113 protein-coding genes, 3 tRNA genes and 2 pseudogenes (2 of these 118 running past the window's edge) are annotated in these 113317 nt (G+C 69.6%); 36 read left to right on the top strand and 82 right to left on the bottom strand.

Going from position 1 to position 113317, the window contains the following annotated elements; all coding sequences use genetic code 11:
• The 6 genes from OVA28_RS11975 to OVA28_RS11950 all read right to left on the bottom strand — a co-directional run.
• Positions 1 to 360: the 5' portion of a YidH family protein gene (locus OVA28_RS11975; RefSeq protein WP_268097106.1), read on the bottom strand. Its footprint begins 27 nt before the window's first position; only the first 360 of its 387 coding nucleotides appear in the window; the start codon lies at positions 358 to 360; the stop codon falls past the left edge of the window.
• Positions 357 to 1418 (bottom strand): formylglycine-generating enzyme family protein, encoded by a 1062-nt coding sequence (locus tag OVA28_RS11970; protein WP_442780783.1) that lies wholly within the window; start codon positions 1416 to 1418, stop codon positions 357 to 359. The genes OVA28_RS11975 and OVA28_RS11970 overlap by 4 nt, the downstream gene beginning before the upstream one ends.
• Positions 1419 to 1847: 429 nt before the next feature.
• A complete protein-coding gene (locus OVA28_RS11965; RefSeq protein WP_268097105.1) occupies positions 1848 to 4298 on the bottom strand; it encodes a beta-glucosidase family protein in 2451 nt (816 codons plus the stop codon).
• 77 nt (positions 4299 to 4375) lie between these two features.
• On the bottom strand, positions 4376 to 5722 hold the full coding sequence (locus OVA28_RS11960; protein WP_268097104.1) for an MFS transporter: 1347 nt from the start codon (positions 5720 to 5722) through the stop codon (positions 4376 to 4378).
• A gap of 118 nt (positions 5723 to 5840) precedes the next feature.
• A complete protein-coding gene (locus tag OVA28_RS11955; protein ID WP_268097103.1) occupies positions 5841 to 7604 on the bottom strand; it encodes a sulfatase in 1764 nt (587 codons plus the stop codon).
• Complete coding sequence (locus OVA28_RS11950; protein WP_268097102.1) at positions 7601 to 8215, bottom strand: PadR family transcriptional regulator; 615 nt, start codon at positions 8213 to 8215, stop codon at positions 7601 to 7603. Before OVA28_RS11950 ends, OVA28_RS11955 begins: the two co-directional genes overlap by 4 nt.
• Before the next feature lie 394 nt (positions 8216 to 8609).
• On the opposite strand from OVA28_RS11950, the gene OVA28_RS11945 reads away from it, so the two are divergent.
• The gene (locus tag OVA28_RS11945) at positions 8610 to 9569 is read left to right on the top strand and encodes an NAD-dependent epimerase/dehydratase family protein (RefSeq protein WP_268097101.1); all 960 of its coding nucleotides are present in this window, start codon (positions 8610 to 8612) and stop codon (positions 9567 to 9569) included.
• Positions 9570 to 9614: 45 nt separating this feature from the next.
• Here the strand turns inward: OVA28_RS11945 and OVA28_RS11940 are convergent, their stop codons facing one another.
• From OVA28_RS11940 to OVA28_RS11920, 5 genes and pseudogenes are all read right to left on the bottom strand, one after another.
• Positions 9615 to 9971 (bottom strand): GntR family transcriptional regulator, encoded by a 357-nt coding sequence (locus tag OVA28_RS11940; protein ID WP_268097100.1) that lies wholly within the window; start codon positions 9969 to 9971, stop codon positions 9615 to 9617.
• Positions 9968 to 10873: a hypothetical protein gene (locus OVA28_RS11935; protein ID WP_268097099.1), complete on the bottom strand. Its 906-nt coding sequence runs from the start codon at positions 10871 to 10873 to the stop codon at positions 9968 to 9970. The genes OVA28_RS11940 and OVA28_RS11935 overlap by 4 nt, the downstream gene beginning before the upstream one ends.
• Positions 10874 to 11107: 234 nt before the next feature.
• A pseudogene (locus OVA28_RS11930) lies at positions 11108 to 11344 on the bottom strand (AAA family ATPase); the annotation flags it as partial.
• A 174-nt stretch (positions 11345 to 11518) separates the two neighbouring features.
• Entirely contained in the window at positions 11519 to 12091 is a 573-nt protein-coding gene (locus OVA28_RS11925; protein ID WP_268097098.1) for a uracil-DNA glycosylase family protein, read from the bottom strand.
• Positions 12088 to 13254 carry a TDT family transporter gene (locus tag OVA28_RS11920; RefSeq protein ID WP_268097097.1) on the bottom strand — a complete coding sequence of 389 codons (1167 nt, stop codon included), beginning with the start codon at positions 13252 to 13254 and terminating at the stop codon, positions 12088 to 12090. The genes OVA28_RS11925 and OVA28_RS11920 overlap by 4 nt, the downstream gene beginning before the upstream one ends.
• On the opposite strand from OVA28_RS11920, the gene OVA28_RS11915 reads away from it, so the two are divergent.
• Positions 13201 to 14250 (top strand): LysR family transcriptional regulator, encoded by a 1050-nt coding sequence (locus tag OVA28_RS11915; protein WP_268097096.1) that lies wholly within the window; start codon positions 13201 to 13203, stop codon positions 14248 to 14250. The two genes, OVA28_RS11920 and OVA28_RS11915, sit on opposite strands and share 54 nt — an antisense overlap.
• Here OVA28_RS11915 and eno read toward each other — a convergent pair.
• From eno to OVA28_RS11870, 9 genes are all read right to left on the bottom strand, one after another.
• Positions 14235 to 15569, bottom strand: coding sequence for a phosphopyruvate hydratase (eno, locus tag OVA28_RS11910; RefSeq protein WP_268097095.1), 1335 nt, complete (start codon positions 15567 to 15569; stop codon positions 14235 to 14237). The two genes, OVA28_RS11915 and eno, sit on opposite strands and share 16 nt — an antisense overlap.
• Positions 15570 to 15714: 145 nt before the next feature.
• Positions 15715 to 16200 carry an inorganic diphosphatase gene (locus OVA28_RS11905; protein ID WP_268097094.1) on the bottom strand — a complete coding sequence of 162 codons (486 nt, stop codon included), beginning with the start codon at positions 16198 to 16200 and terminating at the stop codon, positions 15715 to 15717.
• Positions 16201 to 16226: 26 nt separating this feature from the next.
• Positions 16227 to 16598 carry a fluoride efflux transporter FluC gene (locus OVA28_RS11900; RefSeq protein WP_017885694.1) on the bottom strand — a complete coding sequence of 124 codons (372 nt, stop codon included), beginning with the start codon at positions 16596 to 16598 and terminating at the stop codon, positions 16227 to 16229.
• Entirely contained in the window at positions 16595 to 17098 is a 504-nt protein-coding gene (locus tag OVA28_RS11895; protein ID WP_268097093.1) for a fluoride efflux transporter FluC, read from the bottom strand. The genes OVA28_RS11900 and OVA28_RS11895 overlap by 4 nt, the downstream gene beginning before the upstream one ends.
• Complete coding sequence (locus tag OVA28_RS11890; RefSeq protein ID WP_268097092.1) at positions 17095 to 17835, bottom strand: 2,3-bisphosphoglycerate-dependent phosphoglycerate mutase; 741 nt, start codon at positions 17833 to 17835, stop codon at positions 17095 to 17097. The genes OVA28_RS11895 and OVA28_RS11890 overlap by 4 nt, the downstream gene beginning before the upstream one ends.
• Entirely contained in the window at positions 17832 to 18422 is a 591-nt protein-coding gene (locus OVA28_RS11885; protein ID WP_268097091.1) for a universal stress protein, read from the bottom strand. Before OVA28_RS11885 ends, OVA28_RS11890 begins: the two co-directional genes overlap by 4 nt.
• 199 nt (positions 18423 to 18621) lie before the next feature.
• The gene (locus tag OVA28_RS11880) at positions 18622 to 18954 is read right to left on the bottom strand and encodes a hypothetical protein (RefSeq protein WP_268097090.1); all 333 of its coding nucleotides are present in this window, start codon (positions 18952 to 18954) and stop codon (positions 18622 to 18624) included.
• A 444-nt stretch (positions 18955 to 19398) separates the two neighbouring features.
• Positions 19399 to 20034, bottom strand: coding sequence for a hypothetical protein (locus OVA28_RS11875; RefSeq protein ID WP_268097089.1), 636 nt, complete (start codon positions 20032 to 20034; stop codon positions 19399 to 19401).
• Positions 20035 to 20524: 490 nt separating this feature from the next.
• The gene (locus tag OVA28_RS11870) at positions 20525 to 21118 is read right to left on the bottom strand and encodes a hypothetical protein (protein WP_268097088.1); all 594 of its coding nucleotides are present in this window, start codon (positions 21116 to 21118) and stop codon (positions 20525 to 20527) included.
• Between the two features lie 314 nt (positions 21119 to 21432).
• On the opposite strand from OVA28_RS11870, the gene OVA28_RS11865 reads away from it, so the two are divergent.
• Positions 21433 to 21795, top strand: coding sequence for a hypothetical protein (locus tag OVA28_RS11865; RefSeq protein WP_268097087.1), 363 nt, complete (start codon positions 21433 to 21435; stop codon positions 21793 to 21795).
• 190 nt (positions 21796 to 21985) lie between these two features.
• Here the strand turns inward: OVA28_RS11865 and OVA28_RS11860 are convergent, their stop codons facing one another.
• The gene (locus tag OVA28_RS11860) at positions 21986 to 22342 is read right to left on the bottom strand and encodes an Imm8 family immunity protein (RefSeq protein WP_268097086.1); all 357 of its coding nucleotides are present in this window, start codon (positions 22340 to 22342) and stop codon (positions 21986 to 21988) included.
• Positions 22343 to 22836: 494 nt separating this feature from the next.
• Here OVA28_RS11860 and OVA28_RS11855 point away from each other — a divergent pair.
• Both OVA28_RS11855 and OVA28_RS11850 read left to right on the top strand, forming a co-directional pair.
• Positions 22837 to 23447 (top strand): annotated as a pseudogene (locus tag OVA28_RS11855) (recombinase family protein).
• Between the two features lie 30 nt (positions 23448 to 23477).
• Positions 23478 to 24431, top strand: coding sequence for an alpha/beta fold hydrolase (locus tag OVA28_RS11850; RefSeq protein WP_268097085.1), 954 nt, complete (start codon positions 23478 to 23480; stop codon positions 24429 to 24431).
• Positions 24432 to 24588: 157 nt separating this feature from the next.
• Here OVA28_RS11850 and OVA28_RS11845 read toward each other — a convergent pair whose 3' ends face one another.
• Complete coding sequence (locus tag OVA28_RS11845; protein WP_194661126.1) at positions 24589 to 24780, bottom strand: hypothetical protein; 192 nt, start codon at positions 24778 to 24780, stop codon at positions 24589 to 24591.
• Positions 24781 to 24939: 159 nt separating this feature from the next.
• Between OVA28_RS11845 and OVA28_RS11840 the strand changes: the two genes are divergently transcribed.
• Positions 24940 to 25155, top strand: coding sequence for a hypothetical protein (locus tag OVA28_RS11840; RefSeq protein WP_194661127.1), 216 nt, complete (start codon positions 24940 to 24942; stop codon positions 25153 to 25155).
• 902 nt (positions 25156 to 26057) lie between these two features.
• Here OVA28_RS11840 and OVA28_RS11835 read toward each other — a convergent pair.
• From OVA28_RS11835 to OVA28_RS11820, 4 genes are all read right to left on the bottom strand, one after another.
• Positions 26058 to 26273 (bottom strand): hypothetical protein, encoded by a 216-nt coding sequence (locus tag OVA28_RS11835; RefSeq protein WP_268097084.1) that lies wholly within the window; start codon positions 26271 to 26273, stop codon positions 26058 to 26060.
• Between the two features lie 197 nt (positions 26274 to 26470).
• Entirely contained in the window at positions 26471 to 26674 is a 204-nt protein-coding gene (locus OVA28_RS11830; RefSeq protein WP_268097083.1) for a hypothetical protein, read from the bottom strand.
• A gap of 5 nt (positions 26675 to 26679) precedes the next feature.
• Positions 26680 to 26817, bottom strand: a complete 138-nt coding sequence (locus OVA28_RS11825; protein ID WP_194659568.1) for a hypothetical protein — start codon at positions 26815 to 26817, stop codon at positions 26680 to 26682.
• Positions 26818 to 26936: 119 nt separating this feature from the next.
• Positions 26937 to 27491 carry a TetR/AcrR family transcriptional regulator gene (locus OVA28_RS11820; RefSeq protein WP_268097082.1) on the bottom strand — a complete coding sequence of 185 codons (555 nt, stop codon included), beginning with the start codon at positions 27489 to 27491 and terminating at the stop codon, positions 26937 to 26939.
• 78 nt (positions 27492 to 27569) lie between these two features.
• Between OVA28_RS11820 and OVA28_RS11815 the strand changes: the two genes are divergently transcribed.
• The 4 genes from OVA28_RS11815 to OVA28_RS11800 all read left to right on the top strand — a co-directional run bounded on the left by OVA28_RS11815 (position 27570) and on the right by OVA28_RS11800 (position 31117).
• Complete coding sequence (locus OVA28_RS11815; RefSeq protein ID WP_268097081.1) at positions 27570 to 29189, top strand: amidohydrolase; 1620 nt, start codon at positions 27570 to 27572, stop codon at positions 29187 to 29189.
• Between the two features lie 44 nt (positions 29190 to 29233).
• Positions 29234 to 29518, top strand: coding sequence for a putative quinol monooxygenase (locus OVA28_RS11810; protein ID WP_194661132.1), 285 nt, complete (start codon positions 29234 to 29236; stop codon positions 29516 to 29518).
• A 217-nt stretch (positions 29519 to 29735) separates the two neighbouring features.
• Complete coding sequence (locus OVA28_RS11805) at positions 29736 to 30302, top strand: RNA polymerase sigma factor (protein WP_268097080.1); 567 nt, start codon at positions 29736 to 29738, stop codon at positions 30300 to 30302.
• Positions 30299 to 31117 carry a hypothetical protein gene (locus OVA28_RS11800; RefSeq protein ID WP_268097079.1) on the top strand — a complete coding sequence of 273 codons (819 nt, stop codon included), beginning with the start codon at positions 30299 to 30301 and terminating at the stop codon, positions 31115 to 31117. Before OVA28_RS11805 ends, OVA28_RS11800 begins: the two co-directional genes overlap by 4 nt.
• A 213-nt stretch (positions 31118 to 31330) precedes the next feature.
• Here the strand turns inward: OVA28_RS11800 and OVA28_RS11795 are convergent, their stop codons facing one another.
• Both OVA28_RS11795 and OVA28_RS11790 read right to left on the bottom strand, forming a co-directional pair.
• Positions 31331 to 31720: a DUF1304 family protein gene (locus OVA28_RS11795; protein WP_268097078.1), complete on the bottom strand. Its 390-nt coding sequence runs from the start codon at positions 31718 to 31720 to the stop codon at positions 31331 to 31333.
• Positions 31717 to 32166, bottom strand: coding sequence for an SRPBCC family protein (locus tag OVA28_RS11790; RefSeq protein WP_268097077.1), 450 nt, complete (start codon positions 32164 to 32166; stop codon positions 31717 to 31719). Before OVA28_RS11790 ends, OVA28_RS11795 begins: the two co-directional genes overlap by 4 nt.
• A gap of 77 nt (positions 32167 to 32243) precedes the next feature.
• Between OVA28_RS11790 and OVA28_RS11785 the strand changes: the two genes are divergently transcribed.
• Positions 32244 to 32882 (top strand): TetR/AcrR family transcriptional regulator, encoded by a 639-nt coding sequence (locus tag OVA28_RS11785; RefSeq protein ID WP_268097076.1) that lies wholly within the window; start codon positions 32244 to 32246, stop codon positions 32880 to 32882.
• Between the two features lie 128 nt (positions 32883 to 33010).
• On the opposite strand, the gene OVA28_RS11780 is transcribed toward OVA28_RS11785, so the two are convergent.
• The 8 genes from OVA28_RS11780 to OVA28_RS11745 all read right to left on the bottom strand — a co-directional run bounded on the left by OVA28_RS11780 (position 33011) and on the right by OVA28_RS11745 (position 41827).
• Positions 33011 to 33796, bottom strand: coding sequence for a hypothetical protein (locus OVA28_RS11780; RefSeq protein ID WP_268097075.1), 786 nt, complete (start codon positions 33794 to 33796; stop codon positions 33011 to 33013).
• 101 nt (positions 33797 to 33897) lie between these two features.
• The gene (locus OVA28_RS11775; protein ID WP_268097074.1) at positions 33898 to 35373 is read right to left on the bottom strand and encodes a GMC family oxidoreductase; all 1476 of its coding nucleotides are present in this window, start codon (positions 35371 to 35373) and stop codon (positions 33898 to 33900) included.
• A gap of 2081 nt (positions 35374 to 37454) precedes the next feature.
• On the bottom strand, positions 37455 to 38183 hold the full coding sequence (locus OVA28_RS11770; RefSeq protein WP_268097073.1) for a phosphotransferase: 729 nt from the start codon (positions 38181 to 38183) through the stop codon (positions 37455 to 37457).
• Positions 38184 to 38277: 94 nt separating this feature from the next.
• Entirely contained in the window at positions 38278 to 38559 is a 282-nt protein-coding gene (locus tag OVA28_RS11765) for a DUF402 domain-containing protein (protein WP_268097072.1), read from the bottom strand.
• A gap of 472 nt (positions 38560 to 39031) precedes the next feature.
• Positions 39032 to 39319, bottom strand: coding sequence for a YrhK family protein (locus tag OVA28_RS11760; protein ID WP_268097071.1), 288 nt, complete (start codon positions 39317 to 39319; stop codon positions 39032 to 39034).
• 5 nt (positions 39320 to 39324) lie between these two features.
• Positions 39325 to 40575, bottom strand: a complete 1251-nt coding sequence (locus OVA28_RS11755; RefSeq protein WP_268097070.1) for a phosphatidylserine decarboxylase family protein — start codon at positions 40573 to 40575, stop codon at positions 39325 to 39327.
• A 79-nt stretch (positions 40576 to 40654) separates the two neighbouring features.
• Positions 40655 to 41200 (bottom strand): MarR family winged helix-turn-helix transcriptional regulator, encoded by a 546-nt coding sequence (locus OVA28_RS11750; protein ID WP_268097069.1) that lies wholly within the window; start codon positions 41198 to 41200, stop codon positions 40655 to 40657.
• Positions 41201 to 41827, bottom strand: coding sequence for a response regulator transcription factor (locus tag OVA28_RS11745; protein ID WP_268097068.1), 627 nt, complete (start codon positions 41825 to 41827; stop codon positions 41201 to 41203).
• 211 nt (positions 41828 to 42038) lie between these two features.
• Between OVA28_RS11745 and OVA28_RS11740 the strand changes: the two genes are divergently transcribed.
• The 3 genes from OVA28_RS11740 to OVA28_RS11730 all read left to right on the top strand — a co-directional run bounded on the left by OVA28_RS11740 (position 42039) and on the right by OVA28_RS11730 (position 45284).
• Positions 42039 to 42959, top strand: coding sequence for a bacteriorhodopsin (locus OVA28_RS11740; RefSeq protein WP_268097067.1), 921 nt, complete (start codon positions 42039 to 42041; stop codon positions 42957 to 42959).
• Positions 42937 to 44214 (top strand): lycopene cyclase family protein, encoded by a 1278-nt coding sequence (locus tag OVA28_RS11735; RefSeq protein ID WP_326493753.1) that lies wholly within the window; start codon positions 42937 to 42939, stop codon positions 44212 to 44214. Before OVA28_RS11740 ends, OVA28_RS11735 begins: the two co-directional genes overlap by 23 nt.
• Positions 44215 to 44303: 89 nt before the next feature.
• The gene (locus OVA28_RS11730) at positions 44304 to 45284 is read left to right on the top strand and encodes a Brp/Blh family beta-carotene 15,15'-dioxygenase (protein WP_268097066.1); all 981 of its coding nucleotides are present in this window, start codon (positions 44304 to 44306) and stop codon (positions 45282 to 45284) included.
• 30 nt (positions 45285 to 45314) lie between these two features.
• On the opposite strand, the gene OVA28_RS11725 is transcribed toward OVA28_RS11730, so the two are convergent.
• The gene (locus OVA28_RS11725; RefSeq protein WP_268097065.1) at positions 45315 to 46061 is read right to left on the bottom strand and encodes a potassium channel family protein; all 747 of its coding nucleotides are present in this window, start codon (positions 46059 to 46061) and stop codon (positions 45315 to 45317) included.
• 110 nt (positions 46062 to 46171) lie between these two features.
• Positions 46172 to 46624 (bottom strand): NUDIX domain-containing protein, encoded by a 453-nt coding sequence (locus tag OVA28_RS11720; protein ID WP_268097064.1) that lies wholly within the window; start codon positions 46622 to 46624, stop codon positions 46172 to 46174.
• Between the two features lie 90 nt (positions 46625 to 46714).
• Between OVA28_RS11720 and OVA28_RS11715 the strand changes: the two genes are divergently transcribed.
• Entirely contained in the window at positions 46715 to 47200 is a 486-nt protein-coding gene (locus OVA28_RS11715) for a GNAT family N-acetyltransferase (RefSeq protein WP_326493752.1), read from the top strand.
• A 29-nt stretch (positions 47201 to 47229) separates the two neighbouring features.
• Here OVA28_RS11715 and OVA28_RS11710 read toward each other — a convergent pair whose 3' ends face one another.
• Complete coding sequence (locus tag OVA28_RS11710) at positions 47230 to 47631, bottom strand: MerR family transcriptional regulator (protein WP_268097063.1); 402 nt, start codon at positions 47629 to 47631, stop codon at positions 47230 to 47232.
• A gap of 95 nt (positions 47632 to 47726) precedes the next feature.
• On the opposite strand from OVA28_RS11710, the gene OVA28_RS11705 reads away from it, so the two are divergent.
• Positions 47727 to 48713, top strand: coding sequence for an arsenic resistance protein (locus OVA28_RS11705; protein ID WP_268097062.1), 987 nt, complete (start codon positions 47727 to 47729; stop codon positions 48711 to 48713).
• A gap of 46 nt (positions 48714 to 48759) precedes the next feature.
• Here OVA28_RS11705 and OVA28_RS11700 read toward each other — a convergent pair whose 3' ends face one another.
• Entirely contained in the window at positions 48760 to 49338 is a 579-nt protein-coding gene (locus tag OVA28_RS11700; protein WP_268097061.1) for a hypothetical protein, read from the bottom strand.
• A 192-nt stretch (positions 49339 to 49530) separates the two neighbouring features.
• Positions 49531 to 50052, bottom strand: coding sequence for a MarR family winged helix-turn-helix transcriptional regulator (locus tag OVA28_RS11695; RefSeq protein ID WP_268097060.1), 522 nt, complete (start codon positions 50050 to 50052; stop codon positions 49531 to 49533).
• Between the two features lie 59 nt (positions 50053 to 50111).
• Between OVA28_RS11695 and OVA28_RS11690 the strand changes: the two genes are divergently transcribed.
• Positions 50112 to 51329 carry an FAD-dependent monooxygenase gene (locus OVA28_RS11690; RefSeq protein WP_268097059.1) on the top strand — a complete coding sequence of 406 codons (1218 nt, stop codon included), beginning with the start codon at positions 50112 to 50114 and terminating at the stop codon, positions 51327 to 51329.
• Positions 51330 to 52353: 1024 nt separating this feature from the next.
• Here OVA28_RS11690 and OVA28_RS11685 read toward each other — a convergent pair.
• Positions 52354 to 52429: transfer RNA gene (locus OVA28_RS11685), tRNA-Val, on the bottom strand.
• A gap of 174 nt (positions 52430 to 52603) precedes the next feature.
• Here OVA28_RS11685 and OVA28_RS11680 point away from each other — a divergent pair.
• From OVA28_RS11680 to OVA28_RS11655, 6 genes are all read left to right on the top strand, one after another.
• Complete coding sequence (locus OVA28_RS11680; RefSeq protein ID WP_268097058.1) at positions 52604 to 52981, top strand: holo-ACP synthase; 378 nt, start codon at positions 52604 to 52606, stop codon at positions 52979 to 52981.
• A 114-nt stretch (positions 52982 to 53095) separates the two neighbouring features.
• Positions 53096 to 53389 (top strand): acyl carrier protein, encoded by a 294-nt coding sequence (locus OVA28_RS11675; protein ID WP_268097057.1) that lies wholly within the window; start codon positions 53096 to 53098, stop codon positions 53387 to 53389.
• Positions 53386 to 54591 (top strand): acyl-CoA dehydrogenase family protein, encoded by a 1206-nt coding sequence (locus OVA28_RS11670; protein WP_268097056.1) that lies wholly within the window; start codon positions 53386 to 53388, stop codon positions 54589 to 54591. Before OVA28_RS11675 ends, OVA28_RS11670 begins: the two co-directional genes overlap by 4 nt.
• Entirely contained in the window at positions 54588 to 55532 is a 945-nt protein-coding gene (locus OVA28_RS11665) for an amino acid--[acyl-carrier-protein] ligase (protein WP_268097055.1), read from the top strand. The genes OVA28_RS11670 and OVA28_RS11665 overlap by 4 nt, the downstream gene beginning before the upstream one ends.
• Positions 55529 to 57115 (top strand): alpha/beta hydrolase, encoded by a 1587-nt coding sequence (locus OVA28_RS11660; protein WP_268097054.1) that lies wholly within the window; start codon positions 55529 to 55531, stop codon positions 57113 to 57115. The genes OVA28_RS11665 and OVA28_RS11660 overlap by 4 nt, the downstream gene beginning before the upstream one ends.
• Positions 57116 to 57138: 23 nt before the next feature.
• Complete coding sequence (locus tag OVA28_RS11655) at positions 57139 to 57678, top strand: hypothetical protein (RefSeq protein WP_268097053.1); 540 nt, start codon at positions 57139 to 57141, stop codon at positions 57676 to 57678.
• Here OVA28_RS11655 and OVA28_RS11650 read toward each other — a convergent pair.
• Entirely contained in the window at positions 57614 to 58624 is a 1011-nt protein-coding gene (locus OVA28_RS11650) for an alpha/beta fold hydrolase (protein WP_268097052.1), read from the bottom strand. The two genes, OVA28_RS11655 and OVA28_RS11650, sit on opposite strands and share 65 nt — an antisense overlap.
• A gap of 65 nt (positions 58625 to 58689) precedes the next feature.
• Positions 58690 to 59178 (bottom strand): peroxiredoxin, encoded by a 489-nt coding sequence (locus tag OVA28_RS11645; RefSeq protein WP_194661147.1) that lies wholly within the window; start codon positions 59176 to 59178, stop codon positions 58690 to 58692.
• A gap of 236 nt (positions 59179 to 59414) precedes the next feature.
• On the opposite strand from OVA28_RS11645, the gene aceE reads away from it, so the two are divergent.
• From aceE to OVA28_RS11615, 6 genes are all read left to right on the top strand, one after another.
• Complete coding sequence (gene aceE, locus OVA28_RS11640) at positions 59415 to 62159, top strand: pyruvate dehydrogenase (acetyl-transferring), homodimeric type (RefSeq protein ID WP_268097051.1); 2745 nt, start codon at positions 59415 to 59417, stop codon at positions 62157 to 62159.
• A 7-nt stretch (positions 62160 to 62166) separates the two neighbouring features.
• Positions 62167 to 63390, top strand: a complete 1224-nt coding sequence (locus OVA28_RS11635) for a PucR family transcriptional regulator (protein WP_194661149.1) — start codon at positions 62167 to 62169, stop codon at positions 63388 to 63390.
• A 78-nt stretch (positions 63391 to 63468) separates the two neighbouring features.
• Positions 63469 to 64398: an ACP S-malonyltransferase gene (locus OVA28_RS11630; protein WP_268097050.1), complete on the top strand. Its 930-nt coding sequence runs from the start codon at positions 63469 to 63471 to the stop codon at positions 64396 to 64398.
• The gene (locus tag OVA28_RS11625) at positions 64395 to 65432 is read left to right on the top strand and encodes a beta-ketoacyl-ACP synthase III (protein WP_442780781.1); all 1038 of its coding nucleotides are present in this window, start codon (positions 64395 to 64397) and stop codon (positions 65430 to 65432) included. The genes OVA28_RS11630 and OVA28_RS11625 overlap by 4 nt, the downstream gene beginning before the upstream one ends.
• A 103-nt stretch (positions 65433 to 65535) precedes the next feature.
• Positions 65536 to 65784, top strand: coding sequence for an acyl carrier protein (locus OVA28_RS11620; RefSeq protein ID WP_071275967.1), 249 nt, complete (start codon positions 65536 to 65538; stop codon positions 65782 to 65784).
• A gap of 93 nt (positions 65785 to 65877) precedes the next feature.
• Positions 65878 to 67122 carry a beta-ketoacyl-[acyl-carrier-protein] synthase family protein gene (locus tag OVA28_RS11615; protein ID WP_268097049.1) on the top strand — a complete coding sequence of 415 codons (1245 nt, stop codon included), beginning with the start codon at positions 65878 to 65880 and terminating at the stop codon, positions 67120 to 67122.
• Positions 67123 to 67272: 150 nt separating this feature from the next.
• Here the strand turns inward: OVA28_RS11615 and OVA28_RS11610 are convergent, their stop codons facing one another.
• The 6 genes from OVA28_RS11610 to OVA28_RS11585 form a co-directional block, all read right to left on the bottom strand.
• Positions 67273 to 67773, bottom strand: coding sequence for a DUF3145 domain-containing protein (locus OVA28_RS11610; RefSeq protein WP_194625965.1), 501 nt, complete (start codon positions 67771 to 67773; stop codon positions 67273 to 67275).
• A gap of 156 nt (positions 67774 to 67929) precedes the next feature.
• The gene (locus OVA28_RS11605; RefSeq protein WP_268097048.1) at positions 67930 to 68730 is read right to left on the bottom strand and encodes a DUF1684 domain-containing protein; all 801 of its coding nucleotides are present in this window, start codon (positions 68728 to 68730) and stop codon (positions 67930 to 67932) included.
• Positions 68727 to 69863 carry an AI-2E family transporter gene (locus OVA28_RS11600; RefSeq protein ID WP_194661154.1) on the bottom strand — a complete coding sequence of 379 codons (1137 nt, stop codon included), beginning with the start codon at positions 69861 to 69863 and terminating at the stop codon, positions 68727 to 68729. Before OVA28_RS11600 ends, OVA28_RS11605 begins: the two co-directional genes overlap by 4 nt.
• 116 nt (positions 69864 to 69979) lie before the next feature.
• A tRNA-Ile gene (locus tag OVA28_RS11595) sits at positions 69980 to 70054 on the bottom strand.
• A gap of 12 nt (positions 70055 to 70066) precedes the next feature.
• Entirely contained in the window at positions 70067 to 71269 is a 1203-nt protein-coding gene (locus tag OVA28_RS11590; RefSeq protein WP_268097047.1) for a glycosyltransferase, read from the bottom strand.
• A 131-nt stretch (positions 71270 to 71400) separates the two neighbouring features.
• Entirely contained in the window at positions 71401 to 72315 is a 915-nt protein-coding gene (locus tag OVA28_RS11585; RefSeq protein ID WP_194661155.1) for a multidrug DMT transporter permease, read from the bottom strand.
• A gap of 39 nt (positions 72316 to 72354) precedes the next feature.
• On the opposite strand from OVA28_RS11585, the gene def reads away from it, so the two are divergent.
• Positions 72355 to 72930 (top strand): peptide deformylase, encoded by a 576-nt coding sequence (def, locus tag OVA28_RS11580; protein WP_268097046.1) that lies wholly within the window; start codon positions 72355 to 72357, stop codon positions 72928 to 72930.
• 89 nt (positions 72931 to 73019) lie between these two features.
• On the opposite strand, the gene OVA28_RS11575 is transcribed toward def, so the two are convergent.
• The 11 genes from OVA28_RS11575 to dusB form a co-directional block, all read right to left on the bottom strand.
• Positions 73020 to 73514 carry a hypothetical protein gene (locus tag OVA28_RS11575; protein WP_268097045.1) on the bottom strand — a complete coding sequence of 165 codons (495 nt, stop codon included), beginning with the start codon at positions 73512 to 73514 and terminating at the stop codon, positions 73020 to 73022.
• Between the two features lie 122 nt (positions 73515 to 73636).
• Positions 73637 to 73709 (bottom strand) — tRNA-Asn (locus OVA28_RS11570).
• A 127-nt stretch (positions 73710 to 73836) separates the two neighbouring features.
• On the bottom strand, positions 73837 to 74847 hold the full coding sequence (locus OVA28_RS11565; protein ID WP_268097044.1) for a D-isomer specific 2-hydroxyacid dehydrogenase family protein: 1011 nt from the start codon (positions 74845 to 74847) through the stop codon (positions 73837 to 73839).
• Positions 74844 to 75788 carry an ATP-binding cassette domain-containing protein gene (locus OVA28_RS11560; protein WP_268097043.1) on the bottom strand — a complete coding sequence of 315 codons (945 nt, stop codon included), beginning with the start codon at positions 75786 to 75788 and terminating at the stop codon, positions 74844 to 74846. Before OVA28_RS11560 ends, OVA28_RS11565 begins: the two co-directional genes overlap by 4 nt.
• A 146-nt stretch (positions 75789 to 75934) precedes the next feature.
• Positions 75935 to 77620, bottom strand: coding sequence for an ABC transporter ATP-binding protein (locus OVA28_RS11555; protein ID WP_268097042.1), 1686 nt, complete (start codon positions 77618 to 77620; stop codon positions 75935 to 75937).
• A complete protein-coding gene (locus OVA28_RS11550; RefSeq protein ID WP_268097041.1) occupies positions 77617 to 78615 on the bottom strand; it encodes an ABC transporter permease in 999 nt (332 codons plus the stop codon). Before OVA28_RS11550 ends, OVA28_RS11555 begins: the two co-directional genes overlap by 4 nt.
• 2 nt (positions 78616 to 78617) lie before the next feature.
• Positions 78618 to 79709 (bottom strand): ABC transporter permease, encoded by a 1092-nt coding sequence (locus OVA28_RS11545; RefSeq protein WP_194661161.1) that lies wholly within the window; start codon positions 79707 to 79709, stop codon positions 78618 to 78620.
• A 72-nt stretch (positions 79710 to 79781) separates the two neighbouring features.
• Positions 79782 to 81401, bottom strand: coding sequence for an ABC transporter substrate-binding protein (locus tag OVA28_RS11540; protein WP_194661162.1), 1620 nt, complete (start codon positions 81399 to 81401; stop codon positions 79782 to 79784).
• Between the two features lie 1025 nt (positions 81402 to 82426).
• Positions 82427 to 84337 (bottom strand): DNA primase, encoded by a 1911-nt coding sequence (gene dnaG, locus OVA28_RS11535; RefSeq protein ID WP_194661163.1) that lies wholly within the window; start codon positions 84335 to 84337, stop codon positions 82427 to 82429.
• Between the two features lie 39 nt (positions 84338 to 84376).
• Entirely contained in the window at positions 84377 to 85666 is a 1290-nt protein-coding gene (locus tag OVA28_RS11530) for a deoxyguanosinetriphosphate triphosphohydrolase (RefSeq protein WP_268097040.1), read from the bottom strand.
• Entirely contained in the window at positions 85663 to 86853 is a 1191-nt protein-coding gene (gene dusB / locus OVA28_RS11525) for a tRNA dihydrouridine synthase DusB (protein ID WP_228505214.1), read from the bottom strand. Before dusB ends, OVA28_RS11530 begins: the two co-directional genes overlap by 4 nt.
• A gap of 74 nt (positions 86854 to 86927) precedes the next feature.
• Here dusB and OVA28_RS11520 point away from each other — a divergent pair, with 74 nt between their 5' ends.
• Positions 86928 to 87413, top strand: coding sequence for an aminoacyl-tRNA deacylase (locus OVA28_RS11520; protein WP_268097039.1), 486 nt, complete (start codon positions 86928 to 86930; stop codon positions 87411 to 87413).
• 179 nt (positions 87414 to 87592) lie between these two features.
• Here the strand turns inward: OVA28_RS11520 and OVA28_RS11515 are convergent, their stop codons facing one another.
• The 3 genes from OVA28_RS11515 to OVA28_RS11505 form a co-directional block, all read right to left on the bottom strand.
• Entirely contained in the window at positions 87593 to 88312 is a 720-nt protein-coding gene (locus tag OVA28_RS11515) for a DsbA family oxidoreductase (protein ID WP_268097038.1), read from the bottom strand.
• A gap of 171 nt (positions 88313 to 88483) precedes the next feature.
• Positions 88484 to 89869 carry a glycine--tRNA ligase gene (locus OVA28_RS11510; RefSeq protein WP_228505216.1) on the bottom strand — a complete coding sequence of 462 codons (1386 nt, stop codon included), beginning with the start codon at positions 89867 to 89869 and terminating at the stop codon, positions 88484 to 88486.
• 60 nt (positions 89870 to 89929) lie between these two features.
• A complete protein-coding gene (locus tag OVA28_RS11505; protein ID WP_268097037.1) occupies positions 89930 to 90955 on the bottom strand; it encodes an aminotransferase class V-fold PLP-dependent enzyme in 1026 nt (341 codons plus the stop codon).
• A gap of 71 nt (positions 90956 to 91026) precedes the next feature.
• On the opposite strand from OVA28_RS11505, the gene OVA28_RS11500 reads away from it, so the two are divergent.
• Positions 91027 to 91947 (top strand): LysR family transcriptional regulator, encoded by a 921-nt coding sequence (locus tag OVA28_RS11500; RefSeq protein WP_268097036.1) that lies wholly within the window; start codon positions 91027 to 91029, stop codon positions 91945 to 91947.
• Positions 91944 to 92075 (top strand): hypothetical protein, encoded by a 132-nt coding sequence (locus OVA28_RS11495; protein ID WP_268097035.1) that lies wholly within the window; start codon positions 91944 to 91946, stop codon positions 92073 to 92075. The genes OVA28_RS11500 and OVA28_RS11495 overlap by 4 nt, the downstream gene beginning before the upstream one ends.
• Before the next feature lie 146 nt (positions 92076 to 92221).
• Here the strand turns inward: OVA28_RS11495 and OVA28_RS11490 are convergent, their stop codons facing one another.
• From OVA28_RS11490 to hrcA, 15 genes are all read right to left on the bottom strand, one after another.
• Positions 92222 to 93019 carry an isoprenyl transferase gene (locus tag OVA28_RS11490; RefSeq protein ID WP_194661171.1) on the bottom strand — a complete coding sequence of 266 codons (798 nt, stop codon included), beginning with the start codon at positions 93017 to 93019 and terminating at the stop codon, positions 92222 to 92224.
• Positions 93016 to 93855: a DNA repair protein RecO gene (recO, locus tag OVA28_RS11485; RefSeq protein WP_194661172.1), complete on the bottom strand. Its 840-nt coding sequence runs from the start codon at positions 93853 to 93855 to the stop codon at positions 93016 to 93018. The genes OVA28_RS11490 and recO overlap by 4 nt, the downstream gene beginning before the upstream one ends.
• 376 nt (positions 93856 to 94231) lie before the next feature.
• Positions 94232 to 96007, bottom strand: a complete 1776-nt coding sequence (gene leuA, locus OVA28_RS11480; protein ID WP_268097034.1) for a 2-isopropylmalate synthase — start codon at positions 96005 to 96007, stop codon at positions 94232 to 94234.
• 309 nt (positions 96008 to 96316) lie between these two features.
• On the bottom strand, positions 96317 to 97714 hold the full coding sequence (locus OVA28_RS11475) for an ABC transporter permease (protein ID WP_268097033.1): 1398 nt from the start codon (positions 97712 to 97714) through the stop codon (positions 96317 to 96319).
• Entirely contained in the window at positions 97711 to 98463 is a 753-nt protein-coding gene (locus OVA28_RS11470) for an ABC transporter ATP-binding protein (RefSeq protein WP_268097032.1), read from the bottom strand. Before OVA28_RS11470 ends, OVA28_RS11475 begins: the two co-directional genes overlap by 4 nt.
• Positions 98464 to 98594: 131 nt before the next feature.
• Positions 98595 to 99266 carry a response regulator gene (locus tag OVA28_RS11465; RefSeq protein ID WP_194661176.1) on the bottom strand — a complete coding sequence of 224 codons (672 nt, stop codon included), beginning with the start codon at positions 99264 to 99266 and terminating at the stop codon, positions 98595 to 98597.
• The gene (locus OVA28_RS11460; protein WP_268097031.1) at positions 99263 to 100501 is read right to left on the bottom strand and encodes a sensor histidine kinase; all 1239 of its coding nucleotides are present in this window, start codon (positions 100499 to 100501) and stop codon (positions 99263 to 99265) included. Before OVA28_RS11460 ends, OVA28_RS11465 begins: the two co-directional genes overlap by 4 nt.
• A gap of 56 nt (positions 100502 to 100557) precedes the next feature.
• The gene (gene era, locus OVA28_RS11455; protein ID WP_194661177.1) at positions 100558 to 101496 is read right to left on the bottom strand and encodes a GTPase Era; all 939 of its coding nucleotides are present in this window, start codon (positions 101494 to 101496) and stop codon (positions 100558 to 100560) included.
• Complete coding sequence (locus OVA28_RS11450) at positions 101493 to 102815, bottom strand: hemolysin family protein (RefSeq protein ID WP_194661419.1); 1323 nt, start codon at positions 102813 to 102815, stop codon at positions 101493 to 101495. Before OVA28_RS11450 ends, era begins: the two co-directional genes overlap by 4 nt.
• Before the next feature lie 5 nt (positions 102816 to 102820).
• A complete protein-coding gene (gene ybeY / locus OVA28_RS11445; protein ID WP_194661178.1) occupies positions 102821 to 103282 on the bottom strand; it encodes an rRNA maturation RNase YbeY in 462 nt (153 codons plus the stop codon).
• Entirely contained in the window at positions 103279 to 104250 is a 972-nt protein-coding gene (locus tag OVA28_RS11440) for a PhoH family protein (RefSeq protein ID WP_194661420.1), read from the bottom strand. Before OVA28_RS11440 ends, ybeY begins: the two co-directional genes overlap by 4 nt.
• A 58-nt stretch (positions 104251 to 104308) precedes the next feature.
• On the bottom strand, positions 104309 to 104650 hold the full coding sequence (locus tag OVA28_RS11435) for a histidine triad nucleotide-binding protein (protein ID WP_268097030.1): 342 nt from the start codon (positions 104648 to 104650) through the stop codon (positions 104309 to 104311).
• Between the two features lie 65 nt (positions 104651 to 104715).
• The gene (locus OVA28_RS11430) at positions 104716 to 105453 is read right to left on the bottom strand and encodes a 16S rRNA (uracil(1498)-N(3))-methyltransferase (protein ID WP_268097029.1); all 738 of its coding nucleotides are present in this window, start codon (positions 105451 to 105453) and stop codon (positions 104716 to 104718) included.
• Complete coding sequence (gene dnaJ, locus OVA28_RS11425) at positions 105453 to 106565, bottom strand: molecular chaperone DnaJ (protein WP_268097028.1); 1113 nt, start codon at positions 106563 to 106565, stop codon at positions 105453 to 105455. Before dnaJ ends, OVA28_RS11430 begins: the two co-directional genes overlap by 1 nt.
• A 45-nt stretch (positions 106566 to 106610) precedes the next feature.
• A complete protein-coding gene (hrcA, locus tag OVA28_RS11420) occupies positions 106611 to 107633 on the bottom strand; it encodes a heat-inducible transcriptional repressor HrcA (protein WP_194661182.1) in 1023 nt (340 codons plus the stop codon).
• A 108-nt stretch (positions 107634 to 107741) separates the two neighbouring features.
• Between hrcA and OVA28_RS11415 the strand changes: the two genes are divergently transcribed.
• Positions 107742 to 108200, top strand: coding sequence for a DUF4870 domain-containing protein (locus OVA28_RS11415; protein ID WP_268097027.1), 459 nt, complete (start codon positions 107742 to 107744; stop codon positions 108198 to 108200).
• On the opposite strand, the gene hemW is transcribed toward OVA28_RS11415, so the two are convergent.
• Positions 108197 to 109429 (bottom strand): radical SAM family heme chaperone HemW, encoded by a 1233-nt coding sequence (gene hemW, locus OVA28_RS11410; protein ID WP_268097026.1) that lies wholly within the window; start codon positions 109427 to 109429, stop codon positions 108197 to 108199. The two genes, OVA28_RS11415 and hemW, sit on opposite strands and share 4 nt — an antisense overlap.
• 28 nt (positions 109430 to 109457) lie before the next feature.
• Between hemW and OVA28_RS11405 the strand changes: the two genes are divergently transcribed.
• Positions 109458 to 110156 carry an HAD family hydrolase gene (locus OVA28_RS11405; RefSeq protein WP_268097025.1) on the top strand — a complete coding sequence of 233 codons (699 nt, stop codon included), beginning with the start codon at positions 109458 to 109460 and terminating at the stop codon, positions 110154 to 110156.
• Between the two features lie 19 nt (positions 110157 to 110175).
• Here OVA28_RS11405 and OVA28_RS11400 read toward each other — a convergent pair whose 3' ends face one another.
• On the bottom strand, positions 110176 to 110823 hold the full coding sequence (locus OVA28_RS11400; protein ID WP_071276033.1) for a DUF1990 family protein: 648 nt from the start codon (positions 110821 to 110823) through the stop codon (positions 110176 to 110178).
• A gap of 132 nt (positions 110824 to 110955) precedes the next feature.
• Here OVA28_RS11400 and OVA28_RS11395 point away from each other — a divergent pair, with 132 nt between their 5' ends.
• Positions 110956 to 111441 carry a hypothetical protein gene (locus OVA28_RS11395; RefSeq protein WP_268097024.1) on the top strand — a complete coding sequence of 162 codons (486 nt, stop codon included), beginning with the start codon at positions 110956 to 110958 and terminating at the stop codon, positions 111439 to 111441.
• A 56-nt stretch (positions 111442 to 111497) separates the two neighbouring features.
• Here the strand turns inward: OVA28_RS11395 and lepA are convergent, their stop codons facing one another.
• Positions 111498 to 113317 carry the 3' portion of a translation elongation factor 4 gene (gene lepA / locus OVA28_RS11390; RefSeq protein ID WP_194661186.1) on the bottom strand. The gene runs 28 nt beyond the window's last position, so the window shows 1820 of its 1848 coding nt (coding positions 29-1848); its start codon lies beyond the right edge, outside the window; the stop codon is at positions 111498 to 111500.

The raw sequence follows: 113317 nt of genomic DNA, 5'->3' as shown, positions 1-113317 counted from the left end.
GAGCACCCCGACCGCGATGACGGCGATCCCGATCGGCAGCGCCAGAGCCGCGGACGGCAGCGGCGTGCCTCGTCGTAGCGACAGCTCGGACCGTACCCACCCGAGCCAGGCTTGCAGGGGTGTGGCGATCCCGGCGATGATCAGCACCAAGGATGCTGCGAGCCGAAACCCCGGGTGGATGCCGAGACCCAGTGCCTCCAATGCGACGCCGCCGGCGAGCAAGGCGAGAGCCGTTCGGATCCACGCCAGGAACGTGCGCTCGTTCGCGAGACTGAACCGAGCGTCCGGCTCGGTACCATCCCTGTACACCTTCCGTGGGAACCGTCTGTCCGCCGGGCGGTCTCGGGTTTCCGCGCTCATGCCCCGGCTCCTGTCCGGACTGGGCCGGTGGCGGTCCCTGATGGGCGAGAAACGGTGCGGAACCCGGCGTTGCCCATGGACGAGTCCGGCGTGTTCTGCGAGCGTGCCGCGTTTCGGTAGCGGTTGCAGTACGAGTCATGGCACAGGTACGACCCGCCGCGCATCACCCGCGGCGCATCTGGGCTGCCGGCACTTGGTCCGGCAGGGTCGGACACCGTTCCGGACGCATCGTCGCGGACATAGGTGCCGACATCGAACACGTCGGAACACCATTCCCACACGTTTCCGACGGTCTGCCACAGCCCGTACCCGTTCGGCTCGTACGTCCGCACTGGTGCCGTCGTCAGGAACCCATCGTCCAGCGTGTTCGAGGTCGGGAAGGTGCCCTGGAAGATGTTCACCCGCCAGTACCGCCCGTCTCCGTCAGCGGCGCCGAGGTCGTCGCCCCACGGGTACCGGGCCTGGCCGAGACCGCCACGCGACGCCGCCTCCCACTGCGCTTCCGTCGGCAGCGCTCGCCTTGCCCACTCGCAGTACGCGTGAGCGTCGTTCCATGACACATGCACCACCGGGTGGTCATTCAGGCCGTCGATGGAGGAGCGTGGACCGCCCGGGTGACGCCAGTCGGCACCGCGGACGCCGAACCACCACGGCGTCCGAGACGGCTGTCCGAGGACGTCCGCGTCGTCGGCCTCCAGCGCAAGGTGGAACACGGCCGAGTAGCCGAACGTCTCCGCCTCCGTGCGGTATCCGGTTGCGTCGATGAAGCGGGCAAAGTCATCGTTCGTGACGCTCGTGGTGTCGATGTCGAACGCGGTCACCGCCACTGGGTGCACTGGAGTCTCACCGTCGCCCCACTTCCCGTCGCCGTGCCCATCGCCCATCAGGAACGTCTGCGCAGGTATGGAAGCCTGACGGACCGTGTGACCGTCTGTGCTGTCCGGCGTTCCGCCAGCTGCGTCGACCGCGACGAGCGGCACCCGGAGACTGGTCAGCAATGCTGAACGGTCGGCAGGTGCGCAGCAGTCGTGTGCGTGGTCCGTTGAGTTCTCGGTCACGGTCTCATTCTCCGTCCTGTCCTGCTTCACTGGTCCTCAGGCCCGCAGCTCGGTGCGACACCGTCGAAAGCAGCGATCCGAGGTGTCGCGTTGTGGAGCTGTTCGGGTTCGTGCGCAGCGTCACGCAGTGTCCGATCGGCGTCCTCCGATGCTCGGCTTGTCCTGTGACAGACAATGCGGATGAGTTCGCGGGTGAAGCGAGATGCTCGTCCGCGGAGGTGTCAACGTCGTCGGCGAGCTCCATGGCAACGGCCACCAAGACAGCGTCCCGGTTGGGGAAGTGGCGCAACTGTCTTCCGGTCGTTGGTTGTGCTGCGCCGGCGAGAGGTACAAGGTCGAGTTGTCCGTGCGGATCGGCGGCGGCGGTGGCGGCGGCCCGCAGTCGTCGCTTGCGCGCCGCCACTCCTTTCGCGTACGGGCCTCGCTCAGTCACCGGACTTCGACGTCAGCCGTTCCTGCGACGTCCGAAACCGATGCGCCGACGTGCAGCGTGAAGGTCCCTGATTCGTACTGCCATGAGCCGTCCCAGTGGGCGAAGGCGCGGGCCGGGACCTCGATCGAGACCTCCGTCGAGGCACCCGCGGCGAGCCGAACCGGGGCGAACCCAACCAGCCAGCGCACCGGCCGGTCGACCGCCGACTCCGTGCGGGACGCGTAGACCTGCACGACGTGCTTGCCGGCGCGGTCAGCCGTGTTGGCAACCGTCGCCGTGACGATGACGGCGTCGCCCTCGCGCACGGTCGGGGTCGCGGACACGCCCTCGATCGACCACGTGGTGTAGCCGAGGCCGTGGCCGAACGGGTACGCCGGCTCGGTACCGGCACGGAGCCAGGCCCGGTAGCCGACATGGACACCCTCGTCGTAGGCGACCTTGCCGTCCACCGGGGTGACGTCGAGCACCGGGACGTCGGCCATCGCGACGGGCCACGTGGTGGGCAGGCGACCACCGGGCTCCTGCGCCCCCGTCAGCACGTCGGCCAGGGCGTTGCCGTACTCCTGCCCGCCGAACCAGGTCAGGAGCACCGCGGCCACGTCGTTCCGCCACGGCATCTCGACCGGTGACCCGGCGTTCACGACGACGACCGTGTTCGGGTTCGCCGCGGCGACCGCGCGCACCAGGTCGTCCTGGTGGCCGGGCAGTGCCAGCGAGGATCGGTCGTAGCCCTCGGACTCGACCTTGGAGTTCGTGCCGACCACGACGACGGCGACGTCCGCACCACGGGCGGCGTCCACCGCGGCCTCGATCAGCACGGCGGGGTCGTCGTCCGACGGCTCGGTGCCGAACTGGTACGCCAGCACACCGCCGAGCGTCTCGTCCTGCACGATGTCGTACTCGATGCGGATCGCGACCTGCTGTCCCGCCGTCACCTCGACCGGCACCGACCGCGCCGGCGGGTTGAGGAACGCGGCACCGAGCTGGTCACCCTCGAACGGCACGTCCTCGTCGAGCAGCAGCCCGCCGTCGATCCACACACGTGACCGTCCGGCCGCGCCGATGCCGAACCGCACCGTACCGGTCGACTCCGCCGTGTAGGTGGTGGTGATGTCGAGCCGGTCGGCTTCACGCGTCGGAGCATCGCCGCCGAACCAGAACAGCGCCGTCGCGCGACGGTTCTCGACGAACAGCTCCTCGCCGTCCTTGACGAAGGCGACCCGAGCTCCGGGCTCGCCGGTGCCGGGATTCGTGATGGTGGACAGCGGGAACTCCGCGATGCCCTCCTGCACGACGGCGCCGATCGCGTAGTCCACCCTCGCGCCGGGGAACGCCGACCGGATGCCGTCCAACGGCGACACGACCTGCGACGGCACGACCGTGGCCGAGCCTCCGCCCTGCGTGCGGGCCTGGTCGGCATTGTGACCGATCACCGCGATGCGTGACACCGCGGGGGCGTCGAGCGGCAGGACACCGGTGTTGCGCACCAGCACGGTGCCCTCGGCCTCGGCCTCGCGTACGAACGCGATGCCGTCCTCGACATGCACGGGCGACGCGGTGACGGGCTCGAAGCCCTCGAGCGCGCCGACGCGGGCGGCCATGGTCAGGATCCGGCGGACCTTGCGGTCGATCGCTGCCATCGGCACCTCGCCGGCCCGGACTGCGGCGAGCAGCGGGCCCTCGCTCCACCACGGGTTCGGTCCGGGCATCGCGACGTCCTGCGACGCCTTCGCCGAATCCACAGAACGCACCCCGGTCCAGTCGGACACGACGATGCCGTCGAAGCCCCACTCCGAGTTGAGCGGGGTCTCGAGCAGGTCGTTCTCCGACGCCGTCACACCGTTGATCGCGTTGTACGACGACATGATCGCCCAGGCGTGCGCCTCGGTCACGGCCTTCTCGAACGCCAGCAGGTACAGCTCCCGCAGCGCACGGTCCGACACATCGGTCGACGCGGAGAAGCGGTCGGTCTCGTAGTCGTTCGCGATGTAGTGCTTCGGGGTCGCGCCGACACCGTTCTCCTGCACGCCCTCGACGTACGACGCAGCCAGGTCCCCGGTGAGCACCGGGTCCTCGCTGAACGCCTCGAAATGCCGGCCACCGAGCGGGGACCGATGCAGGTTGATGGTCGGGCCGAGCACGACGTCGACGCCCTTGCGGCGGGCTTCCACCGCGGCGGCGGCGCCGTAGCGCTTCGCGATCGCACGGTCCCACGACGCAGACAGCGCGGTCGCCGAGGGCAGGTTCAGCGACGGGTCCCGCTCGTCCCACACCTCGCCACGCACGCCGGAGGGACCGTCCGACATCAGGATCCGTCGCAGCCCGATCCTCTCGATCGGCCAGGTGGTCCAGAAGTCACGCCCGGTGAGCAGCTGCACCTTCTCGTCTGTGGTCAGCTGATCGACGAGCGCATCGATCCGCTCGGAAGGGGGTACCTGGGAGTTCATTGGTTCCTTCGGGGTTGTCTTTGCGGGCGGAGCTGTCCAGAACGATCTTCGGGCGGCTCGGTCGGGCCGCTCAAGGGTCAAGCGTGTCCGCGCGCCGCTGCGCGACGCTGGTTGAGCGTCTCGGTCACCCGGCGGGCGTCCCGCGGGTAGGTGAAGTACAGCGCGCCGAGCACCAGGGCGTTGACGAACATCAGGATCACCAGCACCCACAGGAAGACCTCCTGGATGCCCACCGTGTTCGCGAGTTCGCCGGCGCCGAGGGAGAACAGGGCCCAGCCGATGGTCTCGAAGATGGTGAGCCAGATCGCGAACGCCTGCCCGCGGAGTTCCGGGGTCACGATCGACATCACGATCGGTCGGTTCACGGGCGGGTTGCAGCCCTGGAAGAACCCGAACAGCGCCCAGAAGAGCCCGTAGACGACGATGCCCGAGTGGTCGAACTGCGTCCCGAAGAGCGCCGCCAGACCGAAGCCGACCTGTGCGAACTGGAGGAACGCAACGCGTCCGATGAAGGGCAGGCGCTTGTCCAGGAACGCGACGACGAATCCGCCGCCGATGGTGCCGACGACGTACCCGACGCCGAAGGGGATGAGCACGAGAGCAGCGGTGGCGTTGTCGAAGCCGCGGTCGACGACGAGGAACTGGATGCCGAAGATCGTGATGAGCAGGTGCCCGGACAGCAGCCGCGACACCATCATGATCGAGAAGCTCGGGATCTTGAACAGTGACAGCACCGAGGCGACGGTCACCTTCGTCTTGACACGGTCAGCTTGCGACAGGTCGGCGAGCTGGCGTTCGGAGGCGCCGACCTCGGGGTCCTTGAAGAAGACGGCGACGACGGCGGCGGCGAGGATGCAGATGCCGCCGATGGCCCACATGCCGTACCGCCAGCCACCGTCGAGGCCGGTGAACAGTGCGAGGGCCGGGCCGATGAACGAGGAAACCGCGGTGAGTGCGCCGTAGTAGTAGCCGGTGGCGCGTGCGCGGTTGCGGTCGTCGAACGAGTCCGCGATGACGGTGTTCGAGATCGGACCACTGCCGATCAGGCAAGCCGACATCAGGGTGTTGAAGACGAGCAGCATCGCGAAGTTCTGTGCGAACCCGGCCAGGATGCCGAAGATGCCCCCGACGATGGTGGTGACGATGAGGGCCGTCTTCCGGCCGGTGCGCCCGGCGAGCCACATCCAGAACGGGCCGAACGGTACGGCTGCGATCTTGCCGAGGGCGGCGAGGAGGCCGAGGTGTCCGCTGTCGAGGCGCAGCGCTGCGGCGATCGAGGGGAAGAGCGTGGAGACGAGGCCGGCTTCGGTGTTGTCCACGATGCTGACGCCGGTGATGGTGCTGAGGTTGCGCCAGCGGTGCGGGACCGCTCCGGCTTTCTGGGTCGCGACCGCTTCGGTCTCGGTTGGGGTTCGGGTGCTCATGGTCTGTCCTGTCGTCCTTGCCAGGTGGCAGCTGTGGTCTTGGGGGTCGGGTGGGACGGACGGGAGGCGCGGCGCGGGCTGGTGCCGCGCCTCCCGTCCGACGTGTGGGACGTTCCGGTCAGCCGACCGGCTGTCCGGAGAGGTCCGTCGCGAGTGCGCGGAGCTGGTCTGCGGTGACGACGGCGAGTGTCGCCAGGCCGAGCAGGGTCGCCTGCGGGGGGACGGCGACGAGTTCCGTGCCGACCAGTCCTGGTGCGTGCCGCTCCAGGACGGCGCGGACGCCGTCGACCTGCAGGAGTTCCAGCAGCGGCATGGTCAGCAGTTCTCGTGCCGGCAGGTCGTCGAGGCGCGGGAGTGGCTCGCCGACCTCGGCGGCGCGGACCGCTTGCGCTGCGACGAGCAAGTGTGCAGCCGAGGGCTCACCGTTCACCGGGATCCCGAGACGATCGAACTGGCTCGTGGGTGCGTCGGACTCGTGGAGCCGTTTCGCGAGGAGCCGGAGCATGCGCAGTTCGACGTCGTCGTCGCGCATCGGCTGCAGCTGGTCGGGGTCGCGCTCGAGGTCGAACAGGAGCGTGCCGTGCTGCCACGGGTTCATCCACGTCGGAGTCGCTGGCATCCGCATCGTCCGGATGCCCTTCGTGAACGACAACGGGTCCGACGGCTCCCACTCGGTCAGCTCCGACACGGCGAAGCGCGAGCGCATGTGCGTCGGCATCAGCGTGTACTCCTCGAGCGGCGCGTTCGACCGGTCGACCGCAGCCCGCATGTAGACGTACCGGCCGTCGGTGACGTTGACGTGGCCGCCGTGGATGCCGAACAGCGCACCGTCGTGCCCGGCGTGCGTGGCTTCCGTGCTCGCCAAAGCGAGGTCGTGGCCCTGCATGTCAGCGCTCGGCTCCTGCCCGAAGTACCGCAGCAACGTCGGCGCGATGTCGATGGTCTGCGCGAGGTCGCCTCGGCGGGTGTCGCGGCCGCCGTTGCGGGGGTCCCACATGAACATCGGCAGGTGGACGAGTTCGTTGAACCACGGCTGGACACTCTTCGCCCACCAGCCGTGCTCGCCGAGGAGGAACCCGTGGTCGGTGTTCACGATGAGCATCGTGTCGTCCCACAGCCCGTGCTCGTCCATCGCGTCGAGCACCCGGCCGAGGGACTTGTCGCACATCGACACCAGCGCCGCGTACTCCAGCCGCGCGTGCTCGACCTGCTGCTCCGGCTCGGTGACCTTCTGGTAGCCGGGCCAGTCGAACTCAGGGCCGTCGTAGTCGTGCGGGTACTTGTCCTTGTAGAGCTGGTGCGTGAAGAAGGGCTCGTGTGGGTCGAAGAGTTCGAGCTGCAGGAACCAGTCGTCGGCTGCGGCGTTCGTGTCGATGAACTCGATCCCCGCGTCGACGGTGCGGGTCTGGCAGTGCTCGGCCTCGGTCGGCATGTACGAGCGGTTGACCTGGTCCTGCCGCTTCATCGCGCCCTGGCCGCCGATGGCGCTGCCAGGGCCGACGACACCCTTCCAGGGATCGCCTTCCTGACCGCGGAAGAACTCCCACGTGGTGTACCGCGTGTGGTAGGTCGCGCCGCCGTCTTCCCAGTAGTGCGGGTGGTCGGACACCAGGTGCGTGTGGACACCGGCGTTGCGGAGCATCTGCGGCATCGAGTCGTCGAACGGCTCCAGAGGACCCCACGAGCGGTGCAGGAAGTTGTAGCGGCCGGTGTGGAGTTCACGTCGCGCGGGCATGCACGGCATGGAACCGGCATAGAACGCGTCGAACGTCACCGCACGCTCGGCGAGCCGTGCGAAGTTCGGGGCGTCGACGATCGTGTCCCGGTACTGCGCAAGCATGTGGCGGTTCAGGCTGTCGAACATGAGCATGACGGCCTTCATCGGGTGGCCTCCTCGTCGAGCACCTTCGCGAGCAGCTGCTCCGCGGATGCTTCCTCAGGAGCGTCGAGCAGGGCGGTCCGGAGCACCTCGAGCGACCGGATGTGCGCGTCCATCGCGGCGGCACCGGTCCGGTGCCCCCACTCCGCGACCGCTTCCGCCACCGACGAGTCGAACGGGGCCGTCGTCTCGACAGCGTCACGGCGATCGCGGTCCCGGTACTTCGCGACCTCCGTTCGGCGCGTCTCCAGTTCGGTGTCGACCAGCTCCAGGAGTTGTCCGCGGGTCATGAAGCCTGCGAAGGACACCCGCGCCATGAAGTCCGGGTCCTGGAACCGCGACGGCGGCTGGTACGGGTTGGTCAGCCAGTCGAGGAAGACCGTCATGCCTTCATCGGTGACCCGGTACGTCTTCGCGTCCGTCGCGCCGGGTCGGACCTCCACCGAGTGCGTCACCCAACCACGGTCCTCCATGGTCGACAGCGACCGGTACACCTGGCTCATCTGCGTGTTCGAGCGGACGAATCGCCCACTCGTGTCGAGGAACTTCTTCAGGTCGTAGCCGGTCATCGGGTGCCGGGCGAGGACACCGAGCAGGATGCTCTCGAGCTTCATCGCGTCGCCTTCCTACGCGACACGGCCATCGTGTCGCGTCATGACACAAGTGTCACGGTTTATTTGGATAACCATCACACAAGTGACATGCCTGCGTCAAGGATGAGCAGTTGCAGACAACCCTGATGGTCGCCTCGGCGAAGGGTCCTGCCTCCGGCCCGTGCCAACTGACGATTGGATGGGGTGTGTTGTCCGGGCTTCAACTTCCGAACTACCTCGACTTGCCGCTCGGCTTTGTCGTCGACGTAGTCGAGATGCTCGTCGACCAGCGGATCAAAGAACCTGACGCGGCCTGCGTGGGTCTGCCCGACAAGGGATCGGCTCCTGCGACGCATCGGCTCCGCCGTGAGCGGACGCAGGCTTCAAGGGCTCGTCGACACGCTTGACTGAAGTCATGCGGACTCTGGTGTTGGGCGGGACTGGGTGGCTGGGACGAGCGATCGTTCGAGACCTCGTTGAGGCGGGGGCCGATGTCACCTGTGTTGCACGGGGCGAGTCCGGGGACGTACCTGAGGGTGCGCGTCTCGTCCGTGTAGATCGACGGGCAGCAGATGCGTACGAGTCGGTGCGCGGCGAGTGGGACGAGGTGATCGAGCTGTCGCACGAGCCCGAACTCGTCGAGCCAGCGCTCGACGCACTCGCTGACGGTGCCGCTCATTGGACTCTTGTGTCAACGGTTTCCGTGTACGCGCAGAACGATGAGCCGGGTGCGGACGAGTCGGCCTCACTCGTGGAGCCGGCCGACCTGACGGCGTACGCGGATGCGAAGGTCGCTGCCGAGCGCAGCAGCACTGCCCGTCTCGGGTCCCGGCTGCTGATCGGACGCCCCGGGCTCATCGTTGGCCCGGGTGACCCGAGTGACCGATTCGGGTATCGGCCGGCACGTCTGGCCAGAAGCGGGCCGGCGCTCGCCCCCACGACAGCCGGCAGGTTTGTGCAGGTCATCGACGTCGCCGATCTGGCGGCCTGGGTCGGCCAGGCCGGACGTGCTGGTCACACCGGAACCGTCAACGCAGTTGGGGATGTGTTCTCGATGAGCGACTTCTTCCTATCTGTGGGCGAGGTCACCGGATACGACGGTGACCTCGTCGCAGTGGAGGACCAAGCGCTCCTCGCGCAAGATGTTCGTTACTGGGCGGGGCCTCGATCGCTGCCGCTGTGGCTACCGCTGTCCGATGCAGCGTTCGCGCAGCGATCCGCGCAGGCGTTCCGGAACACGGGCGGCCGTCCTCGACCGCTGGTAGCCACTGTCGCCGACGTGCTCACGGATGAACACTCGCGGGGACTGGACCGACCACGCCGCTCGGGCCTCACTGCGTCCGACGAGCGCACCGTCCTCCTCAGCGTCCGGTAGCCGATTGACTGTCGGACGGCTCTCCGCGTCGGGGTGAGTCGCACGTCACTGGTCCTGGTACGCAGCCTTCACCAACCGCACTGCTTCTGCCGAGCTGACACCGAGTGCACTCATGCCTTGGACGAAGGCGATGGCGGCGTGGTGTGCCCGTTCGCGAACGTCGTCGCCGTCCGTGGCCACCACGGTCCCGGCCCGCCGCCGGGTCACCACGAGGCCAGCAGCTTCGAGCTCCTTGTAGGCGCGACCAACCGTGTTCGTCGCGACGCCGAGATCCGCCGCCAAGCGCCGAACCGTCGGCAGTCGCATGCCCCCCAGCAGCTCCCCCTCGAGTATCTGCGCGCGGAGCTGCAGACGAATCTGCTCGTAGGGCGGCGTCGGCGACGTGTCGTCGAGGACGATCACGACGATGCGCTTCGCGCCGTGGGTCGATCTGCGGAGACGGAGCGGAACGTTCTTGCCGGCCGGAAGACGATCATCGACACGGCGATCCCACCCATGACGTTGACCACGACCCTGAACACCGTGACCGCCGCAGGTGTCGGGAGGGTCACGCCGAGCATCTCCAGCAGCAACGGGCTCGTGAAGAGGACAGCCAGGCTGCCCGTCAGTGTCGAGGCCCAGGCGAGGTCGCTCAGAGCGCTTCGCCGGATGAGGTCTTCGGCAGACAGCTCTGCTGCGCTGCTGGCCGTCGTGGAGCGTGCAGCGAGGCTCCGACCCCGCACCTCGAACATGATCAGCCCCAGCGACGCGACAACCGCCATGAGCACGGGCGGATCGAGCAGAAACGCCACGAGGGGCGACCTCGCAGACCAGTACTGCGTTGCACCCTGACGCATCGCGACCAGAGCGACCGTGACGATGAGGTCCACCACCGCGAGGACGACCATCAGGCGAGCACACCACCGCAGTCGTGAGGGCACCAGGTCCTCGAAGCGCAGGTGCCGCGAGTGCGCCACTCTCGAGCTCGTGGGACTGCGTCTGGACCGAGGAACGCCGGCGACCACGAGCCCGATGACGCTGCCGAGCAGAGCCACAGCGACGATCAACCAGACAGCAGGGCTGCCCCTGTCGATCCCCAGGGCCCACACTTCGAACCCCGACAGCAGGGTGCCGCAGATCAGACCGAAACCAACACCAGCCAACCGGCGTCGACGCCACCGCAGCATGTGGGCATCGCTCCCCGGCGTGGTTCCGGAAGCGCTGTCGACACCGGCACGTCTGACGAGGGAGGCGACTGCGACGACCACTCCCACCGCGGCGGAGCACACGACAGCGACAGCTGTGGGCTGAGCGAGCAGCATCATGACCCCCCTCGTTTGTCGCAGGTTGTGTACCTTCCTGACGGGACACAAGCTCCCACAGAGCACCACCAGTTGTCCAGCGCAATCGGTCGACGATGGCGAGCGACCTCCGATCGACTTCGACTCCACAACTGTCGCCTGCCCGGTGTCGGCTGGTGGGATCGGACAGCAGGTCTGGGATCCGGCGTGTGACCAGCCTCGCTCTGTGTCGTCGTCTGCGCTGCGATCGTTGTCGGGTCAGGTGGTGCCGATGACGCGGGTGCTGCGGGCGCCTTCGTCGACGTTGTTGGTGATGACGTCGAGCTCGTTGATCTTCAGGACGCGTTTGATCGGAAGGAGGAGGCGCTCGATGAGCCGGAAGTCGCCGCGGGTGATGCGTTCGCCGGCGGCGATGGCTTGCGCGTCGATGAAGTCGTCGGGGTCGCGTGTCTTGCCGAGCTTTCGCCATCGGCGTTCGAGGACGAAGAGCAGCTCGACGATGAGGAAATCCAGCATCGTGTGCTCCTCCTGCCAGATCGCGTTCAAGCGGTCGGCGCGACGTCGGAGCAGCAGCTCAGATTTCGGGACTGGGTTCCGCTACGACACACGCCGCCTCGCACCCTGACGGAGCGCCGGTACGGACCGTCGTAGCGGAATCGTTCGTGTTCGTCACGTCTGTCGCGCTCGCGCGGCGAGCTGGAGTGCTTGCACGGAACGGAGGTGTTGTTCCGAGCGGTGGCGGCCGTTGGCGGGAGACGGATGTGGTGCTGCGATGACCGGAAGGAGTCGGGGGTGCTCGTCCAGGGTGAGGTGTCGCATGATGCCGTCGAGGGCGACGGCCCCGTACGCGACGATCGCAGTGAGCGCGGGGAGGGCCGCGAGCAGTGCGGCGAGGGCATGCCGCCCCTCGTCGATGTCGGCGAGCCGCACGCGGCCGGGGACTTCCCAGGGGATGAGGTTCCAGCGGAGGTACTCGTTGCGTGCGAGTCCGGACTCGATGCGGGCTGCGCGGAACGCGGCCGCGGTCGGGCCCGGGTTGTCCTCGCTGCAGATCGCTGCGTGCGCTGCGGCGATGGTCTGCGGGCCGGGCGACTGCATCAGGACCAGCACGCGGCTTGATGTACCGCCGGATCGTGGGTCGAAGCTCGGGACGAACCGTCGCGAGCCGTCCGGTGCGGTGCGCCATGTCTCGGCGAGGGCGTTCAGCGATCGAACGTCCGCGAGCTCCTCGGCGGTGCTCACGCCGGCTGTGGCGGTGCCAGGAGGGTGCCACGGATGACGGATCCGTGGAAGGTGCGGACGGCAACGGTGATCCACGCGGCGACGAGGCCGACGTAGTAGACAACTGCGAGGACGGCGACGACGGTGAGTCCGGAGTGCAGGGCGAGCCCATTGAGTCCGGTGACGCAGGTCCCGACGGGGAACGTGAAGGACCACCAGGTCAGGCTGAACGGCAAGTGCTCTCGGGCAGTGCGGACGGTGATCGCGAGGGCGATGACGGTCCACAGCAGCGCGAAGCCGAGCATCGCGAACCCGTACACCAGCGCCACGACCAGCAGTGCATGCGCGGTACTCGCATCGACAACGGTGGGGGCGTTCGATGCGAGGAGGTTCACCGCGGTGATCGACTGTCCGACCGGCCCGAGGACGATCCACAGAGTCGGGACCATGCCCGCGGCACCGACCTTGTGCTGCGCGAGTCGGTTCCAGATCAACGTGATCACGACCAGCGACGTGATGAGGCTGAGGCCGAAGAAGCCGTAGCAGGACCACAGCAGTGTTTCGCGCCACTGTCCGGCGGGGGCGTAGGGCAGGAGGAGCGCGCCGGTGGAGGCGGACACCATCGGCGGGACGATCGGCATCAACCAACCGCCGAACGCGGAGTCGGGCTTGTTCTCGTGGCGGGTGAACGCCAGGTACGGCACCAGGACTGCCGTGAGCAGTCCTCCGATGGTGCCGATGGTCCACAGGACCCAGTCGATGGTCACGGCGGCGGGCAGGCCGACCCAGTCCTTGCCGAGCAGGAGTGTCCCGGCGCCGACGGTGAGGAACGCCATCGGTGGTGCGCCGTAGAAGTGCGAGATCACCGGGTTGAGCTGGTGCCCGGCTGCAGTGCTCCGGTAGCGGATCCAGTGCAGCACCGTCGCGGTCGTGAGGGCGACGAGGAGCACCGCGGCGATCGCCCACACGACCGTCGCCGCGAGGCGCAGCCCGGGGAACTGCAGCGGCAGTGACGCAGCTGCGACAGCGACGATCCCCGTGCCCATGATCGACGCGAACCAGTTCGGTGTGAGGTTCGACACGATCAGGCCTGGCCGCTCCAGGTCACGGAACAACGCCGTCTGCGGCCGTTGGGGCAGCTGGTTGCCGTTCGCGGGTGCAGAGTCGGTGCGGAGCGTTGTCATGGGCCAAGCCTGCGCGAATCCTGCCGCTGGCGGTACCCGGAACCTCTTGGCGGGGCACAATCAATGATTGTGGCACTACGGCGACTCACGGACCGAACCCTCGACCTCGACACACTCGACGTGCTCGCACGCGTCGCCGAGACCGGCTCCATCTCCGCTGCCGCTGGAGCGCTCGGCGTCACGCAACAGGCAGTGTCTGCTCGGATCCGGGTCGCCGAGCGCATGGTCGGTCACTTGTTGGTGCACCGCTCGACCACGGGGTCGGTGCTGACCGAGACCGGCCGGCTCGTCGTCGGGCTGGCCGGACCGGTCCTCGACGCGTCTCGCCACCTCGAGGCAGGAGTGGCTGCGCTGCGGGCTCCCACGGGTTCGCTCGTCGTCGCAGCGTCACAGACGATCGCGGAGCTGCTGCTGCCGGGCTGGCTGCTCGAATTCCGCCGCCGCGAACCCGACGTGCGGGTGCGCCTGATCGCGGGCAACTCCGCCGCGGTGACGGACCTCGTGCAGTCGGGTGGCGCGAACCTCGGGTTCACGGAGACCCCGGTGACGGCGGCAGGTGTGTCCGCGCAGGTGATCGCGGACGATGAGCTCGCGGTCGTCGTTGCGCCGGAACATCCCTGGGCTCGGTCGACCGGGATCACTGCGGAGGTCCTGGCGGCGACGGCTCTGCTCCTGCGGGAAGAAGGTTCCGGAACTCGCGCGACCCTCGCCGCATGGCTCAGGGAGGCCGGTTTGAGCATGTCGGTTCCGGCCGCGGTGCTGGAGACCACGAGCATCATCCGGGCGAACGCGCAGGCTGGAATTGCACCGGCGGTGATGAGCCTTCGCACGGTCGCCGCCGACATCAACGACGGGTCGCTGGTGCGGGTCCCGCTCGCTGGGCCGCCACTTGCCCGGCCGTTGCGGGCGATCTGGTCGGGAGAGCCTCAGCCAGCTGGTTCTGCTTTCCTGCGCGTCGCCCACGAGGTGACCGGTCGGGGTCAGCGCAGCCCGTAGGGCAGCTCCGGATTGTTCTCCGCGATCTCGGTGAGCCGGTTGTACTTCGCGACGCGTTCTCCGCGGGCGGGTGCGCCGGACTTGATCTGTCCGGTTCCGGTGCCGACGACGAGGTCCGCGATGAACGTGTCGGTGGTCTCGCCGGACCGGTGCGACACCATGCTCCGCATCCCGAGCGAGCGTGCGACGCCGATCGCGTCGAGGGTCTGGGAGACGGTGCCGATCTGGTTCGGCTTGATGAGCGCCGCGTTCGAGAGCCCGTCCTTCCCACCGTCGCGGATGCGCTGCGGATCGGTGACGTAGAGATCATCGCCGACGATCTGGAGCATGTCGCCGAGCGCGAACGACATCGCCTTCCAGCCGCCGTGGTCATCTTCGGAGAAGCCGTCTTCGATGCTCCGGATCGGATACCGGCTGATGAGGTCGCGGTAGTAGTCGACCATGCCTGCGCGGTCGAGCCGGCGGTCCACGACCCGGTAGCTACCGTCACCGAGCGCGAACTCGTTCGCCGCCGGGTCGAGTGCGATCGCGACGGTGTCCACGCCGGGCTCGTAACCGGCGGCACTGATCGCGGCGACGAGGAGGTCGAGGGCCTCCTCGGGCGCGGCGATCGACGGGGCGAAGCCGCCTTCGTCCCCGAGACCGAGACTGCCGAACCGTTCCCGGACCAGTGCCGCCAGCGCGTGGTAGACGTCCGATCCGATCCGAACCGCGTCGGTCATGGTCTCGGCGTTCACCGGGGCGATCATGAACTCCTGGAAGTCGAGCGCGTTCGCTGCGTGCGCTCCGCCGTTGAGCACGTTGAAGTGCGGGACGGGCAGGCGGGGCGTGCTGCCGGTGACGTCTGCGATCCAACGCCAGAGCGGCAGCTCCGCTGCGGCGGCGAGAGCGCGTGCCATCGCGATCGAGGTCGCGACGACACTGTTCGCGCCGAGCCGGCGGTGGTTCGGGGTGCCGTCGAGGGCAGCGAGGGCGGCGTCGGCCTCCCCGATCGAGGTCCACGACTGGCCGGTGATCATCGGTGCGACGTCCGTCGTGATGAGGTGCAGTGCCTGGCTCACGTCGCGGCCGCCGTAGCTGCTGCCGCCGTCGCGAAGCTCGACAGCCTCGTGCGCGCCAGTGGATGCGCCTGCGGGGGCGTCACCGGTGACGACGGTGCCGTCCTCGAGCTCGAGACGCACCTGGATCGTCGGGTAGCCGCGGGAGTCGAGGATCCGGGAGCCGTGCAGGCTGCTGATGGTGACGGGGCGGCTGGTGTGGGTCACGTACTCGCCCTGATGGTGGGTGGTGTGGTGGACGTTGCTGATGTAGTCGTTCACGGCGGTTGTCGCCTTTCGGGTTGGTCGTGCGGGTGTGGGCCGCGGGGAGGCGGAGGGACGACCTCCTGGCGATCACTGGGCGCCAGTTGCCTCCCCACGGCGGTTCAGGGCGCGCACTGGATGGTGTCGGGTGCGCGGGTGCCGGTCAGGGGTGCGGGGTGAACCGTTCCTGTGCGGCGCGGATGATGGCTTCGGCGTCGACACGGTTCGCCCACCCGTTGGTGGTGACGCGCTTGCCGTGCTCGATCTCCTTGTAGTGGGCGAAGAAGTGCTCGATCTCCGCCAGGACCGGCTCGGCGACGTCGGAGATGTCCTGGACGTGGTCGAAGCGGACGTCTCCGGCGGGGACGGTGAGGATCTTGTCATCGCCGCCGTTCTCGTCGACCATGCGGAGCATCCCGACCGGGCGGACGTCGATGACGACGCCGGGGAACGTGGGCCGGGGCAGCAGCACGAGCGCGTCGAGGGGGTCGCCGTCATCGCCGAGAGTGTCGTCGATCGAGCCGTAGTCCTGCGGGAACACCATGCTGGTGAACACCGCCCGGTCCAGGCGGATCCGTCCGGTGGCGTGGTCGACCTCGTACTTGTTGCCGCTGCCGCGGGGGATCTCGATCGTGATGTCGAAGTGCATGAGCTGTTCTTCTCCCAGTCGGATGGTCAAGTGAGGGTGCCGAGGGTGACGCCCCCGGCGGCTGCGGCGACGGAGACGACGAGCATCCCGAGCCCGTTCACGGCAGCCGCGGTGGTGCGGCCGGTGCGTGCGAGGCGGACGGTCTCGAAGCTGGCGGTGCTGAACGTGGTGTAGCCACCCATGAGCCCTGTTCCGAGCAGCGCGACGGGGGTGGCGCCGAGGTGACCGGCGGCGCCGGTGATCAAGCCCAGCAGGAACGAGCCGGTGATGTTGATCGTCAGCGTCCCGACCGGGAGCCGGAACTGCCGACCCCGGTTGATCGCACCATCCACGAAGAACCGTGCGGCCGCGCCGACACCGCCAGCGACAGCGACGCTGAGGAAGGCCAGGGCGCTCATGATGTGCCTCCGTTCGGTCGGACCAAGCCCGCGATCGCGAGGCCGCTAGCGGTGGCGATCGCGCCGGCGAGGACCGTCAGGAGCCCGTACCCGGTGCCGGCCAACCCGCGGCCAGCGAGGAACAGCACCGCGGTGCTGGTCGCGAGGGTGCTGTAGGTGGTGAACCCGCCGAGGACACCGGTTCCCAGGAGCAGGCGCAGTGTCCGGCGGCGACCCTCGTCAGGTCCGCGATGCGCGAGGTGTTCCAGCAGCACACCCAGTAGGAGCGCGCCGGCGATGTTGATCCAGAAGATCGCCCAGGACACTCCGTGCTGAGCGGGGAACGCGGTGCTGAGTCCGTCGCGTGCGGCGGTACCGATGGCGCCGCCGAGTGCGACGACACCGAGGTACCGCCAGCGCAGATGTACTGGCCGGGCGATACGTTCCGGGTCATTGGCGTCGATGTCCGGGTCGGGCGGGAGCTGGCCATCGGGCAGGTCCGTGTCCGTTCGGGAGGTCATGTTCCACCTTCCGCAGCGACCGCTGCCGCTGCTGCTCGTGCTGCCGGATGCAGGTACTCCCCACCCCGCGGACAGAATCCGCCGTCGTCGAACCGGTAGATCAGGGGTTCGCCCGTGGGGAGGTTCAGGTCCGCGAGCTCACCGTCAGTCAGGCCGTCCATGCAGGCACACAGTGCCCGCAGTGAGTTGCCGTGCGCGACGACGAGCACTGTCTGCCCGTCGCGGAGTGCCGGGGTGATGCGGTCCGACAGGACGGGTCGGACCCGGCGGATGACGTCGGAGAGTGTCTCGGTTCGACGAACTGCCGCCCACGGCAGTCCACGAAGCGCCGGCGTCCGCCGGAGCGCCAGCCACGCGCGGATCGACATGCGTGGCGGCCGGCCCGTGCGGGTCCGGCGAACAGCGAAGAACTGCTCCGCCCCCAACGTCGCTTGCGCATTCTGCTTGGACATGCCGGTGAGGGCGCCGTAGTTCCGCTCGTTCAACCGCCACGTCGACTCGATCGGCGCATCACGTCCGAGGACCTCGGTGACGAGCTCCGCCGTGTGGAGCGCCCGCTCGAGCATCGACGTGAGCACGAGGTCCGGTTGGATGCCGGCATGCAGGAGGAGCAACCCAGCCCGATTCGCTTCGGCACTGCCCTGTTCGGTGAGCGCGACGTCTCGCAAGCCGGTGAAGGTGCCGGCAGCGTTCGCAGTGCTCTGTCCGTGGCGGAGCAGAACGAGCTGGCCGGTCACGGGGTGTCCCACGGCAGTGGGGCATCGAACCCGACCGGATCAACGGGCACCACGAGCACTGAACGGTGCTGTCGATGGGTCAGCCGTGCCGCGACCGACCCCGTGAAGAACTCCGCGATTCGACCCGCTCCCGTCCTGGCCCCGACGACCAGCATCGCCGCGTCGCGGTCTTCGGCCACCTGCGACAGAGCCCGGCTCGGGTCCCCGACACCCGGAACGAACGTGACGTCGACGCCGTAGGTCATTGCGGCAGCACGTACTGCCGCCTCGTCACTGTCCGACAAGCCCTGCGGTGTCGTGTCAGCGGTGTCAGGGTCGATCGGTTCCACCATCACCGACCCGTCCGAGCGCGTACCGGCATCGATGAGCGACGCATCCACGCTGACGCACACCAGCGTCGTACCGAAGCGCCGCGCGATGGACGCCGCAACCTCGATCACCCCCGGCGCGAGGCCGGGTGGGACACCGACGACGACCGGTCCGGTACCGATTGGTGCTGTCATGACACTCCCTACCTCAGGCGCGCCGAAACGCGACCAGCTGAGATAGGGACTGTTGTCGACGATTATCGAGGTTGGGTCCGGCAAGCCCCACTACCGGGTCCGAAGACACCACCAGTATGCACCCGAACCCCTGATCCCGCGAGCCGTCTCGCACACCCGTGACGTCCCGACACCGAAGGACGCGATCACGACGACACGGATCGACGCTGCCCACAGATCTGGCGGAAGCGTTCAGGCCTCGGTGGGACCGCTCGATGGCCGATCGGCGGTCGAGGTGGTCACCTCAAGTAGCCACTGGTCCGAACCAGAGCAGGATCGGCCCCAGGGCGAGCAGGATCGCGCTGAGAGCCGCGACTGTCTCGCTGCGGGTGGCGACAGCCTGATTCCGGGACCGTGTCGCCAGCACCAAGGCGGTCCATGCGCCGCCCCACGGTCCCACGGCCAGCAGGAAGACGATCGGGTAGAGGAAGAGACTGCCCGCGCCGCCGGTCAGGAGCACAGGAACCCACATGATCGCCCAGAGGATCGCGAAGCCCGTCGCGGAGCAGATCAGCAGCACCAGCGCTGCGATGGACTGCCCGGTCTTCGACGGCTCGGGCTGAACAGGCGACCACACAGCGTGATGGTATTGCAACGTCGCAGCCTGACACCACATGTCGACGTTCCGCGTAGCGGTTCGTCCTTCGTCGGCGGCGTGGATGAACGGTGGGATGCGGCTGACGCGGCCCGCCCCGAGTGTCCAGGTCGGGGCTTCGCCACCGGGCGGCGAGGAGTGCCGGCCCAGCCGTACGTGACCACGGTCAGAGCGGAGCGGGCATGTCTCGTTCTCACTGGCCAGCCCGCGGCCGACGAGTCGAGCGTGAGACCCGCCACGACGGGATCGGCAGACGGGACGCGCTCGAGCAGGTGCTCAGAGATCGTGAACACGTGCGCGTATCGACAATTCGGACGCTGGCGATGCGTGTCTCCGCGGAGCAGGAGGCGCACTGGCCGCGGTTCGCAGCCGCTGCGATGCTCGCAGCAGAGGAGGACCGCGGATGTGTTCGCGCCACAGTCTGGGTCAGCTGGGCTGGTGCGCTGCGAGGAACCGTCCCGCTCTCCGGTACATCACCGCGAGCTGGACGAACACGGCGATGAAGCAGGCGGACACGGCGACTTCGAGCAAGCGGAGGTAGAGGACATCCGTGCTCACCGCTGTCGAGGCGGCGAACAGCATCATCGCGGCGTAGATCGGCGCCATCCCGAGCGTGGCTCTCCGGCTCTGAGCAGCGACCGCAGTCACGATGTCGGCATGTTCGGCGTCGAGCGGTTCCTTGTCCGCGATCTGGCGTTGGACTGACCGCTTCTCAGCCCTCGAGAGTGGACTGCTCACGAATCGCCAGCGAGTGATGTAGTGCCCGGTCCGGTAGGCCCACGCGAAACCCACTCCGCCAACGATGAACCCGACGGCCAGGAGCGCCACCTGCACCAGCAGCCGCACCGTCGAGGTGTCCCCCGTCTGGTCACCGTGCCCTGTGGTCGGCAGGATCAGCGCAAGTCCCACCCCGGCGGCCCACGAGAGCAGGACGAGGGTCCCCACCCAGACCAGGACGCGGGTTCGACGGCGGAGCGTCCCGTCATCCGTCAGGCCCTCGGCGAGCCGCGCAGCGGCGGTCCATCGGTCCGGATCCACATGCGTGGTGTCAGCGGGAGGCATCCTGGTGTTCCTGTCGTCGAGGTCGCTGTAACCCTAGCGAGAACGGTCGCGTCCGCCGTCTTCAGGAGCCGTTGCCAGCCGGGCCGAGCGGGGTCGTCCCGAGGCCTGGGACTAGCTGTCCAGGAGAACAACCCAGATCGTCATCAAGACTCCTACGACAGTGGTCAGCGCCATCGCGCTCCAGAACCACGGGGCACCTGGTCGGCGGAGCAGGCTCCCTTGGCCGAATCCGTACTCGCGAACCGTCAGTACCGCGGATCGCACGAAGAGGCCGAGCGCGCCGAGTAGGACGAGCACGAGCGCTGACCAGGTCCACCAGGAGAACTCCATGGCGTCAGACTGCCGCAGACAACGCGGCTTCGCATGGAGAGCGTTCGCTCGGTGGTCGGCATGCTCGACCGCGTCCGGCATGCCGAGCCACGTTCGGACGGGCTGACCGCGTCTCGTGCAGACCCCATGGCTCGGAGACGTCGGTACGGCGCGGGCTCGGTCAGCGGATCGTGCCCAGCGCAGACGCAATCCGACTGATCGTCCGGCGCATCGCGTACTCGTCCTGCGCCGGCTGGTCGTCGGCCACCCACAGGTGGACCGCTCCGGGCCCCTGTGTCCTGGGTGCGAGGTGGACCACGATCCCCCATCTGTACGCGACACCGCGCGGCGTGGGCTCGCTGAACACATCGAAGCCGAGCACCTCCGAACGGAGGGCGATCGGTGTCCCCTGCCCGTCGTTGCGCGTCGACCAACTCGTGATCCCCGTGGGATCGAAACCGAGGTCGCACGGGAACGAGACACGCAGCCTCGGGCTCCAGGCCGAGAGGTCGGTGGCCGTCGTCTCCGTCGCATGCGCGGTGACGAACGCGGTGCCGGGATGAGTCTCGGCCTTCTGCCGAAGCCGCGCCCGCCGGCGGTGGTTGACCTCAGTGGTGACGCAGGCAACGCCGAACACGAATGTGATGAGGATGCCGAGACGGAGCTCGGTGGACAGGGCCCGTCCCCCGTCGGTGCCGATCAGGACCGCGACGGCGATCGTCGCGACTCCGAAGGCGACGGTGATGGCGGCGAGGAGGATCGTCGACGGGCGCACGGCTCGACGATGCCAGAACTCGACGCGCCGTGGAATGCTCGCACGCTCACAGTGAGCACGACGTCAGCGGACTGAGAACCGGCCGATCGACGATCGACGATCGGCTACCGGGACGCGATGCGACGTTCTCTTGCCAACGACGAGCTCCGTGAACGCCTACGAGCCGGTGCCTTCATCGCTGCAGACCCGCTTGAGCAACAGCGCCCGCCTCTTGTCTCATCACCGGCGATCGGTCACACTGCCTCATGCCCGCCGCGCAGTCCGTGAGTGCCACCCGGCCCGTCAGCAGTCGCTTCCGCACCACGGCCGCAATCGTGGCTCACACCGTCGCGTCGGCCTTGCTCGTCACGATCGCCGCTCAGGGCGACCTCGAACAGAAGCTCAGCGCCAGCACGACCCGTTCCCTTGGGACCCACGCACCACTCTTGGCTTTCGCCGTCATAGCCGTGCTGTTCGTCGTCCTGTCGACGCTGGTCGCGCGCACAGGCCACGATGACACAACTCGGCATCGCGCGATCGTGCACACCAGCATCTTGGCCCTCGCAATCGCGACAGTTGCACTCGCAGCGTTCGTCAACGTACATACGCAGGCGTTCCTTCTTGGTTGGCCAGGCGCTCCAGATACCTCGCCGTGGTGGAGCAACGCGATCCTCAGTACCTACACCACGTCTGGCTGACCCTCCCCGGCTCCGGCAACACGCTGAGTACCGAACGGCAGCGCACGATGTCACGATCTCGCACAGGCCGGAACAACCCGTTGACTGCACCTGCCGGGCGCTTCCCCCGCTCGATGCGGCGACCGACAGCGGATCGGCTACCGACGGGGAGCCACTGCACCTAGTCCTGTCGCTTCCTGCGCCGACGTGATCAGGGCCTGTCGTCCTCGAACTCCCAGTACCCCAGCCGGCTGAGCTTCTCTCCGACCTCGTGCCAGTCCCGTCCCTCCACCTCCGTGAAGAACCGGTCGATGAAGGACCGAATCTGATGCGGGTCCCACCTGGCTACGACCACCATGTGACGCTCGTGAAGCGGACCCCACTGGTACAGCTCCTTCGCCAGGGATGCGGGGCTGCGGACGCGCAGTTGGAAGGATTCCTCCCCTGGTTCGCTGACGGGTCCGGCCATGACGGTGATCCAGACGTCGACGTCGTCTGGATCCTCGAGCACAACGTCGTCGAGGGCTTCACCGTCGTTCGTCGAGACAGACCGCACCTGTGCCTTCACGGTGTCATCTTCGCGCACGCCACAGCCGCTGGCTCCTGTTCTGGTCGACGATCGGCTACCGGGACGGACCTCAGGGAGCTGACCTGGAAGAACGAAGGCACGACGCAGTGCCCCGGTCCCTACAGCACCTGCGTCGCCCTCCACATCTCGAGCGACCGGTGACCCTGCCCGGTCAGCAATAGGCTGCCGGACGACTGATTCAGCGCTTGCGGAGCAGACGCATGATCACCGCAACGATCACGAGGACAGCGACGCCCGCGAACCAGAGCGCTGGGGGAATTGAGTTGCCTCGATTCGAGATCACGGCAAGCAATGAAGCAAGCGCTACTGAGTCCATCTGTTCAGGCTAGCGATCACAAGGTCCTGGCTTGAGCTTCAAGTTCGGGTGAGCGACGTCACTGTCGAGTCTGTGTCCCGTACGACGGTCGGCCACCGGACGGTCCGAGGAGCGCATCGTCGCGTCTTGAACGCACTACGTATCGGGATACGCACGCGTGTCCACATACGAACAAGACCTCACCGCTCAACGCGTCGCCCTCGAACGACTCGGCGTCCTTCCTGCCGACATCCATACCGACCATGGGCTGACCGGCACGAACAGAGCTCGACCAGGGCTCAGCGAGGCCCTAGCTGCCTGCCGCGACGGCGACACCCTCGTCATCGCGAAGCTGGATCGGCTCGCGAGGTCGCTCCGCGACGCGAAGGACATCATCGACGAGCTGACCGCGAAGAACGTCAAGCTCAACATCGGACGGTCAGTTCACGATCCAAATGACACCGTCGGCAGGCTGCTCTTCAACGTCCTGGCGATGGTCGCGGAGTTCGAATCGGACCTCATCCGTGCGCGGACCAAAGAGGGCATGCAGATCGCGCGAGCGAAGGGCCACTTGAAGGGCCGACAACCAAGCTCCGCACCGTGCAGCAGCGACATCTCCTTGAAGAGCACCGAGCCGGCACGCACTCGGTACAGGAGCTCGCTGAGCCCTTCGCCATCGGCCGAGCCACCGTCTACCGCTGCATCGAGCGGCAGTCCCATCTCAACCACCAACCGAACCGGCATCCGCTCTCGGACCTCGTCCGAGAGCGGATCGCTCATCGACACTGAATACCCCATGCCCGTCGGTAGCGTTGAGGCATGGCCCACGACCGCCACAAGCCGTACCGGACAAGCATGATCGACGTGGACGGCGGTGCGTCGCTCCACTGCGAAGAGTCGGGCGCCGAACACGGCGTCCCCGCGCTCTGGCTCCACGGGGGGCCCGGAGGGTCCCTGGGCAGCGGCTGGTACCGCACCCACTTCGACCCGTCCCGCTACCGCCTCATCGGGATCGATCAGCGCGGCTCGGGCAGGAGCCAGAGCCCGGACAGCGACCACGCCGACACGATGGCTTGGCAGAACACCCAGCAGCTCATCGACGACATCGAAGTGGTCCGCATGGCACTCGGCATCGACACGTGGGTCGTCACGGGGATCTCCTGGGGCACCACGCTCGCCATGGCGTACGCACAACAGCACCCGGAGCGAGTCCGAGCGCTCGCGCTCATGGCCGTCACCACGACCAGTCGCAGGGAGGTCGACTGGATCACGGAAGGCGTCGGCCGCCTGTTCCCCGCCGAGTGGGACGCGTTCAACCGCGCGAGCCACCGGCGCCCCGGCGAACGGCTCGTCGAGGCCTACGCACGGCAGCTCGTGTCGCAGGACGCCGCCGTCCGCGAAGCAGCAGCAGCGGCCTGGGATCGCTGGGAGAACGTGCACGTCTCGCTGGATCACCCTGAGATCCGAGACCAGGGGCACATCGGACCTGCGCGACGTGAGGAGTTCGCAAGGCTGGTGACGCACTACTGGAGCAACGACGCCTTCTTGCCCGGTGACCAAGCAGTCCTCGCTCGTCTGGACCGCATCCGACACATCCCGACCACGCTCGTCCACGGGCGTCGCGACGTCAGCGGTCCTGCGGAAACGGCCTGGCGCCTCCACAAGGGCCTGCCGGAAAGCACACTGACCATCGCGGAACGCGAAGGACACGGCGGCCCTGAGCAGAGCGAAGCACTGACACGCGCGCTCGACCAGCACGCCAACTGGGCCTGAACCGGCAGGGGCAGGCTGCGCCCGTTCAAGGATCGGGTAACGGACGCGGAAGGTCCGTCAGAGCGGTCAGTCGCCAATAGAGCGCCCAGCCTGGCAGTGAACCGAAGAGTGACCAGCGGAACAGCATCGCGGGCCGGGCGCCTCCAGCCAGAGCACGTCAGGCATAGAACAGCAACTCCCACAGACCGACGAACCCCAGCACGATGGACGCCGCGCATGTGGCCATCGCCAGCACGGTGACTACTTGGAGGAATAGCCACTCGGCACGGATCTCCGACGACAAGCGAGTCGTCAGCAGTGTCGCGGCGAATGAGACCGGCAGGCCGGCCATCCGCACGACCGCCTCCACGGCTGCAGCGCAGGGCTCAACAGCGGACGGCGCGGGGTACGCCGGCCCGACCTGTTTCGGCGTCCAGGTCACCTACCCCGCGAACGCCGACGACGCCCGCAGACACTCTCTCCGCCGCACGACTTCGACCGTGCATCATCTTCTCCGTACCCTGACGCCATGACCGACGACCCGATGCGCGACCTCATCGAGGAGGCGACCACGACCGTCGCAACTGGCGGCGACATGAGGCGAGCGGTCGGCCTCATCAGCCTCCTGTCCCTCGTCACCACGAGCGTTGCTGCGGTGACGGCTGGAACCATCGCCCTCGTCGTGTTCCTCATCATCCTGTCGCCGTTCGCCTTCCTGCTCGGCTTCGGACTACTGCTCGGCTGACCGGGATACGAGACCGGGGTGAGTCCGGTAGCGGATCGGCTGTTGGTACATTCATCGACGATCACAGCATCTTCGATCGCTGCGATCTACCCTGTCGAAATGGTGGCATCTCGGGACAAGGCCGCAATGAGTCGTCCGCGCCGAGCGGCGCTTCCTGCTGGAGTAGTCCTCGCTGGTGCGGTCTTCGCGGTCGGGATGTTCAGCCTCGGGAAGATCAGGTACAGCTCCGTGAGCTGGGAATCGGTGGGTGTCGCCTCGGGGGTCGCGATCCCGCTGGGAGTCGCGGTGGCGGCTACCGTCGCCCGGGTTGGAGTGATTGTGAGGAACCGTGCGGAAGATGAATGCGTGGCGCATCCGGTCCGCCGTGCATCGGTCGTTGTGGGAGTACTGGCCTTCGTCACTGCCGCTGTCGGCGGTCTGCTGTTGACGGTGGGTGGTTGGCAGCTTGTCCTGCCGGCGGCAGCCATCGTCGGTTGCCTGGCCGCGGGATGCGCAGGATTTGTTCTGCGACGACCAGGAGCAGACGCTCGAGACGACGAATCAAATCGCCACGGCGCAGCGGACGCCCGGTAGCCGATCCGTCACCGGCCGGTTCGTGCACCTTGAGGACGAGTCGAGGATCGGGCGATCAGGTTCCGGTTCGGCGGCGTAGGTAGAGCCCCATCATCATCGCGAAGAGCCCTAGTGACGCTGCGATAGGCAGGAGCACCAGCAGGGCGACGCGGACGATGAGGGAGCTGACAACTAGAACAACGGCGATGGCCGTGCAGATCGTTACGCTCCGTGCCCACGTCGCCGCTTGTCTCGGGGTCATGGGTAGATGTTCGCCTGGTCTCGGCCGCTCGGCCGCTCGGCCGCATTAGCGGATCGGCTATTGGAACGGCCGATGCTCGGTTGTGCGATCAGTAGCCCCGGCGATAGAGCGCTTGGAAGACGAACACCCATGCGATCAGAAGGACCAGCCCGATCCCACCGACCCACTTCTCGGCAGTCCCGCCGTCGAACAACGCCCAGAAGCACAGCAGGGCCAACAGGCCGGTACCGGCCGCAATGGGGATGCGGTACGCCGTTGTCCAGGTCCTCGCGGCAGGTCGGTGCGAGTCATCGAAGTCGGTCATGATGCGAGCGTATGGGCCTACTTGTCGCATCGGTACGACGACGTTCGAGAGATGCGGTCTCACGCCACGGGTGAAGCGTCGCGTGGGATCGGCGTACGGACGCGATCACAGCTCGAAGCGCAGCGAGAACCACGACCTCGAGAACGCCGGTAGCCGGTCCTTCTGCGGACATGGCCGTCGGGCCACCCGACGAAGGATCAGGTGAAGATGCCCTGATGCGCGAGCTCCCAGAGCATCGCACCGCCCGCAATCACTCCCCCTACCGTGGCGAGCACATTCGAGAGCCGATTCGTTGGCTCCGCTGAGCCTTCAAGCTTCCGATAGAAGGCGTATCCGATCGCTGCCATCAAGAACGCGGCTCCGATCACGAAGACGACGACCACCTGAACGGGAACCATCATGAGGACTACTTTCTCCGTCGCCGGATCGACAGTGCAGCGCCCACGATCAGGATCACGACCACCGCAGCAATCCAGATCTGCGGCGGCAGACCGTTCGATGCGCCCGGCGGGTTCACGACGGCCAGCAGTCCTGCGGGTTCCACGTTCCCAGCCTGGAGAATGCTCTGCGTCTCGGTAGCCGATCCCCCACCGGACAGACTTGAAACAGTGTCTGACACGCCAACTTCAGGGGCCGGCGCAAGAAGCTGGCGCGACCTGCAGATCAATGAGCCGGTGGCCGGAGCCCGGTAAGCACCAGGGTGAGAACCCGGTGCCATGCGTCTGTAGGTGCGGGCGGATTCATGACGGAGACGACTGCAGCACAGACCGCTCGAAAGTCAGCGAACGAGAAGTCGTCACGGACGAGCCCCTGGGCCTGGTCGGCGGCGATGAGGGCACCTATGGGCCCCTCCGACTCCTCGATCGCGAGGCGGACCTCGTTGCCGAGTCCTGTTGCACTGCCCCGCAGCGCAGCACGCAACGCTCCGTCCTCTGCGGCGCTGGCCATGTACGCCTCGAGCAGCGTTCGCACGCGAGAGCGCCCGTCGCCCTGCTCGCCGGCGAACCGAACAGCATCGTCCGCGAGTCGACGAATGCGGAGCGCGGCGATCGCGTCGACGAGGGCCGCCTTGTCAGGAAAGTGCCGGTAGAGCGTCCCCACACCAACGCCAGCATCCGAGGCGATCTGCTCCATCGACACTCCAGTGCCCGAAGCGCGAAGAAGCACCGCGGCATGCTCCGTGATCCGCTGGCGATTGCGCTCCGCATCCGCTCGCATCGTGCCCCTTCCTCCTGCAACGTCTGAGGCGTACCGTATCAAACGGAAGCATGCTTCCGTTTACGAATTGGAGACCCCATGAACGCCCCAGCCGAACTCATCGTCGAAGCTCACACCGACACCAGCCGGGCGGCAGTCGCCGTGCGCGACGGCAGGATCGTGGCAGTCGCCGCGGATGCCGTCGGCGTCGATGCACTGCACGGCACCTGGCGCGGCGACTCCACCTCCGTCCTCCCGCAACACGGGGTCCTTGCTCCGCTCTTCATCGACACGCACAACCACCTCGCGTTGGCATCTCGGAACGTGCTCGGAGTGCCCATGCACGACGTGCGAACGATCGACGAGATCCTCGATCGCATCCGGGAACGCGCCGCGCACACTCCGGCAGGATCCTGGGTCATCACCGCGGCGGACTGGCACGAGATGCAGCTACAGGAACGCCGCTTCCCCACCGCAATCGAGCTCGACGAGGCAGCACCGGACCACCTCGTCCTGGTGCAGCGTGGCGGCCACAACGCCGTCCTGAACAATGCAGCGCTTGCTGCTGCCGGCGTCACCGCAACCTCCGGCGACGTCGCTGACGGGTATGTCGCTCGGGCCGACGACGGGACGCCCACCGGGCTGCTCCAGGACGGTGCGCTCACCGCGATGCAGTCAATGCTCCCCGAGGTACCGCAGGAGGACCTCATCAAGGGGATCGAAGCGACGAGTCGCACCTACCGGGCAGCCGGCGTCGGCGTCGTCCGGGACCCAGCCGTGTCCGTGGAGGAGTGGGGCGCGTTGCAGCGGGCCCGAGCAGAGAACCGGTTGCACGTCCGAGCGTTCTCGATGATCTTCTCCCCCTCTCCGCTCATCGCTGCGGCTGGCTCGATGGATGCTTACCTCGACGGACTCGAGGCAAAGGGAATCCACCCGGACAACGGTGACGACCTCCTCCGACTCTGGGGCATCAAGCTCGTCGTCGACGGCGGGGTCGAGGCCGCCGCGCTGCGCGAGCCCTATGCCGACCGGCCGGACTTCACCGGCACCCTGCTGATGACGCCCGACGCGCTGACGGATGCACTGCGCGCCTGCGTCACCCGCGGATGGCCCGTCGGCACCCACGCCTGCGGAGACGTCGGAGTCGACGCGTTCCTCGACGCGGTCCAGCGGAACGTGGACCGCGGCATCCAGCACGAACACGGCCAGGTCGTCATGGAGCACGGCGCCCTCATGGACGCCGACCAGATCGCGCGAGCAATCGCACTCGACGTGCACATCACCGCGCAGGAAGCTCTCCGAGATGGGCTCATCGCACCGTTCGTCGAGGCATGGGGACAGCAGCGGGCCTCCGCGATGTTCCCCTGGCGGGAACTGCTCGACGCTGGCGCATCCGTCAGCGCCGGCACCGACCACCCCATCGGCCCCCTCGACCCGATCACTGGCGTCCTCGGAATGACTACCCGACGTACGACGCTTGGGGTCCTCGGCGCCGAGCACGCATGCACCAGAGATGAGGCGCTCGAGCTTTACACGCGTGCGGGCGCGGCGCTCCTTGGGCACGACCTGACGGGAACAATCACGGTCGGAGCGCCAGCGGACTTCGCCGTGTACGCGGTTGACCTGCGTCACGCCCCCGACGAAGCGCTCGCTGGCGCCCACCCGACCCTGAGCGTCCTCGCCGGTGAAGTGCTTCACCACCAGGAGGTTTCTCGATAGCCGATCGGCTGCCGGGACGCCGTTTGACCCGTTAGTTTCAGGCAATGGGCGAGATGAGACTGTCAGGCCAGCTCGTGTGTGCCACTGAGGAGGAATCTCGTCGAGTTCGCGAGCACCTCCCGGAACACACTCGGCTCACCCGGGCCGAACCAGGATGCGTCGCCTTCGAGGTCGCCCCGACCGAGAGTCCGTTGACGTGGTCCGTCGAGGAACGGTTCGAGAGCCGCGACGACTTCGACGCTCATCAGGAGCGAGTGCAGTCCAGTGAGTGGGGTCGAGCTACTGCCGGCATCGAACGCCGGTACGTCGTTGACGAACTCGACCGATGAGCCATCGGTCAGCGAGATCGCGTGGAAGGTCTCGCACTGGTTCGGTACCGACGTGGGTCAGGGCGCTGGTACACGGTCATCGAGAGGTCGTCATCCACGCCATGCACCCGCTCGGCGTGTGTGTCTGGGTGGGTGGGCTCGTCGCCGTCATGCTTCTCCGCGCCCGACCGGCAGCGGCAGGATGGAACCATCCGGGCGCTGCCGGACACTCCAGGGCATGAGGACCGGAAGCGGCGACGACGCCGAGGACTGGGCGGCTGCAGCCCGCGGCGACGGCGAGGCCTACGGCCGCGTCTTCGACCGCCATCGCGACCGAGTACGACGGCACGCCGTGCGGCTGGTGCCGCCCGAGGTGGACGTCGACGACGTCGTCGCGGTGGTGTTCCTCGAGGCCTGGCGTCGGCGGCGAACCGCTCGGCTCGTGGACGGCGACCTGCTCCCTTGGCTGCTCGTGACGGCGACGAACGTAGCGCGGAACGCCACCCGGGCGACGATGCGCCACCGACGCCTCCTCGCGACGCTGCCGCCCGCCGAGCACGCGCCCGACCCCGCCGACCGACACGACGACGGTGCCGCCGTCGCGGCCTTCCGTCGGCTGGCGGTCGCCGACCAGCAGGTCCTCGCACTCTGTGTCATCGCGGGGCACCGCGAAGCCGAGGCGGCTGCCGTGCTCGGCGTGCCGATCGGGACGGTCAAGTCCCGCCTCTCCCGCGCTCGGAAGCGCCTCGGCGCCCAGTTCACGGAGCACCCAGCCGTCCCGACGACCAGCGGAGGACACCGATGACCACCACACCTCGCGACCGCGCCCTGCGCGCCCTGCTCGTCGACCGCGTCGAGCGGTCTGTGCGTCGCCGCCGCTGGCTCATCCCCACCGTCGGCGTCGGCGCGTTCGTCGTGGCGGGCGCACTGACCGCCGGGGCCCTCGTCGGGACCGGGCTCCTGCAGCAGTCGCTCGCGCCGGAGGACGCGGCCGCCCTCGTCGCGACGGGCGCGGCCGGTGACGTGACGCTGCTCGGCGCGCCGGTCGTTCGGGTGTCGGACGGTCCGACGAGCCTCACGCTGCCCGAGCGGCCGTCCGGTGCGCAGCACGTGGCCGTCGGCCTGCAGTGCGCGCCGACCGGCACCGCGTCCGTCGCGGTCGCCGGCAGACTACCGACGACCGCGGACTGCGGCACCTCGGTCTCGCTGCCGGTCGGCGCGGACACAGCAGGTCGGCCGACCGTGCGGGTCGAGCACGACGGGCCGATGACTGTCTGGGCGTCGTGGGCGCGCCCCGACCCGATCCCGGGGCCGTCGCCCGAGCAGCAAGCCGCCCTCGAAGACGGTGTCGTCACCCGTCCCGAGTACGTTGCGGCCTGGGACCGGTACGTGGGGTGCATGCGAGCATCCGGGCACCCCGTCGACCTGGGCCCTCTGCAGCCCGTCGTGTTCGTGAGTGGGATCCCGACCGAGGCCCTCCAGGCCGACAGCCGGTGCGGAGCGTCCGAGCTCCTCGACGTCAACGCGATGTGGCAGAACGAGCACCCGGACGCGGAGCCGTACACGCCCGCTGCGGGAGCACCGTACGACCCGGCGACCGACCCCGAGTACGCGGGCTAGGTGCCGGCGGCCGCGTGGTCGATGCGCCCAGCTGCTGCTCTCACGGAGATGCGTTCGGGGGGTGGGGCCGGTGTTCCTCCTGTTGCTCTCGCATCTGGGGAGGCACCGGTTCGTTCAACCAGGTGACCGGTAGTCGATCGCACATCGGACGCCATCCGAATGGGATTCTGGTGGTTCCTCCCGTGGCGGCGACCTTGGCGTCGTGTGCCCGGGTCAGGGTGCGAGCAGCGCGATGAGTGCGCTGATCGCAGGGATCGCTTGGGCGGCGAAGCCGGGGAGGCGCTGCCGCCGGCGATCGACGGCGAGGAGCGCGCCGGCGGCGGCGATCATGCTCACTGCTGCTGCGACGAACAGGGCTGTACCGTTGGCGGCGCAGCCGGCGAGCAGGAACAGCGAGCCGGTTGCTCCGACAGCGCCGAGCAGGAAGTTGTACACGCCCTGGTGGAAGGCCCACAGCCGGACCGCCGGCACCGCAGCGGGAGCAACGCCGAGCATGCGTTGCGTCTCGGAGTGCTGAGCGAACAGGATGCTCTCCTGCACGAACATCCACCAGTGCATGGCTGCCGCGGAGAGCATGACGAAGTCCGCAAGGGGATGGGTCACGCCTGTTCCGGCCGGTAGGCGGCGAGCACCCCCGGGACCCCCTCGGCGAGCATCTTCCGTCGCACATTTCCGAGCAGTTTCGCCATCGCGAACCCACCGAGGCCGGTGAAGCCGGTGTGGTGCCAGGTGAATCGCGTGCCAGTGGGCACCTGCTCGAGTGTGTAGGTGACGGTGGTGACGTTGTCGGTGTCCTCATCGCCCTTCCACGTGTAGACCATCGATCGTGGCGCGTCGATCGCGATGACCTTGCAGTACACCACCCCGGCCCAACCCATCGTGGGCTTGCCGACGAACGTGAACTCTGTGCCGACCGTGGGCTCGAAGCCCTCCGGCCGTCCGCCCTGGCCGGTCGTCGTCCACTGCCTGACGTACGTCGGATCGGTCAGTACCTTCCAGACGTCCTCGATCGGGTAGCTGTAGTCGTGCGCGATCATGTACTCAGTCATCGGTGCTCCTGTCCTCGTCCCGCGAATCTACCTACCGGTAGGTAGAATGTCTACCTCACGGTAGGTAAACTGTCGGCATGAGGGCACCACGACAGACCGGAGCGGCCAGGACTTCGGGCGCCGACACTCGGCAGCGTGCGCAGGACGTAGCACTTCGGCTCTTCACACAGCGAGGGTACGAGGGGACATCGCTGCGCGACATCGCTGACGAGCTCGGGATCAACAAAGCGTCGTTGTACTACTACTTCGACGGCAAGGAGGGGATCCTGCAGTCTCTGTTCGAACAGCGTGGCGATGAAGCGGAGGATCTGCTCACTTGGGTGCAGCAGCAGCCTTCTGAGCCGGCGTTGCTCGAGGTGGCGGTGCAACGGTGGGTGGGCTCGTTCACGGTGGAGAAGCTGCAGGGGATCCGTTTCCTTGTGGCAAATCCACTCGTGCTGCGGAGTCTGCCAGCGGGGGCGGCGCGGATCGGCAATGACCTGAATGCCGTCGCGGATGCGTTGGCTGCGCTCCTCCCGGATCCTTCTGACGAGAACGTGCTCCTGCTGCGGATGGGCTTGCTCGCGATCAACGCGGCGGTGCAGGCAGCCGTGAAGACGGACCTCGACGACGCGGCGATCGTCGCAGCAGCAGGACGATCAGCAACCGCGCTCGTCCGGATCGCATCCGAGGCCCCCGTTCATCCACCGGCTGCAGGTGACCGACACCATCGGTGACGCCCGATCGACGATCGCCTCTCGAGTCGACAGATCCGCCAGATGAGCCAGGCGACCTCAGGGCCCGCTGCTCCCTGAGGTCGCTGTCGCTGTCGCTGTGGCTCGCCTACAGGAATCAGTTGCTGCAGTCAGCCCTGGACGCGAGTGTGTGGATCGAACCGCTCGCGCGCGACCAACGGCGTGACCCCGAGGGCACGAGCGATGTCAGCCCATGAACAGCCCGCTTCGAGGGCTTCCTGGACGCGGACGTGCTGGTCGTGTTCCATCTGCCTGGTGGTGCCGATGTGGTCGAGGAGCGCCGTGGATACTGCGGCAAGCGTTGTGAGCGCAGTGCTGATGGAGTCGTGGCCGAGTTGCGCGGTCTGAGCGGTCATTGATGTCCTTCGTGATGCTGTCGTTGTGGGCTTCCGACGGTTGTCGGCTGGTCGTCGTGCGCATGGAGTCACGGGGTTGAGGACCAGAAGGCCCTCGAGCTCCACGAAGTCGTGTGACCTCGTCTGGGTGAACGAACTGGTTACTGGGTCCCAGGTGAGGGTGTCCGCGCTGCTCAGTGAGATACGCGTGACCCCGTGGACCGCGTGCAAGGTCCCCTCCCCGTCGACGACCTGGTTGGCAGCGTCCACGGTGACGGCTGTACCCGCGGCGATGCGCACGTTCCCGGGGATGGTCTCGACCGGGGTCGCGATCTCACCCGCGACGGCCAGCGTGCCGTCGTTCCGGTCGACGAACGCTCCGAGGGTCCCTGCGACGATGAGCCGCGCGCCGGTCTCGACGATGAGTGTGCCCCGAACGCTCCCGTGAACGAACAGGGAACACCCTTCCTTGACGGTCAACCCGTTGCCGAGGCTCCCGTTGATGACCAGGTCCTCCCGTGCAACGAACGGGAACGGGATGTTGCCGAAGATGGTCTTCACGCGGCCTGCTCCCTGGAACGGCGCTGACGAACGTGACGGTGGCCCTTCGAGGGCACGGGCGCCGTCATCCCCGCATCCGCCGACGGGCTCGGCAGCATCGCTCACCCGCGGGCCTGCGTGATCAGGTCCGCCGCACGCTCTGCGATCGCCAACACGGTGGCGTGCGGGTTCACGGACACCCGCCCGGGGATCACCGAGGCATCGACCACGCGCAGGCCGATCACGCCGCGGACGGAGAGGTCGACGTCGAGCGGAGCATCGGGCGCCTGCCCCATCCTGCAGCTGCCGTAGGGGTGGAAGTACGTTCCGGCGGTCCGCCGTACCGCTTGCTCCAGTTCGTCATCGGTGCTGGCGTGGCCGGGCACCAGCTCCTCACCACGGAACGGAGCCAGGTGGGGACTCGCGATCACGTCGCGTGCCGCTCGGATCGCGGCGACGAGCACGGAGGCATCGCTGGGGTCGCCGAGGATGTCCGGGTCGATCAGGGGCTGGCTGCTCGGGTCGCTGTCCCGGAGCCGTACCGTTCCTCGGCTCATCGGGTCGATGACGTTCAGGACGAAGCCGAACCCGGGGAACGGGGGTGCCCCGGCGGGCTTGAAGCCGCTGGCGAGCGAGAGGAGCTGCACGCGCGCGTGGGGCTCGTCCGCTGTCTGCAGCAGTGCGCTCACCTCGGCGAACTGTCCGTGCGAGGTGGTCGCGGTCGATCCCGGCCGCAGCACGAGCGGCTGCTTTGCATGGTCTTGGAGTCGTGCGCCGACCCCGGGTGAGTCGACCGCGACCTCGATGCCCACCTCGCCGAGGTGGTCGGCCGGACCGATACCGGACGCGAGGAGGATGCGGGGTGAGCCGATCGCGCCGGCGGCGAGGAGGACCTCCCGTGATGCACCGATGAGTTCAACGCCGGTCGGGGTCGCCGCCTCCACCCCGATGCACCGGTCGCCGCTGAGCGCGACGCGGACGACGGAGGTCGCGGCGCGCACCGTGAGGTTGGGCCGCGCCAGCACGGAAGGGGGCAGGTAGGCGTCCGCGACCGTCTCGCGCCGTCCGTCGACGATCATCAGGTCGTGCACCTGGGCGTCGTGCCACAGGCCGTCGTCCTTGAGGGCCGCGACCAGCGCGGACGCGAACGGCGTCGCGGACACTCCCTGCTGACCCGCGTGCACCGACGGTGTGGCCGGTGTCTGCCCGTCGCCGAGCCCTCGAACGCGTGCGGCACACGGAGCGAGCGCATCCGCGTCCCAGCCCATCGCGCCGTTGGCGACCCAGTCATCGAGGTCCGACGGCAGGGTCGGGAGCAAGATCATGCCGTTGATGGCGCTCGATCCCCCGAGGACCTTCCCGCGCGGGTAGGGCAAGGACCTGCCTCCGAGGCCTGGCTGCGGGACGGTGGACGACCCCCAGTGGATCTCCGGGATCACCTGGTCACCCCACGCCGACGGGTCCCGCATCAGGGCCGGCCCGTCAGGGTCTCCTGCCTCGATGAGCAGGACGGTGACGGCCGTGTCCTCGGAGAGCCGGGACGCCAGGACGCACCCCGCGCTCCCCCCGCCCACGATCACGTAGTCGAACTGATGCACGATGGCCTCCACAGCTGGTCGGTGATGGATCACCGTCGCACCCCGAGAGCGCACACACCTATGTGGAACCACCGACCCCGCGATCGACCACGCCAGCGATCACAAGCCCATCCCTCGTCGCAACAGGCGGTGGCTCATCGCGACACGGGAAGCTCCCCCTTCGCAACGTTCACGAAGCGCGCAGCAGCCGTTCGACATTCACGACTCGAAGCCGACGGACCACCGCTCGATGACCGCGGCGCCCTGCCCGAACAGGGTTATGGCGACGGTATCCCGTCGAGGATGTTCCTGCCCGTTGCGTCCGAGGAACCTGGTGCACTCAGACACCTGCGTGTTGAGCTCCGGCATGCGTGCGCTGGTCGAAGACTGCGTGTCCTGGTTCCGGGATCGGAACCGCGACCCGCGACCCGCGACCCGCGACCCGCGACAGCACGCTCGTCACGAACAGGGTGGACACGCCAGGCGGCCGCCGTTGTAGAGTCCGACTCGTGTTCGGTGCATCCTTGGTAGTCCTCGCAATAGGTCTCGCAGTTTTCGCGTTCGTGATGTATTTCGTGATCCGTACCGCCGTGCTTCACGCTCTGCACAGCCACTACCGCACCGTGCGCCGCTACGAAGCCACCGGTCAGTGGTGGACGTCGTTCGACATCAGCGGACCCTCCCACCAGGAGCCACCGGCGAATTCCTACCTTCCGCCTCGTCGCTGATAGGCCTCAACTCACTACGGCATCGTCGTGAACGTCCCGACCGACCTCGCTGCACGCAGCGTCAACGCTGCTATCACGGAAGCGTTCGCCTCGATCCCCAAGTACCTGAGATGGTCGCTGACATGGGGTCAGGGCGTCGAGATGGCCGCCCACGAACAGCTCAAAGCCGTCGCCTGCACGACGATCCGTCGTATCCCGTTGCAAACATGGCCCCGTCTTACGCCTCGCACTTCCTTGAGAGGTCCGGATGCCGATCCTTCACCGGGCGCTTGGTCGTCTCAGTGCCCCGGTCGCTGCGGTTGGCGGCGGTTGGCGGCGGAGCAGATCGCCGCCTCAGCTCGCGTCGTCACCCTCGCATACCTCTTACCCTGCGCTCGACTACGTGAGGGCTATGACGATTCCGACCAACATCAATACACCCGAACCAATGAACGTTCCAATTGATCGACCAGACATTGACCCACCTCTGCGGAAGTCAACAACCGTGAGAATAATCGCCACGAATCCTACGACTGTTCCTGCGAAAATGAACGCGAGGATCAAGCCTCTGGTCCATGATTAGGTTCCGTTCTTGATGGTCCTGGCGCACTTGTAGGCTTTGCGGACGCCCGAGCCGAAGCTCCCCGTCCCTGACGACCAACCTAGCAAGTGGAAGCGCGCAGGGCGGTTCCGAGATAGTGCCCGCAAGTCGATCCGCTACCGGAAAGGTGCTGCCGGTACACTGCCGACATGGTGGTGTCGCGGTGAGTAAGCCTGAGGGGTCACCGAATCAGCGGTCTTGGCGCAAGACGCGCCGGTGGCTCACCGTCGCGATCATCTTCGGGGCACTCGCGTTGCTCTTTGCGATTCTGGGGCTGGTGGGCACGCCGTCGGTCGGCCATCTGGTTCAACTCGTTTGCTGGGCCATCTACGTGATCGCCTTCTCGCTGGTGGTGAGACGGGAAGGCCGTCGGAGAGGTTGATGGCTGGCTGCCGCCCGGTGAGCCATCGGCTACCGGTCTAAAGGGACGCCCCGGGTCCAGGCGGAGGTGAAACGGACTGATTGGGTCGACGACGCGCAGACCGACGGACAGCGGCAAGTGCAACGGTCGCATTTACTGCTGGGATCCCCGGTGCCATGGACCAGGCGGCGACGATGAAGGCGGTGCGACTTGCGGGGGCTCCAACTCGGACGAGGAGAACCAGAACGGTCCCCGCCATCCCGAGCGCGATGAGCCACAGGACCACAGTCAAGATAGTCAGGGCTAGGGCTGCAAGCCGCCGGCCCGGTTCCGCGGCTCGCGTCGTCATCACCCCATTGAATCAGCCCCCGGCATCTCGATGACCGATCGTCTACCGGGCATCTTTTGGCGAGTTGACTACTCGTAGAACGTCTCACGTCACATCAGGTCTGATTCGTTCCGTGGCTGCAAGCTTTGCAGCCCACAGAACAGGCCATCCCGCCGCAACCCACGACGCCTGTGGCTCGTGTCCAGCACGCCCGAGCCATACGACCTCATCGATTGCTCGTTGCTGACGGGTGAGAACGGCATCGACGACATCGAGCGGTCCCTGCCACTGATAGCCCTCGAGAAAAGCCTCTATTCGTGCCCGGCGGTCGACGCTCGGCGCGAGTCCCCGCAGGCGGAGCCCGTCAACGTCGTCGTCGAAGGGTGTGAACCATTCGAGGGCGTAAGCGACGTCGCTGACTGGCTCGGCCGGGCGTGCGACGTCCCAGTCGAATAGCCCGACCGCCCTGCCATCCTGCCAAGCCATGTTCCGCGGCTGCGGGTCACCGTGACAGATGACCGAAGTGCCCTCGGACGGCACGGCCCATTCAGCCCAAGCTGGCGGCGTCCATGATCGGGTGGCGTCGTGCATTGCGCGGACGAGCGCCCCGGCGGAGGCTACCGCGGTGACGGTCGTCTGATGTGGCCACGCATCTTCGCCGCCATCACCAGCGACCAGACGCACGTACTCGTAGCGCTCGTCGACCGCGAGAGGTTCGGGAACGGGGAGACCTTCTGCAGAGAGATGGCACAACAGTGCGTGGACCGTCCGAGTCCAGGGCTTCCGGGGGCGACGAACGACGTCGCCGTCCACCTCGACCACGCGTTCCGTCATACCCGAAGGGTACGAGTCATGCCGTTGCCCGTGTTCCACTGAAGGATCTATCCCCGGGCACCACATCGTGCCATCAAGCGACAGGGCTTGACCGTCAGAGCCTCGCCAGGGTCCGCCGTGCGTTTGAGTTGAGCCGCTCAAGACCTTCGAGCATCAAGGGACCGTGGTTGGCCTCGCTGCGGAGCCATTCGACAGCTCGCAACGCTGCCTCACGTTCAGTAGCGGAGATCAGACCTTCGGCCCATGCATCGGCGAACTCGTCTTCGTCATCGACCACGAGTCCGCCATCGCGCAAGAACAGCGGATCGAGCTCGAGGTCGTCGAACACCCACCCGGCGCCGGCCTCTCTGGGCGTTGTGGCGATGTCGATGTGCATGACCTACTCCGAGTCGAGCACCCAGTGCGCAACAAACCAGGCCGAGTGGGGAAGCAGAACGATCGAGTCTCGGCCGCGCCCGTGATTGTCCCGCGCGACCTCAGACGTCGAGGTCACCCCGACGCTGTCGACGCCGGTGTGTGTACTGCCAGCGGGTGTGAAGACCCACGTCCCTCGCTGATCAACGGCGACCACGTATCCGCGCCATGACCGCTGACCCGCGGGCCGCTTCCGCTTCCGCTTCCGCTTCACGATCGTCACGACCTCGAGAAACTCTGCCAGGGGAATCATCGGGCCACCCTAGGTGGGGGCGAACCATCGACGCGGCGACTCCGACCTCATTCCGCGTCCGCTAGCCGATCCCCCGCCGGACGCTCTACCGGCCCGCGCGCCCGCTCGGCATTCCGCGGAGTATGGCTCGACGCAACGGGGGTCGTCGTTTGTTCCGGTCGATTCGGCGCCGGTGGGTGGGTCAGAAGTCGCGTGCGGTTTCGGCCGGTCTAATGGGGTGCAGTCTGCCGAGATGCACGCGGCGGACGAGCCGGATCGTCGGTCGAATGAGCATCTGGATGCTTCCGATCAGGAACTGCCACGTTGCCGCGATCGACGTCTGCTGGGAGAAGAACAGACCGCTCCCGACGACAAACCACAGTCCGATCAAGATGTCGTTGAGGATGCTGATGACCTCGTAGCGCTTCCGGATGACGAGTTCGCGGTCACCGATGTGCAGGGTCAGGGGTCCGGAGGGCTTGTCGGCCATCCGGGTCAACCTCCCGTGACGGCGGTCGCGATCTGCGTGTGCAGGTGCACCAGCGTCGGGTCCTCCGGCTTCGGCAGCGCCTGCACGGCGAACGACTCGATCGCGCCCGGTTCGAAGACCAGGCACTCGGTCGACCCACCGAACTGGAAGTAGCCCAGCTCGTCGCCCTTCGTGACGTGGGCGCCCGGCACGATGCCGTCGCCGATGACGCAGGACGACACCTCAATCATGCCGACGGGGACGACGGCGACGTGGCCGAGCGCCGTGTTGTCGGCCTCGATGACGATCACGGCCCGAGCGGCGACGTGCGCCAGGTACCCCTGCGAGTCCTTCGGCTCGGTCGCGTCCTCGCCCTCGGCGTCCGCCTCGGAGAAATAGGTACCGGGCTGCAGGAACGCGCGCACGATCGTGCCCGAGACAGGGCTGTGCCAGCGGTGGTAGTTCGTCGCGCTGAGGAACGCCTGGTACACCGAGCCGCCCACGAAGCGGTCCACGGACTCGTCGTTCGCGAGCAGGTCCTCGAGCGAGTACGGCTGGCGCTTGATCCAGAACTCGTCGCGGCGCTGGACGTCGGTGGCGATGGCGTAGGGCGTGGACTCGCTCGAGCTGACCACGACCGAGTCGTCGTCCGGCGAGGCGACCGGGCGCTGGCCGTCGCGGAACCTGCGGATGAAGAAGTCGTTCCACGACGTGAAGCCCCAGCGCTCGTCGTCGGGGTCGTACTCGAACTGGTCCATCCCGACGACCTGCTGGGCCTTTTCGGATTTCCAGCCGCCCGGGGCGTCGGAGAGCACGGAGAGCGAGTCGGGGCTGTCGAGGAACGCAGCCCAGGCGTCGAGCACGTTCTTGAGCGCGGCGTTCACCTTCGGGTCGCGGTACACGGCGAAGCCGGCCGGGGTCGCCATCGTCCAGTCGAGGATCGCGGCGAAGGGCGTCGTGACCATGCCGCCGTCACTGAACGCCGGCGCCGTGGTCAGCACCTCGTTGATCAGGAGGAAGTACTCGCCGATGTCCTCGATGTGGCGCTTCCGGTACTGCTTGCCGCGCGGGACTTGCTTGATCATCCGGGTCATGCCCATCCGGATCACCGGATCGGTGTCGAACAGGTGGCGGAACGCCGCGACGGAAGGATGCAGCGGCCGGTCCGCATGCGCACGAGCGCGGTCACGGTGACCCTCGATCCACGCCTCGAGGTCATCCTGGCCGGGGAGCCACCCGCCGCGTCGCTTGTGGTCCATGTCTGCAGGCATCGTCATGGACCACGACCGTACAGACGCATCGCTGCTGAAGACCCGTGCACTGTCCCCCGATCCGCGCAGCTGACTTCGCGGGTCCTCAGTCGCGCGTCTCGGTAGGAGGCCCCTCCGCGTCACGGGAGGCAGCTTCTCGCTCTTGCCCGAGCGGGTCAGAGGTGGCGGCGCTCGGTTCGATGGGAGGCAGAGGCCCGTTTGCTGCGACGGCGTCGATGAGGATCTGCGCGGCGCGGTGGACGACGTCTCGCTCGTCAGCGCTCAAATGCTGGAAGGTCTGCTTGAAGATGCTCTGGCGACGGACGAGGACATTCTCAACGAGATGGGTCGCTTTGGCGCGAGCTGCGATGAGGATCTCGCGGCCGCTGCGCTGGTTGGCGCGCCGTTGAACGTAGTTCGAGCGGACGAGCCTGTTCACGATGCGGCTCACTCCGGATGGAAGAACGCCAAGTTCGGCAGCGAGGTCGCTCGCGCGTAGAGGCCCGCGTGTGACGAGCAGCGCCAGGACGCGGTACTGCTGCAACGTCACCTGTTCCAACGCCGGCGCCAGTGAACGAATCACGACCCCAAGGCTTGCCGTCGATGCCTGGTTGACCGTGCTGAGCATGGCCAGCTCGGACTCGGCACTCATCTAGGAACCGTCCGTCCTGTCGACGCTGCGGTGGTCAGGTGTGAACCCGTGCTCGGTCCCCCAGAGCGCAGCCTCGACCCGGTTCCCGACGCCAAGCTTGCTGAACAGCGTTTGCAGGTGTGTCTTGACCGTGTTCACGCTCAGATGGGTGAGTTCCGCAATCTCCGCGTTTCGCTTTCCCTGGGTGAGTAGTGCGAGGATCTCGGACTGCCGGTCGGAGATGCCGCGTTCACGGCCCGGCCAATCGATGCCGGGTCCGCTCGGGACGCGCCGTATGGGTCGTCCAATGATGTGATTGCCGGCGGCGACCCGCAGCAACCCATCAGCGAGTTCTTCCGCGGAGGTGCTCTTGGCGAAGTATCCGGTCGCGCCGCGGCGGACCGCGGCGTCGATCAATACCTGATCCATCTTCCAGGTGAAGACCGCCACGGTCTTGATCCGCGGGTTCGCCGCCAACCGCGACACATCTTCATCATCCGGATGCGGCTGCGCGAACGTGTCGTACAGGGCAACATCGACATCGACGGTGACACGCATCTCCGCGTCGAGCTGCACCACCTCCAGCCGGTCCGCGAAGGGTCCCAGCATGTGCGCCAACCCCCGCAGCACCAGCTCGTAGTCGTTCACAAGCGCGACCCGTATGCGCCCTGCAGGCATGTCTTTCCCCTCTTTCACCCATTCGGGTGACACGACGTGTCCTCGACCATAGTTCGTTGGAGTCACGCTACGGACACCGATGTACCCCGTTCGCAGTGTTGTCTGGGAGCAACTGTTTGCCCAGAAGCAAGTTTCTGTCGGGCGCTCGACGCGGCCCATCACCTTCGAAAGGACCCTGTCCATGCAAGACGCCCTCGCTCCATGGAATGCGACGCTGACACTCGCGGAGCACTCGATCATCGTCTACGCACTCTCCGTCGCCGGGCTTGCCCTCTTCGCCTTCTTTGTCAAGTCGTGGGTGTCGACGAACGAGATCACCGGCCGGTACCGCACCGGCGTCTACGCCGGGATGTGCATCACTGGTATCGCCTTCCTGTCCTACGTGCTCCTGGTGATCGAGTTCGCGATCGGCTACGACCGCAAGGGGGACTCCTGGATCCCGAACGCGAACGCGATCCTGTCCTGGGCGCCGCGCTACTTCGACTGGACCGTCACAGTCCCGCTGCTCGTCATCGAACTCATCGCCGTCGCCACCCTCGCCGGCGCAGCCGCCCGCCGCCTGCGCGCCGTCGGCATCGCCGCCGCGTTCCTCATGATCAGCACCGGCTTCATTGGCGGCGTCGTCATCGACTCCGGCACCAACATGGGCGCGCTGTGGCTCTGGGGCATCATCTCCGGCATCTTCATGGTGATCCTGTACTTCCTCGTCATCTACGTCGTCGTCAAGGGCGGCCGTGACCTGAAGGGCACCCCCGCCGCTGCGACGCTGCGGAACGCCGGAATCCTGCTGATCGTCACGTGGATGGCGTACCCGATCATGTTCGGCCTGCAGGGCTGGGGCCATGGCGGAGCAATCATCACCTGGATGCAGGTCATCCTCTCCGCCGCCGACGTCGTCGCGAAGGTCGGCTACGGCGCGATGATCCACAAGATCGCCAAGCTCCGCTCCGCCGAGGACGTCCGCGCCGGCGAGGACACCCTCCCCGAGGCGCTGTGGATCTCGTCGGAGAAGCTCTCCGACGGCACGCTCCCGAACACCGCGACCGTGCACCACTCGCAGAACACCGCCATCGTCACCGGTGAGCAGCGTGGTCGCCGCTGACCTGACGGGCGCGACCACCCCGGGGGCCGAAGCGCGCATCGCTTCGGCCCCCGGCCCCATCCGGCCAGCTCTCCCCACAGCCGTCGACATCGCGATCATCGGCTCCGGCTGTTCCGGACTCGCGACAGCGGTCCGCCTCGCCGGGCAACCCTCCCAGCCCACAGTCCTGGTACTCGAGGGGCGCAGGACACCAGATCCACGCTCGTGGTGCTCATGGGACGACGGCAGCGACCCTCTGCCCGAGGCACGCTCGGCGAGCTGGGACCGGTGGGAAGTGCGAACCGACCACGGCACCAGCGTCGGGTCCGACCCCGACCATCCCTACGTCCTCGTCCGCGCTTCCAACCGACGAGCGGCCGCAGAACGGCGACTCCATGGCACGTCGATCACCGTGATCGACGGGACCCCGGTCCGCAACGTCACCGCCTCGGGTGACGATGCGCTCATCCACATCCCGAACGGGACCGTACGCGCCGAGACGGTACTGGATGCTCGCGGACCACGCTGCCCCGAGCACGTCGAACCCGGGCGGGTACTCCTGCACCAACGCTTCATCGGGCAGTGGATCACTACAACCCGTCCCGTGTTCGACACCACGACGGTCACGCTGATGGACTTCACCGACCAGCAGGCGGGCGGCGCGGTCCGGTTCATCTACGTCCTCCCGACCTCACCGACCGTCGCGCTCGTGGAGAGCACCCTCTTCACAGCGGACGGCGACGAACCCTTCGACCACATCGCACACATTGTCAACTACGTGCAGCGCCGGTGGGGACTGTCGACCAACGAGTGGCAGGTCGGCGATGAAGAGACCGGCTGCATCCCGATGACCGACGCACCCCCAGCCCAGCTCACCGGACGCACCTTCACCCAGATGCCCTCGGCAGTCATCGGCACCACTCGGCCGAGCAGCGGGTACGGGTTCGCGCGCAGCAACCGACACAGCATCGTCCTGGCCCAGAATCTCGCTGGCGGTGAACCGATACCCGTGTTCCAGGACCGAGCCAGAACCCGGTTCCTCGACGCGGTGTTCCTCCGCTTCCTCCGCGATCGCCCCGAACACGCAGCAGAAGCGTTCCGCCGACTCCTGGCACTGCACGGCCCCCTCGTGGTGCGGTTCATGACAGAACGCTCCACCCTCCTCGACGACCTGCGCATCGTGCTCGCACTGCAGAAACGCCCGTTCCTCCGTGCGCTTGTCCGCACCATTTCCGACACCCTCCGTCGGCGGCAGCATGGACGGGTCTCAGGGTGACGGCGCTCGTCCGCTTCCGCGCGGCCCGTGCAGCAGCTGTGACGCCTCCAGCGCTGCAGACATGGTTGTCGGACCGTGTCCTGGCGCCAGTGACGTTGCTGCTGCTCATGGTCGCTGCGTTCAGCGCGGTGGTGCGCTTGGCCGGTGCGGTGATCCCGATGCCGGTGCAGCTGGTCCCCTTCGCCGTCAGTGTGCTCGTCTTCGGTCTCCCGCACGGCGCACTCGACCACCTCGTGCCCGCTCGGCTCCGGCCAGGTACGAGCACTATTCGGTCAGTTCTGGTCGTCGTCGCGCTGTACCTCGTCGTCGGCACCGCGACCGCAGCCGTCTGGGTGACCGCGCCGCTGCTCGGCTTCGCGGCGTTCATCGTGGTCACCTGGTTCCACTGGGGCCAAGGCGACCTCTTCATCGACCGGCTCCTCGACGACGGCACCGCCGGGCGGCTTGGTGCAGCCCTGACCGTCGCCGTCCGCGGCGCACTGCCGATGTTGGTGCCCTTCATTGCTCAAGCCAGTGCAGCAGCAGCCGTTGTCATCGGCACCGTCACCAGCCTGGGCGGTACTCCCGCGGCGGCAGCAGTCGAGGTACCGGCCGCTGCACGTGTCGCCGGTGGTGCGCTGGTCGCAACGCTGATCGTGCTCCACCTCCTCGCAGTCCGCCGAGCCCGGGTACCGCTGTGGCGGCAGGCCACCGAAGACATCGTCCTCGTCATCTTCTTCGCCGTCGTCCCCCCGGTGCTTGCAGTCGGGCTCTACTTCACCCTCTGGCACTCCGTCCGCCACATCCTCCGCCTCGAGCTCACCGACAGCGTCGCCGCCGAGCAGCTCCACCACGGCCGGCTCCTGGCACCGTTCCTCCGGTTCATGCGTCAGGCGTGGCCGATCACGGCCATCGCTGTCGGCATGCTCGTCGTTCTCGCGCTCGCCCTGCACCGAGCGGACCTCGGCGTGTACCTCGCGCTCATCGCCGCGCTCACCACCCCGCACGCCGTCATCGTGACCTGGATGGACCGCGTCCAACGCACCTGGCACTGTGCGCCGACCACAGATCACGAGATCAGCCCGACCTGATCGAAGGACCTCGGGAAAGGAGCAGGCGGTTCACCCGCCGTCGGCCGATGGCCCAGTGGATGACGACTGCGGCTGGTCGAGTCGCTGACGAAGCGCGCGGATCTCTTCGGTCAGCTCACGGAGCTCCCGCCGAGTAGCGGTCTGCGCTTCCTCGTTCCGGCGGCCGACCTGATCGATGATCCAACTCGCGATCGTCGCTGTGACCACACCGAGCAGAGCGATCCCACTCACCATCACGCCGGAGGCGATCAGCCGACCCTCGATCGTGACCGGCGTCAAGTCGCCGTACCCGACCGTGGTGATCGTGACCACCGACCACCACAACGCATCACCGAACGACGTGATCGATGCACCTAGCGCCGCGTGCTCCACGTCATACATCGCAAGCGCCGACACGAACACCAGCAACGCCGTCGTCGCCACTACGTAGATCGTGACTCGGCCTCGGACCGCCGTGCCAGCGCTGTGTTGCAGGACACGGAAGAGCTGCACCAGACGCAGCAGCCGCAGAGGGCGAAGGAACGGCAACGCGATCGTCGCCAGGTCGAGCAAGTGCCGAACGAACCACCGCCAACGCTGCCGAGCGAGAACCAGCGAGACCACGTAGTCCACCACGAACATCGCCCACGAGACGTTGATCACGACCTCGCACACGGCGCGCGCAACCCCTACGGGGTCCGCCAGTACCTCCACCGCGTACGCCGTCAGGAACACAACCGCAACGCCAGCAAGCGGCCACTGAGACCACGTCGACCAACGCTCTTCCCTTGATCGCATGCTTAGACGCTAGCCGCTCCTGAACGCCCCGCCGGGCGCAAGCCGACGGACAGACTCAGACAAGTGGACAGATGCATCAGGCAGCAACGACGTGTCCGATAGCCGATCCGCTACCGGGCAGCGTCGGTCAGCACCTGCTCGATCCACTCGTGATGATCGAGTTCGGTGATCTCGGCGAGAGTCACCCACCGGGTTTCGAGCACTTCGTGCTCGTCGAGGGTGAACGACGACGTGCGCAGTGAGCAGAGATACGCGACCGTCACGTACCCAACTTGGTCGCCGTTGGGGTAGACGTTCTCGAGGGTGGTGCCACCGTAAGCCCCGATGATCCGGATGATGTCGCTGCCCACACCGAGTTCTTCTCGCACTTCGCGCAGCAGAGCCGCGCGTGGGTCCTCGCCGGGCTCGATGCCGCCCCCGATCAGGCTCCATCGTCCGGAGTCGCGCTGCCGCGCGAGGAGGAAGCGATCGTCGTCTCGGATGACCGCTGTCACGCCCGGGAGTAGGAGGTAGCTGCTCCCGATCCGCTCGCGCAGCGATCGGACGTACTGAGAGACCGGCATGCTCCGAAGCTACCGTGTGCCCTTCCCGCAGAAGGATCCTCTATCGGGTTGGCTGCCCTACCGGTCAGCCTGGTCTGAGAGCATCAGGGCATGACACTCGTCGGTAGCCGGACTGTGCTTCAGGTGATCTCACCGGCGATGGCGCGCCGCATCGTCGTGCGGGACGAGCGTCCCGGTGACGACTGGCACCCCGAGTACCCGTTCGCCGACGAACTGGACCCACTCCGGTCCCTCGCTGCCGAGACCGCAGCGGATCCGGAGTTCACCATGTACCTCGTCCAGCGGCGGTCGGATGGCCTCACCATCGGTGGTTTCGGATTCTTCGGTCCGCCGGACGACAAGGGAACGGTCGGGTTCGGGTACGGCCTGGTTCCCTCAGCCCGAGGCGCGGGACTCGCGAGCGAAGCCTTGCAGCTCGGACTTCAGCACGCCGCGACGCGCGGTGCCCTGATCGCGCTCGCGGACACGGAACTGGAGAACATCCCCTCGCAACGTGTCCTCGAGAAGAACGGTCTCATCGAGATCAAGCGCGACCAGTCGCACGTGTACCACCGACGCGATCTCGTTGCCCGGTAGCCGATCGTTCTCCCGACGTGGGCAGTCTCCTATGCGCTGCCACGGAAGACGCACTCGGTCGAACACCGCTCAGACCGGTCGGGGCACTCAGCCAGGTCGCGCTCGGCAGACGCGAGACGCGTCCGGAGCCGGTCGAGGCGGGCCTGCTTCTCCTCGATCTGGCGCACTTGCTCTGCCAAGAGGGGGCGCAGTGCTTCCCGGACGTCGGTGCAAGACGTCGATTCCATGGTGTTGAGGTGTGCGCCGATCTGGTCAAGGGGTAGCCCGAGTTCCTTGCTGGCCTCGATGAGATCGAGCCGGCTGAGAACGTCGGGGCTGTAGTCCCGGTACCCGTTCGAGGTTCTGGCCGGGGTCAACAGTCCGATGGACTCGTAGTACCGGAGCGCTGTCGCCGGAACACCGCTGCGCTTGCTGACCTCGGAGATTCGCACACGGCGACCCTAGAACCGCCGGAGCCGCTTGACCTTCAAGCGGCTCGAACCTCTACGGTCACTGACGTGCCTTCCTCCCCCACACCTGACCTACCGTGAACGCGGTCGTCGCCTGGCTCGAACACCGGCAGATCGGCCTCTACCTGGTCGCGATCGTGGCTGCCGGCGTGATCGGCCTCGCCGCGCCGGGGGCATATCACCTCGAGGGAGCGATCGAGCCGGTTCTCGCGCTGCTGTTGTTCGCGACGTTCCTCGGTGTCCCGTTCGCTGCGATCGGGAAGTCTCTCCGCGACGGGCGGTTCCTCGCCGCCGTCGGGGTGCTGAACTTCGTCGTCGTCCCGCTCGTCGCGTACGGGCTGTCCCGGTTCGTCGCGGACGAGCAGGCGCTGCTGTTCGGGGTACTGCTGGTGCTGCTGACCCCGTGCATCGACTACGTGATCGTCTTCGCCGGCCTGGCCGGCGGCGCGTCAGAACGACTCCTCGCCGCAGCACCGCTGCTGATGCTGGCGCAGATCCTCCTCCTGCCGCTCTACCTGCTGCTGTTCATCGGCCCCGAGGGCGTCGCCGTGGTCGAGATCGGCCCCTTCGCCCGGGCATTCCTCCTGCTGATCGTCGTCCCACTCACCGCGGCCGCACTCGTGCAGGCACTCGCCCGGCGACACCGATCCGGCGTCGTGATCGAGCGAACGATGCTCGGGCTGATGGTGCCGCTGATGATCGCGACCCTGTTCACCGTCGTGGCCTCGCAAGCCGGAGCAGTCGGAGACTCCCTGGGACAGCTCCTCGTGTTGGTGCCGATCTACGCCGGATTCCTCGTCGTCATGGCGGCGCTCGGCATCGGCGCCGGCCGCATCTTCCGACTCGACGCGCCAGCGACCCGAGCCCTGGTGTTCAGCGGTGCGACCAGGAACTCGCTCGTGGTCCTACCGCTCGCACTGGCCCTGCCGGCGTCGCTGTCACTTGCTCCGGTGGTTGTCGTGACCCAGACACTCGTCGAACTCATCGGCATGGTGATCTTCGTCCGACTCATCCCCCGTCTTATCCCGCGCCCGCGGCGGCAGATCGAACCTAAGGCTGCCTAACCGGCGTCTCAATAGCCGATCGGTGAGCGAGACGACGGCGCAGCCCTCAGTATTCGAGCGCTGGCCACTCCTGCAGCCGGGAGAAGCGGGGGCGCGGCGGTGCCGGCTCATCGTCATCCATCACTCGAACCTCCGTAAGCACCGTGACCTCGCCCGTGCCGTACGAGCGGTGCGCGACGCCGTCCCGCTCGTCGACGACCACCGTCACGCGGTCCGCCGGATCGCGCTCATGCTCGAACGTCACGAGCAGCCAGTGCCCGTGGATCCGTTGAACCAGGACCGGCGCGAAGCTCGCAGGCGATCCCCACAAGAGGAGGAGCTCCGGGGTGAGCAGTCGAACGGGAGGAGCTACCGTGCCGCTGCGGGCAAAGCTGACCTCCACCGGCCCGTCGACCGAATGAAGAACGCCCTCCGCGTACTGGTCGCGGTGCCGGTCGCCCTGCCGATCGAACGTCCAGCTCTCATCGCGCTCGTCGACAACGACCTGGAACTGCCGCGGCTCCGCTGAGCCGCCCCGCAGCACTGTCAGGCCGCGAGCGAGTCGTCGTGCCGGGCGCCGGAGCGCGGCGACTTCCGCCCGGATGGTCGGGACGTCGGCTGCAGCCAAGATGGTGTCGAAACGCATATCCCTAGTCTTGCGCGCTCGGTAGCTGACGCGGCGAGAACAGGGGCCCGTAAGCCGATCGGCTAGCGATACCGCCGGAGCTTCGGCGAACGGCGACAAGATGTTCGACCAACTCAAGTGACGCGCACCCTCGGGGAGCATTGCGAGCCCACGTCGGCGACAGGCCCCTGCACGGACCGCGAGCGCACAGCCCTAGCCGCTTACCCCGTCGTAGACCCCGATCAGCCGGTCGAGGAAGGTCTGGACCGTCGCACGCTCCGCGGGGTCCAGGTCGTCGACGATGCACTCGATGCCCTCGATTAGCGGCAGCACGAGGTCGTACGCACGGTCCGAAGAGCGCTCCGCCGCCGTGACGACGAGCTTGCGTCCGTCGCTCGGGTGCCGCTCTCGCCGGACGTGCCCGGCGCCCTCGAGCCGATTCAAGACGAGCGTCATCGCGGCGGTCGAGATCTCGAGCCGACGCGCGAGCTCGGTCGGGGTGGCCGGCCCGGTCGCGATGAGGTGGTCCATCGCCTCGAGCCCCGCAGCGTCGACCGACAGTGCCGCGGCGAGGTGCCGCTCGAAGCGCTGCTGCCGGACACTGACCTGCTGCACGCGGGACCGGATGTCGTCGTCGGGGAGTGATCGCCCGTCGCGTCGCGCCGTCGCCCGGTCGTGGCGGTCCTGCCGGTCGTCGGAGCGATCGGTCGCTGGGTGCTGGTCATCGTTCGGCACGTCACCATGGTAGTCGTGTACATTGCCAATCTCATTGGTAATCAACGATGTGAGGGACAATGACCGATCACACCCGCGGCCGCGTGCTCATCTCCGGCGCGAGCATCGCCGGCCCGGCGCTCGCCCACTGGCTACACCGCTTCTCGTTCGAGACGGTCGTCGTCGAGCGGGCGCCGTCCCTCCGCACCGGCGGGCAAAACGTCGACGTGCGCGGAGCCGGGCGTGAGGTCGCGCGCCGGATGGGCATCGAGGACGACATCCGCGCCGCCACGATGGGCGAGGTCGGCACCCGGTTCATCGGTCCGAGCGGCCGGACGATCGCGGCGTTCCCGGCGGGGACCTCGGACTCCGGCGGGGCCACCGCCGAACTCGAGGTCCTGCGCGGTGACCTCGCGCGGCTCCTCGTCGGCGGGACGTCCGACGCCACCGAGTACCGCTACGGTGACCGGATCACCCGCATCGACCAGCACGACAACGGCGTGACCGTGGGGTTCGAGCACGGCCCGGACGACCGGTTCGATCTGGTGGTCGCGGCGGACGGCATCGGCTCGAGCACCCGTCGGCTGGTGTTCGGCGACGAGCCGGAGATCCGTTCGCTCGGGCTCGAGACGACGTACGGCACGATCCCCCGGACCGCGGCGGACGACGACTGGTGGCGCTGGTACAACGCACCGGGTGGCCGGTCGATCACCCTCCGCCCCGACCAGCACGGGACCATCCGCGCGGCGATGTCGGTCGTGACGGACCGGCAGCGGGAGCGAGCCGGTTCCGAGCGCGGCGACCTCGATGCGGTGCGCAGCCGCCTGCACGCGGTGTTCGGCGATGCCGGGTGGGAGGCGGAGCGGGTCCTCGCGGGGTTCGACCACTCCGAGGACCTCTACTCCGAGGCGATCGGACAGGTCCACGCCCCGCGCTGGTCGGACGGCCGGGTGGTGCTCGTCGGGGACGCCGCGTACTGCGCGTCGCCGGTGAGCGGGATGGGCACGAGCCTCTCGCTCACCGGCGCCTACGTCCTCGCCGGGGAACTCGCCGCCCACGTCCACCACCGCGACGCCCTGCGCGCATACGAGCGCATCATGCGCCCGTACGTCGCGAAGGCGCAGCAGCTGCCGCCGGGCACACCGCGGATCGCGAACCCGAGGTCCCGGCTCGGGATCGCGGCCTTCGGCACCGCCGTCCGCGTGGCGTCGCTGCCCCTCGTCGGGCGCCTCGGCGCCCGCTTCGCCACCCCGCCGGCCGAGGCAATCGACCTGCCGGACTACGCGCACCTGGAGTGAACAGCCGTCCAGCACGACCAACGATGCTCAACGAAGAGTTCGTGGCCTATCCGGCGACGAGTGCGTTGAACGCGTTCGGAAGCGCTTCAGGGTGCTGCGCGATGCGCCTCGCGGAACCAGATCGTGCTCGCTAAATGCTCGCACGGCAGGTGACGTATTGGCCCGCGCCGTCGCAGTGCTGGCCCTACCGCAATGCATTCGGAGGGGCGTCGGGCGTCGCGGTATGCCCTGGTGGTGTCCTCTCTAGAACGTGCAGGTTGAGGTGAGTTCTAGGCCCCAAGCGCCGGTAATGCTCGCAGTCGGAGTCTCAATAGGCGATCGCTGTGGGGACAGCTCGCTGAGTAGCCTTCGTTCATGAGTCCGGTGAGCGCGCAGATTTTCTTTGCGGTCGCTTTGGCGCTAGGAACCGCGACGACGCTGTTGGGTTTGGTGCTGCAGTGGCGTCGCGTCTTGGAGCGACGACAGGCAGGCACTGCTCAAAAGTTGCGATCGACTCCGCGCGAGGCGGTTTTCGTGGGGGTAGGCGGCGCTCTCATCGTCGGGGCGCTCCTGCTCACCCAACCCGCCCACAACTAACCGCGTCGGGCGTCCGATGCGGATCCGTCACCGGCCGGTTCGTGCACCTTGAGGACGAGTCGAGGATCGGGACGCTCCGGACCGTGCCGCGATCCCGCCCTGATCGCCGTGTTCGAGTAGTCGCTGTCTCACATAGGTGGTCCGTTGCTCGTCGCACTGGAGGGAGGGCATGCGGACACCAACGCGCCCAGACGGCAGCCGCGAGGACTCAGCTTTCGCCGGCGTCTCGCCAGGAGGTCCGCGGACGATTCCTCCTCGCTGGCGCAACCCGTGCACCCGGCCCAGAGTGTGATGCCGGCACTCAGGTCGAGCATCGGGGTCGCCGCATCTGGTGCTCCGCCAAGAGCGTCGCGGATTGGCCACCGGCAGTTCACCGGCAGCGCCGTGATCGCAACCCGAAACCACCGCTGACAGACCACACGTTTTAGCGTTTGATCAGGGGTTTTCGTGGTGGGCCCTGCCGGGATCGAACCGACGACATCCACGGTGTAAACGTGGCGCTCTACCAGCTGAGCTAAAGGCCCTTCCACCTCATCCTACGGGCCCCCGCCGCTCCCCCGCCGGAGCGCGGCGACGCCCGATGCACCACGCACCACAGACCACAGACCACAGACCAGGCACCGCACCAGGCACCAGGCACCAGGCACCAGCACCACGCACCACGGACGAGCCCGACGACGCCCCCGTATGCTCCGACCATGACCGCCATCCGCACCGGCTGCGACCTCGCCGCCGTGCAGGACGTCCTCGACGGCATCCAGGCGCACGGCGATCGGTACCTCGCCCGGGTCTTCACCCTCCGCGAACGCGCCGACACCGGCGACGACCCGGAGCGCCTCGCCGCGCGCTTCGCCGGCAAGGAGGCCGTCGTGAAGCTCCTCCGCCCGACCCGCACCGACGCGGTCCCCCTGCACGACGTCGCCATCGTGTCGGACGAGCACGGCGCACCCCGCGTGGAGCTCTCCGGAGCGGCCGAGGCACTCGCCGCGGCGGCCGGGATCACGAGCATCGACGTGTCCCTGTCCCACGAACGGGGGCTGGCGCTCGCGACGGCCGTGGCCCTCGCGGAGCGCTGAGCACGGGGCAGGACGACCGTTCCTGTACATCCACACAGCGCACGGTTCGTCGGTGCGGTTTCCCGCACCCGCACGGCGGCTTTCCGGGCCGCTCCCCTCGTTACCGTGGTTGGCATGCACCAGGACCCGAACACCGCCGCGACGCCCGTCGCGCTCGCTGACCCGACGGCCGAGCAGGCCGTCCGACGTGCTCTCGCCGACCACGGCCGACTGACCGTCGACGCGATGGACGTCGCACCGATCGCCGACCTGTACGCCCTCGGCCTGACGTCGCACGCCACGGTGAACGTGATGCTCGCGATCGAGAACGACCTCGACGCCGAGTTCCCGGACAGCGTCCTGAACCGCGCCACCTTCGCCTCGGTCGAGTCGATGGTCGCCGCGGCGACACTGGCCACAGCGCAGTGACGGACACCGCAGTGACGGACGTCGCCGAGACGACGGCCCCGGTCCTCGGCACGTCACCGGACCGCTTTGCGGAGCGCACCGCCGCCGTGGCCGCGGTCGCCGCGCAGTTCGCCGACGAGGTCGACCGCGACGCCCGACCGCCACGTGAGGCGATCGCCGTGATGCGCGAGTACGGCCTGCTCGCCGCAGCAGTCCCGCTCGAACACGGTGGCGAGGGCGCCACCGTCACCGAGCTCTCGGTCATCGCGACCGAGCTCGGTCGCGCGTGCGCCGCCACCGGCATGGTGTTCGCGATGCACCAGGGACAGGTCATGGCCCTCTGGCGGCACGGCGGCGACGGTGCCGGCGTGCTCGCGATGATCGACGCCGTGCGCGACGGTGCCCTCGTGGCGTCGTCGACGACCGAGAAGGGCGTGGGCGGTGACGCCCGCCGGTCGACGTGTGCGATCGAGCCGTCCGAGGACGGCCGCATCCGCCTGCGCAAGGACGCGCCGGTGATCTCCTACGCGACCGAGGCCGACGCCGTCTTCGTGACCGCGCGCCGCGACCTCGACGCCCCCGCGTCCGACCAGCGCCTGCTGATCTGCCGGACCGACGCGATCGTGCTGTCGCAGACCTCCACCTGGGACACGATGGGCCTCCGCGGCACGTGCAGCAACGGGTGGATCCTCGACGCGGAGACCACGGCTGACGCCGTCCTCCGCGACGACTACGCGGCGATCTCCGCGCGGACCGTCCTCCCCGTCTCCCACGTCCTCTGGGCGTCGGTGTGGGTCGGCATCGCGGCCTCCGCCGCCGAGCGCGCCCGTGCCGCCGTCCGCAAGCAGGCCCGCGCCAGCGTCGGGACGACCCCACCCGGGGCCCTCCGCCTCGCCGAGCTGTTGGTCGACCTGCAGCTGCTGGCCGACTCGGTCCGGCACGCGGCCGAGCGGTTCGACGCCGTGGCCGACGACCCCGAGACGCTCGAGTCGAGCGCGTCGGCCCTCGCCGCCAACGCCCTGAAGATCGGCGCCTCCGAGCGGGTCACCGACATCGTCACCGCAGCACTGCGGATCGTCGGGATCGCCGGGTACGCCGCGACGGGTCCGATGAGCATCTCCCGACACCTCCGAGACGCCCACGGTGCCGCCGTCATGGTGAGCAACGACCGTCTCCTCCAGAACGACGCCGGACTGGCAATCATGACCGGAGCGATCCTGTGACCATCACCGAACCCACCACCGTATCCACCGCCCTCGACCGGGCCCGCGCGGCGCTGCGCGCGACGCTCCTCGAGGACCGCGTGCTCATCGACCTCGGCTCCCCCGGGCTCTACGGCCGCACGGGCGTCTTCGAGCACGTGTACGCCGCGGTCGACACCGCTGCCGTCCGCTCGATGGCCGACCTGCAGTCCTCGGTGCTCCGGTTCCCGCCGGTCGAGCCCCTGGCCGCGTTCGAGCGGACCGACTACATCGCGTCGTTCCCCGACCTCGCCGCGTCGATCTCCGCCTTCACCGGTGACGACCGCGCACACCGCGCGCTGCTGGCCGCCCGCGAGCGCGGGGAGCGCTGGGAGTCCTTCCTCGAACCCGCCGACCTGATGCTCGCGCCTGCCGTCTGCCACCCGGTCTACGGGCTGGTCACCGGGACGATCCCGCAGCAGGGCCTGTGGTTCGACATCGTCGGCGACTCGTTCCGCCGCGAGCCGTCGCTCGACCCGATGCGCCTGCAGGCCTTCCACATGCACGAGTTCGTCCACATCGGCACGCCGGACTCCGCCAAGGAGCACCGCGACGGCCGGATCCCGGCGATGCGGTCGCTGCTCGAGGGCTTCGGGCTCGAGATCGACGTCGTGCCGGCGAACGACCCCTTCTTCGGCCGGGTCGGCAAGATCCTCGCCCGCAACCAGGTCGAGGCCTCGCTCAAGTACGAGTTCGTCACCCCGGTCTACGGCGACGCCGGCGAGGCCACCGCCATCAGCTCCGCGAACCTGCACGAGGACCACTTCGGCACCTCGTTCTCGATCACGACCGCTGACGGCGAGACCGCCCACAGCGCCTGCCTGGCCTTCGGGCTCGAGCGCATCACCATCGCCCTCTTCGCCGCGCACGGCACCGACCCGGCCTCCTGGCCGGCCGACGTCCGTCGCGCGCTGGCACTGTGACGACCCACCACGGGTGGTCGGGATCGCCCGCCATCCGTGCGTCGGTGCAGTCGCCGCCGTCGGCGCGCGCCGGCGTCGTCATCTGCCCGCCGCTCGGGCAGGAGGGCGTGATCGCGTACCGCACGCTGCGCCTGCTGGCCGACCGCCTGGAGGCTCGTGGCGTGGCCTCGGTGCGCTACGACCCGTCCGGACGTGGCGACTCCACCGCCGATGCCGACCCGGAGGCGCAGGTCCGGTCCGCCGTCCGCGCGGCAGCCCTGCTCCGCGCGACGGGGGTCGAACAGGTCGCCTTCGTCGGGCTGGCCTCCGCGGCCCTGGTCGCGGCGGCCGCCGCGACCGAGGACGACGCGCTGGTGCTCTGGGACGCCCCCGACTCCGGCCGCGCATGGCTCCGCCGACAGCGTGCCCTCGCGACGATCACGGTCGGTGGCGAACGCGTCGTGGACGGCGTCGAGAGCCTGATCGGCATCGACGTCACCCCGGACGAGGCCCAGGCCCTGTCCGCGCTCCGCTTCACCCCGCGCACCGGTCCGACGCTCGCGCTCGTACGCCCCGGCGGTCGTGCCCCGAAGGCCCTCGGCGACGTGACCACGGCCGAGGCACCCGGCAGCGCCGAGCTGCTCGACGGCACCAGCATCCACGCCCGCATCCCCGGCGACGCGCTCGACGCGGTCGTCACGTGGATCGACGCCTGGGCACCGACGACGACCGTCCCCACCACCGCGCCCGCCCTCGAGCCCCTGGTCGACGTGGACCACCGCGTCTCGGAGCGGATCGTGCTGCTCGGCCCCGAACGGCTGTTCGCCGTCGAGAGCGTGTCGTCGCGGCAGTCCCCCGACGCCCCCGTGGTGGTGCTGCACAACGGTGCCGCCGAACACCGCGTCGGCGCCTCGGACTACCAGGTGACGCTCGCCCGGCGACTCGCCCGCGACGGCGCCCGGGTCGTCCGTGTGGACCGCCGTGGCACCGGCGAGAGCTCCGTCGTGCGCGCCGACGAACGCGACTACCTGTTCGCGCAGGAGTGGGTCGACGACCAGTCGGCCATCGTGACGGCGCTGGCTGCCCCCGCGGAGCAGCTCGTGGTCGTCGGCATGTGCGCCGGCGCCTGGGTCGCCGGACGCGCCCACGAGGAGACCCCGCGCCTGGTCGTGGAGATCAGCCCGAACGACTACCGCCGCCGCCCGGCCCTCCCCGGTGCGTACAGCGACGCCGTCCGCGCGATCGACGCCCCGTCCCCGCGCCGGAAGTGGATCCGCGACCGGTACAACGTCGTCGTCCCGGAGTGGCTCCGCGACCGCATCGCCCGGCGCGACCGGTCCGGCGGCGTGATGGAGCACGTGAAGCCGCTGGTGACGCACGGCACCGACGTCGTCGTCATCGTGGCCGACGGCGACGCGGAGCTCTTCGACCGGCTCGGTGGGCAGCGCGCCCTCCGGCGGTACCCCGTCGGCGGACGCAGCGGCGGCGTGGAGCTCGTGCACGTGGTCGACGGAGACCACTCGCTGTTCTCCCCCGCGATGCGCGCGACCGTGATCGACGAGGTCCGTTCCCGCGTCCGCGAGGCCTTCCCCGTCCCCGCTTGAACCGCCGGGTGTAGGCAGGACCCGTGCGACGAGCAGCAGCGGCGGGGGTGGGGATCGCCCTCGTGGCGCTCCTCGCCGGGTGCGCCGCGCCCCAGGGCGGACCGCCGTGGCCCCGTCCGACCGACCTCGCCGCGCGGGCACAAGACGCCGGGCTGCGCGATGTCTGGGGCCAGGAGCTCGCGGAGCACGTCCACACGCACGTCACGATCACCGACGGCGACCAGCCGGTGGTGATCCCGGGGGACATCGGGCACTCGGCGGCCGAGCACTTCGCCGCGGAGGTCCACACGCACGACACGTCGGGCATCGTGCACGTCGAGTCACCCGAACGCCGGACGTTCACCCTCGGGCAGTTCTTCGACGAGTGGGGCGTCTCCCTCGGTCCGGCGCACGTCGGTGGGCTGCACGGGGACCTGACCGTCTGGGTCGACGGACACCGCTCCTACGGCAACCCGCGCTCGATCCCGCTGCGGGACCTGGAGCAGGTCGACCTCGTGGTCACGACGATCGGCGAGGTGCCCCGACGACCGGCTGCGTTCGACTGGCCGCCGCAGTACCACTGACGTCGCCCGCAGCGCAGGCGTCCGCGGCGAGCAGCGCCTCGGCGACCGCGGCCGGGTGCTCGACGTGCGCGAAGTGCCCGCAGTCCTCGAGCAGCACGGTGCGGACCCGCGGCAGGACGCCCACCAGCCGCGCCAGGTCCGACACCCGGGCGAACACGTCGTCCTGCCCGGCGATCGCCGTGACCGGGACCGTGATGCCCCGCCAGCGGTCGGTGTCGTAGGCGGCGCCGGAGCGGGCGGCCGCCAGGAAGCCCTCGGGCCGGAGCTCCTCGGCGAAGGCGTCGAGGACGCTGCGGTCGAGCCGCCCGACGTGCGTGAACACCGGCGCGGCGAGCAGCCGGAGCAGCCCGACCGCCGCCAGCGTGCGGAGCAGCGGGACCGCAGCGGCCCGGGTGACGGCGAGGCCGGCGCGGAGCAGGGTGAACGCCGGCAGCGTGACGAGCCCGAAGAGCGGGTGCCGAGCGGCGTGGGCAGTGGCGAAGGTGGTGCCGGACACCAGCGCGACCGACCGGATCCGCTCCGGCATCGTCACGGCGCAGTGCATCGCGACGAAGGCACCCATCGAGTGCCCGACCACGTCGACGGTGTCGAGTCCGAGGGCGTCGAGCACCTCCCGGAGCACCTGCACGGCGTCGTCGGTGGAGAGCGGGACCGCCGGCGCCGGCGAGGACCCCCACCCGGGCAGGTCGACGAGCACGAGCCCGCGGCCGTCGAAGCCGTCGGCGGCACGGAGCAGCGGGGTCCACGTCGTCCACGAACCAGCGACGCCGTGGAGCAGCAACAGGGGCCGCTCGCCGAGCCGGGTGTGCACGACGACGTCGCCGACGGCGGTCGGGACGACCATCCGGGTCAGTGCCCACGGCACCGGGTCGGACGTCACCGGGAACGGAGCGTAGGGGTCGGTCGCGACCGTCTCCGGTGCGTCACCCGTGTCGATGTGGTCCACCGTGCCTCCAGTCCGGCGCGTCTGCGCCCCCCGGAGGATTCGGAGCCGGACCCGTCGGTGGTTGGCTAGCCGACCGCGACGGGGGTGGAGCAGGCCGCCAGCTTGTCGAGTGCGGCGCGGTACTCGGTGACGTCGCGGGCGATGCCGGGCTCGGAGATGATCGAGGCGCGGATGCGGCCCTGCACGTCGATGACGAAGGTGGCGCGGTTCGCGAAGCCCTTGTGCTCGAGGAACACGCCGTACTCCTTCGACACCGCACCGTGCGGCCAGAAGTCGGCGAGCAGGTCGAAGTCGTAGCCGTTCTGGTCGGCGAACGAGCGGAGCGTGGCCTTGGAGTCGACGGAGATGCCGATGAGCTCGATGCGGTTGTCCTGGAACATCGCGATGTTGTCGCGGAGTTCGCACAACTCGCTCGTGCACGTCGACGAGAACGCGAGCGGGAAGAAGACGAGTGCGACCGGGCGGGAGCCACGGTGGTCGCTGAGGCGGACGTGCTCACCGAACTGGTTCGGGAGTTCGAAGTCCGGCGCGAGCGAGCCGACATCCAGTGCCATCAGGCGTGTGCTTCTTCCTCGGGCTGCGGGTGTGCCCGTCGATCCACGCCTGCGCACGGTCTGCGGCAGGCACGATCGGCAATCGTACGCCGACGACACGTGAACGCAAGGACCTGTCCACCCAGGCTGTCTGTCTGCCGTGGGGCCTAAGGTGGACGAGGCTCCCGCCGCCGGTCGCGACCCGATCGATCGGTGGGCCGACCATGTCCCCACCACGAGAACGAACGAGGTCAACGGTGACGGTGAACGACCAGGACCCGCGCAGCACCGCAGGAACCGACCAGGACCCGGAGGAGACCGCCGAGTGGCGTGAGTCCCTCGACGGTCTGGTCGCGGCCCAGGGCCACCAGCGGGCTCGCGAGATCATGCAGGGACTGCTGAAGCGCTCGAACGAGCTGCACCTCGGCGTGCCGATGGTCCCGACGACCGACTACGTGAACACCATCGCACCAGAGGACGAGCCCGAGTTCCCGGGTGACGAGGAACTCGAGCGCCGGTACCGCCGGTGGATCCGCTGGAACGCGGCCGTCACGGTGCACCGCGCCCAGCGCCCCGGCATCGCCGTCGGTGGGCACATCTCGACGTACGCGTCGAGCGCCGCCATGTACGAGGTCGGCTACAACCACTTCTTCCGCGCGCAGGACCACGCCTCCGGTGGCGACCAGGTCTTCTTCCAGGGCCACGCCTCCCCCGGCATGTACGCCCGCGCGTACCTGGAAGGCCGTCTCGGCGAGGACCAGCTCGACGGCTTCCGCCAGGAGAAGTCCCACGCCGGCGGTGGGCTGTCGTCCTACCCGCACCCGCGCCTCATGCCGCACTTCTGGCAGTTCCCGACCGTGTCGATGGGCATCGGCCCGATCAACGCGATCTACCAGGCACAGCAGGCCAAGTACCTGACCAACCGCGGCATCAAGGACGCATCGGACCAGCAGGTCTGGGCGTTCCTCGGTGACGGCGAGATGGACGAGGTCGAGTCCCGCGGCCAGCTGCAGGTCGCGGCGAACGACGGCCTCGACAACCTCAACTTCGTCATCAACTGCAACCTGCAGCGCCTCGACGGACCGGTCCGCGGCAACGGCAAGATCATCCAGGAGCTCGAGGCCTTCTTCCGCGGTGCCGGATGGAACGTCATCAAGGTCGTCTGGGGCCGCGAGTGGGACGACCTGCTCGCCCGCGACACCGAGGGCGCCCTGCTCAACCTGATGAACCAGACGCCGGACGGCGACTACCAGACGTACAAGGCCGAGAACGGTGCCTACGTCCGCGAGAACTTCTTCGGGCGCGACCCGAAGGCGCTCGAGCTGGTCAAGGACTACACCGACGACCAGATCTGGAACCTCAAGCGCGGTGGGCACGACTACCGCAAGGTGTACGCGGCGTTCAAGGCCGCATCGGAGCACAAGGGCCAGCCGACCGTCATCCTCGCGAAGACGGTCAAGGGCTACGGCCTCGGCCCGAGCTTCGAGGGCCGCAACGCGACCCACCAGATGAAGAAGCTGACGCTCGACAACCTCAAGCAGTTCCGCGACGAGATGCGCATCCCGATCTCCGACGCCCAGCTCGAGGAGAACCCCTACACGCCGCCGTACTACCACCCGGGCAACGACGACGAGGCGATCCAGTACATGCACGAGCGCCGCGCCGCGCTCGGTGGGTACGTCCCCGAGCGCCGGACGAAGTACACGTCCATCACGCTGCCGGACGACGCCAAGTACCAGGTCGTCAAGAAGGGCTCCGGCAAGCAGGAGATCGCCACCACCATGGCGTTCGCCCGACTGCTCAAGGACCTGCTCCGCTCCCCGGACTTCGGCAACCGCGTGGTGCCGATCATCCCGGACGAAGCCCGCACCTTCGGCATGGACGCCTACTTCCCGACGGCGAAGATCTACAACCCGAACGGCCAGCACTACACGTCGGTCGACCGCGAGCTGCTCCTGGCGTACAAGGAGAGCCCGCAGGGCCAGATCATCCACGTCGGCATCAACGAAGCCGGCGCCCTCGCCGCCTTCACGGCCGTCGGCACCTCGTACTCGACGCAGGGCGAGCCGCTCATCCCGGTCTACGTCTTCTACTCGATGTTCGGGTTCCAGCGCACCGGCGACGCCATCTGGGCCGCCGGGGACCAGATGACCCGCGGGTTCATGATCGGTGCCACCGCCGGCCGCACCACCCTGACCGGTGAGGGCCTGCAGCACGCCGACGGCCACTCGCCGCTCCTCGCCGCGTCGAACCCCGCGGTCGTGTCCTACGACCCGGCCTACGGCTACGAGATCGGGCACATCGTGCAGGCCGGCCTCGACCGGATGTACGGCACGAACGAGGACGGCTCGCCGAAGCACGACGACCCGAACGTCATGTACTACCTGACGGTCTACAACGAGCCGATCGTGCAGCCGGCCGAGCCCGAGGGCGTCGACGTCGAGGGCATCACCAAGGGCATGTACCTGCTCAAGGGCAGCGACCACGACGGCCCGAAGGCGCAGCTCCTGGCCTCCGGTGTCGCCGTGCCGTGGATCCTCGAGGCCCAGCAGCTCCTCGCCGAGGACTGGGGCGTGTCCGCCGACGTCTGGAGCGTCACGAGCTGGGGTGAGCTGTACCGCGACGGTGTCGCGGCGGAGCAGCACGCGTTCCTCAACCCGAACGAGCAGCCCCGCACGCCGTACGTCACCGAGCGCCTGCTCGGCACCGAGGGCCCCGTCGTCGCCGTCAGCGACTTCATGCACCTGGTGCAGGAGCAGATCCGCCCGTTCGTCCCGACGGACTACGCCACGCTCGGCGCCGATGGGTTCGGCTTCTCCGACACCCGCCCGGCCGCCCGCCGCTTCTTCCACATCGACGGCCCCTCGGTCGTCGTGCGGACGCTGCAGCAGCTCGCCCGCCAGGGCAAAGTCGACGCGGCACTCGTCCAGCAGGCCATCGACAAGTACCGCCTGCACGACGTGACCGCCGGCACCACGGGCAGCGCCGGCGGCGAGAACTGATCACCCGGTGACGACTGTCCGCACCGATGCCGCGAGCCGGGAGAACGACCGTGAACGGGCGCTCTCCTGGCTCCGGCAGGTGTCGGGCGAGCTGTCCACCGCCACCATCAAGCGGCTCGAGGACACGCTCCCCTGGTACAGCGAGATGCCGCCCGGGCGCCGTTCCGCGGTCGGCATGGTGGCGCAGGCCGGCATCACCTCGTTCATCTCCTGGCTCGAAGGCAGTGCCTCCACGCCCTGGATCGCCGCGGCCGACGTGTTCGGCTCCGCGCCCCGGGAACTCCTGCGCTCGGTGAGCCTGCAGCAGACCCTGCAGCTCATCCGGGTCGTCGTGACCGTGGTCGAGGAACGCGCCAAGGACGACGAGATGCTGCAAGAGGCCATCTTGAAGTACTCGCGGGACATCGCCTTCGCGGCCGCCGACGTCTACGCCCGGGCCGCCGAGGCCCGCGGGCTGTGGGACGCCCGGCTCGAGGCCCTCGTGGTCGACTCGATCCTCTCCGGCGAGTACGACGACGAACTGCCGTCGCGGATCGCTGCGCTCGGCTGGCACGGCCACGGCGAGGTCGCGGTGCTCGTCGGCACCGCCCCCAAGCAGCTCGAGGTCGACCAGGTGCGCCGGACCGCCCGCCACATGGACGCCGACGTGCTCATCGGTGTGCAGGGCTCCCGGCTCGTGGTCGTCATCGGTCGGGCCACCCCGCGGGACGACGTCCCCGAGGGCGAGGAACCGGTGTCCTTCACCGCCATCGCGCAGTCGCTCGAACCGCTCTTCGGCGAGGGGCACCTGGTGCTCGGCAACGAGGTCGCCGGGGTCGTCGACGCCTCCACGTCGGCCAAGGCCGCCCTCGCCGGGTTCGCCGTGGCCCGTGCGTGGCGTGGTGCACCCCGTCCTGCCCTCGCCGACGACCTGCTCCCCGAGCGGGCACTCGCCGGTGACCCCCTCGCGCGGTCTGCCCTGGTCCAGCGCATCTACGTGCCGCTGAAGGACCAGTCCACGGAGCTCCTGCAGACGCTCTGGTGCTACCTCGACACCGGGCGCTCGCTCGAGGCCACCGCGCGCGAGCTCTTCGTGCACCCGAACACCGTGCGCTACCGTCTGCGCCGCGTCGCGGACATCATCGGGTGGGACGCCACCCACGCCCGAGACGCCCTCATCGTGCAGTCGGCGCTCATCCTCGGGGCGATGTCAGAGTCGACCGCCGGTCGTCGCCGCGTCGGCCGACGGTAGAGGTCCCACAATGTCTCGACCCGATTCGTGTCGGGAGTCCACACGGGCGCGACCCTGTCCGAGGGCAAGGATTGTCCGGTGATCGTCGTCGTCGCGCCCGGACAGGGCTCCCAGACCCCCGGATTCCTCGCGCCCTGGCTCGAGGACGCCGCCGTCCGTGACCGCATCGGGGAGTGGTCCGAGGCCATCGGCGTCGACCTCGCGAAGCACGGCACCGAGTCCGACGCGGAGACGATCAAGGACACCGCGCTCGCGCAGCCGCTCATCGTCGCTGCCGGGCTCATCACGGCCGACGCCCTCCTCGCCGACGGTCGCCGAGCGCACGTCGGCGGCGTCGCCGGGCACTCGGTCGGCGAATTCACGGCCGCCGCGGTCGCCGGCATCCTGCAGCCGACCGACGCCGTCGCCCTGGTCGCCGAGCGCGGCCGGGCCATGGCGGACGCCGCGGCGCTCGAACCCACCTCGATGGCAGCCGTCCTCGGTGGCGACCCCGACGAGGTCGCGCAGGCCCTCGAAGCCCACGGCCTCGTGCCGGCGAACCACAACGGCGGCGGGCAGACCGTCGTCGCCGGCAGCGCGGACGCCGTCGCCGCGCTCGTCGCCGCTCCCCCGACGAAGGCCCGGGTGATCCCCCTCGCCGTCGCCGGTGCGTTCCACACGCGGTACATGGCCCCCGCGGTCGACCGTGTCGCTCCCGTCGCCGCTGCCGCTGCCGTCGCGGACCCCACCCTGCCGATCTGGACCAACGCCGATGGCTCCCGCGTCGACGACGGCCGTCGGTTCGTCGACCTCATGGTCCAGCAGATCGCCAACCCCGTGCACTGGGACGCCGTCATGACGTCCTTCCAGCAGGCCGGCGTCACCGGGATCATCGAACTCGCACCCGCCGGTGCCCTCGTGGGGCTCGCCAAGCGCGGCCTCCGCGGCACCCCGACCGTGGCGGTCAAGTCCCCCGAGGACCTGCCCGCCGCGATCGAGCTCCTCACGACCGAAGAGGTACCCGCATGACCCTCACCCCCGACTCCACCCAGCCCGACGCCGCCGCGCGTCCCGTGCTCGCGCAGCGCCGCGGCCACGAGTTCAGCCGCATCATGGCGTTCGGCGCCGCCCGCGGCGAACTCACGGTGCCGAACGACGACCTGATCGGCCCGATCGACTCGTCCGACGAGTGGATCCGCCAGCGCACCGGGATCGTCACGCGGATGCGCGCCGGTGCCGACGTCGAGGCCGTCGACCTCGCCGAGGCCGCAGCGCTCGAGGCCATAGCCAAGGCCGGTCTCACTCCCGACCAGATCGGCGTCGTGCTCGTCAGCACCGTCACGAACACCGTCGCCACCCCGTCGATGGCCGCGCTGCTCGCCGAGCGCATCGGTGCCACACCGGCCGCCGCGTACGACATCAGCGCCGCGTGCGCCGGGTACGCCTACGGCATCGCGCAGGCCGACTCGTTCGTGAAGTCCGGCATCGCCGACCACGTGCTCGTCGTCGGCGCCGAGAAGCTCAGCGACATCGTCGACCCCACCGACCGCTCGATCTCGTTCCTGCTCGGTGACGGTGCCGGCGCAGCGGTCGTCGGCCCGAGCGACTTCCCGGGCATCGCGCCCACCATCTGGGGCTCCGACGGCTCCAAGTGGGACGCGATCGGCATGACTGCCACGTTCAACGAGTGGCAGGCCGGCGCCGCCCGGCCGACGATCCGGCAGGCCGGTCAGACTGTCTTCCGCTGGGCCGTCTGGGAGATGGTCAAGGTCGCACGTGAAGCGCTCGAGACCGCCGGCGTCCGTCCGGACCAGCTCGCCGCCTTCGTCCCGCACCAGGCCAACATCCGCATCATCGACGAGTTCGCCAAGCAGCTCGGCATCCCCGACTCGGTGATGATCGGTCGCGACATCACGACCACCGGCAACACCTCAGCGGCGAGCATCCCGCTCGCCACCCACCGCCTGCTCGAGGAGCACCCGGACCTGTCGGGCGGCCTCGCCCTGCAGATCGGATTCGGCGCCGGCCTCGTCTTCGGGGCGCAGGTCGTCGTCCTCCCGTAGGACATCCGCTTTCGCACAGTCCCGCACGGCTGCGGGCGCGGGACCACCCCGTGCCCTAGGCTGATCAACGGTCAAACGACACCCCCCTCAAGGAGACACCATCATGGCCCTGTCCAACGAAGAAGTCCTCGCCGGCCTGGCCGAGCTGATCAACGACGAGACCGGCATCGCCACCGACACGGTGCAGTCGGACAAGTCCTTCACCGACGACCTCGACATCGACTCCATCTCGATGATGACCATCGTCGTGAACGCCGAAGAGAAGTTCGACGTCAAGATCCCGGACGAAGAGGTCAAGAACCTCAAGACCGTCGGTGACGCCGTCGACTTCATCGTCAAGGCCCAGGCCTGACACGAACTTCCCTGAACGCCGTGGTCCGGCTCGACCTCCCGGTCCCCGGCCACGGCGTTCTCCATGTCCACCACTGAAGAGACAAGTCGTTCCATGACCAACAAGACCGTCGTCGTCACCGGGATCGGTGCGATCACCCCTCTCGCTGCGACTGCCACGGAGACCTGGGACGCCCTGCTCGCGGGCAAGTCCGGCATCACCAGGATCGAAGACCCGCGCTTCGCCGCGCTCGAGCTCCCCGTCGAGTTCGCCGGCCAGGCACGCCACTGGATCACCGACCAGCTCACGCGCCCCGAGACCAAGCGCTTCGACCCGTCGTCGCAGCTCTCGCTCATCGCCGCCCGTGAAGCCTGGGCCGACGCCGGCATCGACGCCGAGACCGTCGTCCCCGAACGCCTCATCGTGGACTGGGCGACCGGCATCGGCGGCGTCAACACGCTGCTCGACGCCTGGGACACCCTCCGCGAGAAGGGCCCCCGCCGCGTCCTGCCGATGACGGTGCCGATGCTCATGGCCAACGGCCCCGCGGCGGCGATCGAGATGGAGTTCGGCGCCCGTGGTGGCGCACGCACCTACCTCTCGGCGTGCGCGTCCTCCACCGAGTCCCTCGCCGAGGCGTACCGCCACGTCGCGACCGGTGAGGCCGACATCGTCATCGCCGGTGGCGCCGAGGCCGCGCTGCACCCGATGCCGCTCGCCTCGTTCGCCGCGATGCAGGCCCTGTCCCGCCGCAATGACTCCCCCGAGACCGCGTCGCGTCCGTACGACGTCACGCGCGACGGCTTCGTGCTCGCGGACGGCGCCGCGGCGCTCATCCTCGAGACCAAGGAACACGCCGAGGCCCGCGGCGCGAAGATCTACGCCGAGGTCGCCGGTGCCGGCATCACCTCGGACGCCTTCCACATCACGGCTCCGGACCCCGAGGGCAGCGCTGCCGCTCGTGCCGTCCTGATGGCGCTCGACCACGCCGGCGCCTCACGCGAGGACGTCGTCCACGTCAATGCCCACGCCACGTCGACGCCCGTCGGGGACATCGCCGAGTACCACGCGATGCGCCGCGTCTTCGGCGACCACCTCGACTCCGTCGTCGTCTCGGCGACCAAGGCGTCGACGGGTCACCTCCTCGGAGGTGCCGGTGCGATCGAGGCCGTCTTCACCGCCCTCGCGCTGCACAACCGCATCGCACCGCCGACGATCAACCTCACCGAGCAGGACCCGGAGATCGTCATGGACGTCGCGACGTCGCCGCGCGAGCTCCCCGCGGGCGACCTGCTCGCCGTGAGCAACTCGTTCGGCTTCGGCGGGCACAACGCCGTCGTCGCGTTCCGCTCCGTCTGATCGATGCCACGAACGGCCGCAGCCCTCGCCGGCTGCGGCCGTTCTGCTTGCGATGCCCCTCGTCGACGTGGGACACCCCCGGACACACGAGACGCCGCCGTGTTCGGCGGCGTCTCGCGGGATCGGGGGGGCGTCGTGGCGGACGCGGTGTCAGCCCACGCGGTGGAGCCAGACGACGGGGTTGCCCTCGGCAGCGTGGCGGAACGGCTCGAGTTCGTCGTCCCAGGCCTGTCCGAGCGCCAGTCGCAGTTCACGGTGCAGTTCGAGGGCGTTGCTCCCGGCGACTTCCATCGCGTAGCGAACGCGGTCCTCGGGGATGACCATGTTGCCGGTGACGTCGGTCTGCGCGTAGAAGACGCCGAGGTCAGGCGTGTGCATCCACCGGCCGCCGTCAGACGCCGCGGTGGGCTCCTCGGTGACCTCGTACCGGAGGTGTTCCCACCCGCGCAGCGCAGAGGCGATCGCGGCACCCGTGCCGACGGCACCGGTCCACGTGTACTCGGTGCGGCGCGAGCCGTCCTGTGCCGGCTGGTCCAACCAGGAGAAGTTCACGGCGCGACTCATCGCGCGACCTGCTGCCCATTCGACATGGGGGCAGAGCGCGCGTGGGGAGGAGTGCACGTAGAGCACTCCCGACGCAGTCCCGGTCATGGTTCCTCCGATCATCAGGTGCGACTTCCCCATCGACCTGTGCTGGAGGGACCCGGTGCAGCGCACCACGGAACCATCGATATGCGATTGTGATGTCCTCGCGGACACGCCCATTATGCAGGGCTGCGGCTGTGTACGGCAAGGACGCCGGGTGGATCAGTGGAAGACTGCCCCGTCGACGTCGAGCGGGTGCCGTTCCCCGGCGTGGAGCGCCACCGACAGGCGGTTCTCCGGCGGCGGGATCGGGCACGCGTACTGGTACGAGAACGCACACGGTGGCAGGACCAGGTCGTTCCAGTCGAGCTCGACGTCGGCCGGACCGCCCGGGTCGGCGACGAACAGGAACCGCCCCATCGAGTACGAGCTGCCGGGGTCGTCCTCGGGCAGCGCGCTCGTGGCGTCCTGGACGATGAGCTGCAGGCGTGCCGAACCGCCGAACGGTGCCGACCGGACCGCGAGGAGCCTGGCGTCCACACCACGGATCGTGGTGTCGATCGTGCCGGCGACCACGAGCGGTTCGCCGGCGGCGTCGAGGACGCTCCCCCGAGCCTCCTGGCCGTCTGCCGGTGTGTACGTGCCGGACGTGACCAGGTCCGACGGCGGGAACCGGTCGATGCGCGCGAAGCGGCCGACGGCGTCGGCGGACGGGTCCCAGATGCGCAGGGTGTGCCCGCCACCGCTGGCGGCGACCGTGCCGGCCATGCCGTCGGGGAAGGCGACCGTGGACGCGACCACGGCGTCGTCGCCTGCCACCAGGACCGTGCCGTCGACCGGGAGGCCGTCCACGGTGACGCCGTCGGCCTCCGTCGCGGTGACCTGCAGCCCGCCGACCGCCGGCGACCAGGTCCCGGGGACGGGCCAGACCTGCTGCGGTTCGTCGACGCGCTGGGCGTTCACGAGCGCGAGGGGGCCTCGGGCGCTGCGGGCCCAGCGGTCGCGGGCGTCGATGTCGGTCATGCCTGTTCCTGCCGCGGGTAGATGACCTTCTGCACGATGATGATCACGGACGCGGCGACCGGGACGGCCACGAGGGCGCCGAGCACCCCGCCGATGGTGGCTCCGGCCACGGCCGCGATGACCACGAGTGCCCCGGGCACCTGCACGGCCCGCGACATGATGCGCGGGGAGATCACGTAGGACTCGACCTGCATGTACACGAGGTAGTAGACCGCAGCGGTCAGGGCGGTCGCCGGCGAGGCGAAGAAGCACAGCAGCGAGATCACGACGGCGGCGCTGATCGTGCCGACGAGCGGGATCAGCGAGCCGAGGAAGGCGAAGGTCGCGAGCAGCACGGGCAGCGGCGCACCGATGATGATCAGCAGGGCGAGGCTCAACACGCCGTTGATGCCGGCCTGGGTGATCTGCCCGACGACGTAGCGACCGACGGACGAGGTGACCTCCTCGCTGACGGCGATGTAGTTCTCGCGGCGTGACGCCGGGACGAAGCGGTACATCATCCGCTTCATGCCCCGCATCGACGCGAGGAAGTAGAGCATCAGGATGAGCACGATGAGGGCGCCGGTGATGCCCGAGAGGATCCCGCTGCCGACGGCGAGGATGCCACCACCGAGGCTCAGCAGGTTGCCCGGGTCCTCCACGAACGACTGCAGCGACTGCAGCGCGTGGTTGACGTCGAAGGAGCCGTTGAGCTGCTTCGACAGGTCCTGCACCCACTGCTGGCCGGAGAGGTCCTGCACGATCTGGGGGAAGTTCTGCACCAGGTTCGTCGCCTGGGTGATGAGGATCGGGACCACCGCGAACACCACGCCCGCGAAGGCCGCCAGCACGGTGACGACGACCGCGAGGATCGCGAGCCACCGTGGGACGTACCGCTCCATGAACGTGACGAGCGGGTCGAGGCCGAGCGCGATGAACAGGGCCACCCCGATGTAGACCAGGACCGTCGAGAGCTGGCCGATGAGCGACCCGGCCAGGAGCGCCACGAGGACGCCGATCCCGCCCATGAAGCCGATGCGGAAGGCGTTGACGCGGACACCGGTGCCCTCGCGGGAGGCCTCGAACACGACGTTTGGGGTGGGGCCGGGGGTGTCGACGCCGTGGGGGGCGTTCCGTCGGCGACGCAGGTGCATGGTGGGCGGGCGGCCTCTCGGATCCTCGCGCTCCCAGCAGGGGCAGCGCCGTGGTGCGACTACGTGGGCGGGCCAGTGTCGGGACTTCTCGAACCCGCGCTGGTGGTGCGACTACGTGGGGCGGGCGGGACTCGAACCCGCGAATCGTTCCGTTATGAGCAGACTGCCTTGACCAGCTTGGCTACCGCCCCTCGTCGGCAGGCCTAGGCCACCGGCTCCCCACGATACAGCGCCTCGAACGTGGCGAGCGTGCGGTTGATGTCGTGCGCTTCGATCATGGCCAGGCTGCGCCCCCGCAGCGCGACGTAGTCCTCGTCGGACGCGGTCAGGACGAGCGCGAGCTTCGCGGCGAGGTCCTGCTCGTCGCCCGGCTCGAACAGGTACCCGTTGCCGTCGATGAGGTGCGGCAGGGCCATCGAGTTCGCCGCGACGACGGGCAGGCCGGACGCCATGCCCTCGAGCGAGGCGATGCTCTGCAGCTCGGCGGTCGAGGGCATCGCGAAGACGGTGGCGTTCGTCAGCGCGCGGTACTTGACCTCGTCGGAGACGAACCCGAGGAAGGTGACACGGTCCTCGATGCCGAGCTCCTTCGCCTGGGCGGTCAGCTTCGGGATCATCTCGCCGTCGCCGACGATGGTGATCGTGGCGTGGAGTTCCGCCGGCAGCAGCGGCAGTGCCCGGAACAGGACGTCGAGGTTCTTCTCCGGGGCGACGCGTCCGACGAACACGATGTCGTTGCCGACGGGGCGTCCTTCGCGGGCCACGTACCGGGAGGCGTCGATGCCGCAGGAGATCGCGAGGACGCGCTGCCCGGCGATCGCCTTGCGGAGGTAGTCCGCCGCGAGGTTCGTCGGCGTGGAGATGACGTCGGCGAGCCGGTAGGTCTTCGCGGCGTCGTTCCAGGCGATCTTCAGCGCGATCGGCAGCGTGAAGCGCCCGAACGGCGTGTACTCGAGCAGGTTCTCCGGCATGAAGTGGTTCGTCGCGATGATGCGGATGCCGCGGTCGTGGGCTTCGCGGGCGACGCCGCGGCCGATGATGATGTGCGACTGGATGTGCACGACGTCGGGCTTGATCGCGTCGATCAGCGGTGCGACGTGTCGGCGCACCGTCCAGGGCCAGGCGAAGCGCAGCCAGGCGTGGAGCGGCCACTTGTAGGACGGCAGCCGGTGCACGGTGAGGATGACGCCGTGGTGCTCTTCCTCGTACGTGCCGTGGTGGCGGTTGGCGGCCGGGGCGATGATGTGGACCTCGTGGCCACGTTCGGCCAGGCCGACGGCGAGCTGCTCGGTGAAGGTCGCGGCACCGTTCACGTCCGGTGCGAACGTGTCGGCGGCCATGAGGACCCGGAGTGGGTGGTGCTCCGCCGGGTGGTCCTGCGGTACGGGGGTGGCGTCTGCTGACACGGCGGGCGTCGTCCTCTCCTGGGCCTTCGTCCGGTTCCGGTGCTGCTCGGGTGCCGGGATGGTCTGGGCTTGGAACGCTACCGTACCGCTCGGTCCGGCCACGTCAGCCGCGCGGCTGACGTGTGGGCGGCCTAGCGCCGCGCTTCCGGGTGGTGTTTCGCGAGCAGGAACACCCCGGTGACGGCGATCGCGGCGGCGACCACGAACCCGAGCACGGCGACGACCGGGGCCCCGTCGGCCTCGTTCAGCACGATGACCCCGATGCCGACGGCCACGATCGGGTCGACGACGGTGAGCCCGGCGATGACCAGGTCGGCCGAGCCCGCCGAGTAGGCGTTCTGCACGAAGTACCCGCCGAGGGACGCCGCGACGACGACCCCGACGATGGCCAGCACGGTGACCCAGTCGAACGTGTGGTTGACGAAGCGGTTCAGGGTGACCTTGGCGAGCGTCGCGACGAATCCGTAGAGCACGCCGGCGCCGATGATGTAGTAGAGCGCGCTCTTGTGCTTCGCGACGACCCGGAACGACACCAGCACCAGGACCAGCACGACCGCCAGGACCACCAGGACCGTGACGAGTTCGCCGCGCGTGATCGCCGTCTCGCGGCCGACGAACGCCGCGATGCAGACGAAGATGCCGACGCCGACGATGCAGGTCCACACGGCGCGGCGGGCTGCCTGGCCGAGCGGGACACCGGAGGACCGTGACGAGAACCACGTCGTGATGACGAGCGCGACGGCACCGAGCGGCTGCACGACGATCAACGGCGCGAACGTGATGCTGACGAGCTGGAGGACGACGGCGATCCCGAGCATGAGCGTGCCGAGCACCCAGTACCCGCTGCCGACCAGCGCCATGACGTGTCGGATGCTGAGGCCCTGTGACTGCTTGCCGAGCCGGGCCTCGACCCGCTTGACCCCGCGGCTCTGGAACTGCGCGCCGAGCGACAGGAACACCGCGCCGACCAGGGCCACAGGGATCATCAGCGCCTGGAACGGCGTCAGGTTGCTCACTGCGGCGGGCAGCTGGAGGTCCGGCGTCACGGGTCGAGGGTACCGTCCTGCTCCCGATAACCTGGGTGAATGGCCGTCCTCCCGATCCGGATCACCGGTGAACCCGTCCTGCACGAACCCGCCGAAGCGGTCACCGTCTTCGACGACGACCTGCGCGCCCTGGTGCAGGACATGTTCGAGACGATGGACCTGGCGCCGGGCGTCGGGCTGGCCGGGCCGCAGGTCGGGGTCGGCAAGCGCCTGTTCGTGTACTCGTACGTCGATGACGACGGCGTGCACTGGCGTGGCGTCGCGGTGAACCCCGTCCTGTGGATCACTCCCCCGGAACCCGAGTCCGTGGAGGAACTCGACGAGGACGAGGAGTCCGAGGGCTGCCTCTCGGTGCCGGGTCTGCGCTTCCCGCTCCGCCGCTCGCAGGGCGCACTGCTCCGCGCGGTCGACGAGCACGGGGAACCGTTCGAGATCGAGGCCCATGGCTGGCTCGCCCGCGTCTTCCAGCACGAGTTCGACCACCTCGACGGGCTGCTCTACACGGACCGCCTCGTGCACCCGTGGGCGAAGCAGGTCCAGAAGGCGGTCAAGAAGCACAGCTGGGGCGGTCCCGGACAGTCGTGGCTGCCCGGCCGCGACCACCCCGAGGGCTGACGCCCGCCACCACCAGCACAGCTGACGCCGCGGCCGGCACAGCTGACGCCACGGCCGGCACAGCTGACGCCCCGGCCAGGAGGCTCCGCTCAGCCCCGGTACGCCGCGATCGCGTCGTGCAGGTGGTCCATCTCCGGGTGGCCCGGGCAGTACTCCGCCAGACCGGCCGCCACGTGCGCGTCGTGGTCCGACGTGATCGCGGACGTCCAGGCACCGTGGCCCGTCATCGCACAGGTCGTGGCGAGGTCCTCGAGCGAGGCGGCGCCGTCCGCTGCGGTGACGGCTGCCCGCTGCTGCGCCGAGGCCTCGGTCCCGGTGATGCGCTCGGCGCGGCAGTCCGAGCGGGCGTCCTTCCACACGGCGGAGTACGTCGTGTAGGTCTCGGTGCGGTCGGAGTCGTCGACGCGGCAGACGAACGCGAAGACGATCGGTGCGGTGCCCGAGGCCTCGACCTGCGACGAGGGGGTGCTGTCGACGGCGTCGTCGGGCTCGGACTCCGCCTGCACCGTGCACCCGGCGAGACCGCACGCCACGAGCACCGCGGCGGAGAGCGCTGCGGCGGTGGTACGGCGGACAGAGAGCACCTGTGAACGCTAACAGGTAGGAGCCGCCGCCACATGGGCAGCGGCTCCGAACCGGGAGCGCCGAGCGCACGAACGCGCCCTGGGACACGAAAAGGCCCCCACCTGACGGTGAGGGCCTGACGCTCCCCGAGTTGGACTCGAACCAACAACCTGCCGGTTAACAGCCGGCTGCTCTGCCAATTGAGCTATCGAGGATCAGCTGCCCTGCCGGAACCGGTCTGGACAACGGGTAACAGCATAGCAGGACATCGAACGGCACCCGCGCATCCGACACGCACCCCGGGCGCGCCGCCCGGACGGCCCGGGGCAGCGCGGTCGGCGATCAGTAGCCGGCGGCCGGGTCCACGACGCCGACGAAGCCCTCGCCGGACTCCGTCAGGAACGCCGTCACGTTGTGCCGCACGCGCTCGGCGAGCAGTGGCTCCACCATCTCCTGGGTGTCTGCCTGGTGCGGGGTGATGACGACGCCGGGGGCGTACCACAGCGGGTGGCCGTCGGGCAGCGGCTCCGGGTCGGTCACGTCGAGGCCGGCGCCGGCGATGTCCCCGGCGTGCAGGGCCTCGACCAGGGCGTCGGTGTCGACGAGGCCACCGCGGGCGATGTTCACGAGCCGGGCGGAGGGCTTCATCAGTGCGAACTGCGCCGCGCCGAGGAGCTTCGACGTGTCGTCGGTCATCGCGGCGGCGATCATCACGACGTCGGCGTCCGGCAGCACGGCGTCGAGCTGGTCCGTCGTCACGGTGCGGGCGGCTCCTGGCACCGGTGCGGAGGAGCGGCGGACCACGGTCACGTCGACCTCGAACGGGGCGAGCAGCCGGAGGTACTCCAGCGCGATGCCCCCGGCACCGATGACCACCACGGACCGGCCGTAGAGCGAGACGCCCTCGGGCTCGGTCCCCCACGACCGGACCCGGGCACGCTTCGGCAGGACCCGCAGCGTGGCGAGGGTCAGCGCGAGCGCGTGCTCGGCCACGGGCTCCGCGTAGGCGCCCTTGGCCGAGGTGAACAGCACGCGGTCGCCGTGCTCGCGGATCAGGTGGGCGAAGGCGCCGACCCCGGCGAAGGGCAGCTGCCCCCAGGACACCGACGGCGCGGACTCGAGCGCCTGTGCGAGCCCGGACGGGTCGCGGGCGTCGAGCCAGACGATCCCGCGGGTGTCCTCGCCGAGGTCGGCGACCGTCCCGCCGGCCTCGGACACCGCCGACACGTGCAGGTCGGTCGGCGCCGGGAGGATCGCCACGGGGCCGGCCGCCGGCGTGCTCACGGGGAGCGGTGCTCCGGCGTCGGTGACGACGGCTCGGTGGCCGCGGGGCTGGACGTCGGTGTCGCTCACTGCTGCTCCTGTCGGGGGGTGCTGGTGCTGATGCTGGTGCCGGCGCCGGCGGTCGCCGGGCGGCGGGGTGCGGCCGACCGGCGGGGAGCCCCGGCGGCGGCGGTCGTCGGGCGCTTCACCGGGCGTGCCGCGGTGGCGGCGAGCGTCCGGACGTACGGGTCGACCGGGCTGTCGAGGACCTCGTCGAAGGTGCCGAGGCCGACGAGTCGTCCCTCGGCCATGACGGCGACCCGGTCGGCGAGTGCCCTGGCCTCGCGGAGGTCGCTCGACACGACGACCGCGGAGAACTGTCGGTTGCGCTGGAGGCTCGCGAGGGCCTCGAGCACCGACTGGCGCACGAGCACGTCCACGCCGCGCGCGGGTTCGTCGGCGACGAGCAGCTGGGGTTCGAGGACGAGTGCCTGCGCGAGCGCCACGCGCTGCCGCTGCCCGCTCGAGAGCTCCCACGTGTTCAGCCGCATGACGCCGAGCGGCAGGTGCACGGCGTCGACGAGCCGCGCGACGATGAGCCCGGCTTCCTTGCGGTCGAAGCGGCGGTCCCGGGCGTAGATCGGTTCCGCGATGGCCTCGCCGACGGTCAGGTCGGGGCTCAGCCGGTCGGCGGCGTCCTGGGAGAGGTACCCGATCCGTCCGGTCAGGCGGCCGAGGCGACGGGAGGACGGCCGCAGCCCGCGGATCCGCTGCCCGAGCACGGTGAGCTCGCCCCCGACGATGTGCCGTCGGTGCGCGCCCTCGCCCTCACCGCGGGCGCCGAGCTGGCCGGCCACGGCCGCCGCGAAGCTCGACTTGCCGGAGCCGGACTCGCCGAGGACCGCGAGGATCTCGCCGGTCCCGACGGTGAGGGTGATGCCGTCGACGGCCCGGATGGGCCGTCCGCCGGGTACCCGGTACTCGATGGAGACGTCGTCGGCGACGACCGCCGGGCCGTTGACCCCGCTCATGGAACCCTCTCCGCGCCGCCCCCTGGCGGCGCAGCGCGGACAGCGGGTGTCCGCGCGACGTACGTGGTGCTCTGGACACCAGCACCCTGGAGGCTCGACCTGCGTCGTCGACGCGGGGCGGGCCTCCAGGGTGGGTGGACCGGGTGTCAGGACCCGGCGCGGTCCAGTCGTTCCAGCGTACGCCGTCGCTCCGCCTGCTCTGCCGGGTCCGGCACCGGCAGCGACGCCAGGAGCCGCTGCGTGTACGGGTGCTGCGGCGACCCGAGGACCTCCGCCGTCGTGCCCGTCTCGACCAGGTCGCCGCGGTAGAGCACGGCGATCCGGTCGGAGAGCGCCCCGACGACCGCCAGGTCGTGGCTGATGAACAGCGACGCGAAGCCGAAGTCCTGCTGCAGCTCGAGGAAGAGCTCCAGGACGCGGGCCTGCACCGAGACGTCGAGCGCACTCGTCGGCTCGTCGGCGATGAGCAGCTTCGGCCGGAGCGCGAGCGACCGGGCGAGCGAGGCGCGCTGGCGCTGCCCACCGGAGAGCTCGTGGGGGTACCGGTCGCCGTACGCGGCGGGCAGCTGGACGGCCTCCATCAGCTCGTCGACCTGCTTGCGCGCGGCCCGGGGCGACGACGCGACCCCGTGGACGACGAGTGGCTCGGCGACGCACTCGGCGATCGTCAGCAGCGGGTTGAACGAGGTCGCCGGGTCCTGGAAGACGAACCCGATGTCCTTGCGCAACCGCTTGAAGTCCCGCTCCTTGTACCCGAGCATCTCGGTGCCGAGCACGTTGAGGGACCCGCCGGTGATCTTCGTCAAGCCGGCGATCGCCCGGCCGATGGTGGTCTTGCCGGAGCCGGACTCCCCCACCAGGCCGAGGACCTCGCCGGGCCGGATCGCCAGGTCGACGCCCTTGACCGCGCGGAACGCCGGGGCGCCGAAGCGGCCGGGGTACTCGATCTCCAGGCCCCTCGCCGACACGACCGGTGCGACGTCCTCGGTGATGAGGGCACGACGGGCGACACCGGTGCTCGCCTCGAGCCGGGGCACGGCTGCGAGCAGGCGCTTCGTGTAGTCGGCCTGCGGGTCGCCGAAGAGCTGTGCGACCGGGGCCTCCTCGACGATCTCGCCCTGGTACATCACGGCGACGCGGTCGGCCAGGTCGGCGACGACGCCCATGTTGTGCGTGATGATGACGATCGCTGCGCCGAACTCGTCACGGCAGCGACGCAGCAGGTCGAGGATCTCGGCCTGCACCGTCACGTCGAGGGCGGTGGTCGGCTCGTCGGCGATGATGACGCTCGGCTCGAGGGCCAGGGCGCTCGCGATCACGACGCGCTGCTTCTGCCCGCCGGAGAACTGGTGCGGGTAGTGGTCGACGCGCTGCTCGGGGTCGGGGATGCCGACGCGGCGCAGGTAGTCGATCGCCTTGACGCGCGCTTCTTTCCTGGAGACACCGCCGTGCGCCCGCAGGCCCTCGGCGATCTGCCACCCGACCGTGAAGACCGGGTTGAGTGCCGTCGACGGCTCCTGGAACACCATCGCGCCGGCCGTCCCACGGAGCTCCCGCAGCTTCTGCGCGCCGACGGACACGACGTCGGTGCCGTCGAGGAACACGGCACCGCCGAGCGTCGCCGTCTCCGGCATCAGCCGCAGCATGCTGCGCGCGGTCACGGACTTGCCCGAGCCGGACTCGCCGACCAGGGCCAGGACCTCGCCGGGTCGGACGTCGATGCTGACGCCCTTGACCGCGTCGACGGCGCCGCCGTCGGTGGCGAAGGTGACGGTGAGGTCGTCGACGACGACCACCGGCTCGTTCTGGAGGCTCGTGGTTGCGTCGGTCATGCTGCTGCCCCTTCCGCGCTGGTCGCCTTGTCGCGCGTGGAGACCAGCTGCTTCAGCCGCCGGCGCGCACGCAGACGGGGATCGGAGATGTCGTTGAGGCTCTCGCCGATGAACGTGACCCCGAGGACGAGCAGCACGATCGCGATGCCCGGGTAGACACCGGTCCACCAGACGCCGCTCGCGACGTCGGACAGTGCGCGGCTGAGGTCGTAGCCCCACTCGGCGCCCTGGGTCGGGCCGATGCCGAACCCGAGGAAGCCGAGGCCGGCCAGGGTCAGCACCGCGTCGCTCGCGTTCAGGGTGAGGATGAGCGGCAGGGACCTCGTCGAGTTCCGCAGGACGTGCCGGGTCATGATGCGCCACGGATTCGTGCCGATCACGCGGGCCGACTCCACGAAGGCGTCGTTCTTCAGCCGGACGGCCTCGGCCCGGACCACGCGGAAGTACTGCGGGATGTAGACCACGGTGATCGAGATCGCCGCGGCCGTGATGCCACCCCAGTAGTCCGAGTTGCCCCCGGACACCACGATCGAGACGACGATCGCGAGCAGCAGGGACGGGAAGGCGTAGATGGCGTCGGCGACGACCACGAGGACGCGGTCGAGCCAGCCGCCGATGTACCCGGAGACCATGCCGAGCACGACGCCGATCGCGATGGACACGACGACGGCGACGATGACGACGAGCACCGCGGTCCGTGCGCCGTAGACGACGCGGCTGAAGACGTCCAGCCCGCCGACCGTGGTGCCCCAGATGTGGTCGGCGCTCGGCGCACCCGTGCGCGGGAAGTTCGTGCCGTCCGCGGTCTGCTGGTCACCGAAGCCGTACGGCGCGATGAGCGGGGCCAAGACGGCGACGAGCAGGTACAGGGCGCAGATGACCACGCCGACGATGAGCATGGCGCGCTGCCATCCGGTGCTCCGACGGAGCTGGACGACGACGGGGAGCCGCTTCCAGAGCGGCTCGTGGCGGTCGACGAGGGTGATGTCGGACATCGTCAGAACCTCACTCTCGGGTCGATGAGCGCCGCGACGACGTCGACGACGAAGTTCGTGACGGCGACGATCACCGCCAGCATCGCGACGATGCCCTGCACGGCGACGAAGTCACGGGCGGACAGGTACTGGTTGAGCTCGAAGCCGAGCCCGCGCCAGCCGAAGGTCGTCTCGGTGAGCACCGAACCACCGAGCAACATGGCGATCTGCAGGCCCATGACCGTGATGATCGGCACGAGGGCCGGGCGGAACGCGTGCGTCCGGACGAGCCGCGACTCGCGCACACCGCGGGACCGGGCGGCGTCGACGTACTCGGAGCCGAGGGAGCCGATCATGTTCGCGCGCACCAGGCGCAGGAAGATGCCGGCCGTCAGCAGCCCGAGCGTCAGCGCCGGCAGGACCGCGTGCTGGAGGACGTCGCTGATGATCTGGCCGTTGCCGGTCCGGATCGCGTCGATGAGGAACACCCCGGTGGGGTTCTCGATGCGGTCGAGGATGAGCTGTGCGCGGGTCGACGCCCGGTCGCCGAGCGGCAGCCAGTCGAGCCAGACCGAGAACACGAGCTTGAGCAGCAGGCCGCCGAAGAACACCGGCGTCGCGTACGTCAGGATCGCGAGCGCGCGGAGCAGCACGTCCGGCCACTTGTCGCGCAGGTACGCGGCGAGCATGCCGAGCGGGATGCCGAGCACGAGAGCGACGATGAGCGCGTAGAACACGAGCTCCGCGGTCGCACCGCCGTACTGCAGGATGATCTCGGTGACCGGGCGGTTGTCGGTGACCGACGAGCCGAAGTCACCGCGGACGATCTGTCCGAGGTACTCGAGGTACTGGACGATCACGGGGCGGTCGTACCCGGCGGCGTGCAGGCGTTCCTGCAGCTGCGTCGGCGTGAGTCGCCCGCCGACCGAGGCGGTGATCGGGTTCCCGACGACACGCATCAGGAAGAAGACCAGTGTCACCAGGATGAACACGGTCGGGAAGATGAGGAGGAAGCGGACGAAGACGTACCGACCGAGGCCGCCGCCGCTGGCACGTCGCTGTGCCTGTGGCTTCGTGGGCTCCGTGTCGATCGCCTCGGGGTTCGTGAGGGTCACAGGGATGGGTGCCTTTCGCAGGACGCGGACAAGGGGCGCTCCTCGTGGGAGCGCCCCTTGTCGTGCGTCGGGTTACTTGCTGATCGTCCCGTAGCGGAACTTGAAGGACGCGTCGAGCGTGACGCCCTTGACGCCCTTGCCGGCGACGGCCACCGACTTGCCCTGCAGGAGCGGCAGGGTCGAGATCTGCTCGGCCTCGCGCTGCTGGGCCTGCTCGATGATGTCGGCGCGCTTGTCCTTGTCGGACTCTTCCTGCTCGTCGGCGATCAGACCCTGGATGGTCGGGTCGTCGTAGTGGTTCTGCACGAAGTTGTCCTTCGTGAAGAACGGCGAGAGGTAGTTGTCCGCGTCCGAGAAGTCCGGGAACCAGCCGAGCTGGTACAGCGGGTAGGCGTCCTTCGTGCGGTCCACGGCGTAGGTCGTGTAGACCGTCGACTGGATGTTGACGGTGAACAGGCCGGAGTTCTCGAGCTGGGTCTTCAGCGTCGCGTACTCGTCGTCCGAGGCCGAACCGTAGTGGTCCGGCGAGTACTGGATGTCGAGCTCGATCTTGCCCGACACACCGGCGTCCGAGAGGGTCTTCTTCGCCTTCTCGACGTCCGGGGCACCGTTGCCGTCACCGTAGAGCGACTTGAACGGCGTCGCAGCACCGGTGAGGCCGTCCGGCACCATCGAGTACACGGGCGTGTAGGTGTTGTTGTAGACCTCCTTGGCGAGCTCGTCGCGGTCGACGACGTCGGCGACGGCCTGGCGCACGGCCAGGGCCTTCGTCGTGTCGGCGTCGGACTGGCCGGTGCCGAAGGGCTGCGTCTTGAAGTTGAAGACCACGTAGCGGATCTCGCCGCCGGGGCCGTCGATGACCTGCAGCTTGCTGTCCTTGCGGAGCGAGGAGATGTCGGTCGGGGTCAGGGAGCGGTACGCCACGTCGACGTCGCCCTTCTGGACCGCGAGCTTGAGGTCGGTCTCCTTGGTGAAGTACTGGGCGGTGACGTCCTTGGTCTTCGCCTTGTCGAGGACCCCATCGTACTTGGGGTTGGCCTCGTAGGAGATGAGGTCGTTCTCCTTGTAGGACTTGATGACGTACTGCCCCGCGAAGGCGTTGCCCTTGACGATGTCCGCCGCGCTCGTGAGCTTGGTCGCCGAGAAGACGTCCTCGTCCACGATCGGGCCGGCGGGGCTGGAGAGCACCTGCGGCCAGGTCTGGTCGGCGTGGTCGAGGTGGAACACGACCGTGGTGGCGTTCGGCGTGTCGATGCTCTTGAGGTTCGCGAGCAGCGACCACGGGCCGTTGTCGTTCTTGATCTTCAGGTCACGGTCGAACGAGAACTTGACGTCGCTCGAGGTGAGCTTGTTGCCGTTCGCGAACTCGAGGCCCTTCTTCAGGGTGACCTCGTACGTCGTCGGGTCGGTGAACTCGCCCTTCGTGGCGATGTCCGGCTTGACGTCCGGGCTGCCCGTCGGGGTGTTCATCAGGAACGGGAAGACCTGGTTCTGGACGGCGAAGGAGCCGTTGTCGTAGGAGCCCGCCGGGTCGAGCGACGTGATCTTGTCGGTCGTGCCGATGATCAGGCCGTTCAGGTCGTCGGAGCTGCCGCTGCCGCCGCCCGCGCAGCCGGTCAGCACCAGCGCGGTCGCTGCTGCTCCGGCGCCGAGCGCGAGGGTGCGCTTGCCCCACTTGGTCACGGATGCCATGTCCGATGCCTCTCTGGTGTTGGTTGCAGGAGCTCCTGGACGGGAGGTGGAACGACTGTGTGCCCGACCAGGAACACTCATTGGGAGACACCCTGCCACGGAACTCCGTCCCGCGGGGGCTGTTTGTTTACACCGCTGTAACGCGGGACGGTGCCGCGTGGCGCACGATTCCGCTAGTCGGATGCGGCGCGGCGCGCACGTTCGTTGCGCACTGCAACGGAGTCGTGCACGTGGTCGCGCGGGTCGTCGCTGCGCCGCTCGGACCCCGCCGGTGCGCCGCCGGTGCGCTGGGATCGCACTTCGCGTCGGCTCCCCGCACCGCGTCGCGACACGGAGTGCGATCTCAGCGGGTCGGCCGTCGCGTCCCGAGTGCGAGTGGTCACGACACCCCGCTCAGCTCCGCCGAGCGGCCACGTCCCGTCGGCCGCACACACCCCAACCGACGCCCAGTGACCACTCGACGCCCGACCCACGGTGTGTCCCGCCCGGTCAGGAGGCTCACCCCACGTCCCCCACGCCCGCCGCGCCCGGCAAACCCCACCCGGGGCGCGCTGAGATCGCACTTCGCGTCGGCTCCGCGCATCGCGTCGCGACACGAAGTGCGATCTCAGCGACGGGGTCGCCCGTCCGCTGAGTGCGAGTGGTCACAACACCCCGCTCAGCTCCGCCGAGCGGCCACGTCCCGTCGGCCGCGCGCGCCCCGACCGACGCCTCGTGACCACTCGGCGCGCGACCCACGGTGTGTCCCGACCGGTCAGGAGGCTCACCGCACGCCCGCCGCGCCCGGCACACCCCGCCCGGTGCGCGCTGAGATCGCACTTCGCGTCGGCTCCGCGCACCGCACCGCGTCGCGACACGAAGTGCGATCTCAGCGGGTCGGCCGGGAGGCTCGACTCGCGTCCGCCATGCCGGTGACGGCCCTGGTGCAAGGTCGGCTACCCCGTGCGGCCACGTGGCGGCGCACCGGGAGCGCGAGCTCGCACCGTGCGGACGACCGCGCACCGTGCTGGCCGCGCGAGCCGCCCCTACGCGGACTCGGCGTCGGCGCGCAGCCGCATCCGCTGCGCATCGAGGTCGACGAGCTGCCGCTGGATCTCCCCGCGGCGGTCGGACTGCTCGTTCGGGTCGGCGCGCTGCAGCTGTCCGAGGAGCGAGGCCTTGCGGGCGAGGAGGTCCCGCTCGACGAGCGCCACGACGATCCCGCGGCAGTAGATCGCGAGGTCCTCGTCGGTGCGGGCGGGGATCGGCGCCAGTGCGAGCTCGGACACGAGGCCGCGGACCGGTGCCGGCACGTCCGAGGTCAGACGGTCGAGCCAGTCCGACGCGCCGAGGGCATCGACGTTGGCCACGACGGCGTCCCGCACCACGGCGAGCATCGGCGCGGAGAAGGTGGCGGCGGCGGCGAGGCCGAGCAGCGGCGCCCCGACCGACGTCGGCTGCTGCACCATCGCCATCACGGCGTCGCGCTCCATCCGCGTGATGAGGTCGTTCGGCAGCGACCGGAGTCCGGCGACGGGCTCGTCGAGCGGCGCGACGAGCTGTCCGCCTGGGCCGGCCTGGCCCACGGGGACGGAGCTGTGCGAGCGGGCGTCGGCGGCAGCGCGGGACCGGGCGCCCTCGACGGCACGTCCGACCTCGCCCATCTCGAGGCCGAGCCATCCCGCGAGTTCGCGGACGTATCCCTGGGTGAGCGAACGGTCGCGGATGCCGGCGAGCACGGGCGCTGCCGACCGGAGTGCGGCGACGCGGCCCTCCACGGTCTCGAGGTCGTGGCCGTCGAGCGTACGACGGATCATGAACTCGAACATCGGACGCTTGTTCGTGACCAGCCGGCGGATCGCGTCGTCGCCCCGCGCCAGGCGGAGGTCGCACGGGTCGAGGCCGCCGGGGGCCACCGCGACGAAGGTCTGCGCGGCGAAGCGCTGCTCCTCGGCGAAGGCCCTGGACGCGGCGCGCTGGCCGGCCTCGTCCGGGTCGAACGTGAAGACGACCTCGCCGTTGGCGTTCGGGTCGCCGCCGCTGACGTCCCCGAGCATCGGCCGCAGCACCTTGATGTGGTCGACGCCGAAGGACGTGCCACACGTGGCGACCGCGGTGGTGATGCCGGCGAGGTGGCACGCCATGACGTCGGTGTAGCCCTCGACGATGACGACCTGCTTCTGCTTCGAGATGTCGCGGCGGGCGAGGTCGAGCCCGTAGAGCACGTGGCTCTTGTGGTAGATCGGGGTCTCGGGGGTGTTGAGGTACTTCGGGCCCTTGTCGTCGTCGAGCAGCCGCCGGGCGCCGAACCCGATCGTGGCCCCGGTGACGTCGCGGATCGGCCACATCAGGCGCCCACGGAAGCGGTCGTACGGGGACCGGTCACCCTGGCTGACGAGCCCGGCCGACGTGAGTTCCTCGATCGTGAAGCCCTGCCCCTTGAGGTGGTCCTTCAGCGCGTCGAAGGACTTCGGGGCGAACCCGACGCCGAAGTGCGCCGCGGCGGCCGGGTCGAAGCCGCGCTCGCCCAGGAAGCGTCGGGCGGGCTCGGCCTGCGGCGTGGTGAGCTGCGCGACGTAGTACTTCGCCGCGGCCTCGTTCGCCGCGATGAGCCGCGCACGGGTGTTGTAGTCGGTGCGGGGCCCGTCGCCCTCCTCGTAGTGGAGGGTGAACCCGATCTTGGCGGCCATCCGCTCGACGGCCTCGGAGAACGTGGTGTGGTCCTGCTTCATGATGAAGCTGAAGACGTCGCCGTCCTCCCCGCAGCCGAAGCAGTGGTACCGACCGACTTGGGGGCGGACGTGGAACGACGGGGAGCGCTCGTCGTGGAAGGGGCAGAGACCCTTCAACGAGCCGACACCGGCGGACTTGAGCGTGACGAAGTCACCGACGACGTCGGCGATGTTCACGCGTGCGCGGACCTCGTCGATGTCGTTCCGCGCGATGAGTCCAGCCACCCCTCGATCCTAGTTCGCGGGGCTGACCGCGCCGACCGGTCAGACGGGGATGTGGACGGTCTCCCGTTCGCCGACGACGAGACGACGGTGCCACGCGAGTGCGCCCTGGTCGGTGAGGTTCGCGACCTGGTCCACGACGGCCCGCAGCCGCCCGGTGTCGTCGTCGGCCTGGCGCCAGTCGGCGGCGAACCCGGGCTCGAGGGCGTCGTCACCGCGGTCGGCCAGCACGTCGAGGAGCTCGGTCAGCACGCGGCGCTGGTCCTCGTACACGGGCTGCCGGTTGCCCTGGGTCATCACGAAGGCCGCGACGATGCCCTTGAGCACCGCGATCTCGCCGATGATCTCCGGCGGGGTGACGACCGACGCGGCGAAGCGCACGAGCGACCCCGAGGCGTAGGCGTCCCGCGTGGCTGTGGTGGCCGTGCGGGCGAACCGGCCGATGAGCTGCGAGGTGAGGTTCTTCAGCCGGGCGGAGTCTCGTCGGGAGCCGTCGTAGGAGGTCATCCACAGCGGCAGTGCCCGGAGGCGGTCGAAGGCCTCGAGCAGTTCGTCACGGCTGAGGTCGTCCCCGACCCACGCGTGCATGGCCGACACGATGTCGTTCTCGCCGACCCGGTCCCCCAGCGCGGCGACGTCGATGAACCCGGCGACGACGGCGTCCTCGAAGTCGTGGACGGAGTACGCGATGTCGTCGGAGAGGTCCATCACCTGGGCCTCGATGCAGCGCTGGCGCCGGGGAGCGCCGGCGCGGAGCCACTCGAAGGCGTCGTGGTCGTCGTCGTAGAACCCGAACTTCGTGCGCCCGGAGGATGCTTCACCGACACCCTGCGACGCCGGCCACGGGTACTTGCACGAGGCGTCGAGCGACGCCCGGGTCAGGTTGAGGCCGTAGGCACGGTCCTGGTCCGGCCCGGAGCCGTAGACCTTCGGCTCGAGCCGCGTGAGCAGCCGCAGGGTCTGCGCGTTGCCCTCGAACCCGCCGATCCCGGCGGCCCAGGCGTTCACCGCGGTCTCGCCGTTGTGGCCGAAGGGAGGGTGGCCGATGTCGTGCGCCAGGCAGGCGGTGTCGACGACGTCGGGGTCGAGCCCGAGCGAGTCGGCGAGCTCGCGGCCGACCTGGGCGACCTCGAGCGAGTGCGTCAGCCGGTTCCGGGCGAAGTCGAGTCCGGTCGTCGGGCTGAGCACCTGGGTCTTGGCGGCCAGACGCCGGAGCGCGCTGGAGTGCAGCAGGCGGGCGCGGTCACGGGCGAAGTCGGAGCGGCGGTTGCCGTGCTCCTCGGGCAGCCAGCGCTCGGCGTCGGCGGGCCCGTACGAGGCGGTGGCGCTCATCCGCCGCTGTGGTGCATCTCGGCGGCGGCGAGGACCTTGCGGAACTCGGCGTCCACGTCGTGCGACTCGAGCCAGCGGTCGGGCAGTGCGGTGCGCTTCGGGTTGCCGGCACGACCGCGGGGCCCCTCGGCGTCGGCACCCGGGTAGGGCGCGGACGCGTCCAGCTGGCCGAGCAGGTCGTCGATCTCCTGCAGGCTCGACGCCATGGCGAGCCCGGAGCGGACGTCCCCGCCGATCGGGTACCCCTTGAAGTACCAGGCGACGTGCTTGCGGATGTCCCGGCAGCCGTGCTCCTCGGACTCGAAGAACTCGACGAGCAGCTCGGCGTGCCGACGGAAGCCCTCGGCCACCTCGCCGAGGGACGGCATGTAGCGCAGGCCCTCCCCGCGGAAGGCAGCGGCCAGGTCGCCGAACAGCCACGGCCGACCGAGGCACCCGCGCCCGACGACCACGCCGTCCGCGCCGGTCTGCTCGACCATGCGCAGGGCGTCGGCGGCGGACCAGACGTCGCCGTTGCCGAGCACCGGGATGTCGGTGACGGCTTCCTTCAGGGTCGCGATCGCCGACCAGTCGGCGTGCCCGGAGTAGTGCTCGTTCGCGGTGCGCGCGTGCAGCGAGACCGCGGCGACGCCGGCGTCCCGCGCGATGCGGGCGGCGTCGAGGTAGGTGAGGTGGTCGGCGTCGATGCCCTTGCGCATCTTCACCGTGACGGGGACGTCCCCGGCGGCGCGGACGGCCTTCGTCACGAGGTCGCGGAACAGGTCGGTCTTCCACGGCAGCGCTGCGCCGCCGCCCTTGCGCGTGACCTTCGGCACCGGGCACCCGAAGTTCAGGTCGATGTGGTCGGCGCGGTCCTCGGACACGAGCATCGTGACGGCTTCGGCCACCGTGTTGGGCTCGACGCCGTAGAGCTGGATGGACCGCGGGGTCTCGGACTCGTGGTGCTGGATGAGCCGCATCGACTCGGGCGTGCGCTCGACCAGGGCGCGGGACGTGATCATCTCGCAGACGTAGAGCCCTGCGCCGTACTCGCGGCAGAGCCGGCGGTAGGCCATGTTCGTGATCCCGGCCATCGGCGCGAGCACGACGGGCACGTCGACCTCGATCGGGCCGATGCGCAACGGCTTCGCCGGGACCCCGAGCGGGGTGCCGGCGTGCGTGTCAACGGGTGCGTGTGTGATCGTCATTGCCCCTCATTGTCCCATGCCCCTCGCGATCCCCGCGGAAGCGCGGACAGCTGTGGAGAACTAGCGTTGTCCCCATGACGACGACCGACCCCATCGCCCGCTTCGACGCCGACGCCACCGCCCGCGGGCTGCACGTCGAGGTCGTCGACCGTCCCGCCGCGGACTCCCTGGCAGAGGCCGCCGAGCTCCTCGGCATCACGGCGGGCGACGTCGTGAAGACCCTCGTCGTGAAGCGCCACGACGGGGACTTCGTGCTGGCGCTCGTCCCCGGCGGTCGGAGCATCGCCTGGAAGAAGCTCCGCGCGGTCGTCGGCGTCAACAAGCTCTCGATGCCCGACGCCGCCACGGCCCTGGCCGCGTCCGGCTACGAACGCGGAACGATCACGCCGATCGGTGCGACCGGGGACCTGCCCGTCTACGCCGACGAGCGCATCCTCGGCCGCCGGGTGGCGCTCGGCGCGGGCCGCCACGGCGCGAGCGCGTTCGTCGACGCCGACGAGCTCGTCGCCGCGTACGGCGCGACCGTCGCCGACATCACCGACGAGGAACCGCAGCGCTGAGGAGCGAGCCGGACCTCAGTCCGGGACCTCGCTCCAGTCCCCCTCGGCGCCGGGCACGAAGCACACGTCGCCCTCGCAGACCGGCGCCCCACCGGGCGTGACGAGCGTCAGGAGCGCGGGACGAGCCTCCAGACCGGCCGGGAGGCCCGACCCACCGCCCACAGGCGCGCCCAGGCCCGTCATCGGGTCGCCGCCACGTCGGCGTTCGCGTCGTCCGTCGCGCGCTCGGTCGCCGAGGCGACCTCCTCCGGCGTCGTGCCGCGGAGCGCGACGACCTGCTGCAGCACCTGCTCGAACGCTGCGGGGTCCTGGGCACCCGAGACGCCGTACTTGCCGTCGATGACGAAGAACGGCACCCCGTTGATGCCGAACGCCTGCGCCTGGGCCTGGTCGGCGCGCACGGCGGCGAGCTGGGCGTCGTCGCGGAGGGTGCGGAGCACCTCGTCCCGGTCGAGCCCGACCTCGGCGCCGAGGTCAGCCAGGGAGTCGTCCTGCCCGACGTGCTCGCCGCGCTCGAAGTAGGCGGTGAAGAGCCGCTCGACCATCTCGAGCTGCTTGCCGTGCTGCTTGGCGAGGTGGATGACCTGGTGCGCCTTGACGGTGTTGGTGTGGCGGAGGGCGTCGTAGTCGTAGTGCAGGTCGACCTGTTCGGCGATGCCGGCGACCCGGTCGATCATCTCCTGGGCCTGCTGCACCGGCAGTCCCTTGTGCTGGGAGAGGAACTCGGCCTCGGTCCCCTCGAAGTCCACCGGGGTGTCGGGGCTCAGATCGAACGAGTGGTACTCGACCTCCACCGGGCCACCGAACGCGGCGACGCCGGCCTCGAACTTGCGCTTGCCGATGTAGCACCAGGGGCAGGCGATGTCGGACCAGACGTCCACCTTCACAGAGTCGCTCATGCAGAACGACAACGCGGCCGTGGTCCCGGCATTCCCGGAGTCCCGGAGTCCCGGATGCAGGACACCGGTGTTCAGCAGTCGCGCCGCGTCCTTCCGCGGCGCGACCGCGCAACACCGGTGTCGTGCGGGCCCCCGGCGACCCGCGAACGACGGGTTCTGGCCCCCGACCCGCTACGCCCCGAGCAGGCGCTCGGCGAGGTACCCCTGCAGGCGGTCGAGGCCCACGCGCTCCTGGCTCATCGTGTCGCGCTCGCGCACGGTGACGGCCTGGTCCTCGAGCGTGTCGAAGTCGACGGTGATGCAGAACGGCGTGCCGATCTCGTCGTGGCGACGGTAGCGACGACCGATCGCACCGGCGTCGTCGAAGTCCACGTTCCAGACCTTGCGCAGGTCGTCGGCCAGGCCTCGGGCGACGGGCGAGAGCTGCTCGTTGCGGGACAGCGGCAGCACGGCGGCCTTGACGGGCGCCAGGCGGGGGTCGAGGCGCAGCACGGTGCGCTTGTCCACGCCGCCCTTCGCGTTGGGGGCCTCGTCCTCGTGGTAGGCGTCGAGCAGGAAGGCCATGAGCGCACGGGTCAGGCCGAACGACGGCTCGATGACGTACGGCACGTACTTCTCGTTCGCCGCCTGGTCGAAGAAGCGGAGGTCCTTGCCGGAGGACTCGATGTGGTTGTTGAGGTCGAAGTCCGTGCGGTTCGCGACGCCCATGAGCTCGCCCCACTCGGTGCCCTGGAACCCGAAGCGGTACTCGATGTCGGCGGTGGCGTCGGAGTAGTGCGCGCGCTCGCCGTCCGGCACGTCGAAGCGGCGGAGGTTCTCCGGGTCGATGCCGAGGTCCGTGAACCACGCGACCGAGTCGGCGATCCACTGCTCGTAGTGCTCGCCCGCGGTGGCCGGCGGGACGAAGTACTCGATCTCCATCTGCTCGAACTCGCGCGTGCGGAAGATGAAGTTGCCGGGTGTGATCTCGTTGCGGAACGCCTTGCCGACCTGGCCGATGCCGAACGGGGGCTTCATGCGGCTGGTCGTGACGACCTGCGCGAAGTCGACGAAGATGCCCTGGGCGGTCTCCGGGCGGAGGAAGTTCAGCCCCTCTTCCGACTCGACCGGGCCGAGGTAGGTCTTGAGCATGCCGGAGAACTCGCGGGGCTCGGTCCACTGGCCGCGGGTGCCGCAGTTCGAGCAGGCGATCTCCGCCATGCCGCCCTCGGGTGCGCGGCCCTTCTTGGCCTCGAAGGCCTCGATGAGGTGGTCCTCGCGGAAGCGGTGGTGGCAGTGCAGGCACTCGACGAGCGGGTCGGTGAACGTGGCGACGTGCCCGGAGGCCTCCCACACCTTGCGGGGCAGGATGACGGCGGAGTCGAGCCCGACCATGTCCCCGCGTCCGCGGACGAACCGCTGCCACCACTGGCGCTTGATGTTCTCCTTCAGCTCGACGCCGAGGGGCCCGTAGTCCCACGCGGAGCGCGAACCGCCGTAGATCTCACCCGACTGGAAGACGAAGCCGCGGCCTTTCGCGAGGGCGATGACCGAGTCGAGACGGGAGGGCTGAGCCAAGGAGAACTCCATCAGTGTCGCCGAGCTGGATGCTCGGGGCGGGGAAGGGACCGGGCAAGCCTAACGGGCGAGCACCCGGGCGACGGCGTCCACGTCCGACTCGTCGTTCCAGTGGTGGAACGCGAGCCGGAGCCGCCCCGCACGGCCCGACGCGGTGATCCCCGCCGCCCGCAGCGCCGCCAGCGCGGAGCCGGACGCGTCGGGCATCGTCACGATCGCCTGCGTCTGCCGGGCCGACCCGAGGGCGTCCGTCAGCCGGTCCGCGAGACCGGTGGCGTGCCTCCAGGCCGATGGAACGTCGAGCGACGCGACGTGCCGCAGGGCGGCGACCGCCCCGGGCCAGGCCTGCCAAGCCGGGGAGACGTCGAAGCGGCGGGCGTCGTCGGCGAGCCGCATGGCCGGTCCGTAGCAGGACGCCCAGACGTCCGCGCCCGCGTACCAGCCGGCCTGGGTCGGGCGCAGCCAGCCGAGCGCGTCGTCCGAGAGGGTCATGAAGGCGACGCCGCGCGGCGCGCAGAGCCACTTGTAGGCGTGGGTGACCGTCACGTCGTAGGGCTCGGCCGACACCGGCAGCACCCCGGCCGCCTGGGTGAGGTCGCAGAGCGTCCTGGCACCCACCGCGCGGGCTGCCGTCACGACGGCCGCCGAGTCCGCGACGACGCCGGTGGCCGACTGCACGGCGGACCACGCGACGAGCGCGGTGTCGGACCGCAGGCTGGTGGCCAGGGCGTCGAGCGGGACGCTCCGGACCCGGACGCCGCGGTGTGCCTGGGCGAGGAAGGGGAAGACGATCGAGCTGAAGTCGCCGTCGGGCACGACCACCTCGGCACCGTCGGGCAGCGCCGCGGCGACCACCGCCGTCATCGTCGAGGTCTGCGAACCGGTCGCGATCCGCGCCGCGGGCACGCCGACCACCTGGCTGAAGAGCTCGCGGCCCTCCTCGACGAGGCCGCCGTAGCGGACCGGGTCCACGTGGCCGCCTCCCCAGAGGTCGAGGTCGGCCCGCATCGCGGCGAGCGTCCCGCGCGTCGGGAGCCCGGCGGTGCAGGCGGCGAGGTAGCCGTGGCCATCGACGAAGGAGTCCATGGTCGCCATCGTCGCGCCGGCACGGGCATCACACCAGGACAGCTTGCTTCGCCCTGCCATAACATCCTGTTGTGGACGACCTCGACCCGCAGCTGCTCCGGACCCTCCGTGCCGTCGCCGACGCCGGCTCCATCACCGGCGCCGCGGCGTCCCTGGGGTACAGCCAGCCCGCCGTCAGCCAGCTGCTCCAGCGTGCGGAGCAGCGACTCGGGCACGCGCTCGTGCTCCGCGGCGCCCGCGGGGTGAGCCTCACCGAGGCCGGCCAGGTCCTCGCCGACCACGCGTTGCACGTGCAGGCAGCGCTGACCGCTGCCCGCGAGGACCTCGACGCCGTCGGTGGCCTCACGCGCGGGCGGGTCCGGATCGCCGGCTTCCCGAGTGCGTCGTCCACCCTCGTGCCGGCCGTGCTCGCCTGGTTGGCCGACCGCGTGCCGGGTGTCACCACGACCTACGTCGAGGTCGAGCCGCCCGAGGCGCTCGCGATGCTGCGCCGCGGCGAGGCCGACGTCGCGCTGACCTTCACCTACGTCGGCGACGAGGTCGGTGCGGTCCCGGACCCGGGGCTGCTGACGCGGTCGATCGGGCGGGACCCGTTGGCGCTGGTCACGCCCGCGGGGGCGGGAGCAGGAGCAGGAGCGGGTGCGGGTGCGGGTGCGGGTGCGGGTGCGGGGTCGGCGGTCCGGTCTGGAGGCTCGGATCGCGATGGTCCCGTCGGTACCGCGGGCTCCGTGGCTGGTCCCGGCGTCGCTGGCGGGTCCGGTGCTGGTCCCGGCGTCGTGGACCTCGCGTCGCAGCGTGACGCGCGGTGGATCGGGGGCTGCCCGCGCTGCCGGGGGCACTTGCTCGCCTCGTGCGCGAGTGCCGGGTTCACGCCGGACATCGTGCTCGAGACCGACAACGCCGCAGCGGTCGTGGGGCTCGTCGCCGCGGGACTCGGGGTGGCGCTGCTCCCCGGCTGGCCCTCGCGACGACGGTCATCCCCGCCGGGGTGACGGTCGACCCCGTCGACGAGGACCTGGCCCGCCACGTCGAGGTCGTCGTCGCCCGCGGAGCCGAGCGCGTGCCGAGCGTCCGGGCGACGCTCGAGGCCGTGCGCGCGGCGGCAGCCCTGCTCGCCTGAGCAGCGTGGGTTCGGCGCCGCGGCGCGGCCGGTCCGCGGCGCGGGTTCGCGGTGCCGAGACTCGGCTGTGCGGACATCGTGCGGCTGCCGGAACGCGCACGATGTCCGCGGGGCCGAGACTCGGGCCCGCCTGCGCCGCGCGCGGGTCAGGCGGTGGGGACGTCCACCGCGCCGCCGAAGCGCCGATCGCGGCGGGCGTACTCCTCCACCGCGCCCCAGAGGTCCGTGCGCCGGAAGTCCGGCCAGAGCCGGTCGAGGAACACCATCTCCGCGTACGCCGACTGCCACAGCAGGAAGTTGCTGGTGCGCTGTTCGCCCGAGCTCCGCAGGAACAGGTCGACGTCGGGCATGTCCGGCACGTAGAGGCGGCGGGCGAGGGCCTTCTCGGTCACCTGGCTCGGCTTGAGCGTCCCGGCGGCGACGTCCTCGGCGATCGACCGGACCGCGTCGGCGATCTCGTTCCGGCCGCCGTAGTTCACGCACATCGTCAGGGTCAGGACGTCGTTGCCCGCCGTCATCCGCTCGGCGGTCTCGAGCTCGTCGATGACGCTCCGCCACAGGCGTGGGCGCCGGCCGGCCCACCGCACCCGCACGCCCCACTCGTTCAGCTGGTCGCGCCGACGCCGGATGACGTCGCGGTTGAAGCCCATCAAGAAGCGGACCTCCTCGGGGGAACGCTTCCAGTTCTCGGTCGAGAACGCGTACGCCGAGATGTGCTTGACGCCGATCTGGATCCCGCCGGCGACGACGTCGAGGAGCGAGGCCTCGCCAGCCTTGTGGCCCTCGATCCGCGTGAGCCCGCGGCCGTTCGCCCACCGACCGTTGCCGTCCATCACGATCGCCACGTGCTCGGGGACGAACCGCTGCGGGATCGCCGGGGGCGTCTCGCCCGTCCAGTCGACCGGACGGAAGGGCTCGGGAGCGTCGGTGCGGCGGGGGCTCATGCGGTGCTGGTTCCTTCGTGGACGTCGGGGATGGCCGGGGCCGGCGTCGCAGCGACCGCCCGTGCCGTCGCCGCCGGGCCGTCGTGCGTGACCGGCATCGGAGCGGGGTGCTCCGTGCGGTCGACGTGCGGCAGCGACTTCAGCGATCGTTCCAGGTGCCACTGGGCGTACGCGGCGACCACGCCGGACGCCCGCGACCTGGTCCGCTCGTCGGCCGCGTCCACCGAGGCCCAGTCCCCCGCGAGCAGCGACCCGAGGATGTCGAGCGTCGTGACGTCGAGCCGCGGCGACCCGGGCGGTGCAGCCCCGTCGGCCACGACCCCGCCGAGCTGGACGACGAACGCCGAGTGCGGGCCGGGCTCGCCCGTGACGGCGCAGTCCGAGAACGAGGGCGCCCACCCCGCGATGCTCATCGCCCGCAGCAGGTAGGAGTCGAGCGTGGCGGACGGCACGTGCTCGCCGCGGGACAGTGACCGGAGGGCCCCGACGAGGAGCAGGTACTGCTGCAGGCCGGCGTCCGCCTCGCTCAGACGGTCAGCGGTCTCGACCATGGCGCTGGCGGCGGTGTACGCGCTGTAGTCGGCCACGATCTGCGCGCCGTACGCGCCGAGCGACTCAGCCTGCGTGACGATGTCGAGCGAGCGGCCCTCGTAGAACTGGGCGTCGACGACCATGAACGGCTCAAGCCGGCTGCCGAACTTCGACGCCGTCCGCCGCACGCCCTTCGCGACGGCGCGGATCTTGCCGTGCTGGCGGCTGAGCATGGTGACGATGCGGTCCGCCTCGCCGAGCTTGTGGGTGCGGAGCACGACGCACTCGTCCCGGTACAGCGGCATGCCCCCAGTATCCCCCGCCGCACCGACAGCCCGGCGCAGGGGTGCTGACGCACCTGGCCGGCCGTTCCGCGCATCGCAGGTCTCCTCGAGCGTCGCAGGTCACTTCTTCCGACCCACGACGCGCGGAACCACGTGCCATTGCACCCGACACGGGTGGGAACGCACCACGGCCGGGAGGCGCGGTGCGAGTCGGACCGGCACCGCGCCTCCCGGCCGTGGTCGCGCCGCTCAGCGCCCCACTCCGCACTCCGCACTCCGCACCCCGGCCCGCCGAGATCGCACTTCGTGTCGGGTCGTGGCGCCGCGAGGCGACACGAAGTGCGATCTCACCGCGGACTTGCGGACCGCTGACCGCGGACCGCGGGATCGCGAGGTGCTACGCGGTGACGAGCTCCGGCGACGCCGCCCCGGAGGCCGCGCCCGCGCGGACCGCACGGTTGACGGCGGAGACGATCGCCTTGAGCGACGCGGTCGCGATGTCGGCGTCGATGCCGACGCCCCACAGCCGCACGCCGTCGACGTCGAGTTCGACGTACGAGGCCGCCTTGGCGTCTCCGGAGGCGCTCATGGTGTGCTCCGAGTAGTCGTACAGCGTGACGGCGACGCCCTGCTCCCGCATCACGGTGAGGAAAGCGTCGATCGGACCGGTGCCGACGGCCTCGGCGGTGACGCTGCCGTCGTCGACGCGCATCGCGACCGACAGGTTCGTCGTGCCGTCGAAGTCGCTCGAGGTCGCCGTCTTCGTGATCTCGTAGCGACCCCACTTGTCCTCGTCGACGGGCGCCGGCAGGTACTCGTCGCGGAACAGGTCCCAGATCTTGTCCGAGCTGAACTCGCCGCCCTCGGTGTCGGTGCGCTGCTGCACGACGCCGGAGAACTCGATCTGCAGCTTGCGGGGCAGGTCGATCGCGTGGTCGGTCTTGAGCAGGTAGGCGACGCCGCCCTTGCCCGACTGGGAGTTCACGCGGATGACGGCCTCGTACGACCGGCCGATGTCCTTCGGGTCGACGGGCAGGTAGGGGACGGCCCACTCGACCTCGTCGATGGACTTGCCCGCCGCTGCGGCCTTCGCCTTCATCGCGTCGAAGCCCTTGTTGATGGCGTCCTGGTGCGAGCCGCTGAAGGCCGTGTAGACGAGGTCGCCAGCCCACGGCTGGCGCTCCGGCACGGGCAGCTGGTTGCAGTACTCGACGGTGCGCTTGACCTGGTCGATGTCCGAGAAGGAGATCTCCGGGTCGATGCCCTGCGTGAACAGGTTCATGCCGAGGGCGACCAGGTCGACGTTGCCGGTGCGCTCCCCGTTGCCGAACAGGCAGCCCTCGATGCGGTCCGCGCCGGCCAGGTAGCCGAGCTCGGCGGCGGCGACGGCGGTGCCGCGGTCGTTGTGCGGGTGCAGCGAGAGGATGACGTCCTCGCGGTGCGCCAGGCGACGGGACATCCACTCGATCGAGTCGGCGTAGACGTTCGGCGTCGCCATCTCGACCGTGGCGGGCAGGTTGATGATCACCTTGCGGTCGGGCGTGGGCTCGAAGACCTCGAGCACGGCGTTGCAGATCTGCAGCGCGACCTCGAGCTCGGTGCCCGTGTACGACTCCGGCGAGTACTCGTAGTAGACCGTCGTGTCGTGCTGCAGCGACGCCTCGGCCGCCTTGCACAGCTTCGCCCCGGCGACGGCGATGTCCACCACGCCCTGGACGTCGGTGCGGAAGACGACCTCGCGCTGCACGATCGACGTCGAGTTGTAGAGGTGGACGATGGCCTGCTTCGCGCCGTCGATCGCCTCGTAGGTGCGCTGGATGAGGTGCTCGCGCGCCTGGGTCAGCACCTGGATCGTCACGTCGTCGGGGATCGCGCCCTCGTCGATCAGGCTGCGCACGAAGTCGAAGTCCGTCTGCGAGGCGCTCGGGAACCCGACCTCGATCTCCTTGTAGCCCATGCCGACCAGCAGGTCGAACATCGCGCGCTTGCGCTCGGCGTCCATCGGGTCGATGAGGGCCTGGTTGCCGTCACGCAGGTCGACGGCACACCAGCGGGGGGCCTTCTCGATGCGCTTCGTCGGCCAGGTGCGGTCCGGCAGCTCGACGGCGATCTGCTCGTGGAAGGGGACGTACTTGTGGATCGGCATCCCGGAGGGGCGCTGCGTGTTCTGCATCGTTTCGTCGCTTTCGTCGTTGCGCTGGTCATCAGCACTCGCGTGTGTGCGGCCACGACGGACTCCGCGACGAGGTGGGCCGTTGAGTCAGGCCTCGTCGCGGCAGCGAAGGAGGAGGAGCGCCGAGTACATCGGATTCACCGTAGCACCGCAGGTCACCCGTGTGACAGCGCGGTCGGCGCGGGGTTGCCCGCGGAACGAGGCGGGGCGGCACCTCACGACCGACATCGGCTCGAACCACCGAAGTCCGTGGTTCGAGCCGATGTCCGTTGTGCGACGACACCCCACGCCAGCGCCGTGCAGCGGGCGTCAGTCGACCGCGAGGGCCTCGGTCGGCGAGACCTGCATCGCCCGGCGCACTGGGGCGACGGTGGCGGCGACCGCGAGGACGAGTGCCCCGACGACCACGATGACGATCGTCAGCGGCGGCAGGACCGGCGCTCCCGGTGAGCCCATCGACCCGAGCAGCGTCTGCCCGCCGACCCAGCCGTACACCGTGCCGAGCACCAGCCCGGTGACGACGGCCGCGACCACCATCTGGACGGCCTCGGTGATGATCATCCGGCGCACCTGCGCCCCGGTGAGCCCCAGCACCCGCAGGAGCCCGAGCTCCCGACGCCGCTGCAGCACCCCGAGCGCGAGGGCGTTGACGACGCCGACCGCGGCGATGACGGCGGAGAACCCGACGATGACGCTGACCACGCCGTTGACCTGCACGAAGACGTCACGGAGCTGCTCGACCTGCTGCTTGCCGCCGCCGCCGAACTGCGCCCGGAGCTGCTCCTCCAGCAGGTGCTGCATCATCCCGAGGGCGACCGCGAACGTGACCAGCAGCGTGACGCCGATGACGAGCCCGATGGTCGCCCGCGAGGCACGACCCGGCGCCCGCAGCGCGTTCCGGCCGGCGAGGAGCACGACGGGGTCCTTCGCCCCGATCCGCCCGATCAGCGACAGGACGGGTGGCATCACGATCGTCGCACCGACGGCGACCCCGGCGAACGAGATGAAACCCCCCAGTGCTGCGGGGAACACCGCGACCGGGCTGCTGGAGCTCAGGAGGAGGCCGAGCAGCATCAGCGCAGCGCCGCCGGCCATGAGCAGGACCGCCCAGACCTTCCGCGCGAGCCCGGACCTGACGTCGTCGTGACTCGGTTCGACGACGGAGGACAGCGCCTGCAGCGGCGTGACGGTGAGCACGCGGCGCGACCCGACCGCGAAGGCACCCCAGGTGGCCAGCACAACGGCGACCACCGGGAGCACGAGCTGCCACGGCACGAGCGTGTACGACGTGTCGGGCAGGAAGCCGTTGCCGCGGAGCACCGCGACGAAGAGGGCGGACAGGCCGGTGCCGACGACGACGCCGATGAGCCCGCCGATCACCCCGACCACCAGGCCAGCGCGGGTGATGCGGGAGCGCAGGGTGGCCCCGGTGGCGCCCACGAGCCGCTGGAGCGCGATGACCCGGGTCTGTCCGGCGATGAGCGTCGCGCACGTGTTGGCGGTGACGATCGCCCCGACGTACAGGGCGATGCCGAGGAAGAGCCACCCGACGACGTCGAGTACTGACTTGACCGAGGCGAAGTCGGACAGCCCAGCTGCCCGGAGCGCCTCGGTCACGATCCCCGGAGCGATGACGAGTGCGGAGCCGAACGTGGTGCCGAGCGCGGCGACGAGGATGGTGGGCGAGAAGTCGCGGACGGTGTTCATGCGGCGGCCTCCATCCCGAGCATCGTGGTGGAGATGTCGGCGGCGCTCATCGCGGGCCGGTCGCCCACGATGCGGCCGTCGGCGAGGAACAGGATGCGGTCGGCGTTGGCGGCGGCGACCGGGTCGTGGGTCACCATGACGACGCTCTGGCCCCACTCGGCCACGGCGCCGCGAAGGATCCCGAGGACGTCGCGCCCGGTGCGGGAGTCCAGGGCCCCGGTCGGTTCGTCGGCCACCACGACGGCGGGACGGGACGCCAGTGCGCGGGCGATCGCGACGCGCTGCTGCTGGCCGCCGGACAGCTGGTGCGGACGGTGCGAGAGTCGGTTGCCGAGCCCGAGCATGTCGACGAGCCGGTCGATCCAGGCGTTCTCCTCGGCCGTCGTCCGGTGTCCGCCGAGCAGGAACGGCAGCCGGATGTTCTCGCTGACGTCGAGCGTCGGGACGAGGTTGAAGGACTGGAAGACGAAGCCGAGCCGACGACGACGGAGCTCGGTGAGGTCCTTGTCGCCGAGGCCCGTGATGTCGACCCCGTCGATCTGGATCCGGCCGGCCGACACGGTGTCGAGCCCCGCGGCGACGTGCATGAGCGTCGACTTGCCGGAACCCGACGGCCCCATCACCGCGGTGAACTCCCCCGCGCCGATGTCGACGCTGACGTCGTCGAGCGCGGTGACGCGGCGGGCCGCGTCACCGAAGTGCTTGGAGACGTGGTCGAGGCGGATGATGGGAGCGTGGCTGGTGGTCATGGTCCAACGATGACGGCCGGGAGGCCCGCCCCGCGTCCGCCGGTCGGCTCCTGTGGATGCGCCGCTCGGTGCACTTCCCGGTGGAGGACTCATCCGCTCGGATGACGCCCCGACCCAGGACGGCGGGGCCGTCAGTCCTTGGTGACGAGACCGTGCTCGTGCGCAAAGACCACCAGGCGGACCCGGTCGCGCAGGCCGAGCTTGCTGAGGACCCGGGAGATGTGGGTCTTCACGGTCGCCTCGCTCACGAACTCGTGCTGCGCGATCTCGCTGTTGCTGAACCCGCGGGCGGCGAGGTCGAAGATCTCGCGCTCGCGCGGCGTGAGGTCGTTGACGGCCGCCGGGACGTTCGCGGCACGCTCGGCGGTGTCGTCGTACCGACGGAGGAGCTCCCGTGTCGCCGACGCCGCGAAGACCGCCGTGCCCGCGTGGACGGTGCGGATCGCCGCGAGGAGGAACTCGGGGTCCGCGTCCTTGAGCACGAAGCCACTGGCACCCGCGCGGATGGCCTTCGCCGCGGCCTCGTCGAAGTCGAACGTCGTCAGCACGAGGACCTTGGCGCCGTCCGTGCCGGCGTCCTCGACGATGCGCGCGGTGGCCGTGATGCCGTCCATCACGGGCATGCGGACGTCCATGAGCACGACGTCGGGTCGCCCCTGCCGGACGAGCTCGACGCCCTCGGCGCCGTTGCCGGCCTCCCCGACGAAGCGCAGGTCCGGCTGGGAGTCGATGAGCATCCGGATGCCGGTGCGGAAGAGCGCCTGGTCGTCGACGAGGGCGACGCGGATCGGGGTGTCGGTCATGGCGCGGTGCGCTCCTGGTCGGTCGAGGTGAAGAGACCGCGGGGCATCTGCCCGGTGGCGGGGTGTGCTGGCATGCGGACGGCGACGGCGAAGTCCTGCCCGCGCGGTCCGGCGGTCATGGTGCCACCGGACAGGGTCGCACGCTCCCGCATCCCGACCAGTCCGTGGCCGGTGCCGGGTCCGGCGCGGCCGTCGTCAGAGCGACGGTTCACGACGTCGATCTCGACGGTGTCCGGGCGGTAGGTCAGGGACGCGTGCACCGGTGTCCCGCGTTCGCCGTGCTTGTAGGCGTTCGTCAGGCTCTCCTGCACGATCCGGTACACCGCGAGCTGCGTGCTCGTCGGCAGGCTGCTCGGGTCGCCGTTCCGTTCGATGTCGACCTCCAGGCCGACCTCGCGCATCTCCCCGACGAGCCGCTCGATGTCGTCGATGTCCGGGGTCGGCGTGGTGCCCTGCTCGTGCCGGAGCGCCCCGAGGAGTTCACGGACGTCGCCGAGCGCTCGACGCGCTGTGCTCGAGATCGTTCCCAGCGCCTGGTCCGCCACCGCGGGGTCGGCCTTCAGCGCGTAGCGGGCCCCGTCGGCCTGCGCGATCACCACGGCGAGGGAGTGGGCGACGATGTCGTGCATGTCGCGAGCGATGCTGACCCGCTCCTGCTCGACGGCGACGGCGCGGTCGGCACGCGCGGCGTCGCGTTCGGCGAGCAACTGGGCCTCGCGGCTCATCCGTGCGGTCTGCCGCGTGCGCGCGACAACGCCACCGAGCCACGGCAGCAGCAGCAGCGCGAGGACGACGATCAGGACCACACCGATGACCCGCCCGGACTCGATCACGGGCCCGTCCTGGGTCGGTTCGTGCAGGCGGGTGATGAAGTCCGGGATCCCGACGTACAGGGCAGCCGTCACGGACCCGACGATCGCCGAGACCAGGCCGGCGACCCGGACGCGACTGCTGCCGTACGCGCTGGTCGTGTACATGACCCCGGCGATGAAGATGTTCGACGGGTCCGGCTGCTGACCGGTCACCATCTGGTAGATCGCGGTGACCCAGGCGAGCGAGAGCGCCAGCCCCGGCGACAGACGCCGGATGGCCAACGCCGCGGTCATCCCGACGACGATGAACGCCTGGTCGCTCGTGAGCAGACCTGCCGCCCCGACGAGCCCGACGAGCACGCCGAGTGCCGCGGCGACGACGACGTCGGTGACGATCTGGCTGCGCAGCATGGGACGGAACACCCGTCCACGGTACGGCTGGCGGGGCACGTGCGCGTCCGTCCGTCGGATGACGGGCGTCAGAACCCCAGGCGCCCGAGCTGCTTCGGGTCGCGCTGCCACTCCTTGGCGACCTTCACCCGGATGTTGAGGTACACGTGGCGACCACCGAGCAGCGACTCGATCTCGGCGCGCGCGCGGATGCCGACGTCCTTCAGCCGCTCGCCCTTGTGGCCGATGACGATGGACTTCTGGCTGTCCCGCTCGACGAACAGGTTCGCGAAGATCCGCAGCGGCCCGTTGGGGTCGTCGTCCGGGTCGGGTTCGACCATGTCCTCGATCAGCACGGCAAGGGAGTGCGGGAGTTCGTCGCGGACGCCTTCGAGCGCGGCTTCGCGGATCAGCTCGGAGATGCGCTCCTCGTTCGTCTCCTCGGTGATCGCGTCCGCCCCGTAGAGCGCGGGCGACTCCGGCATCAGCCGGGTGATCTCCATCAGGAGGGCGTCGAGCTGGGTGCCCTCGGTGCCGGAGGTCGGCACGATGGCGTCCCACTCGCGGAGCGCGGAGACGGCGAGGAGCTGCTGCGCGATCTTCTCCTTGCCGGCACGGTCGACCTTCGTCACGATCGCGACCTTCTTGGCACGGGGGAAGTGGTCGAGCGTCTCGTTGATGAAGCGGTCACCCGGGCCGATCGGCTCGTTCGCCGGCACGCAGAACCCGATGACGTCGACGTCGCCGAGCGTGGACTGCACGAGGTCGTTGAGCCGCTCGCCGAGGAGCGTGCGCGGGCGGTGCACACCGGGGGTGTCGACGATGATCACCTGGCCGTCGGGACGGTGCACGATGCCGCGTATGGCCCGTCGGGTGGTCTGCGGCTTCGAGGACGTGATCGCGACCTTCTCGCCGACGAGCGCGTTCGTCAGCGTCGACTTGCCGACGTTCGGGCGTCCGACGAACGACACGAAGCCGGCTCGGTAGGTGATGGGGTGCTCGGTGGTGCCGTCGTCGGTGTCGCTCATGCGGAGTGGGTTCCCGTCGTGGTGGATGCGGTGCCGTCGAACGCCTGCTCGACGCGCTCGAGGGCGTCGGTGCGCTCGGCGAGCACGGAGATGAGGTGGCGGCGCTTGCCCTCGACCCGGTCGGCGGTCAGGACGACCCCGGAGACGGTGACGGACTCCCCCGCGGTGGCGAGGTGGCCGAGCTCCTTGGTGAGCAGGCCGCCGGCGGTGTCGACGTCGTCGTCGTCGAGGTCGATGCCGAACAGGTCGCCGAGGTCGTCGATCGGCATCCGGGCGGAGATCCGCCAGACGCCGTCGCCGAGGTCCACGCGGTCGACCACCGTGCGGTCGTACTCGTCGGAGATGTCCCCGACGAGCTCCTCGATGAGGTCCTCCATCGTCACGAGCCCCGCGACCCCGCCGTACTCGTCGACGACGAGCACCAGGTGGTTCTTCGCGGCCTGCATGTGGCGCAGGGTGTCGTCGGCGTGCTTGGACTCGGGGACGAACTCGGCGACGCGCAGCAGCGACGTCACCGGGCGGCCACCGGCGTCGGGGCTCTCGTAGAGGGCGCGGGCCAGGTCGCGAAGGTAGACGACGCCGAGGACGTCGTCGCTGTCGCGGCCCGTGACCGGCATGCGCGAGACCCCGGCGGCGAGGAACTGCTCCATCACCGCGGCGAGCGAGTCACCGGCGTCCGCGGTGACCATGTCCGTCCGCGGCACCATGACCTCGCGCACCAGGGTGTCGCTGAACTCGAAGACCGAGTGGATGAGCTCGCGGTCGTCGGCTTCGAGGACGTTGCTCTCGGTGGCCTCGTCGACGAGGGAGAGCAGCTGCTCCTCGCTCGAGACGCTCGACGTGCTGCCGTTCCGCCCCGGCGTGACCCGGTCGCCGATCACGACGAGGAGTCCGGCGAGCGGCCCGAGCACGATGCGCACGGTGTGGATGAGCCCACCGGTCAGCCCGACGAGCTGCTCCGGGTGTGCCCGTCCGACGCTGCGGGGGCTCGACCCGACCAGGACGAACGACACGGCCGTCATGATCGCGGCGGACACGATGAGTGCCAGCCACCAGGTGTCGAGCACGCTGAACAGCGCGATCGTGACGAGCACGGCCGCTGCGGTCTCCGCCAGCACCCGGAAGAAGTTCAGTGCGTTGACGTGGGCACCGACGTCGTCCGCGATGGCCTCGATCGCACGGCGGCGCTTGTGGCCCTTGGCGATCTCGTCGAGGTCCGCGCGGGACGACACGGCCAGCGCGGCGTCGGCAGATGCCAGCAGTCCGCCGAGGACCACGAGCACGAACGCCACCGCGAGCAGGGCGGCGACGAGGAGCACTGCCGTCACCGCCCTCGGCGCTGGGCGGCGAACCCGGCGAGGATCTCCCCCTGCAGCCCGAACATCTCGGCCTTCTCGTCGGGTTCCGCGTGGTCGAACCCGAGCAGGTGCAGGATGCCGTGGCAGGTCAGCAGCAGGAGCTCGTCGGTGGTGGAGTGCCCGGCGGTCGTCGCCTGGGCCTCGGCCACCTGCGGGCAGAGCACGATGTCACCGAGCAGCCCGGCCGGGGTGGGCTCGTCCTCGGTGCCCGGGCGGAGCTCGTCCATCGGGAAGCTCAGGACGTCGGTCGGACCCGGCTCGTCCATCCACCGGATGTGCAGCTGCTCCATCGCGCCCTCGTCGACGAGCACGACGGCGAGTTCCGCGTCGGCGTGCACGTGCATGGCGTCGAGCGCGAACGCGGCGAGGCGCTGGATGGCGTCGTCGTCGACCGCGACGCCGGACTCGTTGTTGAGCTCGATGCTCACCGGGCGCCTCCTCTGGCGTCGTTCTTCGTGCTGGACTGGCGGCGCTCCGCCTGCTCGACGAGCCGCTGCTCGTCGTACACGGTGTAGGCGTCGACGATCCGGCCGACGAGGGTGTGGCGGACCACGTCCTCGCTGCCGAGACGGGCGAAGTGGATGTCCTCGACCTCGGACAGGATCTGCGTGACCAGCCGCAGGCCGGAGACGTTGCCGGGCAGGTCGACCTGGGTGATGTCGCCCGTGATGACCATCCGCGACCCGAACCCGAGGCGGGTGAGGAACATCTTCATCTGCTCGGGCGTGGTGTTCTGGGCCTCGTCGAGCACCACGAACGAGTCGTTGAGCGTGCGCCCGCGCATGTACGCCAGCGGTGCGACCTCGACGGTGCCGGCGGCCAGGAGCTTCGGGACCAGCTCAGGGTCCATCATCTCGTTGAGCGCGTCGTACAGCGGCCGGAGGTACGGGTCGATCTTGTCCGTCAGCGTGCCGGGCAGGAACCCCAGCCGCTCGCCGGCCTCCACCGCGGGACGGGTCAGGATGATGCGGGTGACCTCGCGCCGCTGCAGGGCCTGGACGGCCTTGGCCATGGCGAGGTACGTCTTGCCGGTGCCGGCGGGGCCGATGCCGAACGTGATCGTGTGCTCGTCGATGGCGTCGACGTACCGGCGCTGCCCGTCCGTCTTCGGACGCACGGACTTGCCGCGGCTCGCCACGATCGGTGTGCCGTAGACGTCGGCGGGGCTGCGGGCCTCGTCGATGATGCGCGCCGACGTGGGGATGTCCGACTGGCCGATGTCCTGGCCGCGCTTGACCATGTCCACGAGCTCGTCGACCAGTGCGCGGGCACGGGCGACGTCGCGCTCCGGACCGGTCAGGGTGACCTGGTTGCCGCGGACGAGCACGCGGACACCGGGGTACTGGCGTTCGACGGTCTTCAGCAGCCGGTCCTGTGGGCCGAGGAGCTGGACCATCGCGATCCCGTCGACGGCGAGTTCCGAGACGGCTTCGGTCTCGGTGGGTGCGGTGTCGTCAGCTGGCAAGGGTGCCTTCCTGCAGGTCGCCTGCGAGTACGTGTGCGTGCACGTGGAACACGGTCTGTCCGACGGTCTCGCCGGTGTTGAAGACGAGCCGGTACTGCCCGCCCGAGCGCTCGTCGGCGATGCGCTGGGCGGTCGCGACCACGTGCGCCAGGAGGTCCGGGTCACCGGCCGCGAGTTCGGTGACGTTCTGGTACTGCTCGGTCTTCGGGACCACGAGGACGTGGACCGGGGCCTTCGGGGCGATGTCCTCGAACGCGATGACGCGGTCGTCCTCGGCCACGATGGTCGCCGGGACGTCGCGCGTGACGATCTTCGAGAAGATGCTGCTCATGGCCCCATCGTAGGACGCCCGACCGACGCCGCGCCCTCCGGGTGCGACCGCGCTGCGCGAGGCGGTCACCAGCGGCCGAGGCGGGCCTGCAGGACCGCCAGTGCCGCGGGCCCGGCGGTGGAGGTCCGCAGGACGGTGTCCCCGAGCCGGACCCGCACCGCACCGGCGGCTTCGAGACGCTCCAGCTCGGAGCCGTCGATGCCGCCTTCCGGTCCGACGACCAGGGCGATCTCGGTGGCATCGGCCGGGGGCTCCCACGTGGCGAGCCGCTCGGTCGCGGTGGGGTCGAGCAGGACGAGCACGACGCCGTCCGAGGACGCCGCCGCGAGCTGCGCGGTCGTCATCGGCAGGTCCACCGAGGGCACGCGCGACCGGATCGCCTGCTTGGCGGCCTCCTGCGCGATCGCAGCCCACCGGGCACGGCCCTTCTCGACCTTGGCGCCGTCCCAGCGGGAGACGCTGCGCGCCGCCGACCAGGGCACGACGCGGTCGACGCCGATCTCGGTCGCGGCCTGCACCGCCATCTCGTCGCGTCCGCCCTTCGCGAGCGCCTGCACGAGGGTCAGCGACGGGGACGGCGGTTCCTCGACCACCACGGACGCGACGGTCAGCACGAGGGCGTCACGACCGACGGACTCGACCGGTCCGAGCACGACGGTGCCGCGGCCGTCACCGAGGCGGAGCGTCTCCCCGACTCGCACCCGCGACACCGTGACCGCGTGGCGGCCCTCGGCGCCGTCGAGCGCGACGGAGTCCCCGACGGTCACGCCGTCGAGGGACTCCACCAGGTAGAGCGACGCCATCAGAAGTTGAAGAAGCGGTCGCGCAGCTTGCCGAACATGCCCTGCTGGAACCGGGCGAGTTGCGGTGCCGCGGACTTGTGCGACTTCGCGAGCTGCTCGACGAGCTGGCGCTCCTTGTGCGAGAGCTTCGTCGGGGTCACGACCTGCACGCCGACCCGGAGGTCACCGCGCCCGCTGCCACGCAGCTTCGTGATGCCGCGGTCCTTGATCACCAGGACGTCGGCGCTCTGCACGCCCGGTCGGACCTCGAGCTCCACGGGACCGTCGAGGCCGTCGATCGTCGTCGTGGTGCCGAGGATCGCGTCGGTCATCTGGACCTCGAGCGTGGCGAGCAGGTCGTCGCCGTCGCGGCTGAAGACGTCGTGGTGGTGCACCCGGACCTCGAGGAACAGGTCACCGGAGGGTCCACCCGCCGGGCCGACCTCGCCCTGCCCGGGCATCTGGAGGCGCAGACCGGAGTCGACCCCGGCGGGGATGTCGACCGGGATGGTGCGACGAGCGCGGACGCGACCCTGGCCCTGGCACGTCGGGCAGGGGTTCGGGATGACGGTCCCGTGGCCGCGGCAGGTGCCGCACGGCGCGCTCGTCACGACGTTGCCGAGGAGCGACCGGACCTGGCGTTGGATCGAGCCGGACCCGCCGCAGATGTCACAGGTGCGCGGGCTGGTGCCCGGTGCGCAGCAGGAGCCGCCGCACGTCTCGCAGAGCACCGCGGTGTCGACCTCGACGTCCTTGTGCGTGCCGAAGACGACCTCGTCGAGGTCGACGTCGATGCGCAGCAGGGCGTCCTGTCCGCGCTCGGCCCGGCTGCGGGGACCGCCGCCACGGCCACCACCGGCGCCGCCGCCGAAGAAGGCGTCGAAGATGTCGCTGAAGCCCGCCGCACCACCGCCGCCGAAGGGGCTGTCGGCGGGGCCGGCGTCGTAGCGGCGCCGCTGCTCGGGGTCGCTCAGCACGTCGTACGCGTGCGTGACGTCCTTGAAGCGTTCGGCGGCGTCGGGGCTCGGGTTCACGTCCGGGTGGAGTTCCCGCGCGAGTCGGCGGTACGCCTTCTTGATGTCGGTGTCGGCCGCGTCGTGCGGGACACCGAGGACGTCGTAGTGGTCTGCCACGTATCCCTCAGTTGTGTTCGTCGGTGGATCGGATGATGGGGGTCGTCAATTCTCGCCGAGGAGCCTGGAGAGGTACCGGGCGACTGCCCGCACCGCTGCCATGTTCGAGCCGTAGTCCATGCGCGTCGGTCCGAGGACGCCCAGCCGGGCGACCTCGCCGCCGGCTGCGACGTACCCGCCGGCCACGATGCTCGTGGCGTCGAGACCGTACTCCGCGTTCTCGACGCCGATGCGCGCGGTCACGGAGACGTCGTCGAGCTGCATCTCCCCGAACAACCGGAGCAGGGTCACCTGTTCCTCGATGGCTTCGAGCACGGGGAAGAGCCCGCCGGAGAAGTCCTGCTCGCTCTTGGCGAGGTTGGCGGCGCCGGCCATCAGCAGGCGGTCCTGCCGGTTGGCGGCGACCTGCTCGATGAGCGTCGCGACGACCACGCCCGCCAGGGTCTGCGAGTCCGGGCGGATCTGTGCGGGGATCGCCCGCAGCGCGGTGGGGACGTCCTGCAGCGGGAGCCCGACGGTCGCGCCGTTGAGCACCGAGCGGAGTTCGACCAGGGCGGACTCGTCGAGCCGGACGTCGGTCTCCACGACGCGCTGCTCGACCCGGGCGGTGTCGGTGATGAGCACGACCATCAGGCGGGTGTCGCCGAGCCGGACGAGTTCGACGTGCTGGACCCGGGCGCGCACCATCGACGGGTACTGCACCAGGGCGACCTGGTTCGTCAGCTGGCTGAGCAGCCGGACGGTGCGGCTGAGGACGTCGTCGAGGTCGTTGGACGCCCCGAGGAAGGTCTCGATGGCGTGCCGCTGCGCACTCGAGAGCGGCCGTGCGGCGGCGAGGTGGTCGACGAAGACGCGGTAGCCCTTGTCCGTCGGCACCCGGCCGGACGAGGTGTGCGGGGCGATGATGAGCTGCTCGTCCTCGAGCAGGGCCATGTCGTTGCGGATCGTCGCGGCGCTGACCCCGAAGGCGTGCCGGTCGACGATGGACTTCGACCCGACGGGCTCGCGCGACGAGACGTAGTCACGCACGATGGCCTTGAGGACCTCGAGGGAACGTTCACTGACCACCGGGACCCCTTCCACGCGTGCTGGCACTCGGACATGTCGAGTGCTGATCCTACGCCTGCACACCGACACGCTCGGACTTCTCCGGGGGCCGGTCGCTACGCTGCCGCCATGAGCTACGGACACGAGCAGGACGGCGCCAGAGGCCCCGGTCAGCCCCGCCCCGGCGACTACGCCCACCAGCCCCACCCGCAGGGCTACGGGCAGCAGCACGACGGCCCGCAGTACCAGCCACCGCAGCCGCTGACGCCCGAGGACCAGCGCCTCTGGGCGACGCTCACCCACGTGGGCGGGATCTTCCTGAGCTTCGTGGGGCCGCTCGTGGCCTACCTGGTGCTGCGGGACCGCGGCGGCTTCGTCCGCGAGCACACCCGCCAGGCGCTGAACTTCCACATCACGGCCGCGATCGCCAGCTTCGTCGCCGGCCTGCTGACGCTGCTGCTCATCGGCTTCGTGCTGCTGCCGATCATCAGCGTCCTCGTGGTCGTCTTCGCGATCATGGCCGCCGTGGCCGCCAACCAGGGGCGCTTCTACCGCTACCCGCTGACGATCGAGTTCGTGAAGGCCTAGTCGAGCAGTTCGCGGACCACCGCGTCCGCGAGCAGCCGGCCCTGCAGCGTCAGGTCGAGGCGACCCGGCGCCCCGGGGCGGCCCAGGGCACTGCGGCCGTCCACCAGACCGCGCGCGATGAGCCCGGCGACCCGGCCACGGGCCTCCTGGCGGAGTTCCTGGGTGGTGAGTTCCCCACGGACGCGCGCGGCGAGCAGCACGCGCTCGACGTAGCGGGTCTCGTCGTCGAGCGTCTCGCGACCAGCGGCCGGGGACACGTCCTGGAGCACGCGGCCCGCGTACGCGGCCGGGTGCTTGACGTTCCACCAGCGGGTGCCGGCGACGCTCGAGTGCGCGCCGGGGCCGACGCCCCACCAGTCGTGGCCCTTCCAGTAGGACAGGTTGTGCCGGCTGACGTGCTCGTCGCCGCGGGCCCAGTTCGAGACCTCGTACCAGGAGTAGCCGGCGTCGCCGAGCACCTGGTCCGCGAGCTCGTACATGTCGGCGGCGAGGTCGTCGTCCGGGGCGGGCAGCTCACCGCGGGAGACCGCGCGGCCCATCGCGGTGCCGTCCTCGACGATCAACGAGTACGCGGAGACGTGGTCAGGCTCGCACGCGAGCGCGGCGTCGAGCGAGGTGCGCCAGTCGTCGAGGGACTCCCCCGGCGTCGAGTAGATGAGGTCGAGCGAGACGTCGAGGCCGAGCTGCTTCGCGAGGTCGACGACGACCGGCACGCGCTCGGAGTCGTGGGTGCGGTCGAGGGTGGCGAGCACGTGCGGCACCGCCGACTGCATGCCGAAGCTCATCCGGTTGAAGCCACCGGCGCGGAGGGTCTCGAGCGAGGCCGCGTCGACGGAGTCCGGGTTGGCCTCGGTCGTGACCTCGGCCCCCGGCAGGATGCCCCACGTGTCGTCGATCGCGCGGAGGATCATCGCGAGGTCGCTCGCCGGCAGCATCGTCGGGGTGCCACCACCGAAGAACACGGTCGACACCGGCCGACGGGGCACGCCCGAGCGGTCGAGGACCGACGCGGCCCACTCGATCTCGCGCACCGCATGGCCGGCGTAGTCGTCACGGCGGACGCCCCGCAGCTCGGACGCCGTGTACGTGTTGAAGTCGCAGTAGCCGCAGCGCACCCGGCAGAAGGGCACGTGCACGTAGACACCGAAGGGGACGTCACCCGCACCGGCCGCCGGGGTGAGCAGGCCGTCCGCGGGAGCCGGGTCAGCGATCGGGAGAGCACTCGGCATGGACTCCATTCTCCGCCATGATGGAGCCATGGAGCACCACTCGGTCCCGACCACGGTGCTGTGGGACATCGACGGCACCCTCGTCCGGAACGCCACCTCCCCCGGCAACCTGTACCACCTGGCGCTCGAGCGCGCGACGGGCCGTGACCTCCCCCTGCTCGTCGGTCACCAGCACGGGCGCACCGACGCCGGCATCATCGCCGAGCACGTCCGCGCCCACGACCTCGCCGTCGACGTGATCCCGACCGTGACCGCGCACCTCCGCGACCTGTCCGAGGAACGGCACCGCGCCGGCGAGCACCGCACGGCCGCTCCCGGAGCCCTCGCCCTGGTGACCCGCTTCGCGGCGCTCGGCTGGCGGAACGGGCTGCTCACCGGCAACTCCGCGTACCGCGCCCGCGTCAAGCTCGCCGGCGCCGGGTTCGACGTGGACGCCTTCGACTGGGACCACTCGTACTTCGGGGACGAGGAGGTCGAGCGTGCCGGGGTCACCGCCCTCGCCGCGGAGGCCCTCGCCGGCACCCGCGCGGTCATCGTCGGCGACACCCCACGGGACGGCGAAGCGGCCGACGCCGTGGGCATCCCGTTCCTGGCCGTGGCGACCGGCGTCTACGACGTCGAGGCACTCCGGCACACGAACGCGGTGGCGATCGCGCGGGACTGCGTCGTCGATGCGGCCCTCATCGAGGACGCCATCGCCGCGCTGCCCCCGCTGCGACACGAGTAGCGGGCGTCCACCCGGGCGGTCAGTCCCCGCGCAGCGCCGCCAGGTACTTCTCGGCCATCACCCGCTGCTGCCGGCGGAGCAGCGGCGCGACGAAGCGCCACTTCGCGCTGGCGGGCTGCGAGAACTGGCGGACCTGCAGCCACACGGAGCCGTCCGCGGTGCGCTCCACCACGAAGGACTCCTCACCCGAGAGCGGGTGGCCTTCGAGCGTGCCGTACGCGAAGCCCTTGCGGTCGGGCTCGTCGATGATCGACACGACGCGCACAGGCGCCTGCACCGACCGACCGAACGCGTGCATCGTCAGCACGGCGGTGGTGCCGGCGGTCACGAGCGGGGTGCCGTCCGGTGCGAAGTGCTCGACCCGCGGCGTCCCGATGGAGGCCGGCGCGATGGGCACCCCCTGCTCGTCGAACGTGACGGGGTTGTAGCGGACGTCGTCGTCGTCGGGCGCGTCGTCCACCCGGACGCCCATCCCGCTGCGCTCCTGGATCTGCCACGTCAGCGCCTGGGTCACCGCCGTGTCGAACCGCTGGTCACCGTGCCCGATGCGGGCCCGGGACTCCGCCGGGGTGAAGCCCTCCGGCGGGTAGGTCATGAGGTCCGGCGCCTGTGTCGCACCGACCGCTCCGTAGGTCAGGGCGGTCAGGTACCCTCCGCGGCTGCTCATCCCGCCATCGTACTGGGCCTGACCGACGGGCCGGACCGCTCGGGGTCACCGGTGGAGACCCGCGTCCGGTTCCGGACAGGCACCCCGAACGGGAGGCTGCAAGTCGTTGCGTATGCATCTACCTTTGGGTGCGTGCCCCGCTCCAGTGCCCTCCCCCGTCGGTCCGTCGACCGACGCACCCGGATGGCCGGGATCGCGACGCTCGTGTGCTTCGCCGTGGCCGCTGCCGCGCGGGTCCTCGTCGACACGTCCACCGCTGGCTTCGACGCACCCGCCCGGTACACCACGGCGGCGCCGAGCGGGTGGACGGCCTTCGACACGGTGAACGTCGTCGCCGTGGCCGGTGCCAGCCTCGCCGGCGCCGCGGTCCTGCTCTTCGGCGCGACGCTCGTCTCCGCCGTGCTCCACCACCCGGGGCGCCGCCTGCCCCTCGTGATCGGGGCCGTCACGCTCGTGATGGTGCTCGGCGCCGTCCTCGCCGGGACGGTCGCGAGCGGCCGGACCGACTTCGCCGTCGTCACGGAACTCGAGCTGCTGCGGACCGCACTGGCAGGACTGGCGGTCGCGAGCCTCCCGGCGGTCGTCCTGGGCGCACTGCGCGCCCGCGGCGAGACGTGACACCGTCGGCGACGGTCGTCCTGGGCGCGGTGCGCGCCCGCGCCCGCCGCTGAGCCCTACTTCTTCTTCTCTTCGACGTCCCCGGAGAGCGCGGCGATGAAGGCCTCTTGCGGGACCTCGACCCGGCCGATCGTCTTCATGCGCTTCTTGCCCTCCTTCTGCTTCTCGAGGAGCTTGCGCTTGCGGGTGATGTCACCGCCGTAGCACTTCGCGAGGACGTCCTTGCGCATGGCGCGGATGCTCTCACGGGCGATGATGCGCGCGCCGATGGCGGCCTGGATCGGGACCTCGAACTGCTGGCGTGGGATGAGCTTGCGGAGCCGCTCGGTCATCAGCGTGCCGTACGCGTAGGCCTTGTCGCGGTGCACGATCGCGCTGAAGGCGTCGACCTGGTCGCCCTGCAGCAGGATGTCGACCTTGACGAGGTCGGCGGCCTGGTCGCCGACGGGCTCGTAGTCGAGGCTGGCGTAGCCCTGTGTCTTGCTCTTGAGCTGGTCGAAGAAGTCGAAGACGATCTCGCCGAGGGGCATCTGGTAGCGGATCTCGACGCGGTCCTCGCCGAGGTACTCCATGCCGAGCAGGGAACCGCGGCGCTGCTGGCACAGCTCCATGATCGCGCCGACGTAGTCCTTCGGTGCCAGGATCGCGGCACGGACCATCGGCTCGCGGACCTCGATGATGCGCCCGGTCGGGAACTCGGACGGGTTCGTGACCTCGGTGACCGTGTTGTCCTCGTTCGTGACCTCGTAGATCACGCTCGGGGCGGTGGTGATGAGGTCGAGGTTGAACTCGCGGGACAGGCGCTCGGTGATGATCTCGAGGTGCAGCAGGCCGAGGAAGCCGCAGCGGAACCCGAAGCCGAGCGCGACGGAGGTCTCCGGCTCGTAGACCAGCGCGGCGTCCGAGAGCTTGAGCTTGTCGAGCGCTTCGCGGAGGTCCGGGTAGTCCGAGCCGTCGATCGGGTACAGGCCCGAGAAGACCATCGGCTTCGGGTCCGTGTAGCCGGGCAGGGCCTCGGTCGCCGGGCGCTGGGCACTCGTGACGGTGTCGCCGACCTTGGACAGGCGGACGTCCTTCACCCCGGTGATGAGGTAGCCGACCTCGCCGACGGACAGGCCCTTCGTGGGGATCGGCTCCGGGCTCGACACCCCGATCTCGAGGATCTCGTGCGTCGACTTGGTCGACATCATCTGGACCTTCTCGCGCGGGGCGATCGAGCCGTCGATCATGCGGATGTACGTCACGACGCCGCGGTAGCTGTCGTAGACCGAGTCGAAGATCATCGCGCGGGGCGCGGCGTCGACCGTGCCGACCGGGGCGGGGACCGTCCGGACGACGAGGTCGAGGAGCTCCGGCACGCCGACGCCGGTCTTGCCGGAGACGCGGAGGACGTCCTCGGGCTTGCCGCCGATGAGCTGGGCGAGCTCGGCCGCGTACTTGTCGGGGTCGGCGGCGGGCAGGTCGATCTTGTTGAGGACCGGGATGATCTGCAGGTCGTTCTCGAGCGCCAGGTAGAGGTTCGCGAGCGTCTGGGCCTCGATGCCCTGGGCGGCGTCGACGAGCAGGATGGCGCCCTCGCACGCGGCGAGGGAGCGGGAGACCTCGTACGAGAAGTCGACGTGCCCGGGCGTGTCGATCATGTTCAGCGCGTAGGTCTGACCGTCGAGCTCCCACGGCATGCGGACGGCCTGCGACTTGATCGTGATGCCGCGCTCACGCTCGATGTCCATGCGGTCGAGGTACTGCGCGCGCATCGCACGGTCCTCGACGATGCCGGTGATCGAGAGCATGCGGTCGGCCAGCGTGGACTTGCCGTGGTCGATGTGCGCGATGATGCAGAAGTTGCGGATCGCGTCGGCCGGAGTCGCGGCGGGCT

Origin of the sequence: Curtobacterium sp. SL109 (assembly GCF_026672405.1) — a bacterium.
Lineage (GTDB): Bacteria > Actinomycetota > Actinomycetes > Actinomycetales > Microbacteriaceae > Curtobacterium.
The sequence above is the reverse complement of the archived record's forward strand: the minus strand, read 5'-3'. Positions and strand labels throughout refer to the sequence as shown.

What these genes read in the sequence shown, in the direction of transcription:
- OVA28_RS11965 (WP_268097105.1), bottom strand. Translation starts at nt 4,298, where the DNA reads ATGAACTCCCAGGTACCCCCTTCCGAGCGGATCGATGCGCTCGTCGAT.
- OVA28_RS11960 (WP_268097104.1), bottom strand. Translation starts at nt 5,722, where the DNA reads ATGAGCACCCGAACCCCAACCGAGACCGAAGCGGTCGCGACCCAGAAA.
- OVA28_RS11955 (WP_268097103.1), bottom strand. Translation starts at nt 7,604, where the DNA reads ATGAAGGCCGTCATGCTCATGTTCGACAGCCTGAACCGCCACATGCTT.
- OVA28_RS11950 (WP_268097102.1), bottom strand. Translation starts at nt 8,215, where the DNA reads ATGAAGCTCGAGAGCATCCTGCTCGGTGTCCTCGCCCGGCACCCGATG.
- OVA28_RS11945 (WP_268097101.1), top strand. Translation starts at nt 8,610, where the DNA reads ATGCGGACTCTGGTGTTGGGCGGGACTGGGTGGCTGGGACGAGCGATC.
- OVA28_RS11935 (WP_268097099.1), bottom strand. Translation starts at nt 10,873, where the DNA reads ATGATGCTGCTCGCTCAGCCCACAGCTGTCGCTGTCGTGTGCTCCGCC.
- OVA28_RS11920 (WP_268097097.1), bottom strand. Translation starts at nt 13,254, where the DNA reads ATGACAACGCTCCGCACCGACTCTGCACCCGCGAACGGCAACCAGCTG.
- OVA28_RS11905 (WP_268097094.1), bottom strand. Translation starts at nt 16,200, where the DNA reads ATGCACTTCGACATCACGATCGAGATCCCCCGCGGCAGCGGCAACAAG.
- OVA28_RS11900 (WP_017885694.1), bottom strand. Translation starts at nt 16,598, where the DNA reads ATGAGCGCCCTGGCCTTCCTCAGCGTCGCTGTCGCTGGCGGTGTCGGC.
- OVA28_RS11895 (WP_268097093.1), bottom strand. Translation starts at nt 17,098, where the DNA reads ATGACCTCCCGAACGGACACGGACCTGCCCGATGGCCAGCTCCCGCCC.
- OVA28_RS11875 (WP_268097089.1), bottom strand. Translation starts at nt 20,034, where the DNA reads ATGCCTCCCGCTGACACCACGCATGTGGATCCGGACCGATGGACCGCC.
- OVA28_RS11850 (WP_268097085.1), top strand. Translation starts at nt 23,478, where the DNA reads ATGGCCCACGACCGCCACAAGCCGTACCGGACAAGCATGATCGACGTG.
- OVA28_RS11840 (WP_194661127.1), top strand. Translation starts at nt 24,940, where the DNA reads ATGACCGACGACCCGATGCGCGACCTCATCGAGGAGGCGACCACGACC.
- OVA28_RS11835 (WP_268097084.1), bottom strand. Translation starts at nt 26,273, where the DNA reads ATGACCGACTTCGATGACTCGCACCGACCTGCCGCGAGGACCTGGACA.
- OVA28_RS11830 (WP_268097083.1), bottom strand. Translation starts at nt 26,674, where the DNA reads ATGATGGTTCCCGTTCAGGTGGTCGTCGTCTTCGTGATCGGAGCCGCG.
- OVA28_RS11820 (WP_268097082.1), bottom strand. Translation starts at nt 27,491, where the DNA reads ATGCGAGCGGATGCGGAGCGCAATCGCCAGCGGATCACGGAGCATGCC.
- OVA28_RS11815 (WP_268097081.1), top strand. Translation starts at nt 27,570, where the DNA reads ATGAACGCCCCAGCCGAACTCATCGTCGAAGCTCACACCGACACCAGC.
- OVA28_RS11810 (WP_194661132.1), top strand. Translation starts at nt 29,234, where the DNA reads ATGGGCGAGATGAGACTGTCAGGCCAGCTCGTGTGTGCCACTGAGGAG.
- OVA28_RS11805 (WP_268097080.1), top strand. Translation starts at nt 29,736, where the DNA reads ATGAGGACCGGAAGCGGCGACGACGCCGAGGACTGGGCGGCTGCAGCC.
- OVA28_RS11800 (WP_268097079.1), top strand. Translation starts at nt 30,299, where the DNA reads ATGACCACCACACCTCGCGACCGCGCCCTGCGCGCCCTGCTCGTCGAC.
- OVA28_RS11790 (WP_268097077.1), bottom strand. Translation starts at nt 32,166, where the DNA reads ATGACTGAGTACATGATCGCGCACGACTACAGCTACCCGATCGAGGAC.
- OVA28_RS11785 (WP_268097076.1), top strand. Translation starts at nt 32,244, where the DNA reads ATGAGGGCACCACGACAGACCGGAGCGGCCAGGACTTCGGGCGCCGAC.
- OVA28_RS11770 (WP_268097073.1), bottom strand. Translation starts at nt 38,183, where the DNA reads ATGACGGAACGCGTGGTCGAGGTGGACGGCGACGTCGTTCGTCGCCCC.
- OVA28_RS11765 (WP_268097072.1), bottom strand. Translation starts at nt 38,559, where the DNA reads ATGCACATCGACATCGCCACAACGCCCAGAGAGGCCGGCGCCGGGTGG.
- OVA28_RS11760 (WP_268097071.1), bottom strand. Translation starts at nt 39,319, where the DNA reads ATGGCCGACAAGCCCTCCGGACCCCTGACCCTGCACATCGGTGACCGC.
- OVA28_RS11755 (WP_268097070.1), bottom strand. Translation starts at nt 40,575, where the DNA reads ATGACGATGCCTGCAGACATGGACCACAAGCGACGCGGCGGGTGGCTC.
- OVA28_RS11750 (WP_268097069.1), bottom strand. Translation starts at nt 41,200, where the DNA reads ATGAGTGCCGAGTCCGAGCTGGCCATGCTCAGCACGGTCAACCAGGCA.
- OVA28_RS11740 (WP_268097067.1), top strand. Translation starts at nt 42,039, where the DNA reads ATGCAAGACGCCCTCGCTCCATGGAATGCGACGCTGACACTCGCGGAG.
- OVA28_RS11725 (WP_268097065.1), bottom strand. Translation starts at nt 46,061, where the DNA reads ATGCGATCAAGGGAAGAGCGTTGGTCGACGTGGTCTCAGTGGCCGCTT.
- OVA28_RS11720 (WP_268097064.1), bottom strand. Translation starts at nt 46,624, where the DNA reads ATGCCGGTCTCTCAGTACGTCCGATCGCTGCGCGAGCGGATCGGGAGC.
- OVA28_RS11715 (WP_326493752.1), top strand. Translation starts at nt 46,715, where the DNA reads ATGACACTCGTCGGTAGCCGGACTGTGCTTCAGGTGATCTCACCGGCG.
- OVA28_RS11700 (WP_268097061.1), bottom strand. Translation starts at nt 49,338, where the DNA reads ATGCGTTTCGACACCATCTTGGCTGCAGCCGACGTCCCGACCATCCGG.
- OVA28_RS11690 (WP_268097059.1), top strand. Translation starts at nt 50,112, where the DNA reads ATGACCGATCACACCCGCGGCCGCGTGCTCATCTCCGGCGCGAGCATC.
- OVA28_RS11680 (WP_268097058.1), top strand. Translation starts at nt 52,604, where the DNA reads ATGACCGCCATCCGCACCGGCTGCGACCTCGCCGCCGTGCAGGACGTC.
- OVA28_RS11675 (WP_268097057.1), top strand. Translation starts at nt 53,096, where the DNA reads ATGCACCAGGACCCGAACACCGCCGCGACGCCCGTCGCGCTCGCTGAC.
- OVA28_RS11645 (WP_194661147.1), bottom strand. Translation starts at nt 59,178, where the DNA reads ATGGCACTGGATGTCGGCTCGCTCGCGCCGGACTTCGAACTCCCGAAC.
- OVA28_RS11625 (WP_442780781.1), top strand. Translation starts at nt 64,395, where the DNA reads ATGACCCTCACCCCCGACTCCACCCAGCCCGACGCCGCCGCGCGTCCC.
- OVA28_RS11620 (WP_071275967.1), top strand. Translation starts at nt 65,536, where the DNA reads ATGGCCCTGTCCAACGAAGAAGTCCTCGCCGGCCTGGCCGAGCTGATC.
- OVA28_RS11615 (WP_268097049.1), top strand. Translation starts at nt 65,878, where the DNA reads ATGACCAACAAGACCGTCGTCGTCACCGGGATCGGTGCGATCACCCCT.
- OVA28_RS11610 (WP_194625965.1), bottom strand. Translation starts at nt 67,773, where the DNA reads ATGACCGGGACTGCGTCGGGAGTGCTCTACGTGCACTCCTCCCCACGC.
- OVA28_RS11605 (WP_268097048.1), bottom strand. Translation starts at nt 68,730, where the DNA reads ATGACCGACATCGACGCCCGCGACCGCTGGGCCCGCAGCGCCCGAGGC.
- OVA28_RS11600 (WP_194661154.1), bottom strand. Translation starts at nt 69,863, where the DNA reads ATGCACCTGCGTCGCCGACGGAACGCCCCCCACGGCGTCGACACCCCC.
- def (WP_268097046.1), top strand. Translation starts at nt 72,355, where the DNA reads ATGGCCGTCCTCCCGATCCGGATCACCGGTGAACCCGTCCTGCACGAA.
- OVA28_RS11560 (WP_268097043.1), bottom strand. Translation starts at nt 75,788, where the DNA reads ATGAGCGGGGTCAACGGCCCGGCGGTCGTCGCCGACGACGTCTCCATC.
- OVA28_RS11555 (WP_268097042.1), bottom strand. Translation starts at nt 77,620, where the DNA reads ATGACCGACGCAACCACGAGCCTCCAGAACGAGCCGGTGGTCGTCGTC.
- OVA28_RS11550 (WP_268097041.1), bottom strand. Translation starts at nt 78,615, where the DNA reads ATGTCCGACATCACCCTCGTCGACCGCCACGAGCCGCTCTGGAAGCGG.
- OVA28_RS11540 (WP_194661162.1), bottom strand. Translation starts at nt 81,401, where the DNA reads ATGGCATCCGTGACCAAGTGGGGCAAGCGCACCCTCGCGCTCGGCGCC.
- OVA28_RS11530 (WP_268097040.1), bottom strand. Translation starts at nt 85,666, where the DNA reads ATGAGCGCCACCGCCTCGTACGGGCCCGCCGACGCCGAGCGCTGGCTG.
- dusB (WP_228505214.1), bottom strand. Translation starts at nt 86,853, where the DNA reads ATGACGATCACACACGCACCCGTTGACACGCACGCCGGCACCCCGCTC.
- OVA28_RS11520 (WP_268097039.1), top strand. Translation starts at nt 86,928, where the DNA reads ATGACGACGACCGACCCCATCGCCCGCTTCGACGCCGACGCCACCGCC.
- OVA28_RS11515 (WP_268097038.1), bottom strand. Translation starts at nt 88,312, where the DNA reads ATGAGCGACTCTGTGAAGGTGGACGTCTGGTCCGACATCGCCTGCCCC.
- OVA28_RS11505 (WP_268097037.1), bottom strand. Translation starts at nt 90,955, where the DNA reads ATGGACTCCTTCGTCGATGGCCACGGCTACCTCGCCGCCTGCACCGCC.
- OVA28_RS11490 (WP_194661171.1), bottom strand. Translation starts at nt 93,019, where the DNA reads ATGAGCCCCCGCCGCACCGACGCTCCCGAGCCCTTCCGTCCGGTCGAC.
- recO (WP_194661172.1), bottom strand. Translation starts at nt 93,855, where the DNA reads ATGCCGCTGTACCGGGACGAGTGCGTCGTGCTCCGCACCCACAAGCTC.
- leuA (WP_268097034.1), bottom strand. Translation starts at nt 96,007, where the DNA reads ATGCAGAACACGCAGCGCCCCTCCGGGATGCCGATCCACAAGTACGTC.
- OVA28_RS11475 (WP_268097033.1), bottom strand. Translation starts at nt 97,714, where the DNA reads ATGAACACCGTCCGCGACTTCTCGCCCACCATCCTCGTCGCCGCGCTC.
- OVA28_RS11470 (WP_268097032.1), bottom strand. Translation starts at nt 98,463, where the DNA reads ATGACCACCAGCCACGCTCCCATCATCCGCCTCGACCACGTCTCCAAG.
- OVA28_RS11465 (WP_194661176.1), bottom strand. Translation starts at nt 99,266, where the DNA reads ATGACCGACACCCCGATCCGCGTCGCCCTCGTCGACGACCAGGCGCTC.
- era (WP_194661177.1), bottom strand. Translation starts at nt 101,496, where the DNA reads ATGAGCGACACCGACGACGGCACCACCGAGCACCCCATCACCTACCGA.
- OVA28_RS11440 (WP_194661420.1), bottom strand. Translation starts at nt 104,250, where the DNA reads ATGGTCCAGCTCCTCGGCCCACAGGACCGGCTGCTGAAGACCGTCGAA.
- OVA28_RS11435 (WP_268097030.1), bottom strand. Translation starts at nt 104,650, where the DNA reads ATGAGCAGCATCTTCTCGAAGATCGTCACGCGCGACGTCCCGGCGACC.
- OVA28_RS11430 (WP_268097029.1), bottom strand. Translation starts at nt 105,453, where the DNA reads ATGGCGTCGCTCTACCTGGTGGAGTCCCTCGACGGCGTGACCGTCGGG.
- OVA28_RS11415 (WP_268097027.1), top strand. Translation starts at nt 107,742, where the DNA reads ATGAGCTACGGACACGAGCAGGACGGCGCCAGAGGCCCCGGTCAGCCC.
- hemW (WP_268097026.1), bottom strand. Translation starts at nt 109,429, where the DNA reads ATGCCGAGTGCTCTCCCGATCGCTGACCCGGCTCCCGCGGACGGCCTG.
- OVA28_RS11405 (WP_268097025.1), top strand. Translation starts at nt 109,458, where the DNA reads ATGGAGCACCACTCGGTCCCGACCACGGTGCTGTGGGACATCGACGGC.
- OVA28_RS11400 (WP_071276033.1), bottom strand. Translation starts at nt 110,823, where the DNA reads ATGAGCAGCCGCGGAGGGTACCTGACCGCCCTGACCTACGGAGCGGTC.